102 protein-coding genes, 4 tRNA genes and 1 pseudogene (1 of these 107 running past the window's edge) are annotated in these 115,343 nt (G+C 64.4%); 66 read left to right on the forward strand and 41 right to left on the reverse strand.

Annotated elements, in window-relative coordinates:
• Window positions 1-56: 56 nt before the first annotated feature.
• On the reverse strand, window positions 57-989 hold the full coding sequence (locus DL891_RS03880; RefSeq protein WP_111719128.1) for a DUF222 domain-containing protein: 933 nt from the start codon (window positions 987-989) through the stop codon (window positions 57-59).
• Window positions 990-1,381: 392 nt separating this feature from the next.
• Complete coding sequence (gene phoU, locus DL891_RS03885; protein ID WP_111719129.1) at window positions 1,382-2,041, reverse strand: phosphate signaling complex protein PhoU; 660 nt, start codon at window positions 2,039-2,041, stop codon at window positions 1,382-1,384.
• Between the two features lie 189 nt (window positions 2,042-2,230).
• On the opposite strand from phoU, the gene DL891_RS03890 reads away from it, so the two are divergent.
• Together DL891_RS03890 and DL891_RS03895 are read left to right on the forward strand one after the other, a co-directional pair.
• Window positions 2,231-3,364, forward strand: coding sequence for a cell wall metabolism sensor histidine kinase WalK (locus DL891_RS03890; RefSeq protein WP_111719130.1), 1,134 nt, complete (start codon window positions 2,231-2,233; stop codon window positions 3,362-3,364).
• The gene (locus tag DL891_RS03895; RefSeq protein WP_111719131.1) at window positions 3,361-4,038 is read left to right on the forward strand and encodes a response regulator transcription factor; all 678 of its coding nucleotides are present in this window, start codon (window positions 3,361-3,363) and stop codon (window positions 4,036-4,038) included. The genes DL891_RS03890 and DL891_RS03895 overlap by 4 nt, the downstream gene beginning before the upstream one ends.
• 200 nt (window positions 4,039-4,238) lie before the next feature.
• Here DL891_RS03895 and DL891_RS03900 read toward each other — a convergent pair whose 3' ends face one another.
• Window positions 4,239-4,712 (reverse strand): hypothetical protein, encoded by a 474-nt coding sequence (locus DL891_RS03900; RefSeq protein ID WP_111719132.1) that lies wholly within the window; start codon window positions 4,710-4,712, stop codon window positions 4,239-4,241.
• Between the two features lie 258 nt (window positions 4,713-4,970).
• Here DL891_RS03900 and cysS point away from each other — a divergent pair, with 258 nt between their 5' ends.
• From cysS to DL891_RS03920, 4 genes are all read left to right on the forward strand, one after another.
• Window positions 4,971-6,407, forward strand: coding sequence for a cysteine--tRNA ligase (cysS, locus tag DL891_RS03905; protein ID WP_111719133.1), 1,437 nt, complete (start codon window positions 4,971-4,973; stop codon window positions 6,405-6,407).
• 9 nt (window positions 6,408-6,416) lie between these two features.
• Window positions 6,417-7,469, forward strand: coding sequence for a 23S rRNA (guanosine(2251)-2'-O)-methyltransferase RlmB (rlmB, locus tag DL891_RS03910; protein ID WP_111719134.1), 1,053 nt, complete (start codon window positions 6,417-6,419; stop codon window positions 7,467-7,469).
• A 6-nt stretch (window positions 7,470-7,475) separates the two neighbouring features.
• Complete coding sequence (locus DL891_RS03915; protein ID WP_198668765.1) at window positions 7,476-8,825, forward strand: MFS transporter; 1,350 nt, start codon at window positions 7,476-7,478, stop codon at window positions 8,823-8,825.
• Between the two features lie 218 nt (window positions 8,826-9,043).
• Window positions 9,044-10,180: a GTPase family protein gene (locus DL891_RS03920; protein WP_111719135.1), complete on the forward strand. Its 1,137-nt coding sequence runs from the start codon at window positions 9,044-9,046 to the stop codon at window positions 10,178-10,180.
• Between the two features lie 65 nt (window positions 10,181-10,245).
• On the opposite strand, the gene DL891_RS03925 is transcribed toward DL891_RS03920, so the two are convergent.
• Together DL891_RS03925 and DL891_RS03930 are read right to left on the reverse strand one after the other, a co-directional pair.
• Window positions 10,246-11,577: a DUF4032 domain-containing protein gene (locus DL891_RS03925; RefSeq protein ID WP_111719136.1), complete on the reverse strand. Its 1,332-nt coding sequence runs from the start codon at window positions 11,575-11,577 to the stop codon at window positions 10,246-10,248.
• A gap of 33 nt (window positions 11,578-11,610) precedes the next feature.
• A complete protein-coding gene (locus DL891_RS03930; RefSeq protein ID WP_111719137.1) occupies window positions 11,611-12,708 on the reverse strand; it encodes an ABC transporter ATP-binding protein in 1,098 nt (365 codons plus the stop codon).
• Between the two features lie 339 nt (window positions 12,709-13,047).
• Between DL891_RS03930 and DL891_RS03935 the strand changes: the two genes are divergently transcribed.
• The 3 genes from DL891_RS03935 to DL891_RS03945 all read left to right on the forward strand — a co-directional run bounded on the left by DL891_RS03935 (window position 13,048) and on the right by DL891_RS03945 (window position 15,285).
• Window positions 13,048-13,983, forward strand: coding sequence for a thioredoxin domain-containing protein (locus DL891_RS03935; RefSeq protein ID WP_111719138.1), 936 nt, complete (start codon window positions 13,048-13,050; stop codon window positions 13,981-13,983).
• Window positions 13,984-14,033: 50 nt separating this feature from the next.
• Window positions 14,034-14,106 (forward strand) — tRNA-Thr (locus DL891_RS03940).
• A 108-nt stretch (window positions 14,107-14,214) separates the two neighbouring features.
• The gene (locus tag DL891_RS03945) at window positions 14,215-15,285 is read left to right on the forward strand and encodes a DMT family transporter (RefSeq protein WP_111719139.1); all 1,071 of its coding nucleotides are present in this window, start codon (window positions 14,215-14,217) and stop codon (window positions 15,283-15,285) included.
• A 30-nt stretch (window positions 15,286-15,315) separates the two neighbouring features.
• On the opposite strand, the gene DL891_RS03950 is transcribed toward DL891_RS03945, so the two are convergent.
• Complete coding sequence (locus DL891_RS03950) at window positions 15,316-15,882, reverse strand: nitroreductase family protein (protein ID WP_111719140.1); 567 nt, start codon at window positions 15,880-15,882, stop codon at window positions 15,316-15,318.
• On the reverse strand, window positions 15,879-16,286 hold the full coding sequence (gene msrB, locus DL891_RS03955) for a peptide-methionine (R)-S-oxide reductase MsrB (RefSeq protein WP_111719141.1): 408 nt from the start codon (window positions 16,284-16,286) through the stop codon (window positions 15,879-15,881). The genes DL891_RS03950 and msrB overlap by 4 nt, the downstream gene beginning before the upstream one ends.
• Before the next feature lie 308 nt (window positions 16,287-16,594).
• On the opposite strand from msrB, the gene DL891_RS03960 reads away from it, so the two are divergent.
• From DL891_RS03960 to groL, 4 genes are all read left to right on the forward strand, one after another.
• Window positions 16,595-16,885, forward strand: a complete 291-nt coding sequence (locus DL891_RS03960) for a DUF3263 domain-containing protein (protein ID WP_111719142.1) — start codon at window positions 16,595-16,597, stop codon at window positions 16,883-16,885.
• Between the two features lie 5 nt (window positions 16,886-16,890).
• Entirely contained in the window at window positions 16,891-17,433 is a 543-nt protein-coding gene (locus tag DL891_RS03965) for a LytR C-terminal domain-containing protein (RefSeq protein WP_111719143.1), read from the forward strand.
• 57 nt (window positions 17,434-17,490) lie between these two features.
• Entirely contained in the window at window positions 17,491-18,570 is a 1,080-nt protein-coding gene (locus tag DL891_RS03970) for a DUF3048 domain-containing protein (RefSeq protein ID WP_111719144.1), read from the forward strand.
• Between the two features lie 174 nt (window positions 18,571-18,744).
• Window positions 18,745-20,364, forward strand: coding sequence for a chaperonin GroEL (gene groL / locus DL891_RS03975; RefSeq protein ID WP_111719145.1), 1,620 nt, complete (start codon window positions 18,745-18,747; stop codon window positions 20,362-20,364).
• A gap of 148 nt (window positions 20,365-20,512) precedes the next feature.
• Here the strand turns inward: groL and DL891_RS03980 are convergent, their stop codons facing one another.
• The 4 genes from DL891_RS03980 to DL891_RS03995 all read right to left on the reverse strand — a co-directional run bounded on the left by DL891_RS03980 (window position 20,513) and on the right by DL891_RS03995 (window position 24,198).
• Window positions 20,513-20,797, reverse strand: coding sequence for a WXG100 family type VII secretion target (locus tag DL891_RS03980; protein ID WP_111719360.1), 285 nt, complete (start codon window positions 20,795-20,797; stop codon window positions 20,513-20,515).
• A 146-nt stretch (window positions 20,798-20,943) separates the two neighbouring features.
• On the reverse strand, window positions 20,944-22,695 hold the full coding sequence (locus DL891_RS03985) for a cell wall metabolism sensor histidine kinase WalK (RefSeq protein WP_111719146.1): 1,752 nt from the start codon (window positions 22,693-22,695) through the stop codon (window positions 20,944-20,946).
• Between the two features lie 42 nt (window positions 22,696-22,737).
• The gene (locus tag DL891_RS03990; protein ID WP_111719147.1) at window positions 22,738-23,427 is read right to left on the reverse strand and encodes a response regulator transcription factor; all 690 of its coding nucleotides are present in this window, start codon (window positions 23,425-23,427) and stop codon (window positions 22,738-22,740) included.
• A gap of 90 nt (window positions 23,428-23,517) precedes the next feature.
• Window positions 23,518-24,198, reverse strand: a complete 681-nt coding sequence (locus tag DL891_RS03995; RefSeq protein ID WP_111719148.1) for a metalloregulator ArsR/SmtB family transcription factor — start codon at window positions 24,196-24,198, stop codon at window positions 23,518-23,520.
• A 104-nt stretch (window positions 24,199-24,302) separates the two neighbouring features.
• Here DL891_RS03995 and DL891_RS04000 point away from each other — a divergent pair, with 104 nt between their 5' ends.
• From DL891_RS04000 to DL891_RS04020, 5 genes are all read left to right on the forward strand, one after another.
• Window positions 24,303-24,752: a hypothetical protein gene (locus DL891_RS04000; protein ID WP_111719149.1), complete on the forward strand. Its 450-nt coding sequence runs from the start codon at window positions 24,303-24,305 to the stop codon at window positions 24,750-24,752.
• Window positions 24,752-25,378, forward strand: a complete 627-nt coding sequence (folE, locus tag DL891_RS04005) for a GTP cyclohydrolase I FolE (RefSeq protein ID WP_111719150.1) — start codon at window positions 24,752-24,754, stop codon at window positions 25,376-25,378. Before DL891_RS04000 ends, folE begins: the two co-directional genes overlap by 1 nt.
• A 106-nt stretch (window positions 25,379-25,484) precedes the next feature.
• On the forward strand, window positions 25,485-26,411 hold the full coding sequence (gene folP, locus DL891_RS04010) for a dihydropteroate synthase (protein ID WP_111719361.1): 927 nt from the start codon (window positions 25,485-25,487) through the stop codon (window positions 26,409-26,411).
• A 2-nt stretch (window positions 26,412-26,413) separates the two neighbouring features.
• On the forward strand, window positions 26,414-27,151 hold the full coding sequence (locus tag DL891_RS04015; RefSeq protein WP_111719151.1) for a pyrimidine reductase family protein: 738 nt from the start codon (window positions 26,414-26,416) through the stop codon (window positions 27,149-27,151).
• A gap of 9 nt (window positions 27,152-27,160) precedes the next feature.
• Window positions 27,161-27,943: an SGNH/GDSL hydrolase family protein gene (locus tag DL891_RS04020; protein ID WP_111719152.1), complete on the forward strand. Its 783-nt coding sequence runs from the start codon at window positions 27,161-27,163 to the stop codon at window positions 27,941-27,943.
• A 42-nt stretch (window positions 27,944-27,985) separates the two neighbouring features.
• Here the strand turns inward: DL891_RS04020 and DL891_RS04025 are convergent, their stop codons facing one another.
• A complete protein-coding gene (locus DL891_RS04025; RefSeq protein ID WP_111719153.1) occupies window positions 27,986-28,255 on the reverse strand; it encodes a hypothetical protein in 270 nt (89 codons plus the stop codon).
• 69 nt (window positions 28,256-28,324) lie between these two features.
• On the opposite strand from DL891_RS04025, the gene DL891_RS04030 reads away from it, so the two are divergent.
• The 5 genes from DL891_RS04030 (at window position 28,325) to DL891_RS04050 (ending at window position 31,508) form a co-directional block, all read left to right on the forward strand.
• On the forward strand, window positions 28,325-28,708 hold the full coding sequence (locus DL891_RS04030) for a cold-shock protein (RefSeq protein ID WP_111719154.1): 384 nt from the start codon (window positions 28,325-28,327) through the stop codon (window positions 28,706-28,708).
• Window positions 28,709-28,775: 67 nt separating this feature from the next.
• Window positions 28,776-29,657 (forward strand): DUF3027 domain-containing protein, encoded by an 882-nt coding sequence (locus tag DL891_RS04035; RefSeq protein ID WP_232818999.1) that lies wholly within the window; start codon window positions 28,776-28,778, stop codon window positions 29,655-29,657.
• Between the two features lie 119 nt (window positions 29,658-29,776).
• Window positions 29,777-30,469 (forward strand): metal-dependent transcriptional regulator, encoded by a 693-nt coding sequence (locus tag DL891_RS04040; protein WP_111719156.1) that lies wholly within the window; start codon window positions 29,777-29,779, stop codon window positions 30,467-30,469.
• A gap of 369 nt (window positions 30,470-30,838) precedes the next feature.
• Entirely contained in the window at window positions 30,839-31,339 is a 501-nt protein-coding gene (locus DL891_RS04045) for an HNH endonuclease (protein ID WP_111719157.1), read from the forward strand.
• Between the two features lie 97 nt (window positions 31,340-31,436).
• Window positions 31,437-31,508, forward strand: a tRNA-Arg gene (locus DL891_RS04050).
• 317 nt (window positions 31,509-31,825) lie between these two features.
• Here DL891_RS04050 and argG read toward each other — a convergent pair.
• Window positions 31,826-33,265: an argininosuccinate synthase gene (argG, locus tag DL891_RS04055; RefSeq protein WP_111719158.1), complete on the reverse strand. Its 1,440-nt coding sequence runs from the start codon at window positions 33,263-33,265 to the stop codon at window positions 31,826-31,828.
• 183 nt (window positions 33,266-33,448) lie between these two features.
• Here argG and DL891_RS04060 point away from each other — a divergent pair, with 183 nt between their 5' ends.
• Window positions 33,449-34,615 (forward strand): acyl-CoA dehydrogenase family protein, encoded by a 1,167-nt coding sequence (locus tag DL891_RS04060; protein ID WP_111719159.1) that lies wholly within the window; start codon window positions 33,449-33,451, stop codon window positions 34,613-34,615.
• 109 nt (window positions 34,616-34,724) lie between these two features.
• On the opposite strand, the gene DL891_RS04065 is transcribed toward DL891_RS04060, so the two are convergent.
• On the reverse strand, window positions 34,725-35,963 hold the full coding sequence (locus DL891_RS04065) for a M20 family metallo-hydrolase (protein WP_111719160.1): 1,239 nt from the start codon (window positions 35,961-35,963) through the stop codon (window positions 34,725-34,727).
• A 291-nt stretch (window positions 35,964-36,254) separates the two neighbouring features.
• Between DL891_RS04065 and DL891_RS04070 the strand changes: the two genes are divergently transcribed.
• The 5 genes from DL891_RS04070 to DL891_RS17035 all read left to right on the forward strand — a co-directional run bounded on the left by DL891_RS04070 (window position 36,255) and on the right by DL891_RS17035 (window position 44,703).
• On the forward strand, window positions 36,255-38,282 hold the full coding sequence (locus tag DL891_RS04070) for a DUF6541 family protein (protein WP_111719161.1): 2,028 nt from the start codon (window positions 36,255-36,257) through the stop codon (window positions 38,280-38,282).
• 56 nt (window positions 38,283-38,338) lie between these two features.
• On the forward strand, window positions 38,339-39,430 hold the full coding sequence (locus tag DL891_RS04075; RefSeq protein WP_111719162.1) for a nitronate monooxygenase family protein: 1,092 nt from the start codon (window positions 38,339-38,341) through the stop codon (window positions 39,428-39,430).
• A gap of 96 nt (window positions 39,431-39,526) precedes the next feature.
• Complete coding sequence (gene mgrA / locus DL891_RS04080) at window positions 39,527-40,552, forward strand: L-glyceraldehyde 3-phosphate reductase (RefSeq protein ID WP_111719163.1); 1,026 nt, start codon at window positions 39,527-39,529, stop codon at window positions 40,550-40,552.
• 187 nt (window positions 40,553-40,739) lie between these two features.
• Entirely contained in the window at window positions 40,740-44,447 is a 3,708-nt protein-coding gene (locus DL891_RS04085) for an AAA family ATPase (RefSeq protein WP_232819013.1), read from the forward strand.
• Window positions 44,448-44,466: 19 nt separating this feature from the next.
• Window positions 44,467-44,703: a hypothetical protein gene (locus DL891_RS17035; RefSeq protein WP_157962379.1), complete on the forward strand. Its 237-nt coding sequence runs from the start codon at window positions 44,467-44,469 to the stop codon at window positions 44,701-44,703.
• A 12-nt stretch (window positions 44,704-44,715) separates the two neighbouring features.
• On the opposite strand, the gene mscL is transcribed toward DL891_RS17035, so the two are convergent.
• On the reverse strand, window positions 44,716-45,123 hold the full coding sequence (mscL, locus tag DL891_RS04090; protein ID WP_111719164.1) for a large conductance mechanosensitive channel protein MscL: 408 nt from the start codon (window positions 45,121-45,123) through the stop codon (window positions 44,716-44,718).
• Between the two features lie 76 nt (window positions 45,124-45,199).
• On the opposite strand from mscL, the gene DL891_RS17760 reads away from it, so the two are divergent.
• Complete coding sequence (locus tag DL891_RS17760; protein ID WP_368665616.1) at window positions 45,200-45,454, forward strand: hypothetical protein; 255 nt, start codon at window positions 45,200-45,202, stop codon at window positions 45,452-45,454.
• Between the two features lie 14 nt (window positions 45,455-45,468).
• On the opposite strand, the pseudogene DL891_RS17765 reads toward DL891_RS17760, so the two are convergent.
• Both DL891_RS17765 and DL891_RS04100 read right to left on the reverse strand, forming a co-directional pair.
• A pseudogene (locus DL891_RS17765) lies at window positions 45,469-45,609 on the reverse strand (FmdB family zinc ribbon protein); the annotation flags it as partial.
• Between the two features lie 174 nt (window positions 45,610-45,783).
• Window positions 45,784-46,362, reverse strand: a complete 579-nt coding sequence (locus tag DL891_RS04100; protein WP_111719166.1) for a 5-formyltetrahydrofolate cyclo-ligase — start codon at window positions 46,360-46,362, stop codon at window positions 45,784-45,786.
• A 92-nt stretch (window positions 46,363-46,454) separates the two neighbouring features.
• Between DL891_RS04100 and galU the strand changes: the two genes are divergently transcribed.
• Genes galU through DL891_RS04115 form a run of 3 tightly spaced genes read left to right on the forward strand, consistent with a single transcriptional unit; the run spans window position 46,455 to window position 49,046 of the window.
• Window positions 46,455-47,348 (forward strand): UTP--glucose-1-phosphate uridylyltransferase GalU, encoded by an 894-nt coding sequence (gene galU, locus DL891_RS04105; RefSeq protein ID WP_111719167.1) that lies wholly within the window; start codon window positions 46,455-46,457, stop codon window positions 47,346-47,348.
• Between the two features lie 33 nt (window positions 47,349-47,381).
• Window positions 47,382-48,059: a GNAT family N-acetyltransferase gene (locus tag DL891_RS04110; protein ID WP_111719168.1), complete on the forward strand. Its 678-nt coding sequence runs from the start codon at window positions 47,382-47,384 to the stop codon at window positions 48,057-48,059.
• A 39-nt stretch (window positions 48,060-48,098) separates the two neighbouring features.
• Window positions 48,099-49,046: a hypothetical protein gene (locus DL891_RS04115; protein WP_111719169.1), complete on the forward strand. Its 948-nt coding sequence runs from the start codon at window positions 48,099-48,101 to the stop codon at window positions 49,044-49,046.
• A gap of 46 nt (window positions 49,047-49,092) precedes the next feature.
• Here DL891_RS04115 and DL891_RS04120 read toward each other — a convergent pair whose 3' ends face one another.
• Window positions 49,093-49,575, reverse strand: a complete 483-nt coding sequence (locus tag DL891_RS04120; protein WP_111719170.1) for a hypothetical protein — start codon at window positions 49,573-49,575, stop codon at window positions 49,093-49,095.
• A 110-nt stretch (window positions 49,576-49,685) separates the two neighbouring features.
• On the opposite strand from DL891_RS04120, the gene DL891_RS04125 reads away from it, so the two are divergent.
• The 3 genes from DL891_RS04125 (at window position 49,686) to DL891_RS04135 (ending at window position 60,053) form a co-directional block, all read left to right on the forward strand.
• Window positions 49,686-49,761, forward strand: a tRNA-Ala gene (locus DL891_RS04125).
• Between the two features lie 448 nt (window positions 49,762-50,209).
• On the forward strand, window positions 50,210-57,631 hold the full coding sequence (locus DL891_RS04130) for a DUF5979 domain-containing protein (protein WP_157962380.1): 7,422 nt from the start codon (window positions 50,210-50,212) through the stop codon (window positions 57,629-57,631).
• A 97-nt stretch (window positions 57,632-57,728) separates the two neighbouring features.
• A complete protein-coding gene (locus tag DL891_RS04135) occupies window positions 57,729-60,053 on the forward strand; it encodes a LuxR C-terminal-related transcriptional regulator (protein ID WP_157962381.1) in 2,325 nt (774 codons plus the stop codon).
• Between the two features lie 23 nt (window positions 60,054-60,076).
• Here DL891_RS04135 and DL891_RS04140 read toward each other — a convergent pair whose 3' ends face one another.
• The 3 genes from DL891_RS04140 to DL891_RS04150 all read right to left on the reverse strand — a co-directional run bounded on the left by DL891_RS04140 (window position 60,077) and on the right by DL891_RS04150 (window position 61,935).
• Window positions 60,077-60,553, reverse strand: a complete 477-nt coding sequence (locus tag DL891_RS04140; protein WP_111719173.1) for a hemerythrin domain-containing protein — start codon at window positions 60,551-60,553, stop codon at window positions 60,077-60,079.
• Between the two features lie 90 nt (window positions 60,554-60,643).
• Window positions 60,644-61,261 carry a DNA-3-methyladenine glycosylase I gene (locus tag DL891_RS04145; RefSeq protein ID WP_111719174.1) on the reverse strand — a complete coding sequence of 206 codons (618 nt, stop codon included), beginning with the start codon at window positions 61,259-61,261 and terminating at the stop codon, window positions 60,644-60,646.
• Window positions 61,258-61,935 carry an alpha-ketoglutarate-dependent dioxygenase AlkB gene (locus tag DL891_RS04150; protein WP_232819014.1) on the reverse strand — a complete coding sequence of 226 codons (678 nt, stop codon included), beginning with the start codon at window positions 61,933-61,935 and terminating at the stop codon, window positions 61,258-61,260. Before DL891_RS04150 ends, DL891_RS04145 begins: the two co-directional genes overlap by 4 nt.
• A 213-nt stretch (window positions 61,936-62,148) precedes the next feature.
• On the opposite strand from DL891_RS04150, the gene DL891_RS04155 reads away from it, so the two are divergent.
• The 3 genes from DL891_RS04155 (at window position 62,149) to DL891_RS04165 (ending at window position 63,898) form a co-directional block, all read left to right on the forward strand.
• Complete coding sequence (locus DL891_RS04155; RefSeq protein WP_111719363.1) at window positions 62,149-62,688, forward strand: flavin reductase family protein; 540 nt, start codon at window positions 62,149-62,151, stop codon at window positions 62,686-62,688.
• A 230-nt stretch (window positions 62,689-62,918) separates the two neighbouring features.
• The gene (locus tag DL891_RS04160) at window positions 62,919-63,482 is read left to right on the forward strand and encodes a MarR family winged helix-turn-helix transcriptional regulator (protein ID WP_111719175.1); all 564 of its coding nucleotides are present in this window, start codon (window positions 62,919-62,921) and stop codon (window positions 63,480-63,482) included.
• Window positions 63,479-63,898, forward strand: coding sequence for a DUF3054 domain-containing protein (locus DL891_RS04165; RefSeq protein ID WP_232819000.1), 420 nt, complete (start codon window positions 63,479-63,481; stop codon window positions 63,896-63,898). Before DL891_RS04160 ends, DL891_RS04165 begins: the two co-directional genes overlap by 4 nt.
• Before the next feature lie 11 nt (window positions 63,899-63,909).
• Here the strand turns inward: DL891_RS04165 and DL891_RS04170 are convergent, their stop codons facing one another.
• Genes DL891_RS04170 through DL891_RS04180 form a run of 3 tightly spaced genes read right to left on the reverse strand, consistent with a single transcriptional unit; the run spans window position 63,910 to window position 66,171 of the window.
• Window positions 63,910-65,238, reverse strand: coding sequence for an MFS transporter (locus tag DL891_RS04170; RefSeq protein ID WP_111719176.1), 1,329 nt, complete (start codon window positions 65,236-65,238; stop codon window positions 63,910-63,912).
• Window positions 65,235-65,699: a MarR family winged helix-turn-helix transcriptional regulator gene (locus DL891_RS04175; protein ID WP_111719177.1), complete on the reverse strand. Its 465-nt coding sequence runs from the start codon at window positions 65,697-65,699 to the stop codon at window positions 65,235-65,237. The genes DL891_RS04170 and DL891_RS04175 overlap by 4 nt, the downstream gene beginning before the upstream one ends.
• Before the next feature lie 58 nt (window positions 65,700-65,757).
• Window positions 65,758-66,171 carry a cupin domain-containing protein gene (locus DL891_RS04180; protein ID WP_111719178.1) on the reverse strand — a complete coding sequence of 138 codons (414 nt, stop codon included), beginning with the start codon at window positions 66,169-66,171 and terminating at the stop codon, window positions 65,758-65,760.
• 94 nt (window positions 66,172-66,265) lie between these two features.
• Between DL891_RS04180 and DL891_RS04185 the strand changes: the two genes are divergently transcribed.
• Window positions 66,266-67,066, forward strand: a complete 801-nt coding sequence (locus DL891_RS04185) for a metalloregulator ArsR/SmtB family transcription factor (protein ID WP_111719179.1) — start codon at window positions 66,266-66,268, stop codon at window positions 67,064-67,066.
• 30 nt (window positions 67,067-67,096) lie between these two features.
• Here the strand turns inward: DL891_RS04185 and DL891_RS04190 are convergent, their stop codons facing one another.
• On the reverse strand, window positions 67,097-68,044 hold the full coding sequence (locus DL891_RS04190; RefSeq protein WP_111719180.1) for a DUF4349 domain-containing protein: 948 nt from the start codon (window positions 68,042-68,044) through the stop codon (window positions 67,097-67,099).
• Window positions 68,045-68,251: 207 nt separating this feature from the next.
• On the opposite strand from DL891_RS04190, the gene DL891_RS04195 reads away from it, so the two are divergent.
• Entirely contained in the window at window positions 68,252-69,049 is a 798-nt protein-coding gene (locus DL891_RS04195) for an alpha/beta fold hydrolase (protein WP_111719181.1), read from the forward strand.
• 57 nt (window positions 69,050-69,106) lie between these two features.
• Here the strand turns inward: DL891_RS04195 and DL891_RS04200 are convergent, their stop codons facing one another.
• The gene (locus tag DL891_RS04200; protein ID WP_198668779.1) at window positions 69,107-70,315 is read right to left on the reverse strand and encodes an MFS transporter; all 1,209 of its coding nucleotides are present in this window, start codon (window positions 70,313-70,315) and stop codon (window positions 69,107-69,109) included.
• Between the two features lie 210 nt (window positions 70,316-70,525).
• On the opposite strand from DL891_RS04200, the gene DL891_RS04205 reads away from it, so the two are divergent.
• From DL891_RS04205 to DL891_RS04230, 6 genes are all read left to right on the forward strand, one after another.
• Complete coding sequence (locus DL891_RS04205) at window positions 70,526-72,973, forward strand: ribonucleoside-diphosphate reductase subunit alpha (protein ID WP_111719182.1); 2,448 nt, start codon at window positions 70,526-70,528, stop codon at window positions 72,971-72,973.
• Between the two features lie 25 nt (window positions 72,974-72,998).
• Window positions 72,999-73,121, forward strand: a complete 123-nt coding sequence (locus DL891_RS17670) for a hypothetical protein (RefSeq protein WP_255563070.1) — start codon at window positions 72,999-73,001, stop codon at window positions 73,119-73,121.
• A gap of 58 nt (window positions 73,122-73,179) precedes the next feature.
• Complete coding sequence (locus tag DL891_RS04215; protein ID WP_111719183.1) at window positions 73,180-74,178, forward strand: ribonucleotide-diphosphate reductase subunit beta; 999 nt, start codon at window positions 73,180-73,182, stop codon at window positions 74,176-74,178.
• Window positions 74,179-74,399: 221 nt separating this feature from the next.
• A complete protein-coding gene (locus DL891_RS04220; protein WP_111719184.1) occupies window positions 74,400-75,305 on the forward strand; it encodes an ABC transporter substrate-binding protein in 906 nt (301 codons plus the stop codon).
• Between the two features lie 5 nt (window positions 75,306-75,310).
• Complete coding sequence (locus DL891_RS04225; protein WP_111719185.1) at window positions 75,311-76,264, forward strand: amino acid ABC transporter permease; 954 nt, start codon at window positions 75,311-75,313, stop codon at window positions 76,262-76,264.
• Between the two features lie 47 nt (window positions 76,265-76,311).
• A complete protein-coding gene (locus DL891_RS04230) occupies window positions 76,312-77,064 on the forward strand; it encodes an amino acid ABC transporter ATP-binding protein (protein WP_111719367.1) in 753 nt (250 codons plus the stop codon).
• 22 nt (window positions 77,065-77,086) lie between these two features.
• On the opposite strand, the gene hrpA is transcribed toward DL891_RS04230, so the two are convergent.
• Window positions 77,087-81,049 carry an ATP-dependent RNA helicase HrpA gene (hrpA, locus tag DL891_RS04235; protein WP_255563071.1) on the reverse strand — a complete coding sequence of 1,321 codons (3,963 nt, stop codon included), beginning with the start codon at window positions 81,047-81,049 and terminating at the stop codon, window positions 77,087-77,089.
• A gap of 64 nt (window positions 81,050-81,113) precedes the next feature.
• Between hrpA and DL891_RS04240 the strand changes: the two genes are divergently transcribed.
• The 3 genes from DL891_RS04240 (at window position 81,114) to DL891_RS04250 (ending at window position 85,590) form a co-directional block, all read left to right on the forward strand.
• Complete coding sequence (locus DL891_RS04240; RefSeq protein WP_111719187.1) at window positions 81,114-82,682, forward strand: long-chain fatty acid--CoA ligase; 1,569 nt, start codon at window positions 81,114-81,116, stop codon at window positions 82,680-82,682.
• Between the two features lie 80 nt (window positions 82,683-82,762).
• On the forward strand, window positions 82,763-83,590 hold the full coding sequence (locus DL891_RS04245; protein ID WP_111719188.1) for an aldo/keto reductase: 828 nt from the start codon (window positions 82,763-82,765) through the stop codon (window positions 83,588-83,590).
• Window positions 83,591-83,700: 110 nt separating this feature from the next.
• Window positions 83,701-85,590: a thioredoxin domain-containing protein gene (locus DL891_RS04250; RefSeq protein WP_111719189.1), complete on the forward strand. Its 1,890-nt coding sequence runs from the start codon at window positions 83,701-83,703 to the stop codon at window positions 85,588-85,590.
• A 75-nt stretch (window positions 85,591-85,665) separates the two neighbouring features.
• Here DL891_RS04250 and DL891_RS04255 read toward each other — a convergent pair whose 3' ends face one another.
• Entirely contained in the window at window positions 85,666-87,024 is a 1,359-nt protein-coding gene (locus tag DL891_RS04255) for an L-serine ammonia-lyase (protein WP_111719190.1), read from the reverse strand.
• A gap of 239 nt (window positions 87,025-87,263) precedes the next feature.
• On the opposite strand from DL891_RS04255, the gene DL891_RS04260 reads away from it, so the two are divergent.
• Window positions 87,264-88,055, forward strand: coding sequence for a dienelactone hydrolase family protein (locus tag DL891_RS04260; protein ID WP_111719191.1), 792 nt, complete (start codon window positions 87,264-87,266; stop codon window positions 88,053-88,055).
• Window positions 88,056-88,076: 21 nt separating this feature from the next.
• Here the strand turns inward: DL891_RS04260 and DL891_RS04265 are convergent, their stop codons facing one another.
• Together DL891_RS04265 and DL891_RS04270 are read right to left on the reverse strand one after the other, a co-directional pair.
• Complete coding sequence (locus DL891_RS04265) at window positions 88,077-88,922, reverse strand: SDR family NAD(P)-dependent oxidoreductase (protein ID WP_111719192.1); 846 nt, start codon at window positions 88,920-88,922, stop codon at window positions 88,077-88,079.
• Complete coding sequence (locus DL891_RS04270) at window positions 88,919-90,073, reverse strand: diaminopropionate ammonia-lyase (RefSeq protein WP_111719193.1); 1,155 nt, start codon at window positions 90,071-90,073, stop codon at window positions 88,919-88,921. Before DL891_RS04270 ends, DL891_RS04265 begins: the two co-directional genes overlap by 4 nt.
• A gap of 92 nt (window positions 90,074-90,165) precedes the next feature.
• On the opposite strand from DL891_RS04270, the gene DL891_RS04275 reads away from it, so the two are divergent.
• From DL891_RS04275 to DL891_RS04285, 3 genes are all read left to right on the forward strand, one after another.
• Complete coding sequence (locus DL891_RS04275) at window positions 90,166-91,281, forward strand: FAD-dependent oxidoreductase (protein WP_111719194.1); 1,116 nt, start codon at window positions 90,166-90,168, stop codon at window positions 91,279-91,281.
• 81 nt (window positions 91,282-91,362) lie between these two features.
• Complete coding sequence (locus tag DL891_RS04280) at window positions 91,363-91,920, forward strand: RNA polymerase sigma factor (RefSeq protein WP_111719195.1); 558 nt, start codon at window positions 91,363-91,365, stop codon at window positions 91,918-91,920.
• A 116-nt stretch (window positions 91,921-92,036) separates the two neighbouring features.
• The gene (locus tag DL891_RS04285) at window positions 92,037-92,621 is read left to right on the forward strand and encodes a methylated-DNA--[protein]-cysteine S-methyltransferase (protein WP_232819015.1); all 585 of its coding nucleotides are present in this window, start codon (window positions 92,037-92,039) and stop codon (window positions 92,619-92,621) included.
• Window positions 92,622-92,706: 85 nt separating this feature from the next.
• On the opposite strand, the gene DL891_RS04290 is transcribed toward DL891_RS04285, so the two are convergent.
• Window positions 92,707-94,302, reverse strand: coding sequence for a dolichyl-phosphate-mannose--protein mannosyltransferase (locus tag DL891_RS04290; RefSeq protein WP_111719196.1), 1,596 nt, complete (start codon window positions 94,300-94,302; stop codon window positions 92,707-92,709).
• Window positions 94,303-94,413: 111 nt separating this feature from the next.
• Here DL891_RS04290 and rsmI point away from each other — a divergent pair, with 111 nt between their 5' ends.
• The 7 genes from rsmI (at window position 94,414) to DL891_RS04325 (ending at window position 102,419) form a co-directional block, all read left to right on the forward strand.
• Window positions 94,414-95,238 (forward strand): 16S rRNA (cytidine(1402)-2'-O)-methyltransferase, encoded by an 825-nt coding sequence (gene rsmI, locus DL891_RS04295; RefSeq protein ID WP_111719369.1) that lies wholly within the window; start codon window positions 94,414-94,416, stop codon window positions 95,236-95,238.
• A gap of 49 nt (window positions 95,239-95,287) precedes the next feature.
• On the forward strand, window positions 95,288-96,871 hold the full coding sequence (gene metG / locus DL891_RS04300; protein WP_111719370.1) for a methionine--tRNA ligase: 1,584 nt from the start codon (window positions 95,288-95,290) through the stop codon (window positions 96,869-96,871).
• 78 nt (window positions 96,872-96,949) lie between these two features.
• Window positions 96,950-97,942 (forward strand): TatD family hydrolase, encoded by a 993-nt coding sequence (locus DL891_RS04305; RefSeq protein WP_111719197.1) that lies wholly within the window; start codon window positions 96,950-96,952, stop codon window positions 97,940-97,942.
• Window positions 97,939-98,811, forward strand: coding sequence for a 16S rRNA (adenine(1518)-N(6)/adenine(1519)-N(6))-dimethyltransferase RsmA (gene rsmA, locus DL891_RS04310; RefSeq protein WP_111719198.1), 873 nt, complete (start codon window positions 97,939-97,941; stop codon window positions 98,809-98,811). The genes DL891_RS04305 and rsmA overlap by 4 nt, the downstream gene beginning before the upstream one ends.
• 10 nt (window positions 98,812-98,821) lie before the next feature.
• Complete coding sequence (locus DL891_RS04315; protein ID WP_111719199.1) at window positions 98,822-99,814, forward strand: 4-(cytidine 5'-diphospho)-2-C-methyl-D-erythritol kinase; 993 nt, start codon at window positions 98,822-98,824, stop codon at window positions 99,812-99,814.
• 38 nt (window positions 99,815-99,852) lie between these two features.
• Window positions 99,853-101,667, forward strand: a complete 1,815-nt coding sequence (locus DL891_RS04320; RefSeq protein WP_111719200.1) for an ABC-F family ATP-binding cassette domain-containing protein — start codon at window positions 99,853-99,855, stop codon at window positions 101,665-101,667.
• 104 nt (window positions 101,668-101,771) lie between these two features.
• On the forward strand, window positions 101,772-102,419 hold the full coding sequence (locus DL891_RS04325) for a nitroreductase family protein (protein WP_111719201.1): 648 nt from the start codon (window positions 101,772-101,774) through the stop codon (window positions 102,417-102,419).
• A 49-nt stretch (window positions 102,420-102,468) separates the two neighbouring features.
• Here the strand turns inward: DL891_RS04325 and DL891_RS04330 are convergent, their stop codons facing one another.
• Window positions 102,469-102,963 carry a MarR family winged helix-turn-helix transcriptional regulator gene (locus tag DL891_RS04330; RefSeq protein ID WP_111719202.1) on the reverse strand — a complete coding sequence of 165 codons (495 nt, stop codon included), beginning with the start codon at window positions 102,961-102,963 and terminating at the stop codon, window positions 102,469-102,471.
• A 69-nt stretch (window positions 102,964-103,032) separates the two neighbouring features.
• Between DL891_RS04330 and DL891_RS04335 the strand changes: the two genes are divergently transcribed.
• From DL891_RS04335 to DL891_RS04350, 4 genes are all read left to right on the forward strand, one after another.
• Window positions 103,033-103,104, forward strand: a tRNA-Gln gene (locus DL891_RS04335).
• A 260-nt stretch (window positions 103,105-103,364) separates the two neighbouring features.
• The gene (locus tag DL891_RS04340) at window positions 103,365-104,456 is read left to right on the forward strand and encodes a 3-deoxy-7-phosphoheptulonate synthase (RefSeq protein WP_111719203.1); all 1,092 of its coding nucleotides are present in this window, start codon (window positions 103,365-103,367) and stop codon (window positions 104,454-104,456) included.
• A gap of 57 nt (window positions 104,457-104,513) precedes the next feature.
• The gene (glmU, locus tag DL891_RS04345; protein WP_111719204.1) at window positions 104,514-105,938 is read left to right on the forward strand and encodes a bifunctional UDP-N-acetylglucosamine diphosphorylase/glucosamine-1-phosphate N-acetyltransferase GlmU; all 1,425 of its coding nucleotides are present in this window, start codon (window positions 104,514-104,516) and stop codon (window positions 105,936-105,938) included.
• Window positions 105,939-106,916, forward strand: a complete 978-nt coding sequence (locus DL891_RS04350) for a ribose-phosphate diphosphokinase (RefSeq protein ID WP_111719205.1) — start codon at window positions 105,939-105,941, stop codon at window positions 106,914-106,916. It abuts the gene before it with no gap.
• A 49-nt stretch (window positions 106,917-106,965) separates the two neighbouring features.
• Here DL891_RS04350 and DL891_RS04355 read toward each other — a convergent pair whose 3' ends face one another.
• The 9 genes from DL891_RS04355 to DL891_RS04390 all read right to left on the reverse strand — a co-directional run bounded on the left by DL891_RS04355 (window position 106,966) and on the right by DL891_RS04390 (window position 114,470).
• On the reverse strand, window positions 106,966-107,151 hold the full coding sequence (locus DL891_RS04355; RefSeq protein WP_157962382.1) for a hypothetical protein: 186 nt from the start codon (window positions 107,149-107,151) through the stop codon (window positions 106,966-106,968).
• 83 nt (window positions 107,152-107,234) lie between these two features.
• Window positions 107,235-107,834, reverse strand: a complete 600-nt coding sequence (locus DL891_RS04360; protein WP_111719207.1) for a hypothetical protein — start codon at window positions 107,832-107,834, stop codon at window positions 107,235-107,237.
• Window positions 107,835-108,188: 354 nt separating this feature from the next.
• Entirely contained in the window at window positions 108,189-108,959 is a 771-nt protein-coding gene (locus DL891_RS04365) for an SDR family NAD(P)-dependent oxidoreductase (protein ID WP_111719208.1), read from the reverse strand.
• The gene (locus DL891_RS17675) at window positions 108,956-109,084 is read right to left on the reverse strand and encodes a hypothetical protein (protein WP_255563072.1); all 129 of its coding nucleotides are present in this window, start codon (window positions 109,082-109,084) and stop codon (window positions 108,956-108,958) included. Before DL891_RS17675 ends, DL891_RS04365 begins: the two co-directional genes overlap by 4 nt.
• Before the next feature lie 179 nt (window positions 109,085-109,263).
• Entirely contained in the window at window positions 109,264-110,739 is a 1,476-nt protein-coding gene (locus DL891_RS04370) for a molybdopterin-dependent oxidoreductase (protein ID WP_111719209.1), read from the reverse strand.
• Between the two features lie 303 nt (window positions 110,740-111,042).
• Complete coding sequence (locus DL891_RS04375; RefSeq protein ID WP_111719210.1) at window positions 111,043-111,375, reverse strand: hypothetical protein; 333 nt, start codon at window positions 111,373-111,375, stop codon at window positions 111,043-111,045.
• A complete protein-coding gene (gene gndA, locus DL891_RS04380; protein WP_111719211.1) occupies window positions 111,375-112,835 on the reverse strand; it encodes an NADP-dependent phosphogluconate dehydrogenase in 1,461 nt (486 codons plus the stop codon). Before gndA ends, DL891_RS04375 begins: the two co-directional genes overlap by 1 nt.
• 76 nt (window positions 112,836-112,911) lie before the next feature.
• Complete coding sequence (locus tag DL891_RS04385) at window positions 112,912-113,607, reverse strand: TSUP family transporter (protein WP_111719212.1); 696 nt, start codon at window positions 113,605-113,607, stop codon at window positions 112,912-112,914.
• Window positions 113,608-113,630: 23 nt separating this feature from the next.
• Window positions 113,631-114,470, reverse strand: a complete 840-nt coding sequence (locus tag DL891_RS04390) for a serine hydrolase (protein ID WP_111719213.1) — start codon at window positions 114,468-114,470, stop codon at window positions 113,631-113,633.
• A gap of 254 nt (window positions 114,471-114,724) precedes the next feature.
• On the opposite strand from DL891_RS04390, the gene DL891_RS04395 reads away from it, so the two are divergent.
• On the forward strand, window positions 114,725-115,343 hold the 5' portion of the coding sequence (locus DL891_RS04395; RefSeq protein WP_111719214.1) for a 50S ribosomal protein L25/general stress protein Ctc. The gene runs 8 nt beyond the window's last position; only the first 619 of its 627 coding nucleotides appear in the window; its start codon is at window positions 114,725-114,727; its stop codon lies off the right edge, out of view.

The following is a 115,343-nucleotide window of genomic DNA, read 5'->3' on the forward strand; positions in this document are numbered from 1 at the left end:
AGTCGACGCCGGCACTCGGCGCTCGGCTACCGGCGCCCCAACGAAGTGCACTACGATTACCAAAAGCCAGCCACGGCAGCGTAAGAATTCAATCGAATCCGCTGTCCGAAATCACCGCAGCAGCCCAGGTCGTACCGTTGCTGAAAGGTCACCCCGCCGCACGTCGCGGCCGCCCGTTGCGCGTACCGGCCGAGCCTGCCCGGGGTGGTGTCGGCCGCTTTGTCCAACACCGCCTGTTCGTAGACGGACCGGGCGGTGTCGTCCTGGATGGGCAGGCCGTGGTCGGCGATCACCCGGATATGGCCCAGGTCGATGCGGCCGTCGTTGAGAGCGGCAACCGCTGCCGGGTAGTCGGTGACGAACCGTTCCGCGTCAGCGAGGCGGCGACCCATGGCGCGGTCAGAGACCCGGTGGGCCGCGGCGAGGTCGGCGACCAGGGACCGGTGCGCGATCGCCGTGTCACAACCGTACAGTTCGGTGTTACCGGCCCGCACCCACACCGCCAGGGTCGCCAACTCGTGCAACTCCTGGGCCTGCAGGGCACCCATCTGCTGCCGGATCGCCACCGTGCGGGCGATCGCCGCCGCCGCCTTCTCATCACCGGCACCAACCAGGACAGCGTTCCCAACTACAGCAGACTCGTCGGCACTCGACTCATCAGCCCCGGAGCTGTCAGCTTCGCGTCCACCGGTACCGGGTGCACCCGCACAGGCCCCATCAGCGTCGGGCCGGGCGGTGTCGAGTCGGGCGGTGTCGAGTTCGTCGGCACAGGGTGCGTCCGCACCGAGCCCATCCGCACCGAGCCCATCCGTACAGAGTCCATCCGCGCGGAGCCCGTCTGGGCCGGCGAGTGCGCGATCTTCCCCAGTGGTCTCGTCGAACCCGGGCGGGTTGGTTGGGATGTTCGACTGAACCGGTAACCGGTAGTCGGCCGGAGCCCCGGCCAAGCGAGGCTCTTCATTCTCGCGAGAATCGAACATATGTTCCATATAAGAATTCAATCATGACCGACCGACATCCGCCGCAGTAGAGAGACGAGCTGTGGATAACTCCAATTTCTTCAGCCTGGGCGGCACACCAATGGGCTCAACTCACGAAGACGGCACCACGCGATCTGGATGGACAGTGCTCCCCGCGTGGAGTAGGCAGGAGGCCTCCGAACTGCGGCAGGGCCAGGGGCGCGAACCTCGTGGGCGCGCGAGTATTGGATGTTCCAGCGGCAGAGCGCCCCGGGGGGAGAGGGGACCCGATCAGGGGCATCAGCGTCACGGGTTACCAGAGCCAGTAATTACCAGAGCCAGTGATTACCAGAGCCAGTGATTACCAAAGCCAGTGATCAGGAGAGCCTGTGACTACCAGGGCCCCTCCGCACCGAGAGCCCCTAGTCCTCGCCTGGCCCACCCAGCCAGTCACCGGTCGCGAGATACTGAACCTTTTTTGCGATGGAGACCGCGTGATCGGCAAAGCGCTCGTGGTAACGGCTCGCAAGCGTGGCGTCGACGGTGACGACGGTGCCGCCCTTCCACGCCTCACCCAGCATCTTGTCGAACACGCTCAGGTGCAGGTCGTCGATCTGGTCGTCGTCATTGCGAATCTCTTCGGCCAGACGGATGTCCTCGGTCACCAACAACTCGGTGAGCTTCTCCGAGATGGCGACATCGAGACGGCCCATCTCCAAAAACGTGCTGCGCAGCGCCTTGGGGACAACTTTGTCCGGAAACCGGTAGCGGGCGAGCTGAGCGATGTGTTCGGCCATGTCTCCCATGCGCTCGAGCGAGGAACTGATTCGCAGCGCACTGACCACCATCCGCAGGTCGCGGGCGACCGGCTGCTGACGGGCGAGGATCTGGATCGACAACTCATCCAGACTGACGACCAACTCGTCGATCTGGTTGTCGTCCTCGATCACGGTCTCGGCCAAGGCCACATCCGACTCGTTGAATGCGCGCGTGGCCCGTTCGATCGAGCGGGTGACCAGACGGGAGATCTCGACCAGTCTCTCCTGTACTTCTTGAAGTTCCTGCTGGAAGACTGCGCGCATACGTGTCTGATTCCTTACTCTTGGCTGCCGGTCAAGTCTAGCGATCCGGTCGGCGGACACCCCGTCATTGCCCATCCTGCGGGAATGGCGTGAACGAGCGGTGCCGCCCAGATGAACACTGGGCTAACGATCCGTGGTTCCACATGACATCGCGCCCCGGGACTATCAGAAGTCAGTAACCTGAACATTATGGATCCTGGCTGGTTGGTGCTCGTAGCCCTCGCGCTCGGCATCGGGGTTGGCGCGGGTTTCGTGCTGCTGATGCACCACGCCGCCGGTACGGGAGCGCGTGCCGCGGAGGTCGTGAACCCCAACGTTCCTGACGGTATCGACCAGGTGCTCGACGTTCTCGAATCGGCCGGGATCGTGCTTGACCCGAGCAACAATGTGGTCAAGGTCTCGCCCGGGGCACTGGCGCTCGGGCTCATCTGGAACCGCACATTGGCGCATCCGGAGTTGATCGAAATCGTTGACGAGGTGCGGGATTCCGGAGATCCGGTCACCCGCGAGATCGAGGTGAGCCGCGGGCCGCTGGGGGAGGCGAGCCTGTTCCTCTCGGTTCGCGTGGCACGACTCGGCACCCGGTACGTGATTCTGTTCGCCGATGACCGTACCGAACTGCATCGGCTCGATGATGTTCGCCGCGACTTCGTGGCCAACATCAGCCACGAGCTGAAAACCCCGATCGGGGCGGTGAGCCTGCTGGCCGAGGCCTTGAGCGAGGCTTCCCGCGACCCCGCGCGCGTGAAGAAATTCGCCAAGCGACTCACGACGGAATCGGCGAGGTTGGGGAGGATCACCCAGGAACTCATCCAACTGTCGCGCCTGCAGGCGGCGGATGCACTGGGCAGCCGCCATCTGGTGAACGTCGACGACGTGATCAGCCAGGCGTTGGATCTGAACGATGTGGCAACCGAGGTGCGACGGGTGGATGTCGTTGTTGGCGGCACCACGGGCGCCCACGTGTACGGTGACATGCCGTTGCTCGTGATCGCGGTGCAGAACCTGATCTCCAACGCGATCGTCTACTCGGCGAAAGGGTCGCGCGTGGGGATCGGGGTGCGAGTTGTCGACGGGATTGTCGAGATCGCCGTCACTGACCAGGGATCAGGGATAGACCCGGATGACCTGGAGCGGATCTTCGAACGATTCTTTCGGGTGGACCAGGCTCGGTCCCGCCATACCGGTGGCACCGGGTTGGGCCTCAGCATCGTCAAACACACCGTCGAGAACCACGGCGGCGAGGTGCTGGCCTGGTCTCAACTGGGACGCGGCTCGACATTCACCATCCGGATCCCGCTCGCCGACGAGGAACTCGCATGACCCGCATCCTGCTCGTGGAGGACGAGCCCTCGCTGAGCGAACCGCTCATCTATCTGCTCGAGAGGGAGGGCTACACGGTCAAGCTAGCCGAGGATGGCCCGACCGCACTGGAGAAATTCGCACGCAAGCGATTCGACCTGGTGCTGCTCGACCTGATGTTGCCGGGCATAGCCGGCACCGAGGTCTGCCGGCGCATTCGGGCAACGTCTGCCGTGCCGATCATCATGCTCACTGCGAAGGATTCCGAGATTGACATCGTGGTCGGTCTGGAGCTGGGGGCAGATGACTACGTCACCAAGCCCTACAAGAGCCGCGAGCTGCTCGCGCGTATCAAGGCGGTGAGCCGGCGTCGGGATGAGGTCGCCGATGACCTCGAAGTGCTTGAAGCCGGAGCGGTCCGAATGCATCTGGAACGTCACCAGGTCGAGGTCGACGGGGCTCCCGTTGCCATGCCGCTGAAGGAATACGAGTTGCTCGAGTACTTGATGCGCAATGCCGGCAGGGTGCTCACTCGGGGCCAATTGATCGACCGGGTCTGGGGCAGCGACTATGTCGGCGACACCAAGACGCTCGATGTGCATGTGAAGCGTCTGCGTTCAAAGATCGAAACAGAACCATCGAGCCCGGTGAGACTGGTCACCGTGCGCGGCCTCGGCTACCGCTTCGAGCGGTGACAGGCGGGGCTACAAGCCGCAGGAACAGCTGACGGTCGGAACATCTGCCGACCAGAACTGCAAATAGCCAGTACCACTCGCGACCTGCACCACTCGCAAACGGTGCCACTCGCAAACGGTGCTACTCACAAACAGCGTTATTTGCAAACCCTGCTATTCGCAGACGTGTTATTTGCAAACCCTGCTACCCGCGAACAGTGCTACTTGACTGGCTCGAGGCCCTTGTACGGCCCCAACGCGCTGGTCAGTACCGGCACCAGGAGTTGTTGACCCTCGGCGTCACCGTACTGGAAGTAGACCGGGGCCAGCGCGCCGGCCTGAACGCCCACGTTGCTGAAAGTCAGCTGGGGGGCCTGGTCGGAGCCGAACACGTTCAGTGTGGTGTTGTTGACCGGCACCGCGTTCTTCACCGATGTGCTGGGGCCTTCGACCTCGATGTTCAGCAACTGGTTGGCGTCAGAGTTGTTCGCAACCGTCACCACAAGGTTTGCGTTCTGGTTGTCGTCGGTGATCAGGATCGCATTCAGGATGCGCATCTCGCCCACGGCCACGTTCGCCCCGTCGCCGGCGTCATATTGGATGGTGGTCGCCTGGGGCACGAGAAGGTTGCAGGCGCTCGTTCCGAGTAGCACGCCGACTGCCAATACGACGGATGCCGCGATACGGACCTTCACTCAAGCCTCCAGGATTGTTTTGGTGCAAATCAAGTTCTGTGCCACCGTTTCGCAGGCCAATCTGCGCGGTACAGGGGTCAATCGAGCTTAGTTTATTATCTGCGACCTCACCAGCGCACTTCGGCAGGCCCACAAGTCGCCGATTCAGTGAAGCGTTGGCCGGCAACCGAGGCGATCGAGCACTGGTCCGCAACCACTGATCGTGTAACACAACAGACACACGGGACCGGGGCCGCCCGGGGCAGATAAGATTTGGGCGTGGCACTCCAACTCTATGACTCTCGAACGCAGACCCTCGCCGATTTCACGCCGATCACTCCCGGCGCCGTCAGCATCTATGTCTGCGGGCCCACAGTGCAGTCGTCGCCGCACATCGGGCACTTGCGGTCAGCGCTGGTCTACGACCAGTTGCGTCGCTGGCTGACGTATTCCGGCTTCAACGTGACACTGGTGCGCAACGTCACCGACATCGACGACAAGATCCTGATGAGCGCCCGGGAGGCGCAACAGGGCGGCAGCGACGAACAGTGGTGGGCGCTCGCCTACAGGGTCGAGCGTGAGTTCACCGCGGGTTACGACGCACTCGGCATCCTGCCGCCCACGTATGAGCCGCGTGCCACCGGGAACATCCCCGAAATGATCGAGCTGATCGAGCGTCTGATTGAACGCGGTCACGCGTATGCCGCGCCCGACGACTCCGGCGACGTCTACTTCGACACTCTCAGTTGGCCCTCCTATGGAGAGCTCACTCACCAGAAGGTCGAGAACATGGACGCTGCGCCGGATGCCGATCCGCGTGGCAAGCGCGACGCACGCGACTTCGCACTGTGGAAGGGACACAAAACCGACGAGCCCGACTCGGCGTCTTGGCACGCCCCGTGGGGGCTCGGGCGCCCGGGTTGGCACATCGAATGCTCGGCGATGAGCACCAAGTTCTTGGGCTCCTCGTTCGATATCCACGGTGGTGGTCTCGACCTGCGGTTCCCCCACCACGAGAACGAACTGGCCCAATCGAGGGCTGCGGGCGACGGTTTCGCCACCTACTGGTTGCACAACGGACTCGTTTCGATCGGCACCCAGAAAATGAGCAAGTCGTTGGGCAACTCCATCTATGCCGCTGAACTGCTGCACGAGGCACGCCCCCAAGTGGTTCGCTACTACCTCGGAGCGGCGCACTATCGGTCGAACCTTGACTTCCATGACGGCGCCCTGGCCGAGGCCGAGGCCGCACTGGACCGCATCGAGGGCTTCTTGGAGCGCGCCAACCGCAGGTTGACCGACACCCGCTTCACCGGATCGGGTGTGGAGACCGTGCCCGATGAATTTCGCCAGGCGATGGACGACGACCTGGCGATGCCGCAGGCGCTCGCCGTTCTGCATGAGGCGGTGCGGGCCGGAAACGCCGCTCTCGACTCGGAAGATTTGGGCGCAGCGGCCACTATGCGGGGCGAGGTCTACGCGATGACCGAGGTGCTCGGCATCAACCCACTCTCACCGCAGTGGCGGGCGAAAGCCGACTCGGCACCCCGGCAGGCCCTCGCCACACTGATTGAACGGTTGCTTGACGACCGCGCATCGGCCAGAGCCGGCCAGGACTGGGCCACGGCCGATCGGATTCGTGATGAACTGACAGAAGCCGGCGTCGAGATCGAAGACACCCCGACCGGCGCACATTGGAGTTTGACAAGTGAGTAGGCAGCGCGCGTGAAAAGTACAGGATCGAAGAAGCCAGGCCGCCCCGGCGCGGTGCGCAAGACCAACAAGGGGCCGCAAGTCGGCTCCGGAGGGCAGGGACGGCAGGCGTTGGAGGGCCGTGGAGCGACCCCCAAGGCAGAAGACCGCCCGTATCATCCCGCGGGGAAGGCCAAGGCTGCCAAAGAGCGCTACGCCGCCGCCGGTGGCAAGCCGGGCGCCAGTCGTGGCCAGTCCGGGCGGGGTCAGGGTGCCAAACCGGACACCCGCGGGCAGACACGCGGAAACCCGCAACGCCGCGGTGCCAAAGCCGACGACACCGAGGTGGTGACCGGTCGCAACTCCGTTCTCGAGGCGATCAGAGCCCGCATTCCCGCCACGGCGCTCTACGTGGCCACCCGCATCGACATGGACGACCGGGTGAAGGAGGCGATGACTCTGGCAACGAAGTACGGCATCCCGATTCTTGAGGTGATGCGCCCCGAGCTCGATCGCATGGGCGGGCACGACACCGTACACCAGGGGGTCGCGCTGAAGGTGCCCCCGTACGAGTACGCCGACCCGGAGACACTGCTGCAGAAGACGATCTCGCGCGCCCAGAAGCCGCTCTTCGTCGCCTTGGACGGAATCACCGACCCGCGCAACCTCGGCGCGATCATCCGATCGGTGGCCGCGTTCGGCGGCCACGGGGTGATCGTTCCGCAGAGGCGCTCGGTCGGCGTGACCGCCGCAGCCTGGAAGACCTCTGCGGGTGCCGCAGCCCGGTTGCCGGTGGCCATGGCAGCCAACCTCACCCAGACGCTCAAAGCGTTCAAGAAGGCCGGAGTCTTCGTGATCGGCCTCGACGGGGGCGGGGACACCGCGCTGCCGTCGCTCGAACTGGCAGACCGGCCGATCGTCGTCGTGGTCGGCAGCGAGGGCAAAGGGCTCTCCCGCCTTGTCACCGAGACCTGCGACGCCATCGTGTCGATCCCGATCAGCGAGGCAACCGAGTCACTGAACGCCGGTATCGCTGCGAGCGTCACACTGTACGAGATCTCCCGGCTGCGTGCCGGCGGCAAGTAGCCGGCGGTGACTGTCGACGAGACGCCAGAACTGAACGATCGGACCGCGGACCACTTCGACCCGGATGACCGCCATCCGCCGACGGCTCCCACCGGCGGCGTGCATATCTCGTCGGAACTCAAAGAGTTCTCACCGGAACATCACGGCGCCTCCCGGGCTGACTATCGCGAGGCGTTCGCCACTCCGGGTATGGCGTGGCCGATTGTGGCCTCCCTGCTCGCACGCCTCCCGATCGCCATGGGAAGTATCTCGATCCTGTTCTACATCCAGCGAACGACCGACACCTTCGCCAGTGCCGGATTCGTGGCCGGCGGGGAACTGCTGGGATTGGCCGCCGGGTCGGTCATTCAAGGCAAACTGATCGACCGGTTCGGGCCGACTCGCACCCTCGGCAGCGTTCTCGTCATCTTCCTGGGCCTGGCAGTAGCGCTGTTCGCCGCGATCGAGGCACACGCGCCACTCGCCGCATTGATCGGAATCGCTTTTCTGTTCGGCTCGGCTCAGCCGGCATTACCGCCCGCCTCGCGCGGGCTGTGGGGGCGGATGCTGCCTCCCGGGCGCGTTCGGGAGGCCGCCTACACCTACGAGGCGATCAGCTTGGAGACGTTCTTCATCCTTGGCCCAGCACTGGCTGGCATTCTGGCGACCTCAGCGTGGGCGGGCCTCGGACTTGCGGTGACGGTCATTCTCTTCACGGTCGGAACCGTGGCATTCATCACCAGCCCGCTCGTGCGTGCGTGGCGCCCGACGCGGGTGACCTCGGGTGCAGGCTCGGAGCCTGCGCGGCAGCTGATCAGGCAGCCGGGGATGCAGACCATGCTGCTGTTGGTTTTCGGCTTCGGCGTCGTGATCGGCTTCGCAGAGGTGGCGATCCCGGCAGCGGCCACCAAGGCTGGCCACCCCGCTCTCGGAGGTATCCTTCTCGGAGCCTGGTCGATCACATCTGTGATCTTCGGAATTTTCTACGCCGCAAAGCCGTGGCCCAAAGCCCTGCACATCCGTGGGCCCGTCCTGCTCGCCGGATTCACGGTCATGGTCGGCCTGATTGGCTTCACCGAGGGTCTCATCTGGTTGACGGTGGTGTTGATGATCTCCGGGATGCTGTCCACACCACAGGCGACTCTGCATTCGCTCCTGGTCGACCGCGTTGCGCCTGACCGGCTGTCGGGTGAGGCCTTCGCCTGGGTGACAACAGCAGTGACGATCGGAATCGGGCTCGGCCAGGCGATCTCCGGGCAACTGGTCGAGTCGCTCGGCTACCAGAGCGCCTTCCTGGTCGCCGTCGTGCCCGGCGTCGCCGCCGCCGGCTGGGCGTGGCTGAGGCGCGACACGCTCACGCGCGAACGCAACCGCTGATGGACGCCGGAGTGCGACTCCGGTGACCAAGTGAGGCAGGCGCGGGAGATGGCAATGGTGGCGACGGTGTCGAGGACTGGTGCACCACTTCCCTGACATTCGCGTGATGGATCTTCCTGGACGGCCTGCGCTTGACCTGCCGTTACCATGTTCTTGAGGCGAAGGGGCAGGCCCCTGCGTCCAGGTTCGGTACCGAGGTTCGCCAGGGAGAGTGCGTGATGACGGAAGACGGCTGGTCCGATGAAGAGTTCCGCCAGAAATGGCAGGAGGAGGCGAACAGGATTGGCCGCTTCAATCTCGCGATCTTCGGGAAGACGGGGGTCGGTAAGTCCACGCTGATCAACGCAGTGTTCGGGGAGGACGTCGCGCCCACCGGCATCGGTGAGCCGGTCACAAGGGAGGAACACCTCTATCTGCACCGCGCCGGGTTTCTCGGCGTGTTCGACACGCGGGGCATTGAGATCGGCAAAGACACCGACACCCTCATCGGCGAGCTCGGTGAGTACGTCAACAGCAAGCGCGAAAACCCGTTGTCCGAGCAGATCCACGTGGCCTGGTACTGCGTGCGCGCGACCGACCGCCGGTTCGAGGACACCGAGGCGGAGTTCATCCGCCGGCTGCATGAGCTCGGTCTGCCCGTCATCGTCGTTCTCACGCAGGTTCCGTCGCGAGGCGGCGAGTATCACGGAGACGCCGTGGCTCTTGCGGATCACATCATCAGACTCAACCTGCCGATCGCCGGTGGCCGTCCGATCTTCGTGATGGCCACCGGTGACGATTTCACCGGCCAAGTGCAACATGGTCTGAAGGATCTTGTGGATGCCACCTTTCGTGTTGCTCCCGAGGGCGTAGAACTCGCCTTCACGGCGGCTCAGAAGATCGATCTGAGCCGAAAGCGCAAAAAGGCCAAGAGTGTTGTCCGCGGGGCCGCGGGGCTGGCCGGAACCGTCGGCGCGGTTCCAATCCCTTTCGCCGACGCCGCCGTACTGGTTCCGATCCAGCTCGGCATGATGGCAACCGTCGCAGCGATCTATGGCGTCAAGGTGGAGACAGCAACGCTGGCGGCGACAGTCGCGACGACAGCGGCGGTGGCGGCCGGCAGAAGCGCCGTGGTGGGCCTGTTGAAGCTGGTTCCCGGGGCCGGGTGGATTGCCGGCGGCGCGATCTCCGCAGGGGTGGCGAGTACGTTCACCATGGCCGTCGGATACGCGTGGGCTGTCGTGTGCGGCGAGCTCACTCAGGGCAGGCTCAAGGGAGTCGACGGGGGAGTCGACAACAAGCTGGTGCGTGAGCTGTTCCAAACGCAATTCGCTGTCTGGTTCAAAAAAGTGCGAAAGAAAGTATCCGCCTCGTGACTTTGCGGCCAGAGGAGCCCCGCCCGCGGCCCGCGTCACGCGGCTCACGCCGGGAGGGCGAGCCGCTAGACGCGATCGCGCCAGTCGTCGGCGGCATCCGCAGTGCTGTCCGAGCCTGCGGGCTGCACAGCACTCCCCGGCTCGTCGACCACCGGCAGGGGCATGGTCAGGGTTCCGGTGGGCGGGTTGAACAAGGCCGCTTCGTCACGACGAAACCGCAACACGTGCTGGATATACGACGAGAGCGCCTCGGCGAGGGGCACGTCACGCATCTCGTTCTGCGAGAGGAACCAACGGTGTTCCAGCAGTTGGTGGAACACCTCGGCCGGTTCCAGCTTTCCCTTCAGCTCGCGGGGGATCGCATTGACAATCGGTTCGAACACGCGCATCACCCACTCGTGAGCCACCATCTCCTCGTCGAGTTGTTGCTTGTCAAAGGCGAGCGTGTATGAATCGAGATCGTTCAGCAACCGCCTGGCCTGATTCTCTTCGACGTCGAGCCCGGTCAGCCGCAGCAGTCGCCGCTGGTGGTGCCCGGCATCCACCACCTTCGGTTGGATGCGCACCCTGCGCCCAGACTCGTCGGTGGTGATCGCCAGCTCGCCTATATCGAAGCCCAGTTCATTCAATCGGCCCACGCGTTCATTGATGCGCCAGCGTTCGGAGGTGGAGAATGATTCGGAGCCGGTCAACTCTCCCCAGAGTGACCGGTACGCCGCAATGATGCCCTCACTGACGGCGACCGGGTCGAGGCTCGCGTCGATGCGACCACCCGCCTCCAGGTCCATCAGCTCGCCCGCGATGTTCACCCGGGCTATCTCCAGATCGTGTTCGCGCTGCCCGTTCGACAGACCACCAGGATGCAGGCGTCCGGTCTCTGCGTCGACGAGGTAGGCGGCGAACGAGCCGGCATCGCGACGGAACAACGTGTTCGACAGGGAGACATCGCCCCAGAAGAAACCGATCGTGTGGAGTCGCACCAGAAGCACCGCCAGGGCGTCGACCAACCGGGTCGCCGTCTCCGGCCGCAAAGCCTGCGAGTAGAGCGCGCGGTACGGAAGTGAGAACTTGAGGTGCCGGGTGACGAGCACCGAGTCCAACGGTTCACCAGACCCATCGGTGCGATTGGTGATCACCGCGAGTGGTTCCACGCACGGCACGTCGAGCTTCTGCAACGTTCGCAGCATTTCGTACTCACTGCGGGCGAACTCCTCCGATGTCTCTTTGATCGCGATGACATGGCCGGAGAGGTGTGCGAACCTCACCAGGTGCCTGGAGAGTCCTTTGGGTAGTGCGGCGATGTACCGCGCGGGCCACTCGGCCAGTGGTTCGCGCCACGGCAGGTCGAGCAACGCCGGGTCGGGGCTGGCCGCGGTGATGCTGAGGGAGCCGGTCATGGCCGCACGCCGCTCGCCCCAACAGCCTGCCTGCTAGTCAACGATTGCGTGTACCAGTCGAAGGCCGCTCTCGGTGTCAAAGGCGTGCACATGGCCCAATTTCGGAGTCAGGTGAACCCGGTCTCCGGCGTTCGGGTGTGAGCGTCCGTCCACGCGTGCGACGATGTCGGTGCGCTGGCCGTTGATCTCGGTGTGCCCGTACAGGTAGCCGTCGGCGCCGAGCTCTTCGACAAGGTCGACCTCGACCGGCAGACCCTCGGTGCCGGTTGTCGAGACGATAACATCTTCCGGACGCACCCCGACGGTGACTGCGGTTCCCGATGCCGCGTCAAGGGCTGCCCGTTCGAGTGGAATGATGGTGTTGCCGAAGCGGATGCCCCCGTCGGCCTTGTCGGCATGGAACAGGTTCATCGCAGGGCTGCCGATGAAGCCGGCGACGAAGACGTTCTCCGGATTCGCGTACAGGTCGCGTGGCGTGCCGACCTGCTGCAGCACACCGTCTTTGAGCACGGCAATGCGGTCGCCCATGGTCAGTGCCTCGACCTGGTCATGTGTCACGTAAACGGTGGTGACCCCCAGCCGCCGGGTGAGCGACGAGATTTGGGTGCGCGTCTGCACGCGCAGCTTCGCATCGAGGTTGGAGAGCGGCTCATCCATCAGGAACACCTGGGGGCTGCGCACGATCGCGCGACCCATTGCCACCCGCTGGCGCTGGCCACCGGAGAGCGCTTTGGGCTTGCGAGCGAGGTACGGTTCGAGATCGAGCAGCTTGGCGGCCTCGAGCACACGGGCGGCGCGCTCGTCCTTGTTCACGCCGGCGATCTTCAGGGCGAAGCCCATGTTCTCAGCCACCGTCATATGGGGGTACAGGGCGTAGTTCTGGAAGACCATAGCGATGTCGCGGTCTTTCGGCGGCATGTCGGTGACGTCGCGGTCGCCGATCAGGATGCGACCCTCAGTGACTTCTTCCAGGCCGGCGAGCATGCGCAGCGACGTGGACTTTCCGCAACCGGACGGGCCGACCAGAACCAAGAACTCACCGTCTTCGACATCGAGGTCGAGTGCGTCGACGGCGGGACGGGTGGAGCCGGGATACAGGCGAGTCGCCTTCTCGAATGTGACAGTGGCCATGATGCTTCTCCTTCACCGGCAGGTACGTGCCGGACGATCCGTAGTGAATGGATGATATTCAGTTGTGGCGAAACCGCTGACGAACCAGACCGGCCGGGCAGGCGGGGCATCGCTGGTTTTAGTATGTCACGACCACTCCGAGGGGTCAGCACGAGGCGCTCCAGGGCCACTTCGGCAGCGGTCGCACGGTTCTACCTTTGAAACAGCCTGTGAATGGAGCCCCCGTGTTTGGAACACTCAGATCGTGGCTCTAGGATCGGGGTTGCGTTTGCATAGACTTGGCTGCGTGTGTCCGACAGGACCAGCAGCGCTTCCCACCTACCAAGAGGTTGAGACTCAATGACCATTTCCGGTTCGGCTGACAATCGTCCGACGAAGAACGAAAGGCGCGAAGCGGCGCGCGAAAAGGCACGCGAACTGCGCGAGGCGCAGAAGAAGCGGGAGCGCCGCAACAAGATTCTGGTCCAGGGTGGCGTGGTCATCGGGATCATCGCAATCGTTGCGGTGGTCGCGCTCATCCTTGTGAACACGCTGAAGCCAGCCGGACCCGGGCCCAAGAACATGGCCAGTGACGGCATCGTGATCGGTGAGGGCCTGGTCGCCCAGACCACTCCGGCGCTCGCCATGGGTGACGCCCCGATTCCAACCACGCCCAACACCACCGGCGATGTGGTGCAGATCAGGGTTTACCTCGACTACCTCTGCCCGGCGTGTGGCATGTTCGAGGCGACCAACAACGCTCAGATCAGGGAATGGTTGAACAGCGGCGCTGCGACTCTCGAGGTACACCCGCTCGCCATGCTGGTCAACCAGTCTTCCGGAACGAAGTATTCACTCCGGGCCACGAACGCCGCGGCCTGTGTGGCGAACTATTCGCCCAACCAGTTCTTCGATTTCAACGAGCTGATGTTCAAGAGCCAGCCGAAAGAAGGCTCGACCGGACTGACCGACGAGGAGATCCAGAAAATCACGGCCGATTCGAAGGTGGAGAATCAGTCGGCGATCAACAGCTGCATCGTCGACCAGCAGTTCAAGCCGTGGGCGAACGCAGCCACCGACCGCGCACTCGGACAGCCCATCCCGAACTCCAACGTCGACGAGTTGAAGGGCACCCCGACGGTGGTCGTCAACGGCAAGTACTACCAGGGCAGCATCCAGGATCCGAAGGAGTTCGCGCAGTTCATCCAGGAAGCCGCGGGCGCCGCCTACGAGTCGTCGACGCCGTCTGAGGCGCCATCCGACGCGCCGTCACCGTCGCCGAGTCCAGCCGGTTAGGATAATGCTGGCACCTTGTCGGCGCGCACGTCGTGCCACCTCGGTGTCCTGCCGGCCTGGCGCAATTGGTAGCGCACCGCTCTTGTAAAGCGAAGGTTACGGGTTCGAGTCCCGTGGCCGGCCCCGACAGAAGCCCCAGAACCACGTGTTCTGGGGCTTCGTCGTTTGTGCCCACAGTGCGCATCGCGCGGGTGCTCTTTCCCGGCGCGGGCGCCGCCGAAATGTGCGACCATGTCCCACGTGCCAGAGACTACAGATGAGATCGCCGCGGTCGGCGAGGACTCCGCAGACGCTACCGGTCCCGCAGGCGCCGCTCGTGCGGCAGGCGCTGCCCACGCTGCTGGCGCGGGCAGCCCCACCGTCAGGGCCCGGCGCCCTGCCCCGGTTGCGCTGGCGCTCGCCGTCGCGCTGGGGATCGGCGCGATTTCAGCCACCCAATCTCGGGTCAACGGCGAGCTCGGCCGTCGGCTCGACGATGGTTTCATCGCGGCCGCACTGTCATTCGGTTCGGGGCTGCTCATCCTGGCTGTGGCGCTGGCACTATCACCGGTGGGTCGGCGCGGCATCGGCCGGGTGAGAACGGCGCTCCGGGAACAGCGGTTGCCGTTCAGCTATCTACTCGGCGGCTGTGCGGGAGCACTATTCGCACTCTCGCAGACGTTGACGGCCGCCGTTCTCGGCATCGCCTCGTTCACGATCGCAGGCGTCGCCGGCCAGATGCTCGCCGGCCTGCTGATCGACCGAACCGGCTACGCGGCCGACTTCAAACGCACCCTCAGTGGGCAACGCGTCCTGGGGGCGACGCTGGTGCTGGCCGCCGTGGTCTGGGCAGTGTCGTCGCAGGTTCGCACCGAGATCCCGGAGTGGATGCTCATCCTCCCGTTCCTCGCCGGGCTGGGCACCGGCTGGCAGCAGGCGGTCAACGGTCGGGTGCGGGTCGTGGCCGACAGCGCTCTCACAGCCACGTTCACCAGCTTTGCCGCCGGCACGATCGTGCTGGTGGCGGCTGTGCTCATTCGGGCACTGTTCGCGGACTGGCCGAGCGGCTTTCCGGCCGAGCCGTGGTTGTACAGCGGGGGCTTGCTCGGCTGCATTCTGATCGGCGCGTCTGCGGCTCTGGTGCGCACCACCGGGGTGCTCCTGATGGGCCTCGGCATCATCAGCGGACAGTTGGTCTCGGCCCTCGTGATCGACCTGTTCTGGCCGACAGAGGGCAGTCAATTGAGCGTCATCACCGTGCTCGCTGTGGGAGTGTCCCTCATCGGGGTCACCGTGGCGAGTCTGCGCCGCCGAACGTTGTGACCCCGAGTGCGACCGCGAACCGGTCCGCGGTCACAAGGCCGAAAGGAACTGTTCGGGGTCGACGGGTCTCTTGCCGCCGCCGGTCTGCGGCTGCGCGATGCCGCCGACGTAGAGCCAACCGAGCAGGCGCTCATTCGATGCCAAACCGTGCACCTTGGCGACGGCCTTCGAACGGGTGTGGCTTCCTGTTCGCCACATCACACCCCAGCCGGATTCGTGCAGCAGCAGACTGAGCAGGTGCGCCACACCCGCTGCGGTCGCATCCTGCTCCCACTTCGGAACCTTCTCACTCGGGCGACGCACCGCAATCACCGCGATCAGCAGGGGCGCCCGCAGGGGCTTCGCCGCCAGTTTGTCGGCGGCGTGCCCGGTCAGCTTCGCGTCCTTGGCGAACGCCCGACCCAACTGCTCACGTGCCTGGCCGCGGAGCTCGACCAGACGCCACGGATTGAGGTTGCTGTGGTCGGCGACCCGGCTGACGGCGGCCACCAGCGGGAGGAGTTCGTCTCGACTGGGCGCGTCGTCGGTCACCTTCGAGTAGGAGCGGCGCGCAAGGACCGCCTCGTATGCGGATGTCGCGGGCCCGACGGTGCTCACTCGGTCTCGTCTGCCGGCGTGAACCCCAGCGAAACGGAGTTCATGCAGTAGCGGTCGCCGGTGGGCGTGCCGAATCCGTCATCGAAGACATGCCCGAGGTGGGAGTCGCAGGCCGCGCAGCGCACCTCGGTGCGCTTCATTCCGAGCGTGTTGTCCTCGAGCAGGGTGACTGCCTCGGGGCGCACCGACTCGTAGAAGCTCGGCCAACCGCAGCCGGCGTCGAACTTCGTGCCGCTCTGGAAGAGTTCGGCACCGCAGGCGGCGCAGGTGTAGGTTCCGGCACGGGATTCGTCGAGCAATTCACCCGTCCACGGGCGCTCGGTGCCGGCCTTGCGCAAGACGGCGTACTGCTCGGTGCTCAGCAGCTCGCGCCACTCGGAATCAGTTCGTTCAATCCTTGTCATGGTTCTCATTCTCTCCCGGATTGGGTATCACTGTGCTTGGGTGTCACTGTGAAGGCGCGTCGACGTGACGGGATGCCGACTCTGTAGACAACAGGGCGCGAGTGTCGGACATTCCTGATCATTCCGGCGAGTTGCGGCTCCGGGCACGGCACCGGCCGTGCGCCTGACGCGGCAGCCGCACGCGCGCAATTAGGATTGGTCGGGATGTGGGCGCCCAGCAGCCCATCCGCGACCGACGATCCCACGGTGTCGATCCCACGGTGTCGATCTCACAGTGTCGATCTCACAGTGTCGAGCGAAGGAGGACGATGAGCACCGCACGCATGAAGGACTCCGAGTCGGCGCCTCCGCCCGCGCTCTCCGACCGCGACAAGCGGATTCTGGACTTCGAACGCCAGTGGTGGAAACACGGTGGTGCCAAAGAAGAAGCCATCCGCCGGGAGTTCGACCTCTCTGCGGCCCGGTATTATCAGTTGCTGCGCTCTTTGATCCAGTCGCAGGCAGCACTCGTGCATGATCCGATGCTCGTCAAACGACTCCAACGGGTGCGCGATGCCCGTGCAAATGCCCGGAACCACAGCGAAGGACAGCACGACTAGACATCATGGCCACCTCATACCCACCTGATCGATTCGACGAGATTCCCGACGGGCTGAAAAGGGTCGGAGCGCATCGCGCCCCGCCCAAACGGGGCTCGGCGTGGAAGCGGTTCGCATGGGCAGCGATCATCGTCATCGTGCTGGTCGCGGTGGGGGTGGCTGGCCTGTTCATCGCAAGTGGGCGCATCAACCTGGGGGCCGGTTCCGGAACGGGGTCGGAGCCCGTGGCCTCGGCCTCCTCCAAGCCTGCGGCGGAGATCGCAATCAACCGGGATCTCACCGTGACCGTGCTGAACGGGAGCGAGACCGACGGTATCGCCGACCAGGTCGGAGACACGTTGTCCGCGAGCGGCTGGAAGATCGGAACACGCAACAACGCCAGTGATCGCTCGATCCAGGAAACCATTGTCTACTATGCCTACTCGGACGATCTGGGCGCGGCGCTGGCCCTCGCACAGGAGGTCGGCGATGCGCCGACCGCGCTCTCGCCGAGCATCGCAGAGACCGGGGCACAGTTGATGGTCGTGCTGGGCGCCGACTTCCGGTGACCGGCAGAGCACGCGGTGACAGGGAGATTGGCAAGTTCGCGTATTAGTCTGTCGGACGTGACTATTCTCCAGCCGCTCGCCCGCCTGCGCACACCAGCCATCGCCCTGATCGTGGGGTCATTGGTGTTCGCGATGGCCGGGTGCAGCCCCGATGAACCACAACCAGCGGCGTCTGCGTCAGCCACTCCGGCTCCAAGCCCGAGTTTCAGCTCCACCTATGTCACGCCCGACCCGACCGCGATTGCCCCGCTGACTGGTGTGACAGTGCCCGCCGGAAGTCTGGCGAACCCGGCGCTGAGTGTGAAGATCGACAACCACGAGGCCGCCCGGCCGCAGATCGGCCTGAACCAGGCCGACCTCGTCTTCGAAATCCTCGTCGAGGGCGGATTGACGCGCTATCTGGCTGTCTGGCAGTCGGATATTCCGAAGCTGATCGGACCGGTGCGGTCGATCCGACCGGTTGACCCTCAGATCGCCTCAGCCTTCAACGGAATCATCGCGTACTCCGGTGGACAGCAGATGTTTGTTGACAAGATGCTGAACACCCCCGTTTTCAACGCAATACATGGTCAGGCATCCACAGACAGCGTCTTTTATCGTGCCGACGATCGATCGGCGCCGCACGACGTGATCCTGCGTGCCCAGGATCTGGTGGCCCAACATGCCGACCTTGCCGCACCCCCGGTCCAATTCGCGTTCTCTCTCGACGGCCCATCATCGACTGCGGCGAAGGACGGCGAGCCCACAGCCAAGATCACCGACGTCATGAGTGACATCCGCACGGTGGCATGGGCATGGAGCGAGAAGAGTGGCACCTGGTTGCGCAGCACTCGTGACGGTAAAGACCTCGACGCCAGCGGCAAACAGTTGCACGCGACCAACGTCATCAGCATGGTCGTCGACACCGATTGGCGCTACGGCTACATTCCGTGGCCGACGGTGGTCGGCAAGGGCACCGCTTTCGTATCGAGCGAGGGCAAGTCGATCAGGGTGACCTGGAGCAAGAAGTCGGCCGAGGCTCCGATCCGCCTGGTGGACGGGCAGGGGGCCACTGTGCGGCTTGCGCCCGGAAACTCCTGGTTTCAGTTGGTGCCCAACGGCAGCGGATCGGTGTCTCTGACGCCGCCAACCTCCTGAGCACTCGGTTCAACGGCCCCGTCGGCGCCCCCGATGCTGGCAGAATGTCGGGTTCGATTCGTCTCTACTTGCACTCGGCGGTGTCGAGTGCCAATATTGTGTTAGCACTCTATCGATCCGAGTGCTAACGAGTCCGAGTCTTTTATAGACGTCCGGGAGGGACGAAAAACACACATGGCAAAGATGATTGCTTTTAACGAAGAAGCCCGTCGCGGTCTCGAGCGGGGCCTGAACACCCTGGCCGACACCGTCAAGATCACCCTTGGGCCGCGCGGCCGCAACGTGGTTCTTGAGAAGAAGTGGGGTGCCCCCACGATCACCAACGATGGCGTGTCCATCGCCAAGGAGATCGAGCTGGACGATCCCTACGAGAAGATCGGTGCCGAGCTCGTCAAGGAGGTCGCAAAGAAGACCGACGACGTGGCCGGCGACGGAACCACCACGGCGACCGTCCTCGCCCAGGCACTGGTTCGCGAAGGCCTGCGAAACGTCGCAGCCGGCGCCGACCCGATCAGCCTGAAGCGTGGAATCGACAAGGCAGTTGAGGCTGTTGTCGAGAGGCTCATCGCCAACGCGAAGCCGATTGAGACCAAGGAAGAGATCGCGGCCACCGCCTCGATCTCTGCTGGAGACGAGACCATCGGTGCGATCATCGCCGAGGCGATCGACAAGGTCGGCAAGGAAGGCGTCGTCACCGTCGAGGAGTCGAACACCTTCGGCACCGAGCTCGAGCTCACCGAGGGCATGCGCTTCGACAAGGGTTTCCTGTCGGCATACTTCGTGACCGACGCAGACCGCCAGGAAGCCGTCTTCGAAGACCCCTACGTCCTCATCGTCAACTCCAAGATCTCCGCGATCAAGGACCTGCTGCCGATCGTCGACAAGGTCATCCAGTCGGGCAAGCAGCTGCTGATCATCGCAGAAGACGTTGATGGCGAAGCGCTGGCCACTCTCGTGGTCAACAAGATCCGTGGCATCTTCAAGTCGGTTGCCGTCAAGGCTCCGGGCTTCGGTGACCGTCGCAAGGCCCAGCTGCAGGACATCGCCATCCTCACCGGTGGCCAGGTCATCGCCGAGGAGGTCGGTCTCAAGCTCGAGAACGTCACCCTCGACCTGCTGGGCACCGCGCGGAAGGTTGTCATCACCAAGGATGAGACCACCATCGTCGACGGTGGCGGCGACGCCGAGCAGATTGCCGGCCGCGTGCAGCAGATCCGCAACGAGATCGAGAACACCGACAGCGACTACGACCGCGAGAAGCTGCAGGAGCGCCTGGCGAAGCTCGCCGGCGGTGTTGCAGTGATCAAGGCCGGAGCCGCGACCGAGGTCGAGCTCAAGGAGCGTAAGCACCGCATCGAAGACGCCGTTCGCAACGCGAAGGCTGCCGTCGAAGAGGGCATCGTCGCCGGTGGCGGCGTGGCGCTCATCCAGGCGGGCAAAGACGCGTTCGAGAAGCTGGAGCTCACCGGCGACGAGGCAACCGGCGCGAACATCGTCAAGGTTGCCATCGACGCCCCGCTCAAGCAGATCGCTGCCAACGCGGGCCTCGAGCCCGGTGTGGTCGCCGAGAAGGTGCGCCACTTGGACATCGGTTACGGCTTGAACGCCCAGACCGGTGAGTACGTCGACATGCTGGCTGCTGGCATCAACGACCCGGTGAAGGTGACGCGCTCCGCGCTGGTCAACGCCGCGTCGATCGCCGGCCTGTTCTTGACCACCGAGGTGGTTGTGGCAGAGAAGCCCGAGAAGTCTGCTCCGCCGATGGGTGACCCGTCGGGTGGCATGGACTTCTAAGTCTGAACTGCACCGCAGCTGAATGATTGAATGGCCGGGCGTCTCCTTCGGGAGGCGCCCGGCCATCGTTAACGGCGCGATCGTCCCTGGCCGATGGAGCAGTGTGGGCCGCTGATCGGGCCCCTGAGCAGGCCGCTGAGCGTACCGACTATGCGAAGAGGCGGGCGTTGGCCTGTTCGATGTCTGCGTACTGTCGGCCGGCATGGGTCAATGCGCCCGCGATGGAGCCGAGGTCTTCCTCCATGCGCTGGTGGGTCACGTACCACGACGCTGCGATCGCCTGGAACGCGGTGGCCGCCTGACCGCTCCATGCGGATTCCAATTGGGTCAACTGGTTCTTCAGATTGTTGCTCTCTGCCTCCAGTCGCCCCATGGTGGCCCTGATCGCTGCAGCCTGGCCGTCTACGACCTCGCTATCGACGTGATACCGCACGGTCACTCCTTCGGTTCGATCTATCCGGCTCGTTCCACCCGGCTCGCTGTCTCCGGTTCGGTGCGGCCCACAACGGGCCTGCACGACCCACAGTACGAAGACAGACGCGGGGACTCACTCTGAAGGGCGGGTTCGGGGGAGAGGTGCTAGTTCTCGTCGTCGACGAGGAGGGGAAGGGTGACCCGGAATGTGGCGCCGCCACCGGGGGTCTCCAGCGCCTCCACGACCCCGCCGTGGGAGGAAACGATCGACGAGACGATGGCCAGTCCCAGGCCGCTGCCCCCGGTCTCCCTCGTGCGCGACGAGTCGGCCCGCCAGAATCGCTGAAAGATCTTCTGTCGAATCTGTTCGGGGATGCCTTCGCCGTGGTCGATGACCTCCAGCGTCGCCCGGCGGTTCGCCTCATCCACGGCCACAGCGATCTCGATGGGGGTGTCGATGTTCGTGAATCGGGCGGCGTTGCCCATCAGATTCGTCACAACTTGGCGCAACTTGTTCTCCTCGCCGAGCACGATCGCTGATGCCGGGGCCGTGGGGTGAGCCTGCGGCCGAGGTTCCGGCGGCTGCACTGGTGCCCCAGCCCGTTGTGCTGGCGGTTTTCGAACGCGACGCCCCCGAAGACGGGCGATGGTGGCGCCGGCAAGTGCGATCGGGCCGGTGCTCGGGGCGGGATCATCTTTGGCGACGGGGGCGGAATGCGTCGAAAGTGGGGCGGTGGCCGCGGTCGCCCCCGACGCCTCCGGCAAATCGCCTGAAGGGCTCTCCCCCTGCTTCGTCAGGGTCATCAGGGGGGTGTCGGTCACAGCCAGATTGTTGGTCACCACGGTGACCACCCTGCCCGGAGCACTCGCCATGGCATCCAGTGCGGCATCGCGCGCGATGGGCACCAGGTCGACCGGACCCACTTCCCTCGGCCGGGTCTCGTCGAGCCGGGCGAGCTCCAACAGGTCCTCGACCAGGCCGCCCATGCGGATGGCCTCCTTCTCGATGCGGTCCATCGCCTGGGCGACTTCCTCGGGCGACTGCAGGGCGCCCATCCGGTAGAGCTCGGCGTAACCGCGCACAGAGACGAGCGGGGTGCGTAGTTCGTGACTGGCGTCACCGACAAAGCGGCGCATCTGGTCGATCGTGCGTGCCCGGTCGAGGAACGCTCGGTCGATACGGCTGAGCATGGTGTTGAGCGAACGATTGAGGCGGCCGACCTCGGTGTTTGGCGTCGGGCCGGGCAATCGTTGACTGAAGTCGCCTTCGGCGATCGCGGCCGCGGTCTGCTCCACCTCGCGCAGGGGAGCAAAGGTGCTGGTCACCATCACTCGGGTCAGCAGGGCGCCGAAAGCGACCACGGCGATGCCGAAGCCGAGAAATATCGCCAGGTACGTGGCCATCACCGCGTCGACCGAGGACGTGGCGACCGCGATGATGGCTGTGCCCCGGGCGCCATTGGGAACCTGGAAGGCGATCTCGCGCGCCACGGCGTGGAAGTCGGTGCGACGGTCGAGGCTGTGAAGCTCGAGGATCGACTGCTTGGTCAATATCTGGCCGGTCTCCAGCGTGAGGTTGGTGGGCAATACCGGGAGCTTTGCGCTCGGAGTGTCCATCCAGTTGCGGTTGACCAGGTTGCCGTAGGCGTCGAAAAGCGCGACGAAATACTCGGAGTCACCGCTTTCAGATTTCACGATATTGGGGCTCTCCACCGCCTGCGGCAAAAAGGAGTTCAGGTTGCCGGACGCGGTGGATTCCAATTGTGCGTCGAGTTGGTCGACGAGTTTCGGCTTGATCATGGCCATGGTGCCGATGCCTGAGACCAGAAGGCCGAAAGTCAGGACCAGAACCGTGACGCCCGTGATCTTGGAGCGCAGGGAAACCGCATTCCACCGTTCCGACAGGGTTGGGTGCATGGGCAGGGCAGTCTCCTCAGGGCATCGTGAGTGGTGCCTTGATTATGCCTTGGCAGCCTTGAGCATGTATCCGAATCCACGCTTGGTCTGGATCAGCGGCTCGACCGAGTGCACATCGAGCTTGCGACGGAGGTACGAGATGTAGGACTCGACGATGCCGGCGTCGCCGTTGAAATCGTATTCCCAGACGTGGTCGAGGATCTGAGCCTTGCTGAGTACCCGGTTCGGGTTGAGCATGAGATAGCGCAGCAGCTTGAACTCGGTGGGGCTGAGCTCGATCGACTCCTCGCCGACCAATACCTCATGGGTGTCCTGGTCCATGGTCAATTCGCCGGTACGAATGATCGCGTCTTCTTCGGCGTGCATGGTGCGTCTGAGGATCGCCTTGATGCGGGCGACGATCTCATCGAGGCTGAACGGCTTGGTGACGTAGTCGTCGCCGCCCACGGTCAGCCCGGTGATCTTGTCCTCGGTGTCGTCCTTCGCGGTGAGAAAGAGAATCGGGGCGGTGTAGCCTGCCGAGCGCAGGCGCTTGGTCACGCTGAAACCGTTCATGTCGGGGAGCATCACGTCGAGGATGATCAAATCAGGTTCCTCTTCGAGTACTGCCGAAATCGTCTGAGCACCATTTCCCACTGCGCGAACTGCGAAGCCGGCGAAGCGAAGGCTTGTCGTCAGGAGATCGCGAATGTTGGGCTCGTCGTCAACTATGAGTATGCGTGGTCCGTCCATGACCCAAGTATCTGCGTGTTAGCTGAAAGCAGTCTGGGAGTTCGTTCGAGGGGTTCCCGGGCCCTCCTGTTCGACACCTGATCGTTTGGTTCACGGATCGGCCACAGCGGCGGCGGTCACTGCCCGAACGCAGCATCGCCCGGCCCCGGGCTCGCTCCTGATGCTGCATTCGCAGCCCGTGGCGCCTTCAGCGATCCCGGATACCAGCTCGAAATTGAGCGAACAGACGGTATCGCGATGATTCTCTGAGAGGCGATGGAAGGGGCAGTTGCCCATCACGAGTCCACCGGCGGGATCCTCCCTGGGTTCGTAGCCGCCCTGTTCCAGTGCCGTGACGAAGTCACCGGCCGATGCTCCCATCGCCCGGCCCCGGTCGCGGGCGATTCGAGCCAACGCCTGCGCTACCTGCTCGCCTGTGTTATTGGACTCGTCGATGGCCTCGGCCATGAGGTCGCCGGCCAACTCGTACTGACGAGACGGAACGGATACCGTCACCTCGGTGTCGGCGCGGCGGTACAGCTTGGCGGGACGTCCCGACCCGGGACCGGTCTTCCCCGTCAGGCGACGGAACTCGACGTTGAGCAGGCCGTCATCGGCCAGTCGATCCAGCTGGAAGGCTGCGGTGCTGCGGGTGAGCCCGAGGGCGGAGGCCGCCTCGTCGCGGGATGTCGGCTCGTCGCGGCCGGCGACGAACTCGTACAGGGCGAGCCGGGAGGGGTCATCGAGCGCGGTGACGGCGGCGAGGGAGGCGCGGAAGTCGGGGGAGTTCATGGCATCATTCTAACTCTAAAAGTGAAAATGCTTGACAGAAGAAGCGCGGAGAATCTAAAGTTCAAATGTACGGCTTTAGAGATTTGTGTCAGAAGGGAACCATCATGACCAGTCAGACCACCGAGAGCGCCGCGCGCGTGGAGCCGCTGAGGAAGGTCGGGTGGGCGGACCCGTCAAAGCAGGCCTTCGGCCTGTTGCGCACCGTCTTCACCATCGCCCCGATCATCTTCGGCCTGGACAAGTTCTTCAACCTGCTCACGTATTGGCCGCAGTACCTGCCACATCTGGTGACCGACGTGGTGCCGATGACGGCTCAACAATTCATGTTCGTGGTCGGCGTGATCGAAATCATCGCCGGTATCCTGGTCGCCGTTCGTCCGCGGCTCGGCTCCCTGGTTGTCGCCCTCTGGCTCGCGGGGATCATCGTCAACCTGCTCATCCTGCCCGGCTTCTTCGATGTCGCGCTTCGCGACTTCGGCCTGTTGATCGCCGCACTGGCGCTGTACCGCCTCTCCTTCGCACATGACGGACGCACCTCGAGATTCTTCATCTGATGTCTGTGATCACGCTGATCAACCGCCCGGCGCGCACCGGAGCAGGCCTCCACGTGGTGCAGAACTCGGCACCGATCGATGAGGAGGCTGCTCGACGTGCTATCAGCGACCTGCTGCGAGCACTCGGGAAGGATGTCACCAACCCGCACCTGGCCGAGACACCGCGTCGCGTCGCCCAGGCCTTCGCCGAGATGCTCACTCCGCGAGAGTTCGACCTGACGACGTTCGAGAACGAGGAGGGCTACGACGAGTTGGTTCTGGTGCGGGACATTCCCTTCCATTCACTCTGTGAACACCACTTGTTGCCATTCTCGGGTGTGGCCCATATCGGTTATCTCCCGGGGGATCGCATCATCGGCCTGTCCAAACTGGCCCGCGTGCTGGAGTTGTTTGCATTGGATCTTCAGGTGCAGGAGCGACTCACCAAGAACGTGGCCGACTGGTTGGAGGAGAACCTGCAGCCTCGCGGCGTCGGGGTGGTCCTCGAGGCGGAACACCAATGCATGTCGTTGCGCGGGGTGAAGGTGCACGGATCACACACGGTCACCAGCGCGCTTCACGGGTGCTTGCGGGAGGACTCGCGTTCCCGGCAGGAGTTCTTCACTCTCGTCGGGCTGCGCTCCTGACCGACGGGGTGCACACGGGTCGGGCGCCGGAGCCGGTCAGGCGTGGGAACGCGTCAATGAGAGGATGAATATTGACGTGCTGGCCCATCACCGGGAGACTCAATCCATGGACACCGCCCGAACCGCGACGAATTGGTGCTCGTCCGGTATCTTCGTGCCTGAACTTGCAACCCCCAGGCGCCAGATCGCGGGCAGGGAGTTTGATTTCGACCGGCAGGTCGCGGTGATGGCGATTGTGAACCGCACCCCCGACTCGTTCTATGACAAGGGCCGCACCTTCGCGCTGGATGCAGCGATCGATGCGGGCCGCCGGGCGTGGGAGGCGGGAGCGGACTGGGTCGACATCGGCGGAGTGAAGTTCGCGCCGGGGCCTCCCGTGCCGGTCGCTGACGAGCTTGAACGGATCGTGCCGGTGGTCGAGGCGTTGCGCCAGATCGATGGCCTGGTGATCTCGATCGACACGTTCCAACCCGCGGTCGCGGCGGCCAGCATCCGGGCCGGCGCCAATGTGATCAATGACACCACCGGTCTGGCTGATCCCGAAATGGCCCGTGTGATCGCCGACAGCAACGCGCAGGTGATTATCACGCACAGTCTGGCCGAGGCGCGCAGACCCTACCCGAAGCCGATCTACCACGATGTGGTCGCCGAGGTGGTGGCTCATCTGGGCGAGCGCGTGCAACGGGCGAGGGCGGCGGGCATCCCCGATGATCGCATCATCGTCGACCCCGGCCACGACCTGAACAAGAACACCCTGCACTCGCTGGAGCTGACCAGACGGTTCGCCGAACTCACCCGACTCGGTTTTCCGGTTCTGGCTGCCGTGTCGAACAAGGACTTCATCGGTGAGAGCCTCGACCGCGCGCAGGGAGACCGGTTGGAGGGATCACTGGCGGCCGCGGTGATCTGCATGATGAATGGTGCACGGATCGTTCGCATGCACGATGTGGAGGCCGCTGTGGCCGCCGTGCGCATGACTGAAACCGTGCTGGGCTTTCGTGAGCCCGCGTACCTGCGCCACAACAGGGAGTGATCATGCCCACGCAACAGACGATTCATGAAATGGCCGCACTCGATCTGGCCGAGCTGATCGGGCACTACGCGCTCGACGACCGCACCGTGCCGCACCTCCGACTGAACTTCGTGTCGAGCCTTGACGGGGCGGCGACCCTCGATGGCCGTTCGGGAGGTCTGGGCAACGAGCAGGACCAACGGGTCATGAATGCTTTGCGCACCTTCAGTGACGTGGTGCTGGTGGGCGCGGGCACAGTCCGCGCCGAAGGGTACGGCGGTCTGGATCTCGGCCACGACTCGGTCCGATGGCGGGTGGAGAACGGACTGCCGGCCGAGCCGGTGTTCGCGATCGTCTCCGGACATCTTGATCTGGACCCGGAATCGGGACCGTTCGTCGACCCTCCTGTTCGGCCGCTGATCTTCACCCACGACGGCGCCCCGGCGCACCGCAGACGCGCGCTGTCCCGAGTGGCCGACGTGATCACCTGCGGCACCAACACCGTTGATCTACGTCAGATGCGTGCTGAATTGAACGCGAGGGCGTTGCCCCAGGTGCTCTGTGAAGGCGGGCCGTCGCTGCTCGGATCGATGTTGGAAGCTGATGTCGTCGATGAGCTATGCCTCTCGCTCGGCGCGACGATGGTCGGTGGCGAATCGAGGCGAATCGCGGTGAGCGACCACGAGACCGTCCGGCATATGCGCTTTGCCGGGGTGCTTCGTGCAGACGACATGCTGCTGCTGCGCTACCTGCGCCGGTAACGTGGGGGCATGACAGAAGTCACCGGGTTCCGCAGTTACGTCGCAATTGGCGACAGCTTCACCGAAGGGGTCGGCGACGAGCGCGATGACGGCCGTGTACGGGGCTGGGCCGACCTGGTGGCGCTCGGGTTCGCGCTGGCCAGCGATGAGCCGGTGCTCTATGCCAACCTGGCCATCCGTGGGCGCAAGCTGAAACCATTGCTGGACGAGCAACTGCAACCGGCAATCCAGCTTCGACCAGAACTCATCAGCATCAACGGTGGCGGGAACGATATCCTGCGCCCCCGCGTTCAGGTGGAGTCGATTGCACGGCTGTTGCTCGACTCCGCGGCCGAGGCTGTGGCGGCCGGCAGTCACGTTCTGCTGCTGAGCGGGGCCAACCCGTCGCGGAACATGCCGTTGGGATCGGTTTTCTCTCGGCGTGGGACCGAACTCGACGACGCCGTGCGCGCCGGAGTGCCGGCCGATGGCGTCACGTTTGTGGACAACTGGGTGGATGAGGCGCTCGGTGACATCCGATACTGGTCCGCTGACAAACTGCACCTGAACCCGCTCGGCCACGCGCGTGTGGCCAGTAACGTCCTGACCGAGCTGCAGGTGCCGGTTCCCGCCGAGTGGGGGATTGCCGAGGTGGAAACCGCCCCCGCCGGTGAACGCGGGAGGGGCACCTTCGAGTATTATCGACGTTTCGTTCTGCCCTGGGTCGGGCGCCGGCTCACCGGCCGTTCTTCAGGAGACGGGCGCACCGCCAAGATCGCAGAGCTGATACCGGTCGATCCGACTCAGGCCTAGCCGCGCACCGTGCCCATCTGCCCCAGCGGTGCAGGGAGCACGTTAGCGGGGAGATCGCGTCTGACGGCGGCGTTTGACGCCGCTGGTGACAATGAGCAACAGGATCAACAGGAATCCGACAGGCAGGCCGACCCGCGGGAAGAATGCCAGAATCAGCCAGAACCCGGAGGCAAACGTGTCGCCACTGACGCCCATGGCACCGGCGAGCAGCACGGCAAACAGGGCGATGATCGACAGCACGATCAGTCCGGCTCCGGTGTATGCAAGCACGGTGTCGAGGCGGCTGGTTGAGTTCTTGTTGTCATCGGTCACGTATCAAGGATAGGCGGGCATCCGCCACGGCCTAAACTAGAGGTTGCCCAATACAGGAGGATCACACACATGCCCACCGGCAAAGTCAAGTTCTACGACGAAGACAAAGGTTTTGGCTTCATCACCTCCGATGACGGCCAACAGGTCTTCCTCCACGCCTCGGCGCTCCCGGCAGGGACCACCTCCGTCAAACCGGGCACCAAGCTCGAGTTCGGGATCGCCGACGGTAAGCGTGGTGCCCAGGCGCTCTCGGTGCGCATCCTCGAGGCTCCGCCGACAATGGCGCGGCTGAATCGCAAGGCGGCGGACGACATGGTGGTCATCGTCGAGGATCTGGTGAAGGTTCTCGACGGAATCGGTACCGACCTTCGGCGCGGGCGGTACCCGGAGAATGCGCACAGCCGAAAGATTGCCTCCCTGCTGCGAAAGGTCGCTGATGAATTCGACGCCTGATGTGACCCCGCCTGTAATGACGGCGCCTGGAATGACCGCGCCTGATGACATCGCGACAGGAGTCGCTGTGACTGATGCAGCGGTGACTGATGCCGCTGTGACGGAAGAAGCAGCCACTGAAGACGTGGCAGCTGAACACGTAGTGACCGAAGGTGTAGTGACCGAAGGCGCAGCGGGTGGAGACGAAGTGGATGAAGTCGTCGTGGCTGAAGATGTCGTGGCTGGTCACGGTGCAATAGAGGAGGCTGTGCCCGTTGAGGCGGATGCCGTTCTCGCGGCCGCCACTGATTTGGCCCGCACCGCGCTGGTCGAGATCACCCCGATCGAAACGATCGGCGCGGTTGTCGACCAGGTCGTCGGCGGCACACACGTGCTCACCCTGTTCTTCGAGAATGCGCTGCCCGGTTACCGCGGGTGGCGGTGGAGCGTGACACTGTCTCGCGTGGATGACCGGGCGCAGCCCAATGTGCTCGAGATGGGTCTGGTTCCTGGGGCCGATTCGATCATCGCTCCCGACTGGGTGCCGTGGTCTGACCGGTTGGCCGAATACAAGCTCAGCCAGGAGAACGCGGAGGCCGAAGCGGCTGCTGCGGCCGCCGGTCTCGAACAAGAAACTACCGGCGACGATCAAGACGACAACATCGACGACGAGGACGACGACCTCGACGAGGACGATCTGGTCGACGATGAACTCGATGATGCACTCGACCACTTGGACGAGGACGACATCATCGCAACGGACAGTGACGCCCTCGACGACGACGACGACGACGACGACGACGATGACGATGACGACGATGACGATGACGACGACGATGACGATGACGACGACGACGACGACGATGACGATGACGACGATGACGACGACGATGACGACGATGACGACGATGACGACGACGATGACGACGATGATGACGACGACGACAGCGGGTCCGACCGTCGCAATTGATTGACAAAGCGCCAGGGGCGGGGCATCCGCGCGGGTGTGCCCTCCCGTCCTCCGCGCCACTGAGCCGGTGGCCTGATCGCCACTAGGCTGGGGCGAAGTATTTCTGACTGGAGTATGAGATGACCGATCTGATTGACACGACAGAGATGTATCTTCGTACGATCCTGGAACTCGAAGAAGAGAACATCGTGCCGTTGCGTGCCCGCATCTCTGAGCGTCTTCGCCATTCGGGGCCGACGGTGTCGCAGACGATCGGGCGCATGGAACGTGACGGGCTCGTCGTGGTCACCGGTGACCGTCACCTGGAACTCACCGCCCGTGGCCGCCAGAAGGCGGTCCATGTGATGCGTAAGCACCGGCTCGCCGAGCGACTGCTGAGTGACGTGATCGGGCTCGAGTGGGAATACGTGCACGAGGAGGCATGCCGCTGGGAGCACGTGATGAGCGAGCGCGTTGAACTGAAGATCCTCGAATTGCTGGGCAGCCCGACCGAGTCACCGTACGGCAACCCGATCCCTGGTCTGGAGGAGTTGGGGGCAGCGCCCGCGAAGTCGTTCGCGCAAGGTGTGAGTAACATCGTCGACGTCGTGGCCGAAGCGGCCGGGCCGGTGGAGACTGTCATTCGCCGGCTGGGGGAGCCGGCACAGATCGAGCCGGAACTGCTGCTGCAGCTGAAACAGGCAGGGATCATTCCCGGGGCGCGGGTGACGATCTCGCCGGCCGGAAGCCACACTCGCGTCGCTGCGACGGGTTTCGGCGACGGTTTGGAGTTGCCGGCCGACATCGCCAACCACATCTTCGTTTCCGTTTAGACACATTCCTGCCGTTCAGACACATTCCCGCCGTTCAGGCGATTTCCTGCCGGTCACGCGAATCCCTGCCGTTCAGACTCACGAGAATGGGTTACTCTATTTTCTTGACGACGCGCGAGCCGAGGAGCCAGATGACATCGCAGGCCGTGAGGAGTGCCACCCCGACCAGGGGTGAGCGGTCCAGGCTGCCCGCGAACGGATTCGGCTGTCAGCTGAGCACTCAGGTCACACAGGTCAGAGCGGGTTCTGTCGTCCAGACAGAGCCCCTTTCTCGTGTGGGCGCCTGAAAAACAACCCCATCGGGATCCTTCGTTCGCTGACGTCTCTACCGGTAGATCTGGAAGCCGTCCAGAGCAGTACGGAGGAAGAATGCGCACATTGGTCCTGAACGCGGGCTACGAACCGCTCGCCGTCGTCTCGTTCAAGCGAGCCGTCGTGCTCGTGCTGAACAGCAAGGCCACCGTGATCCTCAGTGATATCGATCACCCCGTACACAGCGCATCGGGCACGTACGAGCGGCCATCGGTGATTGTGTTGACGCGTTACGTGAAGATCCCCAGGGCCCGGCTCGTGCCCGTCAGTCGGCGCGGGATCCTCAGGCGTGACGGGCAGCGATGCTGCTATTGCGGTCACACGGCGACCACGATCGACCACGTGCTGCCGAAGTCGCGCGGCGGAGACGAGAGCTGGGAGAATCTGGTCGCCTGCTGCCTTGGCTGCAACAACAAGAAGAGTGACCGTACACCCGGTGAGATGGGCTGGTCGATGCGATTCAACCCCCGCATACCGCACCACACAGCGTGGATGGCACGCGGGCTCGAGAGCGCCGAGCCGCAGTGGGGGGAGTACCTGGCCCCTCTCGCCGCGTGATGCCGGTGTTCCGCACACCCACAATGTGCGCTGCCGCGCCGCAGCCGAATGGGTCGAGATGAACCCGGTCGGCGTCTCCGCTAAACTCGATGGGTCAGCCTCTGTAGCTCAATGGAAGAGCAGGTCCGTCCTAAGGATAAGGTTGGGGGTTCGAGTCCCTCCAGGGGCACTTCCGGCTTGATTCGTGGCTCGAACACCGCACCACCCGGTTCGGGGTTGCCTTTTCGGTTCTCGGTGGGCGCCGCCAGAGATCATGCTGCGGCGTCGGATACGTTCGCGGAGGCGATCCTCCGGCTGGCTATCAGGGATGGGGCATGTCCGTGCGCTGACGACGGCCTATGCCGGTGATTCCGATGATGCCGACGAGGTCCCGGAAAGTGCCGAAGCCAAACCCGACGTCACCTGCAGCTGTGATAACCGCGGGCCGAAGCCGAAGCCGAAGCCGAAGCCGAAGCCGAAGCCGAAGCCGAAGCCGAAGCCGAAGCCTCAGTCGGTGCCGGCGTCGAACATGGCTGCCTCGGATGCCGCGTCGATCGCGTCGGCCAGCGCCTCATCCCGCGCGTTCAGGTGGCTGCCCTCGGTGATTTCGGCCGACTCGCCCTCGGCCAGCTCTCCGACCAGCTCGGCGGTGGCGCCGCCGATTATGCCCTTTGCAGCATATTGCTCCAGACGCGCACGAGAGTCGGCAATGTCCAGATTGCGCATGGTGAGTTGTCCGATGCGGTCGATCGGACCGAACACGGCATCACCGACGCGCTCCATCGACAGGCGCTCGGGTGTGTAGCTCAGTGACGAACCGGTGGTGTCGAGGACGGTGTAGTCCTCGCCGCGCCGCAGACGGACGGTGACCGAACCGGTGACGGCAAGGCCGACCCACTTCTGAATCGACTCGCGCATCATCAGCGACTGCGGGTCGAGCCAGCGGCCCTCGTACATCAGGCGCCCCAGACGGCGCCCCTCGGAATGGTACGTCGCAATCGTGTCTTCGTTGTGGATCGCGGTCAGCAGCCGCTCATAAGCGATGTGAAGCAGCGCCATGCCGGGAGCCTCGTAGATGCCGCGGCTCTTCGCCTCAATGATGCGGTTCTCGATCTGGTCGCTCATGCCCAGGCCGTGGCGGCCACCGATCGTGTTCGCCTCGTGCACCAGCGCGACCGGGTCACCGTACTCCACGCCGTTGATCGCGACCGGGCGTCCCTCGCTGAACGTGATGGTGACATCCTCGGTGGCGATCTTCACGGAGTCGTCCCAGAAACGCACCCCCATGAGTGGTTCCACGGTCTCCAGAGAGACATCGAGGTGCTCCAGCGTCTTCGCCTCGTGCGTAGCGCCCCAGATGTTCGCGTCGGTGGAATATGCCTTGTCCGCGGAATCGCGGTAGGGAAACCCACGTTCCACCAACCACTCGCTCATCTCGGAGCGGCCGCCGAGTTCGGTGACGAAGTCGGCGTCCAGCCAGGGCTTGTAGATGCGCAGGCGGGGGTGGGCGAGCAGGCCGTAGCGGTAGAAACGCTCGATGTCGTTTCCCTTGTACGTCGATCCGTCACCCCAGATGTCCACGTCGTCGTCGCGCATGGCACGCACCAGCAAGGTGCCGGTCACGGCTCGGCCGAGGGGGGTGGTGTTGAAGTAGGTGCGGCCTGCTGTGCGGAGATGGAAAGCGCCGCAGGCGAGTGCCACCAGACCCTCCTCGACAAGGGCGGCCTTGCAATCGACCAGGCGGGACAACTCGGCGCCGTATTCCAGAGCGCGTACCGACACGGAGTCGATGTCAGGCTCGTCGTACTGTCCGAGGTCACCGGTGTATGTGCACGGAATTGAACCCTTCTCGCGCATCCAGGCGACGGCGACCGAGGTGTCGAGGCCCCCGGAGAAGGCGATGCCGACGCGTTCGCCGACGGGAAGGGAGGTGAGAACTTTAGACATGGCTCCCAGCTTAGTGAAGACGGGCGTCTGCTCCGGCCAGTCGGTTCCCACTGCGGAGGAGATGGCTGAAGGAAACACCGGGGCGTTGAGCGCCCCACCGTAACTGTCGGAATCTCTGGCGTCCGCGTTGGTAAAATGTTAGGGTCTATTAACTCAAATTCGACCGTACTCGTAGGGGTTACCGTGGACTTCTCTGAAACACCCGAGCATGCTGAACTGAAATCAGCCGTCGCTTCGATCGTCGCACCGTTCGGTCGCGACTACTACGTGCAACACGCAAAGGATCGCGAACCCTGCGATGAGGTGTGGAGCGCCCTGGGCGACGCCGGCTTCATCGGAGTGAACATCCCCGAGGAATACGGTGGTGGCGGCGGAGGCATGCTCGAACTCGCGCTGGTGTGCGAGGAGGGTGCCGCTCAGGGGGTGCCGCTCCTGTTGATGCTCGTCTCGGCTGCGATCTCTGCCGAGGTCATCACCGAGTACGGCACCGACGACCAGAAGTCGCGCTGGCTGCCGGGGTTGGCCGACGGCACATCGAAGGTCGTCTTCGCCATCACCGAACCGGATGCCGGCAGCAACTCGCACCGCATATCCACCACGGCCACCAGGGACGGCGACGAATGGGTGCTGTCTGGCTCCAAGTACTACATCTCCGGCGTCGACGAGGCAGACGCCCTGCTCGTGGTCGCCCGCACCGGGCAGCGAGATGAGGGCACCGGCGGCCAAGGACGCGCAAAACTGTCCCTGTTCATCGTGCCGATCGATGCGCCGGGCATGGAGAAAACACCCATCGACATGGATGTGATGCTGCCGGAGAAGCAGTACACGCTCTTCTTCGACGGTGTTCGGCTCGGCGCCGATGCCCTCGTCGGGGAGGTGGACAAGGGGTTCCAGCAGGTCTTCCACGGCCTCAACCCGGAGCGCATCACGGGTGCGGCGCTGTGTATCGGCATCGCCAGGCACGCCCTGAACCAGGCCGCCCAGTACGCCAACGAGCGCGAGGTGTGGGGCGTTCCGATCGGTGCCCACCAAGGGGTGGCGCATCCGTTGGCGATCGCCAGCATGGAGACCGAACTGGCGGCACTGATGATGCGCAAGGCAGCCTGGCTGCACGACAACGGTCTGCCGGCGGGGGAGGCGTCCAACACCGCGAAGTACGCGGCAGCCGAAGCAGCGCTGTCCGCAATCGACGCGGCCGTGCAGACCCACGGCGGCAACGGCCTTACCCGCGAATACGGGCTGATTCCCTATTGGGGACTGGCCCGCCTCCTCCGAATCGCCCCGGTCAGCCGGGAGATGATCATCAACTACATCGCCCAGCACAACCTTGGGCTGCCCCGTTCCTACTGAGTGAACACAGGGAGAACCGTGCCGGTACTGCCCAAAACAGGCACAGTTGGTGCTGTGGTACGTATTTTGCCTGTTTCCGCCGACGGGTGCGCGTCGCACGCCAGCAGGTTCAGGCGAGTTCGCCCGCCACCAGGCGCCTGGTCACGTCGGTGAACAGCGTCAACCCGGCCACGCAGTCCTCGTCCGACGTGTGCTCGCGCTCGTTGTGCGAGATACCGTCGGCGCTCGGAACGAACAGCATGATCGACGGTACGACATCCTTCATATTGGTCGAATCGTGGCCGGCGAGTGTCATGATCGTGCGGCTGCTGAGCCCCAACTCGTTGGCAGCGGCCTCGGCCAGCGCCACACCCTCCGGCTGGTAGGCGAGTAGGCCCCAGCGGTGCTTCAGGTTCAACTCGATGCGCACGCGCGCCTTGGTCTCGGCCTCTGCGGCCGCCTTCTCCAGCAGGGCGATCGCCTCGTCGAGCACGGTCTCGTCTGCTGAGCGCAGATCCATGTTGAACGTGGTCTCCCGGGCGACAGTCACGGGGGAGTTCGGCAGAACCTCCAAATACGATACGGCGGTGTGCAGGATGCCGGGGGTGAAGTTGTCGACCACCTCGCGTGCGGCGGTGATCATCATGGCGGCGCCGTAGAGCGCGTCCTGCCGGTCTTCCATTGCGGTGGCACCCGTGTGCGACTGTTCGCCATGCACCGTCACCAGGAACTTGCGTGCGCCCCACGTCTTGTCGACCAGGCCAATCGTGATTCCGTCGCGCTCCAACAGGCGACCCTGCTCGATGTGGATCTCGCCGTAGCAGGCGACCGCGGGCCCGGCATAGCCGTCCCTGGCGATCACGTCGTTCATTGACTCGCGCACGCTCACCCCGGCCACATCGAGGGTGTCCAGTGCCTCGTCGAGGTTGAGCTTGCCGGTGTACACGCCGCTGCCCATCATGCTCGGTGTGAAGCGGCAGCCCTCCTCGTTGAACCAGTTCACAACCGCGACGTTGTGCTTTGCCGTGAGCTCACCGGAAGCCAGCATCTCGGCGATGCGTGCGGCGGCGAACGCCGCAGCGAAGACGCCATATGCCCCGTCGAACTTGCCGCCCTTCGGCTGGGAGTCCAGGTGCGACCCGAGCAACACATAGGGCGCCCCGGGAATGTGTTCAAACAGTCCGAACTGGTTGCCGATGCCGTCGAATCGGATGGTGAACCCACGCTGGGTCAACCACGCAGCCAACCATTCTCGGGTCTCGTGGTCGGCCGCAGTTCCCGCCTGGCGCTCCACTCCGCCGCGATCCGTCGCTCCGATCGCGGACAGTTGGGCGAAGTCGCGCAGAAAGGATTCATTGGTGAGGGGCATCGATCTTCCTTCGTTCCTGGAGGTTCTGAACCTGGAAGCTCAGACCCTGAACCTTATGACTCGTCGTAGACGTTGTACCGCAACTCGCAACGGTGCGAGGGCCGTTTCCGGCTTTGTGTCGCCGGAGCGGTTGCCGGCAGTGTCGTGCTGGAGCCGTTTCCGGCACCGGGCACAGTTTAGTCAGAGCACAGTTTAGTCAGTCTTCACCGTTCGTTCGCCGTGTGCACGCGGCGGCCCGGTCGCTTTGTGATAATGGGCACTGGCGACAATCGGCGGCTGGAAGGAACTTCTGTGACATCCTGGCTCGAAGCCGTGCCCGCGCTGCTCGTCGCACTGGTGGTGCTGGCCGTGCCCGGCACCCTCATCGTGCTGCTGCTGCGACTCAGGGGACTCCTGGCGGTGGCCGCCATTCCCGCCGTCTCGATCTCGATCATCGCCGTCAGCGCCATCGTCGGTCCGTGGCTCGGGCTCCGTTGGGGATGGTGGTTGCCCGCGCTCGGCACAGCGGTTGTCGCCGGTGCCGTGCTGGTGATTCGTAAACTGGTCCCGCAGCTGCGGCGGGCCGCACAGCGCGGAAGTAGTGCGACCGGGCGCCTCGGAGTCGAACGCCGTGTTCTCGGGTGGGGTCTCACGGGGGCTGCGCTCGCCGCCGTTGTCATCATGGGTCGACTGGTCGTAGCGGTGAAGAATCCGGAGCAGATCTCCCAGAACTACGACACCGTGTTCCACCTGAACGCGGTGCGATCCATCCTCGACACCGGCAACGGATCTTCGTTCGCCATCTCGTGGTTCATGCGCACCAACAACGATCCGGTCTTCTACCCGGCGGCCTGGCACGATCTGGTCAGCCTGCTGATCAGCCTCACCGGAGCCAGCATTCCGGCCGCGACCAACGTGATGTGGGTGGCTGTGGCTGCCTTCGTCTGGCCGGTCGGCTGCGTCGTGCTCACCCGTACCCTGGTCGGGCCCAACGTGCCGATCGTCGCGGCAGCCGGCGTACTTTCCGCCTCATTCGCCTCATTCCCGTTCCTGCTGCTGTTCTATGGGACGGCCTACCCGAACACCGTGGCGAACAGCCTCGTTCCTCTCGGCATCGCCCTCGTTGTGATGATGCTGAAGGCCGGTCCACAGCCGTTGGCGGGGCCAACTGTCGCGTCCATGCTCCTGGTGCTCGTGCTGCCGGGAATTCTGCTGGCGCAGCCGAACGGTGTGTTCTCGATCGCGTTCATCCTCACTCCGCTTTTGGCGATGGTCGTCTGGGCGTGGTTGCGGCGCGGGTTCCTGCACCATTCGGTACGCGGGTTGGTGCGCGCGGCAGTACTGCTGGTCGCGGCGGCGGTCATCGCCGTGGCCCTGTTCAGCGTGCCCAGCTTCAGAAGGCTGTTCGCCTTTGCCAACGCCCAGCAGGTTCCATTCCTGGATGCCATCTGGCGGGGAATCTGGAACATGCCACTGCCGACCGATGCACCCGCGATACTGGTCACCGGCCTCGTGGTGTTCGGGCTGGTCGTCGCCTGGCGCCGTCACCGGCTGGGATGGCTGTTCTTCAGTGTGCTGCTTGCACTTGTCGCCTACGCGTTCGCCGTCGGCAGCAACTGGGGGATCGGCAACCTGTTAATCGCCCCGTGGTGGGGTAACCCGGAGCGGATCGCCGCAATTCTTCCCCTGGCGTCGATCCCGCTCGCCGCGATCGGGCTCGGCACGCTGGCCGGGATGCTGGCCCGGCCACTCGGCACACCGGCGCGCTGGTTGGTGCCGACGGCCACGCTGGTGGTCGGAGTTCTTATGATCACGGTGTCGCCACCGCTGAGACAGATCGAGGCGGCGATCACCGATGTCTTCCGCGTACCAGCGGTACCCAACCCGTTGAAACAACTCGACGCCGACGAACTGGAGATGCTCGGCAGGCTCGACGACCTGGTGCCTGCCGACCAGATGATGGCGAACAACCCGTGGAACGGATCGGCGCTGGCGATGGCGCTCGCGGATCGGCGGGTGCTTGTGCCGTACATGTCGATCTTCACGCTCGACGACGACCAGCAGATCTTGAGCACCTCGTTGGACCAGATTGCCGACTCGGTGCCGGTCTGTGATGCCGCCCGCAACAAGAACCTGCGCTTCCTGCTCGACTTCGGCACCGACTTCATCGCTGCGCAACAGTACGGCCGCGTTCAGTACCCGGGGATCGACGCGGCTGCGACATCGGGCGCGTTTAGACTGGTCAGCGAGGTTGGCCACGCCAGATTGTACGAGCTCACCCGGTGTGCCTCCGGGTTGCCCGGCGAGCCGCGTTCACTGGCACCGGTGCCTGCTGGCTGACCCGAGTGGCCCCGCAGGAGGCGCTCACACCACTTCATGGGAAGAGGCAATCCGCAATGACTCAGAAACTACCACCCGGGTGGAGAACCACCCGGATCACACGGGCGCTCGGAATCGATCTGCCCATCGTGCTGGGGCCCTTCGGCGGTGCCTCGTCGACGGCCCTGGTGGCACGAGTCAGCAGCGCTGGCGGCCTCGGCTCGTTCGGCGCCTACAGCCTTTCGGGCCAGCGCATCGTCCAAGTGGCCGCGGAGATCCGTGCGCTGACAGACCGTCCGTTCGCCTTCAACCTGTGGGTGCCGCACGATGGCAGTGACGAATACCGGCCCACCGCCGACGAGTTCGCTCGGCACCTGGCGCCGCTCCAGCCGTACTTCTCCGAACTCGGCGTCGAGGTTCCTGAGCGTCCGGATCGATTCTTTCCCGACTTCACCGAGCAGTTCGAAGCCGTGCTCGAAGCCCGCCCCGCCGCGTTGAGCTTCGTCTACGGCGCCCCGCCGCCCACCCTCGTCGAGCGGGCGAAGGAACAGGGGATCACCCTGGTCGGAACGGCCTCCACGGTGGCCGAGGCCGTCTTTCTGGAGCGTGCGGGAATGGATGTGGTGGTGGCTTCCGGTTTCGAGGCGGCTGGCCACCGGGTGTCGTTCCTGGCGGCCGCCGAGGACTCGTTGATCGGTTCACTCGCATTGGTGCCCCAAGTGGTGGATTCCGTTCGGGTGCCTGTGGTCGCGGCTGGCGGAATAGCGAGCGGGCGGCAGTTGGCCGCCGTTCTTGTTCTGGGCGCGGACGCAGCCCAGGTCGGTACCGCGTTCCTGGCCACCGACGAATCGGCGATCAGCGACCCGCACCGCGCGGCATTGTTCAGCGAACGTGCCACACACACCGCCCTGACTCGGGCGTTCAGCGGCCGCTTGGCGCGCGGAATCCCCAACGAGTTCAGCCAACAGGTGGCCACAGGCAGCCAGCCAGTGGCGCCGTTCCCGCTGCAGAGTTGGCTGATGGGGCGGCTCAAGCAAGCCGCCATCGCCCAGGGCAGAAGCGAGCTGATCTCGCTCTGGGCCGGACAGTCAGCGGGAATGATCCGGTTCCGAAACGCAGCCGAAGTGATCGATGACCTGGTCGCCGAGGCCGACCGCCTGTTGGGGTGAATACCGCGCTTCAGAGCTCAGTGCCGGGTTCAGTGCCGGGCCCAGTCAGCGCCTCGGTGCGCAGCAGTGAGAACAGGAGCCGTGCGAGAATGAACCATGACCTATAAGGGCGACCCAGCACGTTATGACTCGATGCAATACCGCAGGTCGGGGGCCAGCGGGCTGAAACTCCCTGCCGTCTCGCTCGGACTGTGGCAGAACTTCGGCGACACCTCCTCGTTCGACACGCAGCGGGAGATTCTGCGGCGTGCGTTCGACTCCGGTGTGACCCATTTCGACCTGGCCAACAACTACGGGCCGCCGTACGGCAGCGCCGAAACGAATTTCGGCCGCCACCTCAAAGACGACTTCCGCCCCTATCGGGACGAGATGATCATCTCGTCGAAGGCCGGCTATGACATGTGGCCGGGCCCGTACGGAGATTTCGGATCGCGCAAGTACCTGCTCGCCAGCCTGGACCAGTCGCTCGAGCGGATGGGCCTCGACTATGTCGACATCTTCTACTCGCACCGGGCCGATCCCGACACACCCCTCGAGGAGACAATGGGGGCGTTGCACACCGCGGTGACCAGTGGCCGCGCCCTGTACGCGGGTATCTCCTCCTACTCGCCCGAACGCACCCGCGAGGCTGCGGCCATCCTGGCCGACCTGGGCACCCCCCTCACCATCCACCAACCGTCGTATTCGATGTTCAACCGCTGGGTCGAAGGGGGACTGCTCGAAACCCTGGCCGACACGGGCAGTGGCTGCATCGTCTTCTCCCCGCTGGCCCAAGGCATGCTGACAGACCGCTACCTGAACGGCATCCCCGAAGGTTCGCGGGCGTCCCGCCCCGGGTCCCTCGCGCAGGAGTTGATCACCGACGACGCGCTCGATCGTATTCGGGCGCTCAACCAGATCGCCGCAGGCCGTGGACAGACGCTCGCGCAGCTCGCGCTCAGTTGGGCGCTGCGGCACGATCAGATCACCTCTGTACTGGTCGGTGCCAGTTCGGTGCAGCAGCTCGACGACAATATTGCGGCCACCCAGAACCTGAATTTCACCGACAGTGAATTGGCCGAGATCGACGAATACGCAGTGGAAGCCGGAATCAACCTCTGGGAACCGTCCAGCACCGTATGATCTGCCCCAGGCTGCCGCGGCGGCCGAGTATTGCCGTGCTGGGCGCACGCTGGGAAATGGAACATGCCCGGCCCCGTTGACCGAGATTGGGGGCATGCGCATTTAGGGTGGCCATGTGTGGAGACTCGACAAGAAACACGCAGGAGGCGACATCCTTACCGAACGCACGGATGATGCTGACCCCGAACTGCAGACAGAAGGCGGCCTGGCGCTGCATCCTTCAGCGAGCCCTCACGCCGTGAGCACCGGCGATCCCGGGGTGCCCGCGGGAAACATCGCGGAGCCCGAATGGCAGCGGTGGCGCGAGGAACTCCAGTCGCTGGGCGGCCGTTCGCCGCTGCTGCACTTCTCCGACGCACCGCGCACCCGCATCGAACTCAGCACCACGCACCCGGGGGGACTGCCACAGTTCATCACCGGCCATTCGGTGCTGCTGTCGAACCTGATCCGTGATGATCTCGCGCTCAGGAACGCTCGGGTCGCTGCCAGCGCCATCACGGCCAAAGGTGTCGAACTGCGCACCGTTCGTGGGATCGAAGCAGTGCACCTCGCGATCGGTCTGGCCCACTGGCGACACGAGGGTGAAGAGTTCACGGCACCGGTACTGCTCCGCCCGCTCGCGATCAGGCGCTACGGTCGTGACTTCGAACTCAAACTCAAGGGCCAGCCGTTCCTCAACCCAGAACTCGCGCGGGCGCTGAGCGAACAGTTCCAGATCACTCTCGACGCCAACGCCTTCGTCGCCCTCGCTCTGACGAACGGAGAATTCAAACCGCAGCCGGTGATCGACCGCCTGCGCGGACTGACCTCCCACTTGCAGTGGTTCAACGTCGAGCCCCGGTTGGTGGTCTCCAGTTTTGCCTCGGTGAGCGCCGACCTGTTGGCCGATGCGCGGGACCTCGACCATCCGATTCTCGACGCTGTCGCCGGAAACCCGACCGCGCGGCAGGTTGTGGCCTCCGCCGGACTGAACGCAACAGTGACCGGGCAGGACGAGCGTTCTCCGTCGCTGGACACGCTGCTGCTCGACGCAGACACCGAGCAGGAACAAGCGATCGCCCACATCGCAGCCGGCTCCTCGCTGGTCGTGAAGACGCTGCCCGGAACGGGTGGAACCCAGACGATCGTCAATGCGATCGGTGCCCTGGTCTCGCAACATAAGCGCGTATTGGTGGTCAGCCCGCGCAAGTCCAGCCTCGACGGTATCCGCCATCGGTTGGCGCAGGCGCAACTCACGGGAATGGCCGTGTCGGTCAAAACGCTCCGGCGTGACCTGATCCACTCGATCGCGCGCAACGAGAAGGCTACCGAGCCCGCGATCTCCGAGGTGGACGACGCCCTGGTACGCCTGCGCAAGGTGCTGCTCGATTACCGCGGGGCGCTGCAACGCACAGATCGGGTTCTGGGAGTCTCCGTGCTCCAGGCGTTGGACCAACTGACGCGGTTGGCCCAGTTGCCGGTCGCCCCCACCACCAGGGCACGGCTCGACCGGCAATCGATCCAGGCGCTCGCCCGTGGGCGCGAGGAGATTGCGGCACTGTTGGTGAAGGCCGCTGCGTTGGGGGAGTTCCGTTACGGTCCCGACGATTCGCCCTGGTACGGTGCCTCATTCTCGACCACCGAGGAAGCCACCGAGGCCCACGAACTCGCCAAGCGGCTCAATGAGATCCAGCTGCCTCGACTCCTGGCCCGGGCCTACGACGTGATCGGGCAGACCCGGATGCGCCCCTTCGAGTCGATCGCCGAACTCGGCATCTACCTGCGCCTGCTCATGGACATTCGAGAGACACTGGATCGCTTCAGGCCGGCAGTGTTCGACCGTCCGCTGACCGAGTTGATCGCCGCCACTTCCTCGAAGCGGGAATCTCCCCAGATGTCGGGGGCGAATCGACGGCGCCTGCGCAAACTGTCCAGGGAATACCTGCGGCCGGGGGTGCATGTCACCGATATGAACGCGAGCCTGAGGAAGATCCAGCAGCAGCGCACGCTGTGGCAGCGGTATGTCGCCGCCGGCACCACGCCGCAGTTGCCGACCGGCATCGCTGACGTGCAGGTCGCCTACCAGCGGGTTTCGGGAGACCTGGCTCAGCTCGATACCCCACTGGGCACTCTCGGAACCGCGTCTGAACTTGCGGGCCTGCCCATCGGCGAACTCGTGAACAAGATCGCTGGGCTCTCCGCAGAGTCTGAGGTGCTCGCGAACCTTCAGGAGCGCACCGCGATTCTCAGTCGACTGCATGCGCTCAACCTCGAGCCATTGCTCGAAGACCTCGCCCACCGCCACGTCGCCGAGGAGAACGTTGCCGACGAGTTGGAGAACGCCTGGTGGCAGTCGGTCCTCGAATCGATGCTCGCCGACGAACGTGCCCTGTTGAACGCGAACACCAAGGTCGTCGATCGCCTGGAGGCAGACTTCCGGCTGGTCGACGAGGCCCATGCCAAGGCGAACGGCCCACTGCTGGCATGGAAGCTCTCCGAGACCTGGAAGATCGCGATGGTCGACTTCCCGCAGGAGACCGAACGCATCCGCGCACTTCTCAAGTCGGGAGCAACCACCCCAGCGAGTCTGGAGGGCCAGGCGCCCAACCTGGCGCGTATCCTTGCCCCGGTCTGGCTGGCCTCACCCTATGAGACACACACGATTCCGACCGGTGCTAACTTCGATGCCGTCTTCCTTGTCGACGCCGGTGCCACCACGTTTGCTGAGAACATCGGCGCCATCCGGCGTGCCCGCCAGGTGGTGGCGTTCGGAGACCTCGTCACGCAGACGCCGTCGGCATTCAACATTGGCGTGGTCGAGGGCCAGGACGGCCAGCCGGAGGCCGACGTGGACGAGATCCACGCCGATTCCGCGCTCTCGCGGCTGGGTGCACTGCTGCCGTCGCTCACACTCACCCGCAGCTACCGCGCGGGAGGTGAAGACCTGGCCGAATTGGTGAACCGTCGCTTTTACGGTGGCCGCATCGAGTCACTGCCGTGGGCGGGGACCTATCTCGGGCACGACAGCCTCAAGCTGCACCACGTGGCCGACGGTCGGGGTATGCCCGACCCGGAAACCGGAACCGTCGAGAGCGTCGACGCCGAAGTGGCCCGGGTGGTCGAGTTGGTGCTCGACCACGCCACCAATCGGCCCAAGGAATCTCTGATGGTCATCACCGCGAGTGCTCGCCATGCGGTGCGCGTGCACCAGGCAGTACTCGCTGCGTTCTCCCGTCGTACTGAGCTGAGCGAATTCATCCTGTCCGACCGTGCCGAATCGTTCACTGTTGCCACGTTGCAGGAGTCTGTCGGGCAGAGCCGGGACCGAGTGATCTTCTCGATCGGTTACGGTCGCACCCCACATGGGCGGTTGCTCAGCGACTTCGGGGCGCTGGCCGAGCCGGGCGGGGAGAGGTTGCTCGCCGTCGGAATGACCTGTGCTCGCCGTTCGATGGCCATCGTCTCCTGTTTCACCCCTGAGGACATTGACGTGTCGCGGATGAGGCACGGTATCGCAGCACTTGCCCGTGTGCTTGCCGAGACGGCAGCACTCGATACCGCAGATCAGCCCGAATCAGAGGCCGAACCGCTTTTGGTCGACCTGGTGGCGCGCCTTTCCCGAATGGGAATCACAGCCAAGCTCGGGCACCGCGGAAAGCTCTCGTTGGTGGCCACGCACGCCGGTCGCGCGGTGGTGGTCGAGACCGACACGGTGGTTGGCGCCCGTAGCCTGCGCGAGTCCCTGCGGCTGCGACCAGTGGTGTTGCGGCGACTGGGCTGGCACTATTTGAGGGTGCACAACTTCGAACTCTTCGCCGATCCGCAAGCCGTGGCGTCTCGGATCGCCGCCCTGATCGGTGTGCGCGACGTCTCGACAGCCACGGGGCCGATCCCGGTTCAGCCGGACGGCCAATAGCAGCGACAGAGAACTGGTCATGACTGAGTCTGAGCCCGCCGGTGAGGCGGTAAGCGAGCCTCGCATCCAGAGGGTTCCGGGCACGAGCAGACGTGTGCGCTATTCTGCCGATTCGATCGAGGCTGTGGCGCAGAATGTGTCACTTAACACACAGCCGCCCGAACCGTCAGCAGACAGCACGAACCAGGCGTGGCACGACCCTGACGACAACAATGACGACCGCCTGAGGCGCGACAAGCCTCCGCACTGGAGTTGAGCGGAAATTCGGTCAGGGAGTGTGTTTGCCGTCGCTCGTTATCGCCGGCGTTGCCAGCAGATCGCGAATGTCGGCCAGAAGTTCCAGCTCGGTCGCCTCCGCGGGAGTTGCTTCCTTCTCCTTGGCGAACTTCGTCATGAAATGGTTCAGCGGCACGACGAACAGGAAATAAACGGCCGCGGCGATGATGACGAAGTTGATCACAGCACCGAGGAAGGCCCCGAACAGGATCTGGCTGTTTCCGATGGTCACGACCATCGCCTTGTCTAAGCTGTCTGCTTTGAAGATGGAACTGATCAGCGGGTTGATCACGTTGTCGACCAACGCGGCCACGACCGCAGCGAAGGCTACACCAATGACGAACGCCACCGCGAGGTCCACGACATTTCCGCGCAGTAAGAACTCTTTGAAGCCTTTCACGGGGTTCTCCTTTGTGAAGGTGAGAGAAATTGAACAGTTTCCTGATTTTAGCTGATGCAGCCCCGTTTTGCGGCGTGTGGACGTCGCTTATTTCTGGGCGTTCGAGGTCGAACTCGTCGCGGAGCGCCCGGCCTTCGAGCCGGATCCTGAATCCTTGCTGCCGGACCCACTGCTGCCGGATCCGCTGCCGCCGGGGTTCGCCGACGGCTTTGGTATCTTCGACTGGCCGGACGAGTCCTTACCGGTCGAGCTCTCTTTTCCGCTTGGCTTCTCAGAACTCTTGTGTACCGGCAGTTTGCCCGATGGCTGGTCGCGAGAGTCGGTGCGGTAGAAACCAGACCCGACGAAGGCTACCCCGACGGGGCTGAAGACCTTGCGCAGCACTCCGCCACAGGCGGGGCAGACCGTGAGCGACTCATCGGCGAAAGATTGTTGGATATCAAACTCATGGGCGCAGTCTGTGCACAGGTATGAGTAAGTGGGCACGTGTGGTTCCTTACAGTCGATGTGGCCAGTCGATGCGGCCAGTCAGTGTGGTCAGTCAGTGTGGTCAGCCTGTGTGGCCAGTCAGTGTAGCCAGTCAGTGTGGCCAGCCTGTGTGGCCAGCCAATGCGGTGACGCAAAGCGGCCTACCGGTCATTCACCAGAATACCGGCTCGCTCAGAACGGGATGACCCCGCCCGGTGTGACGACGCCGTCGACCGGTTGGTCGTGCAACTCCCTCGGCACACTGTCGACCAGCTCGTGGTCAAAGATCACCGCGAACACGGGCGGCCTGCGATCCATCGAACCGAGTGTCTTGTCGAAATAGCCTCGCCCCCATCCCATCCGCAGGCCATCACGCCCCACCGACGCGGCCGGCACGATGATCAGGTCGACGTCATTGATCGCTATCGGGCCCAGCAGGTCTCCCCGGGGTTCTGGGGTGCCGAAGAGCCCATCGGTCTCGGCCCCGGGGCCACCGACCGTCCAATCCAACAAGCCGTCCTCCCTGGAGATCGGGAACAGGACGCGGATGTCATGATCCTGCGCCCAGTTGAGGAACGGCCGGGTGTTGGGCTCATTCGGAGTGGGCAGGTAGCAGGAGATCGACCGGGCGTTCAGACCGCTCACGAGTTCGATCAAGTGGCCGGTGAGCCCGTCGGTCGCAACGTCCTTCTCCAGTGCGGTCATGTTTCTCCGACGCTCGCGCAACTCGGCGCGCAGGGCCCGTTTTTGATGACTCGGGTCGCTGTTCATGCAACACACTCTAGTTGAACGGGTCTGACGAGACCGAGCGGGCACGGCTCGGGCGATGACAGCGACACCGATTGCCCGATACGCTCAGAAGCATGCAGAAGAAAATCACCAAGGCAGTCATCCCCGCAGCGGGCCTCGGCACTCGTTTTCTCCCGGCCACAAAGGCGCTCCCGAAGGAGATGCTGCCCGTCGTCGACAAACCGGCCATCCAATACGTTGTCGAAGAGGCGGTCGAGGCCGGGCTCGAAGACGTGCTGATGATCGTCGGCCGTGGCAAAGACGCCCTGACCAACCATTTCGACCGAGTGCTCGAACTCGAGGACACCCTTGAGCGCAAGGGGGATCTCGCGCGGCTGAAGCGAGTGAATGCGTCCAGCGACCTCGCCGATGTGCACTTCGTGCGTCAGGGCGATCCGAAGGGCTTGGGGCATGCGGTGCTGCGCGCGAAGAATCACGTCGGTGACCAACCATTCGCTGTGCTGCTCGGAGACGACCTGATCGACGAACGTGACCCTCTCCTGAGTCTGATGTTGGACGAGCAGGTAGCCCGACAGGCGACGATCATCGCTCTGATGGAAGTTCCGCCCGAGAGCATTCATATGTACGGGGCGGCCGCGGTGGAGGCGACCGACAATCCCGATGTGGTGCGTGTCACCGGTCTGGTCGAGAAGCCGGATGCTGCTGATGCGCCGTCCAACCTGGCACTGATCGGACGCTACGTGTTGCGTCCCGAGGTCTTCGCGGTGCTGGAGAAGACCCCTCCCGGTAAGGGTGGCGAGATCCAGCTGACCGATGCGCTCCAGGTGCTCGCGGCCGATCCGAGCATTGCCGGCGGCGTCTACGGAGTCGTTTTTCGGGGCCGACGCTACGACACCGGTGATCGCGCCGACTACATCAAGGCGATCGTGCAGCTGGCGGTCGAGCGGGAAGACCTTGGGTTGGAACTGCGCCCGTGGTTGAAGGACTTCGTCCACACGCTTGAGTGATCGACGAGGCAGATTCGAGGCGGGTGGCTTTTCATGGCGCTGACCATACCGACGCTGAGGGAGGGCTCTCTCACCCTTCGCCCCATTCGCGCCCGTGACGCCCGTGCGCTCGAGCGGGAACTGATTGATAATCGTTCCTGGTTACGCCCCTGGGAGGCCACCAACCCGCGCGGGGCGCTTGTCTTCGACGTGCGCGCGAGCATCCGGTCGTTGCTGAACAACGCCAAAGACGGCGGCGGGCTGCCCTTCATCATCGAGTGCGATGGGGAGTTGGCCGGGCAGCTCAACGTGTCGTCGATCACGTACGGCTCGTTGTCTTCGGCTTCGATCGGCTATTGGGTGTCTCAGCGTTTCGCGGGCCGCGGATTGACTCCGGGTTCCGTGGCGCTGGCGACGGACCACTGTTTCCGTGAGCTGGGGCTGCACCGGATGGAGATCTGTATACGCCCGGAGAACCGGGCATCCCTGCGGGTGGTGGCGAAGTTGGGTTTCCGGTTTGAGGGGCTCAGACGGCGTTACATCCACATCGATGGTGACTGGCGCGACCACTTCTGTTTCGCGCTGGTGGCCGAGGAGCTGCCACAGGGCGTGCTGCACCGGTGGCGCAACGGTCAGGTGCCCCCCGGGCTGGGAGAGCCAGACGCTGCCGCATGGGCTGCGGCTGAAACCCCCGGTCTTTCCGGAGATTCGACCGGACACACCGTGCCTTAATCCCGGCTGGCCGGCCACCCGACTCGTACCGTTGAGTCCATGGGTGCAGACGTGCTGGGCGGCGGGGTGATGTTTGCGATCGCCGCTGCCCTGTGGCTGGTCTACCTTGTGCCCACCTGGCTTCGCCGACGTGAATACTTGGCGACCGAACGAAACGCCGTGCGGCTGCAGCAGACCCTGCGGATTCTTGCCGAGACTGCCGAAGTGCCCCGGCAGGTAGAGGTCGAGGCCACGGCCAAGACCGTGTCGGTGCAGAAGCAGCTCCTGCGCGAAGCCGAGTCGCAGGCCAAAGCGGAGTCTCGGGCCGCAGCAGAAGCGGTGAGCAGGTTGCGACGAGCGGAGTCGGCGAGGCGAATCCAAGCCGCCCGCCAATTGGGCAACACCACGTTTGGTCCCGCGGCGCAACGGCCGGCGCTCCGTCGCCGTCGCCTGCTGGTGACCGGTCTCATCGTTTTCTCACTGGCCGGACTGGCCGTGGGAGGCGTGCTGGCCACCACCGGACTGTGGGGAGTGCTCGTCGCCGCAGCGGCCACCACGATTATTGGCTTGGCGGCGCAAGTGCGTCTGGCCCGCAAGCCCACGACTGGTCCCGAGCCCGTCGCAACGATCCATAAGCATTCTGATGACGTGTTCGACCGTGCAGAGTTCGCCGATCCCGTCATCGAGCGCCCGGTCGTTCCGTGGACCCCGGTGCCGTTGCCCCAGCCGCTGCACCTGACCCGCGGCACCCTTGCCGCCGAAGCCATGGCCTCACGTGTTGCCGGTGCAGAGCTGGAGCAGGCCGCGAAGAAGGCCGAAGTGGAACGACGGGCCTCCGAACTGCAGCCGAAGCCCCCACGAATTCCGGTCGCGGCCCCAGAGTCAGTGATCCCGACTCCGGCCGAGAGCCGACCCGCGAGCAGATTCGCTCGCATGGGAATCGTCGACGGCGACGGGTCGCGTGCACTCGACCTGGATGCCGTGCTGTCCAGGCGTCGCGCCGGCTGACCTGCCGCTGGCCACACACTCGATCAGGCTCTGATCGGCTTTCTGATCAGCCCGCCGGCATCGGAAACGGAGCACACCAAGATGTGTCGGGCGGATCGTTGGGGTCCAGCTTCTTCGAACTACGCGGCTCGGACCAGTTGTAGTAGACGTCGTTGCTCGCGCTTCTCACGGTGATGACGAAGCATTTGTCGCCGAGCGCGACTTTGACGTCGTCGACCGTGGGGGCGGTGGCGCCGGCCGCCGGGGCTTTCAGGAAGCCGCCGCTGATGAGCCCGCTGACACTCTGGTACTCCCCGGTTGCGTTCAGGGATACGGTCTGGGCCGTCTTCACATCGTTGAGGGCAGTGACCGCGGTGAAGTCGGCATCGGAGTTCGCGGTGGTGCGGATGCCGATCGACGTGACCACCCAGAATGCGATGGCGATGACTGCGGCGACGCCGACCACCCGAATCAGGATCGACAGCACAGGGACACTGTCTGGATTCCGGCGGGCGCGGCGCTTCTTCTCGGGTTCGGAAGAGTGAGCCATGCCTGTAATCCTAAGACCCGCACCTCGTCGTTGACGTCCGATGTGAGCCGTTCGGTGGCGGGGTGTGCACGTGCGATGCCTCCTGAGGTGATATTGTGGCTAGGCAGTCTGGGGCTATGGCGCAGTTGGTAGCGCGCTTCGTTCGCATCGAAGAGGTCAGGAGTTCGAATCTCCTTAGCTCCACCAGTTCTCACACCGGGCCTTGGCCGATCTCGCCAGGTCATTCCTTCTCGTCGGTGGCTCAGAGTCGTCCGGCTGCTCCCGCTTGTCGGCGATTTTGTGAGCTGTTGACCGCCGATCTTTCCAGAAGCGACTGAGCGCTCGTTTGGGTCGGTGACGGCGCAAAGCAGTCGGGTGAGCGGCTCACTTCCCGCCGGGCCTGGGATCGCCCCACGAACAGGGGGCGTTGAGGGTGAATTCGAGGGTGAAAAACAGAGAAATCCTCAACCGGTGCGAGCCCATCTCCTAGCGTGGGCTGATGGGGGAGCCGATTGCGGCGTTAGACCCCCGCCCAGAATCAAATCCGGCGAACGAGCAGGGGGATTCTGAGAATCCCGAATCATCTGTCGTTTCACTTTCCCTTGGAGATAGTCCCTTGTCGCGTGCCTCCGCCCGTGTTTTCCTGTCTGCCCCTTTGAAGAAGAACTCTCGCACCCGCACCGTCTGGCGTGCCGCGTGGGCGATGGTTCTCTCTGTCGCCCTTGCCGGGCCAATGGCCGGTTCCTTCGCCAACGTGGCGTTCGCCGCTGAGGGCGCCCCGGAGTATCTCACCGTCGAGAAGCACGTCGACAACCATGAACTCGCGCCTGGGGAACCGTTCACCTACGAGATAGACGTGCGCTGCTCCGAACAGTCCTGTATCGCAGCGAACCTCACCGATGCGCTGCCGCCGCAACTCGCCGGCTATGCGATTCAAAGTGTGGACATGGTGCCGGGCGATTCTGTTGTTCCCCGCAACGTGAGGTGGATCGTCGGCGGTGAGACCAGCGCGAACCACCCCGCGATCGCGACGGCAGACACCGTGCTGAGTGTCGACTTCACCGGTGTCACGTCCGCCCCGACCGGGGTGGGCATGCAGAGCGGCCAGAACCTCACAGTGTCGATCACCCTGCAGGTTCCAGACACTGTCGAGCCTGGCTCGATCGAGATCACGAACACCGCCACAACCTCAGCAACCAACTCCGCCCCCGACTCGTCGAGCGCTGTCATCACCGTGACCAACCCGATCCTGATCGGCGTCGGCGCCACCAAGAACTGGTCGCCAAGCACACAATCGTTTGATGAGGGTGCGGCATCGACAATCGGCTTACAGGTCACGAACACATCAAACGTGCCAGTGAAGACGCTCGTGCTGCAGGAGCCGAAGGCCGCCGAAAACGGCGACACTCAGCTGGATGCCAGCAACCCCTTCACGATCACCGATTTCGCCGGCTTCGCGAACGCCACTTTGCCTGCCGGTGCCGAATCTGTGCAGGTTGACCACTTTCTGAAGCAGGCCGACGGCACCTGGGAGTGGGTGGAAGGTACCCCTGACACCGCTTTGGAGTTCCCTTCAGGTATTGACCCGGCCACCGGCGGTATTCGCATCACCTACGCCGGTGAGGCAATTGCCCCCGGCGCCGCCGGCTCGGTCGACCTCGGCCTCGCGTTGCGTGCCCGGCACCGCAACACCGATGCAGACCTTTCCCTAGGCACACACGAAGTGAAAAACATTGTCCAAGGAACCGCAGTGCCTGGCGACGACCGCGACCCGGTTTCCGAAATCGCGACCGCCGACTACAAGGTCACGCCGGTCGCCATCGACACGTCGATCACCAAGAACATCGCACCCGACCGAATCTCTGCCGGAGAAAGCTCCATTGCGTCGATCACCGCCACCAATGAGTCTGCGGGCGGGGTCAAAGAACTCACCATCTCCGACCTCGGGTACTTCACCGAGGAGATCACCTTCGGCGGATTCACGGCAGCCCCGAGTTGGCCCACAGGTGCGACCGGTGCGGTCGTGACCTACCACGCCCTCGACGGCACTCCCTCAGGGACAGTCACCTTCGCAGAGAACGAGGTTCCCGCTGCTCCTGGAACCAAGATCTCCGGTTTCGAGATTGTCTACACGGCAGCAGTTGGCCACATTTCGTCGGCATCCAGCTCGACGGTCACATTCACGATCGACACCACCGAAGCTGCGGTGCTCGCACCCGCGACCTCACTGGTCACCACGAACACCGCAACATCGAAAGTGACCGCATCCAACGACCAGACCGCAACGGCCACTGACTCAGATGTGCTCACCCTGTTGCAGCCCGCGATCGCTGTGACCCTCACCAAGTCGGTGCGTCCGTCAATTCCCGTTCAAGCCGGTGACCCGGTGATCTCCAAGCTCGAGGCCAAGCTGACCACCAGCTCGGACTATGTCACCACGACCCAGATCGTGGTGGAGGACTCCTTGGTCAACCCGGAGTCGACCAGCGAGTTCTGGAATGCGTTCAACCTGTCCGCCGTCGCACCGACTCAGGTGCCGGCCCAAACGGCACTCACCATCCAGGTGCAGAGCTCGGACGGTTCCTGGCAGACACTTGAGGTGTTCCCCTCAACGCCCGCAGCATTCATCGCACAGATGACGAAGACAGAGATTGAGGCCGCGCTCCCATCTGGAGTCAACATCACCGACCTGACCGGCATCAGATTCACCTTCGACAACGCGGCTGGTTTCTCTGCCGACACCAATGTCACACCGTATGTCGTGTCCGAGGCGCGTGGTGCACTGCGCGCCGGAGGAGGGGTGACTGCAGTCGCAGCAGTGAACCCGATGCCGGTCGAATACACGAACACGGCCACCACCACCGGAACCGGCGCCACCGATATCGGTACGCCGCTCGAAGACACTGACACCGACACCGGCACGGCGCAGATCATCGCCTACCCAGGTGGCCCTGGGGGACCCGGCACCGCGAACATCGAGAAGAGCTGGGACAAGAACTCTGTGTCGGCACAGTCGGGTGAGCGGGCTTCGACGACGCTCGACTGGCGCGTCGGCCGGGGCTTCGAGACGGTGACAATCGCAGACCCGAGCACAGACCCGATCAACCCTCCTGACCCGGCAAACTCCGTGTTCGCGGCGTTCGATCTGGTGGGAGTGAACGCGATCGCGGCCTCCAACACCGAGTTCAGCAACGGTTGGTTCCTCAAGTACGACACCATCACGGCGGTCGAGCTCTGGAGCACCAGCGCTGGCGCCTGGCAGGCAGCCGCAACAACCCCGCACAACGGATGGGTTCACAATGGGGCATTTGCCGGCTACAACTTGACCGAGGCGGAGCGCGCCGACACCACAGGTGTACGCCTCGTGCTCGCAGAGAACTCCGATGCACGCCACGCTGCTGCTGAGATCGGCTCCGCCTTCGACCCCTACGCTCCTGCCCCGGGAACCGGAGTGGCCGCGAGTAGCGCTGACCGACAGTTCACCCTGTCGTGGCAGATTCGCAACATTCAACGACCTGCCACGCCCGACGTCGCGTTCGTGACCAGCACGGCGGTCTATAACTCGGCCGATGCGGGTGTCGTCGACAACACGGTGTCCATCGATGCGAAACCGAGTACCGGGGATTCCGTCCGCGATACCGCGAATGACACGATCTTCATCATCGACCCACCCACGGGCGTCTCGGTGACCAAGACGGTCACACCCACCACGCCAATCTTCGTGCCGTTCGCCGGCACTGATGCCGAGGACTACCCGAACGCGACGTTCACCCTGACCGCGAAGAACGACTCCATCGCGGCGGCCTCATACGTGCGGGTCACCGATCCTGCGACGTGTGAAGACACCGTGCCCGTCGAGCAGTGCCAGACCCCGGGCACGGCCACTGGCGCGGTCCAGAACCCGTTCAGCGCTGTCGTCGACAATAATGTTTCGACCGTCGCCGGGTTCGGCAGCCCGTTCCAGCAGTTCGACCTGAAGAACGTCACTATCGCCGCGAGCATTTCGAACCAGGTTGACCTTTCTGCATCAACTGTGTGGTTGCTGCGATACAGCGGGGGAGAATTCTCCGAACAAGAATCGACCGCCACCGCCGTCAACGCGATGAGCGCAGCCGATCTCGCCACCGTTGTCGGAATCAGTGTCACCTTCCAGGGCGCCGACCCGGCGACAACTGCCGGAACGATCACCCAGGCGAACAATCTGACGGTCGTGCTCGACACACAACTGCGCAAGACGCTTCGCTCTACTGGCGCGCCGCAGGTTCTGGCCGCCGGAAAGTCCGTCGATGTGCTGAACCGTGTGTTCGCCCAATCGTACGATCCGGTCTTGTTCCCCGGACCCGACGGTCAGACGAACGGCGCACGCGCGAATGCGACCGCGCGGCTCACCGGCGGCGACCTCAACGTCGGCCCCAGCAAATCGGTCACACCGACCTCTCTCACCGAACCGACTCGCGGCACCGAAATCACGGTGACCCTGGGCGCCAACCAGGGGGTGGCACCAGTGAGCACTCTGGCTCCCGCCGAGGTTCGGCTGCAGGACGACAGCGTCTCCTCTCCGGAGTTCTGGAACCAGTTCGACTTCACTGGGCTCGGTACGATCGTGGCGCCGGCAGGGGCCGACCGGGTACAAGTTGACGTGTTCGGGCCGTTCGGCACCGACGACGTACTGGAATGGGCGACGGGATCTCCGGCCGCGGTTGCTGACGCCGAGGTGTCGATCGACGCGAGCGAATACTCCGATGTGCAGGGAATCCGATTCACCTTCACGAGATCTGACGGCGGCTACTTCTCCGATTCGTTGCCTGCACCGACCTGGTCGAGCACTGCCCGGTTCACCGTGCAACTGCGCGATGTCTACCGCGAATCGAACGAGGCTGTCGTTCTCGCCGGCTCCGTCGACAACACGGTTGTGGTTCAGAGCCTGCGCAAGGACGGCGAAGAATCTGAGGAACGTGCGGCCACGGCCCGCGTGAACCTCAGCCCGGGTACGTTCCAACTGCAGGTGAACAAGCTCACCAACAACGGCAACCGGGTCGCGAACGTCGGAGACCTGGTGCCCTGGGATCTCACCTTCCGAAACAACGGAACCGGGTTCCTCACCATTGCCGAGTTACGGGACTTTCTCCCAGCAGAGTTGCTCTACACGGGGGTTGAACCGGTCTACAGTGGCCCGGCCGGTGGTCTCTCCACCGACGTGACGCTGGTCCAGGACGGCCAGAAGCTTGTGTTCACCTGGCCGGAGGAGGGCCGACGGATGGCTCCTGGAGAATCCTTCTCCATCAGAGTCGCGCTGGAACTCCAGCCGGGGCTGGCCTCGGGTGGTCACGCCGTCAACGAGATGACGGTCACCACCGACCAGGTGTTGCAGTCGTGCTCGAACACGGTGCCGACCGGCGCCACCACCGACGCGTGGACGAACGACAAGACCACCTGTGGCACAACCGATTATGTTGCCCCGAAGAGCGGCCCGAACCTGTTCACCGTCAAGGGAGTGAGCGGCTCATTGCCCGGTGCCTACAACCCGGGCAATGCCAACCAGACGTGCGCCGCGACCCTGAGCGCAACCGACGGGGACTACTTCCGCGCCCCCTGCGTGGCACACAGCAAGATCGGTGGGACCGACGATTGGGTTCTGCGGGCGATCAATGCTGGAACCGTCACGGTCGACAGCGTGACAATCTTCGACCAGCTCCCTGTTGCCGGCGACCAGTTCTTGATCTCCGGTGCAGATCGCAGCTCGGCCTACCGTCCGCAGATGATCGCGGGCACCCTCAAGGTCACGGCGCCCTCGGGGACCAACTCCACGATCGAGGTTGCCACATCAAGCGGCGTCTGCGCCGGAACCTGGGGCAACCTGCTCAACCACGAGCCATGTGCCCAGAACGGCGAGAACTGGGCTCCGGTCGACTCGTCGACCGACTGGTCGGCAGTATCCGGCTTGCGCGTTACCCTGGACTTCAGCGAAACAGCTGCGCGAGTGTTGGCGGCCGGTGAGTTCGTCGATGTCACCTTCAGCACCATCAATGTGCCCGCATCGGAAGCAGATCCCACGGGCGCGCCGTCAGCTGTTCCCGGCACCGATTCGCTCGCCTGGAACCAGTTCGGGGCGAAGTATCAGCACACGGGCCGCACGGAGGCCAGCAAGTTGTCACCTGGCCGAGTGGGCGTGCATCTGCTGTTCGGTGCTATCGAGATCGTGAAGGACGTCTCCGGGCCAGCTGCCGGCTACGCGCCGGATGAGTTCCTGGCCGATGTGCAGTGCAGCATTGAAGACGTCGATCTGGACATGAGTTCGTTCGAAACGATCACGCTGTCGAGCGAGAATGAGTTCACACAGCGCATCGATGGAATCCCCTTTGGAGCATCGTGCACGGTCACCGAGCAGGGCGAGGTCGGCGAGTTCGGCGAGACTTCGCGTACCGGAACCCCGGTGACGCTGCTGGTCAACAACGTGACCACGGCTGATGATGCCGTTCCGGCCGGGCAAATCGCCACGATCGGCAACGTCTACGAGTTCTCTGGCCTGTCGGTCACGAAACTCGTTGAGACTGAAGCCGATCTGGGCGAGTTCGGCCCGTTTAACTTCACGTTGAGCTGCGAGTCCTCCCTGGGCTCGCCGGTCACGTTCGATGAGAACGGATCGACACTCCTCGAGTTCGCGCTCGCCGGCGGTGACACGTTCACCGCGCCGGAGAACACGATCCCCGTGGGCTCCACCTGTTCGCTGGCCGAGGTGGGAACATCCGCCGCCGATGACATCGTCATCGTCGGCACAGATGTGACCGACGGCGGCGACGGCAGCGCGACGATCGGGGTGGGCGCCGTGCACGCCGAGGTGACCGTCACGAACGGCTATGACTCGGGCATCCTCACCGTGACCAAGGTTGTCGACGGTGACGGCGCGCAGCTGTACGGCGCCGGACCGTTCGAGTTCAACGTGCTGTGCACCTACCAGGGCCAGAAGTTGCTCTCGGCGACATTCGAGCTGGACGCGAATTCATCGCGCACGTTCGGCACCTTCCCGGCGGGCACATCATGTGCCGTTGAAGAGACGGCCACCGGGGGCGCCAACCTCACAGTGCTCGACCCGGCTGATGGCATCGTCGTCATCCCTTCAACGGCCGAGGGCGACGATTCGGTTGCTGAGGTTGCGATGACCGCCACGAACACCTTCCAGCTGGGCTCGCTGCAGCTGGAGAAGGTTGTTGACGGCGCCGGCGCCAAACTCTACGGAGCCGGACCGTTCACCGCCGATGTGAGTTGCACCTGGGAGAAGGACGGCGAGACGCTGGCGATCCCACTCGCGAACGACGGGATGGTGCAATTGTCTGAGGCGAACGATTACACCAGTGTGATCGGCAACCTCATCGTCGGTGCGACGTGCGCTGTCGAGGAGACGGCCACCGGTGGGGCGACCCACAGCGCGCTCAGCCCGGCAGACGGGGTCGTCACGATCACCGACTCGATTGAAGCGCCTGTGACCGTCACCCTGACAAACACGTTCGATGTCACAGCACTTCAGGTGACCAAGGTGGTCGAGGGCAACCTCGCGGCCGAGGGCGCTGACGGTCCGTTCACGGTTTCGCTGCAGTGCACCTGGCCTGTTGACGGAGTCGATGAGCCGGTCGCCATTCCCGGTGGCGCAGAGCGCCTGCTGCAAGCGCCCGACACCCTGGTCGTCAGCTACGACGACCTGCCGGTCGGTGCCACGTGCGACCTGACGGAGACCGAGACCCAGGGCGCCGACGGCACCTCGATCACGGTTCAAGTCGCCGGATCAGACACTGTCAAGACCGAGGGGGTGACCGCCACCATCGAGCTTGCGGGCACGGGGGATGCGGAGAACGCCCAGGCCACGATCACCAACACGTTCGACGCCGACCTCTCCGATGACGGAGATGAGGGCCCACCCGGTGACGGAGGTGATGGCCCTCTCGGTGACGGGATCGCCACAACCGGCGCGAACATCGGGCTGCTGCCGCTGATCTCGGGAATCCTCATTCTGGGCGGTGGACTGATTGTGGGCGCGATGTACCTGATCCGTCGCAGGCGCGAGCAGGTCGGTCAGAACTGATCCCCGCGGTGCGGAAGCCCGGGCCGGGCTTCCGCACGCCTGTGGGCGACCCCCAGCCGAAGACCCGTATGATGGCCTCATCAAATGGGAGGTGTGCGTGCTGGCCGAATCGGGAGCAGCGGCATGGGTTCAACGCCAGCCACTGCAGCAACATCCGGCCTGGCAGCGGTTCAGAAGCAAGAACGACGGACGGCGGCAGGTGCTGCTCATCCACGCGCCGCCCGGGACGGGCCGGCGCTTGTTTGCCCGGTCATGGGCCGCCGAGGAACGCGTGCACGACTGCTCGACACTTTCCGACGACGATATCGTCGCCATTGCGACGAAGGCGCATGATTCGGGCGAGGCGCACGCGATCATCACCCCTTCCAGGGCAACAGTGTGGGCGGTGGCAGAGGTTGTGCCCTGCCTGTTCGCCGACGCAGCTGACCTGATGCTCTCACGCGATGAAATCTTCTCCTGCCGCCCGGCGGCCACGATCTCAGGCCATGCGATGGCAGACACGATATATCGGGTATGCGGGGGTTGGTACGAGGCCGTTCGCCGTTTCCACCTCGATCCCGACGACACCGAGGGGGCCTACGCCGTTCTCGCCGGTTCGCTGATCCCATGGTTGCGCATGCACGGTGACGCCCTGGACTGGTATCAGATCGCGTTGTTGCCGGTCATCGACGAGGATGTTCTTGATGCGCTGAAGCGCGAGTCGAGCGGGAGCGGCCTCACTCTGCGCGAGCTTCGTAGCAGCGGCATAGCCCGACCAGATCCAGAGGGCGCCTGGTTCGTGCCCGCTCTCGTTCGGCAGGCGATTGAGGATTGGGCGGGTGCCCGACATCCGGGGGAGGTGGGGCGACGCGGCGATGTTGTGGTCGCTGCCCTGGCTGAGTCGGGAGAAATGGACCATGCGATCGGTGCGGCGTTCCACACTCGCGCGTGGGGATCGCTTCGAACGCTGATGTTTGACCGGTGGGCCGAAATGTTCACTTCGAACCCGCAACAGCTCTTTCGCGTCGCAGCTCGGTTTCCCCGGAGGCTCAAAGACCGCACCGATGGTTTCGCGGTGGCCCTGCGCGTGCTTGGCGCTGCGGGCCGCGAACGCATGAACCTGCCGCTGCCGAGCTTCAGGCCGGACTATGACAACGACGCGACCGCTCACCAGCTGCGCGCTCGCGTGGAATACCTCAACCGTCGTCCCAACAGTCATGCGCTGACTGTCGGCCTGATCGAGCTCGGACATTTGCGCCTCTCCGCCCACTTCTCAGAATCCGCCGACGCGGCCAGGCGGCTTCGAGTGACGTTGGACCGTGCGCTTGGTGCGCACCAGATTCGCCCTTCGTTGGCTGCGCTGACCGAAATACAAGCGGGGATCTCGCTCCACCTCGCCGATCACGCAACCGAGGCACAGCACGCGTACGAATCTGCGCGACACTGGGCAGTGTCTGCTGATCACCCGTTCCTGCAGGCGAACGCGACCGCGAACCTGGCGTCGCTCGCGGGACACCGCGGTGACACCGAGTCGCTTCGGCACTGGCTGGGCGAGCACGACCTCGTTGCCCAGCGTGTGGGCTGGGGGCGGCGAATGGTCGGCCGCACCGCGGATCTCGCACGCGGGCAACTCGCCGTTGCCGAGCTCGATTCGGCAACGCTGAACCAGGTTCTTGCCGATTTGCCGACGCAGTTGGACAACGATGAATTCTGGCCCGTGCACCTGTCACTCATCGGCATGGCCCAGATTCTGAACGGAGACGCCGAAGGCGCCCGTGCGTGCGTTGAAGCGACTCGGGCTGAAAGAACACACGCAGCGTGCTCTGACCTTGCCCGCCGATTGTTCGACACGACAACGCACTTCGCGAAGCTGGTCACGAGTTCTTCCGACAGAGATGAGTCGCGGGCCCAGTGGCCCGAATTCGTGGCGATCGATGCGGTGAAACACCTTCGGGATGGGCATCCGGATCTGGCGCTGGCCCTGATCGGCCCGCTCATGTCGACCGCGATCCAGCCGCGCCAGAGGAACCCGCTGCTTCATCTCAGTGTGCTCGCGCGCAACGGGGGAGCGCTCGATGGCCCGGCGACGTCTGAGATCAGGCAGACTCACCAGAGCTCGGGCGAACTGATTGACCTTGTGCCACTTCACCTCCTCGGTCATTCCGAGGCCCTCGCCCTGGCAGGACTGATTTCCCCGGAACACTGTGAGCGGCTGAACGTGATTCGAGTGCCGCCGCGGGGTGGGGCGAACAGAGCGCGATTGACGGAGCGAGAACTCGACGTTCTGCACCGGCTGCGGCAAGGACTGAACCGCCGTGAGATCGCTGAGACCAGTCATCGGTCGGAGAACACGGTGAAATCGCAGATCCGTACGCTCTTCCGCAAGCTCGACGCGGGTTCGACTGCAGAAGCACTCGAAATCGCGCGTCGCCACGGTTACTAGAATCCAGTCAGTTCACCGTATCGTCAGTTCACAACCTCGGCGCCGTGGCAGACCCAGCCGTCGGGCATCCGGCCCGCGCCAAGAAACACAGTCAGGGCCGCACTCGCCTCGGCAGACAGGGTGGCATCGGCTTGGGAGTAGATGATCGGCTCCTCCTTGGCGTTGTGCTTGTCGAGCATTGCCAGCAGCTCGTGGCAGGCATTCGATACTTTTGTCTGGGCGGTGCCGTCGGCGAGCATCCGGTCGATCTCGTCGAGGGCGCGCCACAGTTCACCGTGCTCACGCAGCATCACGAAGATGGGCATCATCATGCCCGCCGCGCGCAGGGGAGGGAACAGAAACTCCTCCTCGAGGTAGATGTGGCGGCGCAAGCCAGCCGTCGCTCGGGTCAGCGATGTGACCGGATGCCCCTCTGCGGCTGAACCGGCCAGATACTCTTCGATCCCGCCGTCGATCTCGTGATGCTCCCGCTCCAACGCGGTGGCCAGAGTTTCGGTCATGCCTGCTCCTGACCTTTGTCGGCGGTTGTGACACAGCGCCGTGCCTCCGACACTACTCCGGCCGGATTGCACGAACCGGAGTCCGGCCGCCTACGCGGTGTTCCAGACGCCAGAGGTGCCTCGGCGGTGACTGTCGACCAGGTGCGTGTCGATCATGCCGATCGCCTCCATCAGCGCGAACATGGTCGTCGGCCCGACGAAGGCGAAACCCTTTGCCCGCAGCGCTTTCGACAAGGCGATCGATGCTTCTGACGTGGTGGGGACCTCCTCGGGGGTGCGCGGTGCCGGGGTTTCGGTCGGCCGGAACGACCAGACGAAGTCGGCCAGTCCGCCGTGTTCGCGCAGGGAGATCGTCGCCTTGGCATTCGTGATCGTGGCTTCGATCTTTCGGCGGTTGCGCACGATCGACGCATCCGCCATCAACCGCTCAACGTCGGATTCATCAAAGGTTTGCACCAGCTCGGGGTTGAAGTCTGCGAAGGCCGCCCGAAACGCGAGGCGCTTCTTCAAGATGGTCGCCCAGCTCAGCCCCGCTTGGAATCCCTCCAGGCAGATCCGCTCGTACAAGCCGTGTTCGTCGCGAACGGGCATTCCCCATTCTCGGTCGTAGTAGTCCTTGAGAACCGGGTCCGTGGCTGCCCAGGAGGGGCGGGCCAACCCGTCGTCGCCGACGATCACGCCCCTGAGACTGTCGGCAGTGTCGGTCATTCGAGGCCCGTGACGCGCATGGTGATGTTGATCCGGCCGCGTTCCAGGCCGCAGTGGGCCGGTGCGCTGCCCGGGAGCACGCGGGTCACCCCGTGATACGCGAACCGGGATGGGCCGCCGAAAACGAACAGGTCACCGGAATCCAGCCGCACATCGGTGTACGGCTTCGTGCGCGTCTGGGGGTTTCCGAAGCGGAAGATGCAGCTGTCTCCGATACTGAGCGACACCACGGGCTGGTTCCCCCGCTCCTCGCGGTCCTGGTGCATGCCCATCTTCGCCTCGGCGTCGTAGTAGTTCGCGAGGGCGGCATCCGGCCAATAGTCATCCCCCGCTCTCGGGTCCCGGTACGCGTCGGCCAGGGCGCGCCGTCCGACGTCGGCCAGCCATTCGGGAAATTCCAGCACGCGCTCACCGTTCACGTCGCCGGCTTCGCGTGTGTAGGAATACGGCTGCCAGTGCCAGCCCAGGCACACGGTGCGCACCGACATCGGATGGCCACCCGGCAGCACAGCCGACCGGGCGGGTACCGGTCCCGCCGCCCACGAGCGGAACTGGTCGGCCAGAAACCGCTGCTGCTTCTGGTTCAGCCAGTCGGGCAGGTGCACAGCACCGGGGGCGATCTCCTGGCGCCGCCGCGGCTCCCGGTCATCGAACAGCAGGTCGTCGGAGAACAAGGTGTCCACCGGGTTACTCCTCACATGGGTCGGATTGCGGGTGATTTCAGACTAGACGGTCCGGACGTGGGGAACCTCGGTCTGCGGGGCTCCCAGGCGGTTCCAGTTTTCCGAACCGTCAATGGGAGAAGACACGGCGGCACTCGGGATAAGTTGGTCGAGCGGGCGTGATCTTAAATGTCTTTCGGAGCGGGATGAGTCAGGATGGGTGCCATGCAACAGGAGACCACGCCGCCGATGCGCACCCTCACTCCGGAGCTGATCACAACCGAGGACCAGGAGTTCTACCAGGCGCTCAGCGCCACGGTGGCCAAGGGCGTCGCTGTGGTTTCCTCCCGGTATCGCGGCCGCGACATGGCCACCACCGTTACCGACTACCTCTCGATCTCCTACGACCCGCCCACCATGCTGGCCAGCCTGTACGCGCTCTCGCGCACGGTCGACGCGATCGAGGACAGCGGCCGGTTCGCGGTGAGCGTGCTCGCCGCCGACCAGCGCGGCACGGCAGACTGGCTGGGAGAGTTGGGCTCGCCATTGATCGGCCTGCTGGACAACGTGCCCCACTTCCGGGCGGAGCCGGAGGCTCCTGCGGTGATCCGGGATTGCCTGGCCTGGTTCGAATTGCGCACCGTGGCCAGCCATCGCGCCGGCACCCATACGCTTTTCGTCGGTGAGGTGGTGCGGATGGGCGAGTCCTCGGACCAGTCACGGGGTCCGCTCATCCGCTACCAGTCCGGTTACCGCCGCCTCTAGCGATGGCGTGCTCTCCCGCCACCACGATAATCACGCGAGGGCTGCCAGAGTGCTCGTCGTGATGACCACGGACGAGATTCTGGCGCATCTCACCAGCGTGCAGGGGCTGGTCAGGGAAGGCCCTGCGACGTAAAGTTGATTGACATCAAGCAAGCAGGTGTTCCCTGTCTGCGCGGGGTTCACCCCCGGCCCACATGAATACCAGAACGTCAATCGATGAGGAGCTGACGATGAACGACAGTGTCAACCGAGACGACAGTGTGGCCCCGAACGACAGTGTGGCCCCGAACGACAGTGTGGCCCCGAACGACGATGAGAGTCAGGAGACCGAGACGGCTGGCCGGCTGGCACTTGCGATCGGCCGGTTGAACCGTCGAATGATCACCGGCGGAACCGGATTGAGCCATGGGTTGCTCTCGGCCCTTTCAAGCCTGGTGAAGCTCGGGCCGCTGAGGCTGGGTGATCTGGCCGCGCAGGAGCGGGTCGCCGCCGCAACCGTCACCCGCATCGTCGCCTCCTTGGAGGGCAAGGGGCTGGCCACTCGCACCGCCGACCCCACCGATGGGCGTTCCTTCGTGATCGATGCCACCGTTGCCGGAACCGAATTGATCCTGAGGGCACGCAGCGCTCGAGCTGAATTGATCGCGCACCTGATGCAGAGCCTGGATGCGAGCGACGCCGATGTTCTGCGTGACGCGTTGCCGGTGCTCGAGAAGTTGGTCACAGCAGAACTGGGTGCCGGCGGTAATCCGGCCGAACACTCTCACGTGCAGGTCGGCGGCGACCTTCGGTGAACGGGGCAGGTCAGGAGCACGCCGAGGCCACGGTGCGGCAACCCGTGCGGCTGCGGCATGTGGGCGGCGCAATCGGGCTGGATGCCGCACTGACCCTCGTCTTCGTGATCATCGGCCGAGACACCCACACCGAGGCCCTGGACGCGTGGGGAGTGCTGGAGACCTGGTGGCCGTTCCTGATCGGCGTCGCGGTCGGTTGGATGCTTACCCGGGCGTGGCGCAAACCGCACGGACTGCTCTGGCAGGGCGTGGGCATCTGGGTCTCGACGGTGGTGGTCGGCATGCTCATCCGCTGGGTCGCGGGGCAGGGCACGGCGCTCCCGTTCGTGATCGTGGCCACGGTCGTCCTCGCCGTCTTCCTGCTCGGCTGGCGACTGATTGCCGTTCTGGTGATACGTCGCCGCGCGAAGGCCTGAAACGGCGAACGCTACGCCGAGGACGCGTCGTTCTGCGCCTGCTGTGCGGCGAGCTTCTGCTGTGCCTCTTCGAGCAGTCGTGCCTTTGAGGGGACCAGAGCGAGCCGGAGCCTCGCCGTCGAGTCATAGCCGATTCGGATCCGCTTCGACCGCATGAGGTAGTAGAGCGCGCCCAGCGCGGTGACGATGGAGACCAGACCGCCGAACAGAATCGTCCACCGTGGCCCCCAGGCCTCACCGATCCAGCCGACGATCGGTGCTCCCACGGGGGTGGTCCCCATGAAGATCGCCATGTACAGGGCCATGACGCGACCGCGCATTGCCGGAGAGACGGTCATTTGCACCGTGGAGTTCGCGGCGGTGACCAGAGTGAGTGCGGTCACCCCGACCGGGATGAGGGCGATCGCGAATGTCCAATAGGTCGGCATCAATGCGGCTACCGATGAGAACACGCCGAAGGCGAGGGCCGAGCCGATCACCAGGCGCATCCGCGGATTGTCCCGGCGTGCGGCCAGCAACGCGCCAGCCAGCGAGCCGACGGCCATGATGGAGCCGAGCAGGCCGTATTCAGCCGCACCCCTGTCGAAGGTCACCCGCGCGATCAGGGCTGTGGTCATCTGGAAGTTGAGTCCGAACGCGCCGACCATCCCGACGATCACCAGGATCAGGACGATGTCGGGCCGGTTTCGCACATAGCGAACCCCCGCCCGCATCGTCCCCTTTGCTCGGGCCGGCCGCTCGATGATCTCGAGCTGGTCCATCCGCATCCGGGTGAGCGAGACCAGCACCGCCGCGAACGTGGCCGCATTGATCACGAACACCCAGCCGATGCCGATCCCGGCGATCAGCAGCCCGGCGACACCCGGGCCGATCAGCCTGGCCGCGTTGAACGAGGCACTGTTCAGGCCGACCGCGTTCGGCAGGTCTCTGAGCGGCACCATTTCGCTGACGAACGTCTGGCGGGCGGGCGAGTCGATGGCCGTGATCACCCCGAGCAGGAGCGCGGCCAGGTAGATCTGCCAGAGCTGTGCGTGCCCGCTGAGTACCAGAATGCCCACCGCTGCGGCCGTCAGGCCGAATGCGATCTGAGTGATCATCAGAACGGCGCGCTTGGAATAACGGTCAGAGATCACTCCGGCCAGTGGCGCGAGCACGAGGATCGGGCCGAACTGCAACCCGGTCGTGATACCGACGGCCACCGCTGAATTGTCGGTGAGCACGGTGAGGACGAGCCAGTCCTGGGCGACACGCTGCATCCAGGTGCCGGTGTTCGAGATGATGGCGCCGGTTGCCCAGAGGCGGTAGTTGAAGAAGCGCAGGGAGCGGAAGGTGTATTTCACTGGGGGGTGATCATCACCCTCAATATTTGCGCGGCGTCGGCCAGAGTGGCCCTTTGCTGCGAGTCGAGTGCGTCGAGCCGGCGGGCCAGCCAGGCGTCACGCCTGCGCCGGGTATCTTCGACGATTGTGCTGCCAGCCGGGGTCAGATCGACCACGACCTGTCGGCGGTCGTCCGGATCCTCTGCTCGTTTGACGAAACCCTTCTTCTCCAGGTTGCCCAGGGTGCGGGTCATTGACGGGGGTTGCACCTGCTCGTGTTCGGCCAGCTTTCCCGAGGTGAGTGGCCCGTAGTGCTGCAGTATCGCCAGAACGGAGTACTCGGAGTGAGTGATCTGTTCATCGCTGCGTTCCTGGCGGATCCGGCGCGCGAGCAGCAGCACCGCGCTGCGCAACTCGATCGAGAGCCCGGCTCGGGTGCGCGGATCACCATCGCTGAACGACGAGGTCTCGGAAACGGGCACGCCTCAACAGTACGCCGAATTCATTAGCCGCGCTAATTAGCGGAGCTCATGAATGTGGTCAGCGCTGGACGCGCGGCGGGTCGAGCAGGGTGAGCAGCAGGTGGGAGGGTTCGGCGGCCACCACTGCGTGAGGCACCCTGGCGTCGACGTGCACAACGCCGCCGGGCGTGAGTTCCACGGTGGTCCCCTCCGCGCTGATCGTCGCCCGGCCGCTGAGCAGCTGAATCATGATCGGCACCGCTGCCGTGTGTTCGGTGAGCTCCTGCGCCCCGTCCATCGCCAGCAAAGCAACACGTGCCCCCGCCGCCTTCAGGATGCGTGAGGTTCTGATGCGTCCCGATTCGATCGGTGTTTGGCTGATGAGCTCGGCCGTGCCGGTGCCGAGCACGATCATGCTTTCAGATTCGTTCGGTGACCGGGTCGGGGCGGCATCCGAGTGGATGGTCTCGACGGGATCGGTTGTCTCGGGCATGTGGCTTCGATCGTTGTCCTGGCGGTGGCCCGCCGTTCGTCGGCAGGGGGTGTTTTCCACTATAGCCGTCCGTTTTAATGCGTAGGATGAGGGCGTGTCTGATTCCACCTCGCCCTCGCGCAGCAGTACGCGGCAGGTTCTCGCCTCCGAGTCGCGGTTGCGCCTGCTCAATATTTTGAGCAGCGCCGGGCGCGGCATGCATGCGGGCGAGCTTGCGGCCGAATGCGGCCTGCACGTCAGCACGGTGCGGTTCCATCTGGACGAACTTCGCGGCGCCGGCCTGGTCGAGGCGCGCGCCGAAGCGTCGGGCGGGCGGGGCAGGCCGCGGCAGTTGTTCGTGCCCGTCAGCCGGGCCGTCGCGGCCGCTGTACCGGGTGCGGGCACCCAGGCGTTCTCGGGCTATGAGCGATTGGCGCGAGTGCTGGCGGCGTCGGTCGCCGCAGGTGACAGCCAGCCGGAAGCGATGGTCCGGGCCGAGGCTGCCGGCCGTCGCTGGGCAGCGGAACTGGTGTCACCGCCGACCCGACCGCTGGTTCCACCGCTGAGTGAAGATCGCCAGATTCCCGCAGCCGACCCGCAGCGTCGAGAGCAGGACGGCCGTGACGGGGATCCCGCGGCTCTGGTGCGGGCCGCGACCAAGGTGAATGGACTGTTCGCCGGACTCGGATTCGACCCGGAGCTGAGGGCCGGTGGGGGCCACACCGAGCTGTTGTTGCACTCCTGCCCGTTCGAGGCGGTCGTGAGCGACCATCCCGACGTGGTCTGCTCCCTGCACCTGGGCCTGCTGGAGGGGGCGCTCGAGATCCTGGGGCCCGGCGGGGTCGGTGCACAGTTGGATGGGCCATTCACCGGGCGGCCCTGTGTCGCACGGCTGGCCGCTCCTTCACGCCGCTGACCCTTCGACCCCGGGCCCGAGCGACTGCCTTCAGTCGGCGCTCGGGGTGCTGACAGTTCCAGGTGCGGCCGGCAGAGCAGTGGCCGGCAGAGGAGCGGTCGGTGGGGTGGGGGTCGCCGGCGGGGTGGGGGTTCCCGCTTTCTTGCGCCGGCTGAGGTGCCGCACGAGAAGCCAGATCCCGACCCCGACCACGGCCGCCACGGCGAGCCACGGCAGGGCTACACCGATGACGATCAGTAGCCCCGCTCCGGCGGCGACGAGGGCGTTCCAGCCGGCGACAAGGCCGGTCCAGAAGTTCTGCGGCCCGGCGGTGGGTACGGTGCCGGCGGTCACCAGATCCAGATTGAGGGTCGACAGGCTGACCTGGTCGGCTAGGTTCTTGCGCTGCGACTGCATCGATTCGAGATTGGCCTGGCGCTCGGACAGGGCCTGTTCGATTGTGATCAGGTCGGTGGTATCCGATGCTCGGCTCATCAGGTCGAGCAGGCGATCCACAGATGTCTCCAGGGCGGTGATGCGCGCATCCATGTCCTGGGCCTGCTGGGTAACATCGGTGGCTGACAGCTGCACCCGGTTCACTGTTCCCAATTTTTTGAGCGACGTGATGGTCTGATCGAGGGCGCTCGCGGGGATGCGCAGCGTCAGGTGGGCGCTGGCCCTGATGGTGTCTGAGCCGGGCTCCTCATACCGGGAGTCGACGTGACCCCCGGCGGCCTGCACGATCGACACCGCTTCTTCGGCCGCGTCGATCGGCTGGTCGACGGTGAGCGACATCTCGCCGGTGACGATCACCTGCCGGTCTACGGGCATCTGGCTCTCCGCGGCGAACAGAGCAGACTCGCTCCCGTCGGCAGCAAAGTCCTGCGTAACCGGAGGAAAACCCGCCGGGCCGCTGGAGGAGTCCATCGAGGAGGAACTGCACCCGGTGAACAGGAGCATCCCGACGGCGAGGGTGGCGATTGCGGCGACTCGTCTCATGGGTTCACCGTATCCGTACGGCCGGAGCCTGAGTCTGAATGCGGCCAGAAAGTTACATCACGATTGGGTCTCCGTGTTCTGGGAGTCTCCTGTAACGCTGCCGGAGCCGGTTGGTTGCAGGAGCCATACTCCGCGTACCACCTGCTGCGGGCCCGCAGGCAACCGGGCGATCGGGCACAGTCCCATGTGTGCGGTCATAATAGGGGGATGGGTCGGCTGGGAGATTGGGTTGCGGGAGTCTTTCGACGGCCCGCGCGCCTGCTGCACATCGCGTCGGATGTCGGCCACGGGCCACCGGTGATCCTTGTGCACGGCATCGCCTCGTCGTCGGTCACCTTTGCCGAATTGGTGCCGCTGTTGCAGGCGTCGCACCGGTGCATCTCAATCGATATTCTCGGTTTCGGCCGGTCACCGGTACCCCCGAACGCCGAATACACACTGGAAGAGCACGTCGAGTGGCTCCAGCGCACGATCTCCTCGCTGAAACTGAAGGAGCCGTTTGTCCTGGTCGGGCATTCGCTCGGCGCGTTGATCACCGCGCGTTACACCGCCCTGCACCAGGGACGGGTGGACAAACTCGTTCTGGTCGGGCCACCCATCTACATCTCACCCGAAGCGATCGGCAACCAGGCGGTTCGAGCCCGGGTCGCAGCCTACCTTCGGGCATACGAGTTCATCCGGGCCAACAAGGACTTCACGATCAGGAATGCGACAGTGCTGGCTCGCCTGTTGCGCATCGGCGACAGGTTCGAGATCACCGAAGCCAATTGGGTGCCGTTCGTCAGCTCGCTTGAGAAATGCATCGAGTCGCAGACGGTGGTGAGCGACATTGCCGGCATCCACAGGCCGATCGAGATCGTCTATGGTGCCCTGGACGCGTTCGTCGCCCCCGGGGGGCTGGACGTCGTGGAGCGGATGAGCCATGTGAGGGTGCACCGGGTCGAGGTGAATGACCACCTGATCCGGAGGCGGCTCGCGCGCGAGATCGCGCGCGTCATCAACTGACCCCGAGACCCACACTCACTGCGTCAGCACGGCCGATTCGATCAGCACTGCTCCCTGCTACAGCACCTGAATGGGTTCGGTGTCGGGGATCGGCCCAACATCTCTGCCGCGCAGGTCAGGGTGCCACCGTCGGCCGAGAGCGGGCACCAGAGTGCCGAAGAGGGCAAACACCCCGGCCGAGGCGATCGCCGCCTGGGCGCCGTAGCCGTCGATCAGAATGCCGGCGACCGCTGAGCCCAGGGCGGCCCCGATCAATTGGCCGGTGCCGATCCAGCCGTAGGCCTCGGCGGTGTCTGAGAACTTGACGCTGGAGGACACGATCGAGAAGAGCACGGCCAGCGCCGGGGCGATCCCCACCCCGGAGACGAAGAGCATGCCGCAGAGCCACCAGAAGTTGGTGGAGATTGCGGCCAACGCGAGCCCCACGAAGACGATGGCCATGCGGCTGGCGAGTGCCCACGGCCCGATCGGCAGGTGCCCCATCCAGAGTCCGCCGACCAGGGATCCTGCGGCGAAGACCGCGAGCACCCAGCCCGCATCCGGGCTCCCGTGGCCGAAGACGGCGACGACTCCAGCCTCCACGGCAGCAACGGCGCCCACCATCAGGAATCCGACCACAGTGCCCAGCAGCACGGTCGGCAGTTTCAGCACGCCGCCGAGCTTGCGCCGGGCGAGAGGGATGCGCACCTGCCCCACTTCTGGGGACAGAATGAACCAGATTCCGCCGGCGACCATGAATACGGCGGCCAGCAGTATCGCGTAACTGGTGCTGATCTGGATGGCCACAAAAGTGGTGATCACCGGTCCGAGCACCCAGATGATCTCCTGTGCCGAGGCGTCCAAGGAGAACAGCGGAGTCAGTTGCGTCGAGTTCACCATCTTGGGGTAAATGGTGCGCACGGCGGGCTGGATCGGGGGCCAGCTGAGGCCGGCGAGAAAGCCCAGGGCGAGGTAGCTGACGATCGGCAGGGCGGCCAGGGCGATGGTCGTGATGCTGGCGGCGCAGACTGTCGTGGTTGCCACCAGCACGGGACGCATGCCGAGCCGGCCCATCAAACGGCTGGTCAGGGGGCCTGCGATCGCCTGGCCGATACTGGTGGCGCCGAGGACCGCACCGGCCAGGGCGTAGGAGCTGTGCACCTGCTCGACATGCAACAGGAATGCCAGCGAGAGCATGCCGCCGGGAAAGCGTGCGGTGAGCTGGGCAGCGATGATTCGGGCAACGCCCTGGGTCTTCAAAAGGTCTGAATAGCTTGCGCTCACAATGGCTCATCCTATCCGCCGGGCCCCGGTCGGGCGCCTGCTCGCCAGCGACGGCGGCCGTGTCGGTGGCATGGTTCACACTGTGGATAAGTCGGCGAACTTATCCACAACTGTGGATGACACGCCCACTACATATTGGGATGGTGCCCGCCAGTCAGCCCGCTATATAGTGGTGGAGCACAGAAATCAGCAATCGTGAGTGAGGAAAATCAATTGGCAATAACGGTAGTCAAGCGCAACGGCCAGCGTGAGCCATACGATGCGAACAAGATCAACCTCGCGATCGAAGACGCGGCCTCCGGTCTGGGCGACTCGGTGTCCTGGGTGACGCAGATCGCCACCGAGCTCGAGATCACGCTGTTCGACGGCATCACCACCCAGCAGCTCGACGAGGCCGTCATCCAGGTGGCGCTGCAGAACGTCAAGGATGACCCGGCCTTCGACACGGTCGCGGCGCGCCTCTTGCTCAAGACCATCTACAAGCGGGTGCTCGGCGACTACGGCGACGCCGACGAACTGCTCAGCCTGCACCGCAGCCACTTCGCCCCCTACATCCACCGCGGGGTGGAGGAGGGCCTGCTCGACCACCGCTTCACCGAGATGTTTGACCTCGACCGGCTGGCCGAGCAGCTCACCCCGGTCAACGACGAACTGCTGAAGTACATCGGCGTGGTCACTCTGAACAACCGCTACGGGATCAAGGGGCGCAACGGCGATGCCCTCGAGGTGCCGCAGTACTTCTGGATGCGCATCGCCATGGGACTCACCCTGAATGAGGCCGACCCCACCAGCCGGGCCATCGAGTTCTACGAGAAGATGAGCTGCCTCGACTACCTGGCGGCCGGCTCCACCCTGGTCAACGCGGGCACCAGCTACCCGCAGCTGTCCAACTGCTTCGTGATGGAGATGCAGGATGACATCGAGCACATCGCCAAGTCGACTCGCGACGTGATGTGGCTGACCAAGGGAACCGGCGGAATCGGACTCTCGGTCACCAAGCTGCGCGCCCAGGGCTCGCCGATCCGCTCGAACAACACCACCTCCACCGGCCCGATCCCGTTCATGCACACCATCGACTCGGTGCTTCGGGCGGTCAGCCGCGGGGGCAAGAAGTTCGGGGCGCTCTGCTTCTACATGGAGAACTGGCACATGGACTTCCCGGAGTTCCTCGACCTGCGCCAGAACTCCGGCGATCCGTACCGCCGCACCCGCACCGCGAACACCGCGGTCTGGATCAGCGACGAGTTCATGAAGCGCGTGCACACCGACGATGACTGGTACCTGTTCGACCCGCTCGAGGTCGCCGACCTCAACGAGCTGTACGGCCAGGAGTTCTCCACCCGCTACGCCGAATATGTCGCCAAGGCCGAGGCCGGCCAGATGAACATGTTCAAGAAGATGAAGGCGCGCGAGCAGTTCAAAGCGATCCTGATGTCCTTGCAGACCACCAGCCACCCGTGGCTGACCTGGAAGGACACCATCAACAACCGTGCGCTGAACAACAACACCGGAACCATCCACCTCTCCAACCTGTGCACCGAGATCACGCTGCCGCAGGACCGCGACAACGTGTCGGTCTGCAACCTCGCCTCGATCAACCTCACCCGGCACCTCAAAGACGGCGCCTTCGACTGGGAGCAGATGGAGCAGAGCGCGCGCCTCGCGGTGCGCCAGCTGGACAACCTGATCGACATCACCAAATCGTCGGTGCCGGAGAGCGAATTCTCGAACGAGCAGAACCGGGCGATCGGTTTGGGCGTGATGGGCTTCACCGATGTCACCGAGAAGCTCGGCTTCTCGTACGAGTCGGAGGAGGCCTACGACCTCATCGACGAGATCATGGAGCACGTGTCGTACGCGGCAATCGACGAGAGCGCGAACCTCGCCCAGGAGCGTGGCGCCTACCCGAACTTCCCCGGCTCCGGCTGGTCCGAGGGCATGGTCCCACTCGACACCATCGCACGCGCCGAGGCCGACCGCGGCCTGCCGATCCAGGTGAACCGCACCACCCGGCTCGACTGGGATGCCCTGCGAGAGAAGGTCAAGGGCGGCATGCGCAACGCCACGCTGATGGCAATCGCGCCGACGGCGTCGATCGGTCTCGTCGCCGGCACCACCCCCGGGCTCGACCCGCAGTTCACCCAGATCTTCAGCCGTTCCACCTCGTCGGGCAAATTCCTCGAGGTGAACCGCAACCTGGTCGACAAGCTCCGGGAGGCGGGGCTCTGGGAGCGAGTTCGCGAGTCGATCCTGCGCAGCCAGGGCGACATCCAGACCATCGCTGAGATCCCCGACGAGATCAAGGCGACCTTCAAGACGAGCTTCCAGCTGTCGCCGTACGCATTCCTCGAGGTGGCGGCCAGGGCACAGAAGTGGATTGACCAGGCGATCAGCCGCAACATGTACCTCGAGACCCGTGACCTCGGCGACATGATGGACATCTACTACGGCGCGTGGGAGCGCGGGGTGAAGACCACCTATTACCTGCACTCCAAGCCCCGGCACCAGGCCGAGCAGTCCACCGTGCGGGTCAACAAGACCGAGGACATCGCCGAAGCCGCAAAGGCGACCGTGGGCGCCGGAGCCGTATCGGCGGGTGCCACGACTGCGTCCGCTCCGGCCCGCCGCGGTTTCGGCGGCCTGAGCCCGAAGGCCAACTGAGCCCGGCGGGCCCAGGACACCGCTGATGAACGCACCGATCAGGGATGCACCGAATGTGAATTCGCCGATGCCGAACCACGACGGGTTTGACGCCTATCATGTTCCGGCCGACCCGATGGATGAGTTGCAGTGCGACTCCTGCCAGTGACCGAGACTCATGACACCGCAAAACGCGAGAAGCAACTGCAGAACGAAGGAGAGATGACATGGCGATTCTAGGAACCGGCGTACAGGAGGGGCTTTTGCTCAAGCCGGTGAAATACCAGTGGGCCATGGACCTCTACGACCAGGCGGTCGCGAACACCTGGTTCCCGAATGAGATCCAGCTCGACCAGGACATCTCCGACTTCAAGAGGATGACCGACGAGGAGCGTCACGCGATCACGTTCCTGATGAGCTACTTCAACCCGAACGAGCTGCTGGTGAACAAGGCCCTGGCCTTCGGCGTCTACCCGTACATCAACGCGGCGGAGTGCCACCTGTACCTGGCCAAGCAGATGTGGGAGGAAGCCAACCACTGCATGAGCTTCGAGTACGTGCTCGAGACGTTCCCGATCGACCGTGCCGCAGCATACGACTCGCACATCACCGTGCCATCGATGGTTCGCAAGGAGGAGTTCCAGGTCAAATACATCCGCCGCATGACCGAACAGACCCTCGACATCACCACGACCGAGGGCAAGAAAGACTTCGTGCGCAACCTCGTCGCGTACAACATCATCCTCGAGGGCATCTGGTTCTACTCCGGCTTCATGGTTGCGCTCAGCTTTCGCCAGCGCAACCTGCTGCGCAACTTCGGTTCGTTGATCGACTGGATCGTGCGCGACGAGTCGTTGCATCTGAAGTTCGGAATCAACCTGATCATGACCGTGCTCGACGAGAACCCGGAGCTGCAGACCGAGGAGTTCGCGGCCGAGATCAAACAGATGATCCTCGACGGCGTCGAGATGGAGGAGCAGTACAACAAAGATCTGCTGCCTGGCGGCATCCTCGGGTTGAATGCGACCTATATCAACCAGTACGTCAAGTACCTTGCCGACCGTCGCCTCGAAGAACTCGGCTTCGAACCCGAATACAAGGTGTCGAACCCAGCCAAGTGGATGGCAACCGCCAACGACACCTATGAGCTGGTCAACTTCTTCGAGTCGACCAACACGTCGTACGAGGCCAACGCGAAGGCCACAGTCGGACAGAAGAGCCACTAGCACCTCGGCCCATGCGCGCGCCACCGATCACGTCGGGGGTGCGCGCAGCTGCGTCTGGGCGCGCGGTCGAGTCCTACGCGGTTATGAAATCGGTATGGAGACGTTCGCGGAGACCTTCCCGTGTTGCTATAGGCTCTCAAATGCGAGCGCTGTCGGTCGAAATCTTCGTGAGCCCTCGTGAACGCATTCCGATTCATATCAAGAAATGAGACTTAACGACTATGCGCAAACGTTTTGCGATCACAGCGGTTGCCATTGCGGCTTCTGCAGCACTGCTGCTCACCGGCTGTGTCAACAACGAGTCACCGTCCGCCACGGATCAGCCTGGTTCCAGCAAACCGGCGGCAACGACGGTCGACGAGGCCGCAGCTGCCCTGGTTCCCGCCGCGATCAAGGATTCCGGTGTCTTCATCATGGGTGTAGACGCGACCTACCCGCCGAATGCCTACAAGGACGACGCGGGGGCCCCCATTGGCTGGGAGATCGACCTCGGCAACGTACTGGCAGCGAAGCTTGGTCTGAAGCCGGAATGGAAATTGGCCGCCTTCGACAACATCATCCCCAGTGTCACCGGCGGAACGATGGATGCGGGCGTTTCCTCGTTCACCGACAACGTGGAGCGCGAGAAGCAGGTCGATTTCGTCAACTACTACACGGCGGGCATTCTGTGGGCGAGCCAGGCGGGCAAGACGGTCAACCCGGATGACGCCTGTGGCCTCACCGTCTCGGTGCAGTCCACCACGGTGGAAGACACCGAAGAGCTGCCGGCGAAGAACGACGCGTGCCTCGCAGCGGGCAAGCCGGGGATCAACAAGCTCAAGTTCGACTCACAGGACCTCGCGACCCTCGCCGTCATCGACGGTCGCGCCGACGCCATGACCGGCGACTCGCCGATCACGGAGTACGCGGTGAGCAAGTCCGACGGCAAGCTCCAGGTCGCAGGGAAGTCGTTCGACGTCGCCCCCTACGGCGTTGCGGTGAACAAGGGATCTGAGCTGGCCAAGGCCGTGCAGGCCGCATTCCAGTCGATGGTCGACGACGGCAGCTACCTGGCGATCCTCAATGACTGGGGCGTCGCCAGCGGCGCGCTGACCGACATCACGATCAACGCGGCGTCGAAGGGCTGATCCCAATGGCGTCCGCAGGCCACACCGACCGGGCGGCACAGGCCACTGTGCCGCCCGGCGGCGGGGACGATGCTCCACTGATCCGAGCGATTCCCCTCCGGCACCCATGGCGTAACACGTTCGCCGTGATCGTGTTGCTGCTGTTCGCGGGCTTCCTCTACGATGCATTCTTCCTGCGCACCGAGTACCACTGGGATCAGTTCGGAAAGTACTTGTTCGATGCGCGGGTCTCGCAAGCCGCGATGAACACCCTGATCATCACCGTGCTCTCCATGGTGTCGGCGATTGTGCTGGGCGTGATTCTCGCGGTGATGCGGTTGTCGCCGAACCCGGTCTTCAAATCGATTTCCTGGGTCTACCTGTGGGTGTTCCGAGGGACACCGGTGTATGTGCAGCTGGTGTTCTGGGGGTTGCTGTTCACCCTGTACAAGTCGTTTCGGGTCGGCCTGCCGTTCCAGACGCCCTGGGTGGATATACCTTTCAGTTTCAGTATCGACGTGTTCTGGCTGGCCGTTATCGGATTGGCGTTGAACGAGGCCTCCTACATGGCCGAGATCGTACGAGCCGGTATCCTTTCGGTCGACCGCGGCCAGGAGGAAGCGGCTACGGCCCTCGGGATGAGCTGGTCCCAGACCATGCGGCGCATCGTGATCCCACAGTCAATGCGCATCATCATCCCCCCGACGGGCAACGAGGTGATCTCGATGCTCAAGACCACATCGCTGGTGATCGCTGTTCCCTACAGTTTCGAGCTCTATGGCAGAACCAGGGACATTGCGGTGTCGATCTTCGATCCGATTCCGCTGCTGCTCGTCGCCTGTGCCTGGTACCTACTGTTCACCTCGATCCTGATGATCGGTCAGCACTTCCTGGAGAAGCGATTCGCCCGGGGCCTGACAATGACGGATATGACCAAGCCGGATGTGGTCGAACCACAAAGCAAGGCGGATCACGAATGACTCAATTCACTGAGCAACTGCCCGTTCAGAGCGAGGTGGCACCGGACATGGTCGTCGCCGAACGCGTCATGAAACAGTTCGGTTCGAACACCGTTCTCAAGAACATCTCACTCACCGTGAAACGCGGTGAGGTGATGTGTCTGGTCGGCCCCTCCGGTTCAGGAAAGTCGACATTTCTACGTCTTATCAACCACCTGGAGAAGTTGAACGCGGGCCGGCTGCTGGTCGACGGCGAGTTCGTCGGATACCGGGAGCGCGACGGCAAGCTCTACGAGCAGAAGCCGCGGGATGCGGCGGTCCAACGCCGTGAGATCGGAATGGTGTTCCAACGGTTCAACCTGTTCCCGCACATGACTGCTCTGGAGAACATCATCGAGGCGCCCATTCGGGTGAAGAACCAGCCTCGCAAGGAGGCGATCGCCCGGGCCAAGGTCTTGTTGGAACGGGTTGGCCTCGCAGAGAAGGCGAAAGCTTACCCGGGCCACCTCTCGGGCGGCCAGCAGCAGCGGGTCGCGATCGCCCGTGCCCTGGCGATGGACCCCAAACTGATGCTCTTCGACGAGCCCACCTCTGCACTTGACCCGGAGCTGGTCGGCGAGGTACTGGATGTGATGAAGGCGCTGGCCAAGAGCGGCATGACCATGATCGTGGTGACCCACGAGATGGGATTCGCCCGGGAAGTGGCTGACTCGCTGGTGTTCATGGACGGCGGCGTGGTGGTCGAAACCGGCGATCCGCGCGAGGTGCTCGCCAACCCGCAGCACGAGCGTACCCAGGCATTCCTGTCGAAGGTGCTCTGACGCCTTCTCCTGGCGGAGCGCACTATTTGGCGAGCACCTTCTGGATGCGCTGCAGAGAGACGCTTTCGGCGGTGCCGAGGTCTTGCGCGAACAGGCTCAGACGAAACTCCTCGAGCAGCCAGCGGGCGCGCACGATCTTGGCCGGTGAATCCTCGGCGAGGGGAAGTGTTCCGCCAGCCGCCCGGTAGCGTTCCGTCGCGGTCTGCACATCGTTCAGCCAGACCCGGTCGCGGCCGGGGTTCTCGGCCAGCTTGCCGACGCGCCGGCTGATCCCGGTCAGGTACACCGGCAGTCTGCGCAGTTGTTCCAGCCCCGTCGCGGAAATGAAACCCGGGTGGATCAGGGCGGCGATCTGTTCTTGGGCATCCGTGAGCGACGGCAACAGGTGCATGCTGGTGGTGGATCTGATCGCCTTCTGGGCATCGCGTGCCGCAGCCAGGGATCGACTGGCCAGCGAGACCACCTCAAACATCGAATCCATGAGAATGCCGGAGACCCGGTCGCGTGCGGTCTCGAACTCCTCACGCATGAAGATCATGCCGTCGGGCCTCTGGCGCCTGAGCCCCGCGTCCACCACCGCGAGAAGGCAGTCGTCGAACAAGGCCTGATTGCTCGGGTAGGGGCTCACCGCCAGAGTCAGCTTTTCGGCCTGACTGAGGTGCTGCTGCACATAGGCGACCGGTGACGGCGTCGTGAGCAGAAGAAGCCTGCGCACCCCGGCGGGCATGAGCCGGGCCTGATCCTCGGGGGTGCTCATCACCGTGATGTCGACGGAGGTCTTCTGGTCGACCAGCGCAGGGTAGCCGCGGATCACGTTCTGCACCTGTCCACGCCTATCCGGGCGGTTGTCGCCCTGGGGGGTGTCAACCGTGCGGGGCAGCTCGGCGAAGTCCCAGGTCGTAAGGCCCGTGCGCTCGACTGCGTTCGGAGTGCGGGCGGTGGCCTCTGCCACCGACTCCCGTGCCTCGACCGTGAGTCTGGCCTGGAGCTCGGTCAGATCCTTACCGCTGCCGATGACACGACCCCGGGCATCGGTCACCCGGAAGGTCATCCTCAGGTGCGGTGGGATCCGTTCCGTGTCGAAATCGCTGGCGACCACCAGCACCCCCGTCTGCCGGGTGATCGCTTGCGCGAGCACGGCGGTGAACCCCAGCCGCGGATCCGGGTCGCTCGGCAGCGTGTTCAGCAGGCGTTTGGCCCAGTCGGCGGCGGGCACGACATTGCGTCGGATCGCCTTCGGGAGCGCCTTGATCATCGCGGTGACCAGTTCCTCACGAAGCCCGGGCACCTGCCAATCGAATCCGCCCGATGACAACCTCGCCAACAGTGCCAGCGGCACCTCGACGGTGACGCCGTCGTCGTCGGCACCCGGTTCGAAGCGGTAGCTGACGCCCAGGCGCTGGTCGTTCTGCTGCCAACTGGCCGGAAACAGGTCGGCATCAGTGTCGGGAGCGTCGGCCGGCAGCAGGGTGTCAGCGCTCATGGTGAGCAGGCCGGGAGTCTCGGCCCGCGCTGCGCGCCACCAGGACTCGAATCCGCGGGTGGTGCAGACGTCTGGAGGTATGCGCTGGGCGTAGAAGTCGAAGACGGCTTCATCGTCGTAGAGGATGTCCCGGCGGCGGGTGCGCTCCTCCAACTCGGCCAGTTCACGCCGCAGACGGCGGTTTGCGGCGTCGAAGGCGCTCACGCGCCGGTCGAGGCGGTCGGTCTCCCACTCGCCGTCAACGAGGGCATGACGGATGAACAGTTCGCGTGCGTACTCCGGGTCGATGCGCGAGAACTGCACCCGTCGACCGGCAACGATCGGCACGCCGAACAGGGTGACTTTCTCGGTCACCACCGCCGCACCCTGCTTCTTCTCCCACCGTGGTTCGCCGTAACTGCGTTTCACGAGATCTCCGGCGATCGGTTCCGCCCAGGCCGGGTCGATGGCGGCGTTGGTGCGGGCAAACAACCGGCTGGTCTCCACCAGCTCGGCACTCATCAGCGCGGGCGGCGGCTTCTTCGCCAGCGTCGAGCCGGGGAAGATCACGAACCTGGACTGCCTCGCGCCGATGTAGTCGGCCCGCAGCCGCTTGCTGCGCGCTGACGCGCCGCCCTTTTTCCCAGCCTGCGACCCTGTGACGGGGCGAGTGTCCTTCAGCCCGATGTGGGAGAGCAGCCCCGCCAACAATGAACGGTGGATACCGTCGGGGTTGACCGACGGTTGCCCGATGGTGAGGCCGAGCGGTTTGGTCAGGCGGCGCAACTGCCGGTAGACGTCGTTCCACTCGCGCACCCGCAGATAGTTCAGATACTCGGCCTTGCACATCCGGCGGAACGCTGAGGAGGAGAGTTCTGCCTGTTTCTGCTCGAGATGGTTCCACAGGTTCAGCAGGGTCAGGAAGTCGCTGGTCACATCGGCAAACCTGGCGTGCGACTGGTCGGCCTGCGGCCGTTTTTCCAACGGCCGCTCCCGTGGGTCCTGGATGGTCAGCCCTGCGACGATCGCCATCACCTCGCGGCTCGTGCCGTACCGCTTCGATTCGATCACCATCCGGGCGAACCGCGGATCGATCGGCAGCAGTGCGAGATCGCGGCCCACCTTTGTCAGGCGCGGTGTCTCCGCACCCGTGCCGCCGGAGGTATCAGCCGGGCGCTTCGGTTTCAGCTCGAGTGCGCCGAGCTCGGCGAGCAGGTCGAGGCCATCTTTGATTCCGCGGCTGTCGGGTGGTTGCAAGAACGGAAATGCAGCCACATCGCCGAGGCCGAGTGAGATCATCTGCAGAATGACCGCGGCCAGGTTGGTGCGCAGGATCTCCGGTTCGGTGTACTCGTCTCGTGCGGCGAAATCATCTTCGGAGTAGAGCCTGATGGCGATTCCGTCGCTGGTGCGCCCGCTGCGGCCCGAGCGCTGGTTGGCGGAGGCCTGGGAGATCGCCTCGATCGGCAGCCGCTGCACCTTCGAGCGCACACTGTAGCGGGAGATGCGCGCGGTTCCGGCGTCAATCACATATTTGATTCCCGGCACCGTCAGGCTGGTCTCCGCGACGTTGGTGGCCAGCACGATTCGGCGGTTGGCGCCGGAAGCCTTGGACGGCTGGAACACCCGGTGCTGGTCGGCTGAGGACAGCCTGCCATAGAGGGGAAGCACTTCGGTGCGCGGGCTCATGGCGCCGGAAGAGACACGGGCGGTGATCGCGTCCTGGGCATCCCGGATCTCGTTCTCGCCGGAGAGGAACACCAACACGTCGCCCGTGCCCTCGCGCGCCAACTCGTCCAGCGCCTGGGTGATCCCCTCGAGGTAGTCGCGGTCGTCGGCAACCGGGCCATCATCGTCTTCTGACAATTCTCGGACCAACGGGCGGTAGCGGATCTCGACCGGGTAGGTGCGGCCGGAGACCTCCACGATGGGTGCGTCGCCGAAGTGCCGGGAGAAGCTCTGCGGATCGATCGTGGCACTGGTGATGATCACTTTGAGATCGGGCCGCTTCGGTAGCAGCTGTTTCAGATAGCCGAGCAAGAAGTCGATGTTCAGGCTGCGCTCGTGCGCCTCATCAATGATGATCGTGTCGTATTTTTTCAGGCTGCGGTCGCGGTGGATCTCATTCAGCAGGATGCCGTCGGTCATCAGTTTGATCTTGGTGTGCTGGCCCACCCGATCGGTGAACCGCACCTGGTAGCCAACCGTCTCGCCGACCGCTTCACCGAGTTCCTCGGCGATGCGCTCGGCGATGGTGCGTGCGGCGATCCGGCGCGGCTGCGTGTGCCCGATGCTGGTGCGACCGAGCTCGAGGCAGATCTTGGGCAGCTGCGTGGTCTTTCCCGATCCGGTCTCACCGGCCAGGATGATGACCTGATTGTCGGCGATGGCACGCGCGATGTCATTTTTGCGCTGGCTGACCGGCAGCTCAGGCGGAAAGTGGATGACGGGAATCGACGCGGACATAGCCCTCCATCTTAAGCGTGAATGGGCCTGTCGCGGGCCAACGGCCGGTGGGTACACTGCGGTTCAACGGGGGCCAGGCAGGTCGACGACATTCGGAGGATCCACAGTGCCTAAAGAAGCAATGCCCGAAGCAGCACCCGCCGAGACGGGTTTCGCGACCATGAGCGTCGCCGCGATCCTGGCCGAGACCGCGGCCCGGATGCCCGATCGGATCGCCGTGATCGTCGGCGACCAGCAGATCAGCTACGCCGAGCTGTGGGCCGAGGCTCGAGGCTATGCCGGCGCGTTGAAGGCTCGCGGGGTGGGCGAGGGAACACCGGTTGCGATGTTGATCCCGAATGTTGCCGATTTTCCGCGCGTGTACTTTGCGGTGCTCTCACTCGGCGGAATCGTGGTGCCGATCCACTCCCTGCTGAAGGCGGAGGAGATCGACTACGTGTTGCAAGACAGCGGCTCCCAACTTTTGGTGTGTGCCGCGCCCCTGCTGCAGGAAGGGACGAAGGGTGCGACGCTCGCCGGAGTCGACGTACTGTCGGTTCTGCTGCCCGAAGCATCCGATTCTCTGCCGCCGAGGCTCGAGGATGAGGCCCGCGCCGCCGAGCCAACTCTCGGCTACCGGCCGCGCAGCCCGTTCGACACCGCCACCATCCTCTACACCAGTGGCACCACCGGCAAGCCGAAAGGCGCAGAAGGTTGCCACCTTGCCCTGATCGAGCAGGTCAATGTGATGCTGTTGAACACGCTCGACCTGACGTCGGACGACAAGATCCTGGGTTGTTTACCGCTGTTCCACACTTTCGGACAAACGGTCGCGATGAACCTGGCATTCCGGGCGGGAGCGACAGTGGTGCTCATGCCCAGATTCGATGGTGACACCGCGCTCACGATCATGAACGAGCAGCAGATCAGCATCTTCATCGGTGTGCCCACCATGTACATGGCGCTCCTGGCCGCCGCCGACCAGAACGCCGAGAGGCCTCCGCTCAGATACGGGTGTTCGGGTGGTTCTGCGATTCCGGTCGCCGTGATCGAGAAGTTCCGCCAGGTGTTCAACGCGGAGATCCACGAGGGCTACGGGTTGACCGAGACCAGCCCGGTCGCCACCTTCAACCATGTCGGGGTACCGCCGCGGCCCGGCACGGTCGGCCAGCCGATCTGGGGTGTCGAGGTCGCGATCGCCGCCCCGGAGCCGGTCGATCGCATCGAGTTGCTGCCGACAGGGGAGCTCGGCGAGATCCTCATCCGGGGGCACCTCTTGTTCAAGGGATATCTGCACAGGCCGGAAGCGACCGCGGAGGCAATGGTCGACGGCTGGCTGCGCACCGGCGACCTGGGCACCAAGGATGCCGACGGCTACGTCACGATCGTCGACCGTACCAAGGACATGATCTTGCGCAACGGCTACAGCGTCTATCCGCGCGAGGTTGAAGAGGTGCTGTCGAGGCATGATGCTGTTGCACAGGTCGCCGTGTTCGGCCTGGCCGACGAGATGCACGGCCAGGAGATCATGGCCGCAGTGATTCTGGCGGCCGGGGCGGAAGCGACTCCGGAGGAACTCATTGGTTTCGCCGAGGAGCACATGGCCGCCTACAAGTTTCCGAGACGTATCGAGATCGTCACCGAGTTTCCGATCGGGCCGAGTGGCAAAGTGCTGAAACGTGAATTGGTGGCCCGCTACCAGAATGCGTGACCGGCGAAAAGCCCCCTGCCTCTCTTAGGATGGATTCACAGCCCGCTGCGCGGGGGATTCACTTGTGAAAGGCACCTTCGATGTCAGTTCCCACCGTCACCCTCAACGACGGCCACACCATCCCGCAACTGGGTTTCGGTGTGTTCAAGGTTGACCCGGCCGAGACGACGCGCATCGTCACCGACGCCCTGGAGGTCGGATACCGCCACATCGACACTGCGGCCATCTACGGCAATGAGGAGGGCGTGGGGCGTGCGATCGCCTCGTCGGGCATCGGCCGCGACGACCTCTTCGTGACCACCAAACTCTGGAATGACAAGCACAGCACCGCCGATGCCTTCGACGCGTTCGACGAAAGCCTGGAAAAGCTCGGCCTCGACTTTGTCGACCTGTACCTGATCCACTGGCCGTCGGCGGCGAATGACCGTTACGTCGAGGCCTGGAAGGCATTGGAGAAGATCCGTGAATCCGGCCGGGCCCGCTCGATCGGGGTGTCGAACTTTCTCGTGCCACACCTGACGAGGCTGCTGGCCGAGACCGACATCGTTCCGGTCGTCGACCAGATCGAGTTGCACCCGGCACTGCAACAGCCGGAGACAACGGCGTTCGCCCGCGAGCGGGGGATCCAGATCGAGGCGTGGGGGCCGCTTGGGCAGGGCAAGTACCCGTTGTTCGAGGAGGAAGCGGTCACAGCGGCCGCACAGGCGCACGGCAAGTCACCGGCGCAGACGGTCATCCGCTGGCACCTGCAGATGGGCAACATCCTGTTCCCGAAGTCGAACAACCGCACTCGTATGGCCGAGAACTTCGATGTGTTCGACTTTGCGTTGACCACCGAAGAGGTCGATGCCATCTCTGCCCTTGAGCGTGATGGGCGGGTCGGTACCCATCCCGACGAGGTGAACTGAGACCCGCAGTACTTCAACCACTGCAGTACGTCAACAACTGCAGTGCGTTGATTACTGCAGTGCGCTGAATCTTCTGACCCCGCGGCCCGTCCTCGGCCTAGGCTCGGAGCATGGACAACCAACTGGCGACCGCGATCAGCCCGTACCTGCGCTCTCACGCCGACAACCCGGTGGCGTGGCGACAATGGGGGCCGGAACCATTTGCCGAGGCGGCGACCCGCGACGTTCCTGTGTTGGTCTCGATCGGCTATTCCACCTGCCACTGGTGCCACGTCATGGCCAGGGAATCGTTCAGCAACCCGGCACTGGCCGCGTATCTGAACGAACACTTCGTCGCCATCAAAGTCGACCGGGAGGAGCACCCCGAAGTCGACACCAGCTATCTTGCGGCGGCCAGCGCGTTCACCCCGAGCCTGGGTTGGCCGTTGAACGTGTTCGTCACCCCTGAGGGCGCGACGTTCTATGCCGGAACCTACTTCGCCCCGGAGCCGGCCGCGGGTAGGCCCTCATTCCGGCAGGTGCTTGAGGCAGTGACCGACGCCTGGACAAACCGTCGCGAGCAGGTCAACAGGTCGGCGGCCCAGGTCCGAGAGGCCGTGGCCAGCCTCGGCCAGAGTGGCGCTGACGTGGACGTGCTCCCGGCGTCCGAGGCGTTCGACCAGGTTGTCGGATTGCTGGAACGGGCTGAAGACACGACCCACGGTGGGTTCGGCGGGGCACCCAAGTTTCCGATGGTTCCGGTGCTTGAATTCCTGCTCAACACCCACGGCGCCGGGTTCGCACTGGCCACCCGGACGTTGCGAATGATCGGGGCGTCGCCGTTGCGAGATCCGGTCGAGGGCGGATTCTTTCGTTACGCGGTGAAAGCCGATTGGAGCGAACCGCACTACGAACGCATGCTCTACGACAACGCCCTCCTACTTCAGGCATATACCGTGGCCTGGTTGCGGGACGGTGGCGCACCCCAGTGGGCGGCGTCGATCGCCGAGGGGATCGCCGGGTTCTTGCTCACCGTCATGCAACTGGACGGTGGCGGGTTCGCTTCGGCTCAGGATTCGGAGAGCATGGTCGACGGAGAGCGGGTCGAGGGCCGCTACTACCGGCTCGACCGCGAGGCCCGAGCAGGTCAGGTGCCGCCGGCGCGTGACGAGAAGGTGCTCACGGGCTGGAACGGCCTGGCCATCGGCGCACTCGCAGAGGCCGGATTCGTGTTCGGCCGCCGTGATTGGGTCGATGCAGCCCGGCACGCAGCAGACTTCCTGCTGGCCGAGCATGTGCGTGCGGACGGCACATTGGTGCGAGCCTCCGTCGGTTCCCGGGTTTCCACCGCCCGGGCGACCCTCGAGGACTACGGAATGTTCGCCGGTGGGCTGGTCGAGCTGGCGAGAGTCACCGGTGAAGTGCGCTACGCACTGGCTGCACGTACGCTGGTCGACTCGTCGCTGGCAACCGCAACGACAGCCGATGGGACGGGGTTCGGCACACCGGGCGGACCCGACCCGGTCCTTGAGGGCCAGGGGCTCTCGGTGCGTACAGATCCGTCAGAGGGTACCCATCCGTCGGGGCAGACCGCGATGGCCCGCGCCGCCTGGCGACTGTACCTCGTGACCGCAGACGACCGCTATCTCACGGCGGCCACCCGCGCCATGCGGATGACCGCGCTGACGGCACTCGGGCAGCCCAGCTCCTACGGTTCCTCGTTGGCGTTGATGGTCGAGCTGACCCAGCCGGAGCAACTCGTGGTCGTCACCGCCGATGACGCGTCGAACGACGAAGACCTCATGATCGAGACGGCGCGCCGCCATGCACGCGGGTTGGTGGCCCAGGTCACCGAGTCGCAGGCGACAGCCTGGGCGAAAGCGGGATTCGAACTGTTCGACGGGCGGGTCGCACAGGACGGCCGCACCACGGCCTACCTGTGCCAGGAGTTCGCCTGCCGCCTGCCGACGACAGATCCGTCAGAACTTGTCGATCAGGCGGGGCAACCGACGGGCCGCTGAGACCGGCCGGCAGTCCCAGCTGGCATGGTCTCAGCCGGCATGGTCTCAGCCGGCATGGTCTTAGCCCCCGCAGACTCAACACTCGATGACGTTGACGGCCAGCCCGCCTTCACTGGTCTCCTTGTACTTTTGTGACATGTCGATGCCGGTCTGGCGCATCGTCTCGATCACCGTGTCGAGCGAGACGAGATGGGTGCCGTCGCCGTGCAGGGCCAGCCGTGCGGCACTGACCGCCGTGGACGCCGCGATTGCATTGCGCTCGATGCAGGGCACCTGCACCAACCCGCCGACCGGGTCACACGTCAGACCGAGGTGATGTTCCATAGCGATCTCGGCGGCATTCTCCACCTGGTGCGGATTGCCGCCGAGCACCGCACACAGGCCGGCTGCCGCCATCGAACACGCCGAGCCGACTTCGGCCTGACAGCCACCTTCGGCTCCCGAGATCGACGCATTCGACTTGAACAGTGATCCGATCGCGTTAGCAGTCAACAGGTATTCCCGAATGCCGGCAGCCGACGCATTCGGCACGAACTTCAGGTAATAGTGCCCGACCGCGGGGATGATGCCGGCGGCCCCGTTCGTCGGTGCGGTCACCACCCGGCCGCCCGACGCGTTCTCCTCGTTCACAGCGAGGGCGAACGCGTGCAGCCATTCGGTGGAGGTGTCGCGGTCGGCGGCGTCACCGAGGGCTTCCAGTCGACTGCGCACCGTCGCCGCGCGACGCACCACTTCGAGCCCACCCGGAAGGATGCCGTTGGCGTACAGCCCGGCATGCACACAGTCCGCCATCGCCGCCCAGATCAGGTCGAGTCGTGCATTCAGCACGTCTTCGCCGTGCAGGGCGATCTCGTTGGCGCGTGCCACGTCGCCGATTGAAACGTCGTGTGTCTCACAGAGAGCGAGAAGCGTCTCGGAACTGTCGAAGGGCATCGGGTGCCCGGCCGACGAGAACGGCGTCGGGGTGTCGCCGTCGCGGCGAATGAAGCCGCCGCCGATCGAATAGTACGTCTCTTCGAGTAGCGGCAGGGGTCCCGGGTCGCCGAACGCGCGGAGCGTTAACGCGTTGGCGTGGCCCGGCAGGCGGGTGCGTGGCTCGAAGCTTACGTCGTCACGCTCGAAGGCCAGACGCTTCTCGCCGGCCAGCATTATCGTGCCGGATACCCACGAACCACGAACCCGTTCCGGAGCGCACTCCTCCGGGGTGAGCCCGGTGAGGCCGGCCACGATCGCATCGGGGGTGCCGTGACCGATCCCGGTGGAACCGAGGGAGCCGTAGAGGGAACAGTTGACGCCCGTGACCCCGTCAAGAAGGCCCTGGTCACGCAAGCGCAGCGCAAAGTCACGAGCCGCCCGCATGGGACCGACGGTGTGCGAGCTGGAGGGGCCGATGCCGATGGAGAACAAGTCGAAGACGGAGACGTAGGCGGTCATAATTTTTCAGCTTACGTGAACAGCTGGCTGACTGTTCCGCGCTCGTTTGGCGCATCGTTGTTCAAGGGACAGGGATGGGAGGGGCCCGTGGGTGCGGGTACGATCGCTCGATATACAGCAGAAACGGTCGATCAGGGGCGATCACCCGCCAGGGTTCATCGACGCGCAGGGTTCGTCGACGAGCAGGGTTCGTCGACAAGCAGGGTGGGGCAGAAGAGTGGCGACAGGAGGCACAGCCGATGAGTCGGATGTTGGAAATCGGCGTCGACCACGAGACGGCGAGCGTCTCGGCGTATCGGAGTGATCCACCGTCTGGAACACCGGTTGCCGGTGGGCTCATCGTCGTGCACGAGATCTGGGGTCTGGTCGATCACACCAAACGTGTCGCCGACCGATTTGCTGACGAGGGCTATCGGGTGCTCGCCCCCAACCTGATGCCAGACGGCGCCCCAGACGAGGGTGAGATCACCCAGTTGCAGGACGCCATGTTCGACGCCGATGAGCGCGTTCGCACTGCAATCCAACCCAGGTTGCGCGAACTGTTCACCCCGGCGAATGCGCCGGATTTCGCCGCCCAAGCTCTCGGCAGGCTAGGGACCGCCTTCGACTTTCTTCTCGAGCAGCCCGGTGTCTGTGGACGGGTTGCGATTGTCGGATTCTGCTTCGGCGGCACGCAGGCTTTCAGCCTCGCGGTGAACGAGCCGCGTCTTGTGGCCGCCGTACCGTTCTACGGCCACGCCGACTACTCGGAAGATCAGTTGCGGGCCATCCGCTGCCCGATCCTGGCCTTCTACGGTGACCAGGACAGCCGACTCATGGAGGCGTTGCCCGGGTTGACCCGGTCGATGACAGCCGCCGCCGTTGATTTTCGCCCTCAGGTGTACGCGGATTGCGGGCACGCATTCTTCAACGACACCAGTCGATTCGCGTACCGAGCAGATGCTGCCGCATCGGCGTGGCGGATGACGCTGGACTTTCTGGCCGACCTCATGTCAATCCATCCCGAAGTCGCAGGTGAACCCGGCGGCTGAGTCTCGCCTCGGGGACGGGCGTCACCGGCGGCCGGTGAATTCGTCCATTGAGCTGTAAACCTTGAACACGCGGCCGGCGAGGACATCCCAGACGCGGGTCGGCAGGACGCCTTTCAGCGCGCGCCCGAATCCAACCGTCCACGGTTTCATGAGCATGGGTCTCCCGTGGAGCATGGCCTTCCACGCCGCGGCCACCGCATTCTCCGGCGTCATGATCGGCGTGAGAAGCGGCCCGCGCACGCCTTGGAACATGCCGGTGCTGATGTAGCTCGGTGCGAACGTCGTCACCTTCACATTGCCGTGGCCGGCCTTCTCCAGTTCGAGCCTCAACGAATCGCTCCACCCGGTCATCGCCCATTTCGACGCCGCGTACACGCTCATGCGGGGGTTCGACAGTGTGCCGGCGGCGGAAGAGACGTTGAGGATGCGGCACTCACCCATCTTCGCAATCATGCCGGGCAGCAATTGCCGAGACAGGTGCATGGCCGCCAACGTGTTCACCCGCATCGTCGCTTCGATGTCGCGTACCGGATCGTGTTCCCAGAAGAAGCTGCTGCGCACGATGCCCGCGTTGTTGATGAGCACATCGGGGGCACCGATGTCCTCTCGGATGCGGGCGGCCACGGTCGCGATCTCTTGCTGCGACGAGAGGTCGAGTGTGTAGGTCAGGACGGATTGAGCAGTACCGAGTGCGGTGAGCTCTGTCGCGGTCTGAGCGAGGGCATCGGCGTTCACGTCGAGCAGAACCACTGCTGCTGCACCCTCGGCGACGGCGCGTTCGGCATACAGTCGGCCCATACCCATGGCGGCACCCGTGATGACAACGGTGAGACCCGCGACGGAATCGAGAGCCACATTCTTTCTCATGACGATGAGCTGTCGTCGTCGGCGGGCAATGGGTTCGCCGCCAGAGACTCGGTGCTGATCAGTACGACGACCGAGTCTGGGCCGAGACCGAGCGCCAGTCGCCGTGAGTCGTCGCCGACGAGCGCCCTGAGCCCGGCAAGGCTCGCCGCCCCGCACGGTCCGGATGAGATGCCGAAGGTGGCGAGCTGCCTGGAGGCAGACACCGCCTCGTCGTCGGTGACGCCAATGGTGGCATCTGCCCCGTCTCGCAGGGCAGGCCAGGCAATCGACGACGGGGTGCCGCAGTTGAGGCCGGCCATCCTGGTCGGTGTCGACGTGTCGACCGAGACGATCTCACCTGCGTCTCTGGACAGGGTCACGCACGCAGCCGTCACGGGCTCCACGCCCAGAACGCCTGGGTGCCATCGCGAGCGGCCGCGGTAGTGTTCGATGGCCGACTGCAGCAGCGAGCCGACGCCGGTGGGCACAACGACCAGGTCGAACGTCATCGCGCCGAGTTCGGTGAGCTGGGCATCCGCCTCGGTGAAAAGGGTGGAATAGCCGTCGACGATCCACTGTGGAACGTCTTCGTAGCCGGGCCACGACGTGTCCTGAACCAGGAGTTCGTCAGCGCGGCCGGCCGTTGATTCAGCGGCGAGGCGCACCACGTCGTCGTAGATGCTGTCTGATTCGATGAGTTCGGCACCCTCGGCGGTGATGCCGTTGCGGGCGGCGTCGCTGAGGCCACCGGGGATGTAGACCCGGGAGGAGAGCCCGAGCCACGACGCCACCCGGGCCACGGCGCGGCCGTGGTTGCCGTCGGTTGCCGTCACCAGGGTGAGCCCCCGGTGCTCGGCCACGGCCGCCCGCAGATCGTCGAATGAAGCGGGTACCCGGGGAAGCGCCAGCCGGGAGGTCACGGTACGGGCGATGGCCCAGGAGGCGCCCAGCGCCTTGAACGCGGGCAACCCGAAGCGATCGGACTCGTCTTTCACCAACACCCGGCCGATCCCGAGTGTGGCGGCGACGCCGTCGAGTTCGACAAGGTCGCTTGCGCGATAGCCATTCATTGAACGGTGGAACGTGCCGGGGTCATCGATGGTGGTGCCGGCCCGCCAGCTGCGGGCAGAGGGGTTGACGTGCCAGGGACGAGTGGAGAGTGAACTAGCCATATGCGACAGTCTCCCAAACCTTTGTCACTCGTGCGCGGCGGACCGTCAGATTTCGCTCGATAGGAGTTGGGTTCAAGTGGCATGATGGAGCGATGGTGACACAGGCGGACACGATTGTCGTCGGAGGCGGCGCAATGGGGTCTGCGGCCACGTGGCAACTGGCGGCCAGGGGTCGTGCAGTGATCATGCTGGAAAGGTTCGAGAGCGGGCACGACCAGGGCGCCTCGCACGGCAGTACCCGCAATTTCAACGTCGGCTACACCGATCCGGCCTATATCGACATGCTGATCGAGGCCCAACGGCTGTGGCGGGAGTTGGAGACGGAGTCGGAGACGACCCTGCTGGAAGTCACCGGCATCGTCAATCACGGTGCCAACCCGCACTACGGGCAGATGCTGGATGCGTTGACCCGGGCGGGCATGCCGGCGGAGTTTCTTCCGCCCGAGGAGGCCCAGCGCCGATGGCCAGGCATCCGGTTCGACACCCGGGTGCTCTACACCCCCGAGGCCGGGCGGTTGAACGCGGCCGAGGCGCTGGCAGTATTGCACCAGGCAGCCTGCTCTCGCGGGGCGCACCTTCGCTTCAACACCCAGGCCACACGCCTCGAGGTGATCGACGACGACCTCGTGCGAATCACCACGGCCGATGAGGTCTTCGAGGCCACCCGTGTGATCGTCACGGTTGGGGCCTGGACCAGAAAGTTGATCGGTTCCAGGCTCGACCTGCCCAGACTGATCGTCACCCAGGAGCAGCCGGCGCATTTCGCGGCCCGCGACGCTGGCCATACCTGGCCGGGATTCAACCACGTGCCCACTGCAGGAGACCCGGACTACGACTACTGGTACTCCCCGATCTACGGCATGCACAGCCCCGGCGAGGGAATCAAAGCCGGCTGGCACGGGGTCGGGCCAGTGGTCGATCCAGACACGCGCAGCTTCACGGCCGAGCCGGCCCAACTGCGCGCGTTGCAGCGCTATGTGCGCGAGTGGCTGCCCGGAGCGGACCCGGAGCGGTACGAAGACCTGAGTTGCACCTATACGACCGCGCCGGACTCCAACTTCGTGTTGCGTTCCGAAGGACCGATCACCGTCGGCGCCGGGTTCGCCGGGCATGGGTTCAAGTTCACGCCCGCGATCGGTCGTATTCTGGCCGACCTGTCTGACGGCAGTAAACCCGCACCGGAACTCACCCTGTCGCCGTGGCCCTAGTCCGAACCAGGCGTGTGGACAGCTGAATGATCTGCGCCCGACCTCACATTTTCGCGCGCTGGCACGTCTTCCCAAGTGATGATGAAAACACCGTTTGATGTGATCGTGGCGCAGCATGCCGCAACTGTGTGGCGTGTGTGCCGGGCCGTGCTGGGCGTTCACACCGACGCAGACGACGCCTGGTCAGAGACATTCCTGTCGGCGTTGCAGGCATGGCCGAACCTGCCGGAGGATGCCAACGTCGAAGCCTGGCTGGTGACCATCGCTCGCCGGAAGGCGATTGATGTCATCCGGTTCAGGAAGAGGCACGCGATCACTGTGGACGAGTTGCCCGAAAGGCACTCCCCACACGGAATCCCCGGTCGGGTCGACCTCGACCTGTGGGCGGCGATCGCGGCGCTCCCCGAGAAGCAACGCAACGTCGTCGCGTACCACCACCTGGCCGGTATCCCATACACGCAGGTGGCCGAAATCATCGGTGGCACCGTCGAGGCGGCGCGCAGGGCCGGATCTGATGCCATCCGGAGCCTCCGCGGAACCATTCAGCCCGGTGCCATTCAACCCGGTGCCATTCAGCCCGGTGCCATTCAACCCCGTGTCATCCAACCCGAAGACGACTCGAAAGGATCCGCACTGTGAACGACAGCATCCTGAACGACAGCATCCTGAACCACGGCATCTCGAACCACGGCATCTCAAATCACAGCACCCCGAGCCAGGACAGCGGCGAGACCGAGCGCAACACACTGCTTCGATTGACTGCCCCGACGGCGGCGGAGATCGGGGCCCTGCGCAACCGGTTGGCCCTGGCTGCCGATCGCGAGGGCATCCTCGACGTGGCTTACACGACCGTCGACACCCCGGTGGGCCCGTTGCTGCTGGCCGCGACCGAACGGGGGCTCGTGCGGGTGGCATTCGAACGAGAGGGTCATGACCAGGTGTTGCAGCAACTTGCGGCCAAGGTCAGCCCGCGAATCGTGCGGGCCCCGCAACGGTTGGATGCGGCCGCACGGCAGATCACCGAATATTTCGCAGGTTCGCGCACCAAATTCGACCTCGGGCTGGACTTTGCATTATCGGGCGGGTTCCGAGAGCAGGTTCAGCGCCACCTGACCCAGATCGGCTACGGGCACACCGAGTCATACAGGGACGTCGCCCGAATCGTCGGCAACCCCCGCGCCGTGCGCGCGGTCGGAACGGCCTGCGCCACCAACCCCCTCCCTGTCGTGGTGCCCTGCCACCGGGTGCTGCGCGCCGATGGTGGCTTGGGCGGCTACATCGGCGGCCTGGCCGCGAAGACGTCGCTGCTCGCGCTGGAATCGGCCACGGTGGCCGGCTGACCATCGTCTCCTGGTCAACACCGCTTGGTCAGTGCCGGCAGTGCAGCGCTGCGTGAATCAGCGCTCGTGAATCAGCGCTGCGTTATCAATGCCACGTGGGGAGCCAGATGTGCAACTGCCAGAACCACAGGGGCGTCTGGATGCCGGTCCACAGCGGGAAGAAGAACGCGCTGACCAGAAGTGCCATGCCGAGGTAGATCCCCACCACCCGGATTCCGCTGAGGCGCCGCTCGACGGGATCGTCCGGTCTGCCGAGGATCACACCGATCACAAACACCAACCCGAGAATCAGGTAGGGCTCGAATGCGATTGTGTAGAACTGGAAAACCGTGCGGTGCAGGTACAACATCCACGGGGCGTACCCGGCCACCACGCCGGCCAGGATCAGACCCACCTGCCATTCGCGGCGGCGCACCAACCGGTACACCAGATAGACCAGCGCCGCAGTGGCCGCCCACCAGATCAGCGGGTTTGCCAACTCGGTGATCGCCTCTGAACAATTGGGGAACGCGCACCCGTCCACCCCTTGGAGGTTGCCACGGTAGAACATGCTGGTCGGCCGGATCATCAACAGCCAGGTCAGCGGGTTGGCCTGGTAGGCATGGGGATCGTTCACCCCGACGTGGTAGTTGTACATGCTCGCCTGGTAGTGCCAGAGGCTCTGGAACCAGCGTGGCACCCAGGTGAGCACGCCGGTCCACGCGTTCCCGGGCTCATCGGCCCACTGGCGGTAGTAGCCGCCGGCGGTCACGATCCAGCCGGTCCATGCGACCAGATACGTCAACAACGCCGCCGGCACCATCAGCAGGAAGGTGGCCGGGGCCTGCTTGAGCACGGCACCGCTGGCCCAGAAGCCGATCCCGGCCCGGCGCCGGGCGAGGGCATCCACCACTACCACGTAGACGGCGAAGACGGCCAGAAAATACAGCCCCGACCATTTCACAGCACTGGTTGCGCCGAACAGGATTCCGGCGGCGAGCAGCCAGGGCCGCCACCAGAGCATCGGTCCCCAACCCGGGTCCTTCCCCGTTTCGCTGCGCGCCACAAGCCACGCGGTCAACCGGTTCCGGTGCCAGCCGCGATCCAGCAGCACCGCCCCGAAACCGAGCAGCGCGAGAAACATGACCATGTTGTCGAGCAGGGCGACCCGGCTCATCACGATCGCGTTCCCGTCAATGGCCATCAGGAAACCGGCGATCGTGGCCAACAGGGTCGAATGCAGTAGGGCGCGGGCGACCAGGGTGAGCAGGAAGACCGCGAGGATGCCGACGACGGCGACGCTGATTCGCCAGCCGGTCGCATCCTGGGCGCCGAAGACAGCCAGCCCGAGTGCGATGATCCACTTACCGAGTGGCGGATGCGCGACAAATGAGCCGTCGTCTGAAAAGCCATTGACGCTACCGGCATTGAACTTGGTGTCGGCGTCATTCGGCCAGACCGCCTCGTAGCCCAGATGCAGGGTGGTCCACGCGTCTTTGACGTAGTAGGTCTCGTCGAAGACCAACGAATGCGGCTGGCCCAGGTTCCACAAGCGTAGAACGGCGGCCAGCAGAGTGACCGCTATCGGGCCGCCCCAGTACCAGAGTCGCAACCGGCCGGGGGTGCGCAGGGTGTGTGCCCACCACGCGTCGAGCCGGGTGAGCGTGGCCGCGTGTCGCGGGGCAGGGGTGGTCTCGGACACCTGACCATGTTACCCAAGCGGTTTATGCCCAGACGGCAACCAGTTCACCTGGTTCGAGAAGTGGTGACGACTGGTGCGGACAGCAGCGGCGCCGGATGCGAGACTGGGCAGGTGATCATCCTCGCCGCGACCCCCATCGGAAACCTGAAGGATGCCTCGATGCGGCTCATCGAGGCATTGGGGGAGGCGACGGTGATCGCCGCCGAGGACACCCGGGTGACAGTGCACCTGTTACGGGCGCTCGGACTCGAGAACCGGCCGAGGCTGATCGCACTGCACGATCACAATGAGCGCCGGGTCTCAGCCGAACTGGTCGAACTGGCGCGCACCGAGGACGTACTGGTGCTCAGCGACGCGGGAATGCCCACCGTCTCCGACCCCGGCTTCCACCTGGTCGACCAGGCCGCCAAGGCTGGTGTGGGCGTGACGGTGCTGCCCGGGCCGTCCGCGGTGATCACAGCACTTGCCGTATCCGGGCTGCCCACCGACCGGTTCACCTTCGAGGGGTTCGTGCCGAGAAAACACGGCGAGCGGATGACCCGGCTGGCCTCTCTCGCCGGGGAGCAGCGCACCATGGTCTTCTTCGAGTCGCCGAACCGGCTGGCCGCGGCGCTGGTCGACATGGCCGAGGTATTCGGTGGCGAACGCCGAGCGGTGGTGTGCCGGGAGCTGACCAAGATGTTCGAAGAGGTGAAGCGCGGCACTGTCGCGGAACTGGCCGAGTGGGCGGCTGCGGGGGTGCGCGGTGAGATCTGTGTGGTGGTGGCCGGCGCCGATGAGGTGCAGGTCGACGTGGCCGAAGGATTGCGCCAGGTCAAGGCGCTGGTCGCGCACGGCATGAGGTTGAAAGATGCCGCCGGCCAGGTGTCGGGAGAGACCGGCCTCGGCAAGCGCGAGCTCTACCAGGCGTCCCTCGCCGCCCGCGATCCAGCCTGACTGCGTCACCGAAATGGTGAATTTGCACGCGCCATTTAGGATGGGAGTCATGGCTAACGGCTCCTCCTTCTTCGTGACCACCCCGATCTTCTACGTCAACGACGTTCCCCACATCGGGCACGCCTATACCGAGGTGGCGGCTGACGTGCTCGCGCGGTGGCACCGGCAGGCCGGCGACGACACGTGGTTACTGACTGGAACCGACGAACACGGCCAGAAGATCCTGCGCACGGCGACCCAACACAACACCACGCCGAAGGAATGGGCAGACCGCTTGGTGGAGACGGCCTGGCTGCCGTTGCTGGGCACCCTGAACATTTCGAACGACGACTTCATCCGCACCACCGAACCGCGGCACGAGGTGAGCACTCAGAAGTTCCTCACCCAGCTGCGTGACGCCGGCTACATCTACGAGGGCGAGTACGAGGGCGCCTACTGTGTCGGTTGTGAGGAGTACAAGCACGACGCCGACCTCGTGGACGGCACCGGGGACTACGTCGGCCTGATGGTCTGCGCCATCCACTCCAAGCCGGTCGAGTTGCTGCACGAGAAGAATTACTTCTTTCGGATGAGCGACTTTCAGCAGCAGTTGATCGACCTGTACGAGCAGAACCCGCTTTTCGTGCAGCCGGAGGCGGCGCGCAACGAAGTGATGGCGTTCGTGCGGCGCGGGCTCGACGACCTGTCCATCTCGCGTTCCAGCTTCGACTGGGGGATCAAGGTGCCGTGGGACGACAGCCACGTCGTCTACGTCTGGTTCGAGGCTCTGTTGAACTACATCACCGCCACCGGGTACGGTCAGGATGAGGAACTGTTCGCCAGGCGCTGGCCGGCCACCCACCTTGTCGGCCGCGACATTCTGAGGTTCCACGCGGTGATCTGGCCCGCGATGCTCATGGCTGCAGGTCTGCCGGTTCCGAAACAGGTGTTCGGGCACGGCTGGCTCCTGGTCGGCGGCGAGAAGATGTCGAAGTCGAAGCTCACCGGAATCGCCCCGACCGAGATCACCGACACGTTCGGCTCCGACGCGTTTCGCTACTACTTCATGAGGGCCATCGGTTTCGGCCATGACGGCTCGTTCAGCTGGGAGGACCTGTCTGCCCGCTACCAGGCGGAGCTGGCCAACGGCTTCGGCAACCTGGCATCGCGCACCCTCGCCATGGTCACCAAGTACTTCGGCGGCGCGGTTCCCGCCCCAGCCGGCTATTCCGACGCCGACCTGGCCATTCAAGCGGTGGTCAGTGCGGCCGCGACGCAGGCCGACGCAGCGATCGAGAGATTGGCGATCCACGAGGCCATCCACGCCATCTGGACCATCGTGGAAGAGCTGAACGGCTACATCACCCTGCAGGAGCCGTGGGCGCTGGCCAAGGATGAGGCCAATCGGGCCCGGCTGGGAACCGTGTTGTACACCGCCGCCGAGGGCTTGCGTGCGCTCGCCGTGCTGCTCTCCCCGGTCATGCCGCTGGCGTGTGGCCGGCTATGGACCGCCCTCGGTGTCGAGGCGAGGCTCGGAACTCTCACGGCGCAAAGGATCCGCGAGGCCGGGCAGTGGGGCCAACTCCCGGTCGGCACCGTGGTCGGTGCGCTGGAGTCGCTGTTCCCGCGCATCGAGCAGGCGCCTGGGGCCTGATCGTGAGAAACACAGCGCACGACTGGACAGCGCACGACTGGACAGCGCACGACTGGACACCGCACGACTGGACAGCGCATGACTGATACCGGGTACATTCGGCAGCGCGACAAATCGCCTGGCCGCGACCTCAGCCACCCGCCGTTGCCCCAGCCGCTGGTAGTGCCCTGTTACGACAACCATGCGCACCTGGAGATCGCCGACGGCGACGAGCCACTCGAGTACCGCGAGCATCTCGATCGGGCGGCCAGCGTGGGCATCCGCGGGGTCGTGCAGGTCGGCGGCGACGTGGCCACCTCGATCTGGTCGGCCGAACAGGCTGCGATCGAACCGCGCCTGCTCGCCGCGGTTGCCATCCACCCCAATGAGGCCCCGCGCTACGACGAAGCCGGGGAGTTGGATGATGCCATCGCCACGATTGCCGAACTGGCCACCCGGCCGCGCGTGCGAGCGATCGGAGAGACCGGACTCGACTTCTTCCGCACACCTGAGGAAGGTCGGGCATCCCAGCACCGCAGCTTCGAGGCGCACATCCAGATCGCCAAGGACAACGACCTGGCCATGCAGATCCACGACCGCGACGCCCATGACGCCGTGATCGAGACCCTGTTGCGCGTCGGCGCCCCCAGCCGCACCGTCTTCCACTGCTTCTCCGGAGACGCGGCCATGGCTGCGCTCTGTGCTGACAACGGTTGGTACCTGTCGTTCGCCGGCAACATCACGTTCAAGAATGCCGAGCAGTTGCGTGAGGCGCTGCGCGTGGTGCCGCGCAACCTGCTGCTGGTCGAGACCGACGCGCCGTTCCTCACGCCGATGCCGTTCCGGGGGCGACCGAACTCGCCATATCTGGTGCCCCACACCCTGCGGGCGATGGCCGAATACCTGGGCGCCGAGGTGTCGATACTCGCGGCTCAGATCTCATCGAACACCGAACTGGTCTACGGCAGCTGGGACGCCGAGCCGGTCACCACCGTACCGATCAACGCAGTACCGACCAGCGCAGTACCGACCAGCGCAGCACCGACCAGCGCAGTACCGGCCCCGCCGAAGCACCCGGGACAGATCGCGTGAAACCGTCGCCGCTGCTCGGGCCGGCCGAAATCCGTGACCTGGCGGCACTGCTCGACATCCAGCCGACAAAGAAGCTCGGTCAGAACTTCCTGATCGACGCGAACGTGGTGCGCCGGATCGTGAAGATCGCACGTCTGGAAGCAAGCGACACCGTGCTTGAGGTGGGGCCGGGTTTGGGTTCGCTGACCCTCGGCCTTCTCGGCAGCGCCGCTGAAGTGATCGCGGTCGAGATCGACGCCAGACTGGCGGCGCAATTGCCCCTGACCGTGGAGCAGTTCGATCCGCCCGGCCGCCTCACGGTCATCCGGGCCGACGCCATGAAGGTGGAGTCACTTCCTGGAACCCCCGACCACCTTGTCGCCAACCTGCCCTACAACATCTCGGTGCCGGTTCTGCTGCATCTTATGGAACACTTCCCCTCGCTCAGATCAGGTGTGGTGATGGTTCAGTCGGAGGTGGGTCACCGATTGGCGGCCGCGCCCGGTTCCAAGGTCTACGGCTCGCCGAGCGTCAAGGCCGCGTGGTACGGCACGTGGCAGACGGCCGGGCCGGTCAGCCGGCAGGTGTTCTGGCCGGTGCCGAACGTCGATTCGGTGCTGGTGTCGTTCCAGCGGCACGAGACGCAACCGGGAGACGAGACATTGCGCCGTCAGGTGTTCCATCTCGTCGATGCCGCGTTCGGGCAGCGCCGCAAAATGATGCGGCAGGCGCTCTCCCACGTGCTCGGCGACAGTCAGACGGCGTCGGAGATTCTGCAGTCGGCGGGGATAGCTCCCACCGAGCGCGGCGAACAGCTCACTGTGGAAGATTTCATCAAGCTGGCGCAGGCTGCCAGGCAGCGCGGGATTTCCCCGGCACCACTGCACTAGGGTGTGAGCCATGGCAACGGTGTCAGCGAATCGAGTCGTCCACGCACGAGCTCCCGGCAAGATCACGCTGTTCGTCAAGGTGGGCCTGTTCGGTGAAGGCGGCGCGTGCGAGCTGGCCGCGGCCTATCAGGCGGTTTCTCTGTTCGAGGACGTTCGAGCGGTTGATTCCGACCGTTTCACTGTCTCTTTCGACCTCTCGGACACCGGTACCGGAGCGGTCAGCGCGATCAGGGGTGGGGCCGCCGATGCGCGGGTGAATCCCTGGATCGACATTCCCACGGATGGCTCCAACCTGGCGATAAAGGCGGCCCGCATGCTGGCGCGCACATCGGGGCACACCGGTGGAGTGCACCTGGAGATCACCAAGCGCGTGCCGGTTGCCGGCGGCATGGGTGGGGCCGCCGCCGATGCCGCCGCCACGCTTCTGGCGTGCGAGCAATTGTGGCAGACAGGTCAAAGCAAGGATGAGCTCGCATCGTTGGCCCAGGCACTGGGCTCGGAAGTTGCATTCGCCTTCACCGGGGGAACGGCGATCGGCAGTTCCCGTGACGCCGAGCTGAATCCTGCGCTTGCCCAGGGGCAGTTCCATTGGGTTCTCGCCCTGCCAGATTTCGGTCTGGACACCCCCGCGGTGTTCGAGGCGTTGGATGCCCACCGAAACCGTCACATCCTCGACATCTCTCCCGCTGCCGAGCGGCCGATCGTCGAACGCGACGTGCTGCAGGCGATCCGGGCCGGCGACTGCCACATGTTGGCGGAATGCCTGCACAACGATCTGCAGGCAGCCGCCCTGCAACTTGCTCCGACCCTCGCCGATGTACTCGAATCCGGAGAGAAGAACGGCGCCCTGGTGGGCATCCTGACCGGGAGCGGCCCGAGCATCGCTTTTCTCGCCGAAGACGCTGACAGCTCGCTGATCCTGCATCGCGCGCTCACCGACCTCGGACATGATGCCGTTCGAGTGGTTGGGCCGGTGCACGGGGCCCGACTGGTCGAACCCTAGATTCTGAGCCCATCAGGGTGGTTTAGGCTGGGGACGCCATGGCACACCTCCTCGGCGGCGAAGCGCTGCACCTCGAATATCCCACGCGCGTCATCTTCGACTCCGTCACGATCGGCCTGAACGAAGGCGATCGGGTCGGCGTTGTCGGGCGCAACGGTGACGGCAAGTCCACACTGTTGAACCTTCTGGCCGGACGCCTCGACCCGGACGGCGGCCGTGTGACGCGTCGCCGCGGAGTGACAATCGGCATCCTCGATCAATCGGATGAGCTTGCCACAGGGAAGACCGTGGCGCAGGTGATCGTCGGTGACATCCCCGAGCACGTCTGGGCGGGCGACCCGAAGGTGCGCGACGTTTTGGCCGGGCTCGTCGGAGACATTCCGTGGGACGGCTTCGTCGACGACCTCTCCGGCGGGCAGCGCCGGCGGGTGGCCCTCGCGGCCGTGCTCACCGGTGACCACGACGTGCTCTTTCTCGACGAGCCGACCAACCACCTCGACGTCGAAGGCATCGCCTGGTTGGCCGAGCATCTCAAGGTGCGTTGGTCGGCAGGCGCGGGGGGACTCGTGGTGGTCACCCACGACCGCTGGTTCCTCGACGAGGTCTGCAACACCACTTGGGAGGTGCACGACCGCATCATCGAGGCTTTCGAGGGTGGCTACGCCGCCTATATCTTGCAGCGGGTCGAGCGAGACCGGATGGCGGCGGCGAGCGAGTCGAAGCGGCAGAACCTGATGCGCAAGGAATTGGCGTGGCTTCGGCGTGGGGCGCCTGCGCGCACCGCGAAACCGAAGTTCCGCATGGATGCCGCCTACGAGCTGATCGCAAACGAGCCCCCACCCCGCGACACGGTGTCACTGCAGTCGATGGCAATGCAACGACTGGGTAAAGACGTCGTCGACCTGATCGACGTGTCGGTGACGTATCCGGCGACTGCGACGACGCCGGAGAAGCCCGTGTTGAAAAATGTGACCTGGCATATTGCGCCGGGGGAGCGCACCGGGATTCTCGGTGTGAACGGAGCCGGAAAGTCCACACTGCTGAGCCTGGTCGAAGGCTCATTGAAACCCACCTCTGGCCGGGTCAAGCGGGGCAAGACGATCAAGGTCGCCCAGCTCACCCAGCAGTTGTTCGAGCTCGATGAGATCATGAACGACCGGGTACGGGAAGTGATCGCGAGGCAGAGGTCGACCTACACCGTCGGCTCCTCCGGGGACACCCTGTCACCGTCTCAGATGCTGGAGAACCTCGGCTTCTCCAGCGCGCAGTTGTCCACCCCGGTGAAGGACCTGTCGGGCGGGCAGAAGCGCCGCCTGCAACTGCTGTTGATCATTCTCGACGAACCGAATGTTCTGATTCTGGACGAGCCCACCAACGATCTCGACACCGACATGTTGGCTGCCATGGAGGACTTGCTCGACTCATTCCCCGGAACGCTGCTGGTGGTCTCGCACGACCGCTACCTGCTGGAGAGAATCACCGACAACCAGTACGCCGTGATCGACGGCTCCTTCCGGCACCTGCCCGGTGGTGTCGACCAGTACCTGGCCCTGCGGCAGCAGGGTCAGGCCGCACCGAGCCAGGCCAGCTCCGGCCAGGCGGTGTCTGGCGCCAGGCCCGTCACCGGGCTCAGCGGAGCAGAGCTGCGCAACGCGCAGAAGGAGTTGAGTGCAGCCGACCGCAAGCTCGCCAAACTGGCGACCGAGATCACCCGGCTACACGAGAAGCTCGCCGCGCACGACCAGGGTGATTACGAAGGCCTGGGGGAGCTGACCGCGAAATTGAACCGGGTGGAGACCGAGATGGGCACCCTCGAGACCCGCTGGCTGGAGCTGCACGAACTGCTTGCCTGACGGCCGCACCTGGCCATCGGACTTGCATCGTACCCGTGAATCGCAGGCGAAACCATTTCGACCAGATGGTGGCGACGCGTGAATGTCTGGCTAGTATCCGAAGTATGGCAGAACTTTCCGAACAGCAGTCCGCGGTCGATTGGGTGCTCAGCACCACGCGCACCGTGCGCAAGCGCCTTGATCTCACGAGGCCGGTGGAGCCGCAGGTGATCCTGGATTGTCTCCGCCTGGCGATCCAGGCCCCAACAGGCGGCAACGCGCAGGGGTGGCGCTGGATGGTGGTGACCGATCCAGTGAAGAAAGCCGCAATCGGCGAGTTCTATCGTTCGGCGGGGCGTAAATATTTCGCCGCCAAGGCAGACAGTAAACGTGGCGAGCAAGACCTGCGAGTGCAGGACTCTGCACAATATCTCATGGATGTCATCGAACGGGTCCCGGTTCTGGTCATACCGTGCATCAAAGGAAGACCGGCGAATGTCGAACAGTCCGCGGCGTACTTCGGATCCATCCACCCCGCCATCTGGAGCTTCTCGCTCGCCCTCAGGGCACGCGGCCTCGGTTCGGCGTGGACAAGTTTTCATCTTGCCCATGAGAGGGAGACGGCCCGGTTGCTGGGCATTCCAGAGGGTTTCACCCAAGCGGCAATGCTTCCCGTGGCGTACACGATCGGCTCAGACTTCAAACCTGCAAAGCGCCGCCCAGTGGAAGAGATCACTTATTGGAACCACTGGGACAACACCGCTGCACGCTGAGGAACCAGTGAAATGTGCAGAAGGAGGCGGCACCGTTTTCGCCGCACGCTCAGTCGAAATCGAGGCTGAGCTGGCGCAGCAGCGACGCGAGTGATTCCTGCTCCGCGGGGGTGAGGGCGTGCAGGAGGTCGGCTTCCGCGTCGACCAGGCGGGTGATTGCCGCGTCCACCCGGCTGAGCCCTTGCGCCGTCATGGTGACTTGGATGCCGCGCCCGTCTTTCGGGTTCGTGTGGCGGGTGACCAGTTCGCGGTCGACCAGACGGTCGATGCGGTTGGTCATGGTTCCGCTGGAGACCAGGGTCTGCTGAAGCAGCGCCTTCGGGCTCAGCTGGTATGGCTCACCGGCGCGCCTGAGCGCCGAAAGCACGTCGAACTCCCAGTATTCGAGTTCCGAACGGGCAAAGGCCATCCGCCGGGTGCGATCGAGGTGTTTGGCGAGGCGCCCAACCCTGCTGAGCACCTGCAGGGGGGTGAAATCGAGGTCGGGGCGCTCGCGTCCCCAGGCGTGGACGATCCGATCGACCTCATCATGGCTTTCCGGCATTCTTCCATTATCGCGGCCGGGCAAACTTCTGGCAGACTTGACTACTGCGCCGCACGCACGCGGCGAAGATCCGCCTTGGTGTAATGGCAGCACGACAGCCTTTGGAGCTGTTAGGTCTAGGTTCGAGTCCTGGAGGCGGAGCAGTGGAGACCGAGAAACAACGACCGAGCAGCCGATGTCGCGCAACATTGGCTGATTTGACGGATGTCGGAGCCGCCCCTAGGGTTGGAGCCATGTCCATTCGTTGGTATGCGTATTTTTTGTTGGCTCTGGAGGAGCCGACAGTCTGACACGCTGACCGACCACTCCAGAGCCAACAGGCAGGAACATTCGTTCCTGCCATTCGCCATTAACAGGCGGGTTGGCCGGAGACGGGCCCCGCCGGAATCGGAAACACTCGCATGAACTCGACAAACGATGTCCGCGTCACCGGATACCAGGCGTTGCCCTCGCCACGCCAGTTCCGTGCAGACCGGCCCCTGTCGGCCCAGCAGGAGCAGACCGTGTCCCGCGGTCGCAGTGAGGCGCAGGCCATCCTGAACGGCGCCGACGACCGCCTGCTCGTAGTCGTCGGTCCCTGCTCGGTGCACGACACCGAAGCCGCCCTCGACTACGCACGCCGACTGGCTGCCCTCGCCGACACCCACCGTGACACCCTGTCGATCGTGATGCGGGTGTACTTCGAGAAGCCGCGCTCCAACGGTGGTTGGAAGGGCCTGATCAACGACCCCCACCTCGACGGCTCGCACCAGGTGGTGGAGGGGCTCACGATGGCTCGCACCCTGCTCACCCAGATCCTCGAACTCGGACTGCCGGTCGGCTGCGAGTTCCTCGAACCCACCAGCCCGCAGTTCTTCGCCGACGCCGTGAGTTGGGGAGCGATCGGAGCCCGCACCACCGAGAGCCAGATCCACCGCCAGTTGGCGTCTGGGCTGTCCATGCCGATCGGCTTCAAGAACGCAACCGACGGCGGCGTGCAGGTGGCGATCGACGGCTGCCGCGTCGCCGAACAGGCGCAGGTGTTCTTCGGCGTTGACGATGACGGGGCCGGAGCGATCGTCGCGACCGCAGGAAACCCCGACGGCCACGTGATCCTGCGTGGTGGTCACGAGGGACCCAACTGCGGCACCGACGACATTCAAGCGGCGGTCTCCCTGCTCACCAAGGCGCGCAGGCAACCCCGCCTCATCGTTGATGCAAGCCATGCGAACAGCGGCAAGGACCATGTGCGTCAGGGGCAGGTCACTCGCGAACTGGCTGCGCAGGTGGCGGCGGGGGAGCCGATCGCCGGCATCATGATGGAGAGCTTCATCGAAGCTGGTAGCCAGAAACTGATCGAGGGCCGGGCCGACGAACTGGTGTACGGGCAGAGCGTGACCGATGCCTGCCTCGGCTGGGACCAGACGGCCGAGCTGCTGGGCGAGCTCGCCCAGGCAGTAGAGGCAAAAAGGGCTGTTGATCGTACGATCCCGGTGGAACTTCTCGCCGGCTGAACGGGGGTCCGACTTCTCTCTGGCAGAATTGGGTCATCGAGTACGAGGGAGCATCACGTGTCCGACCCACATTTAGCCGTCATCATCCTTGCTGCGGGCGAGGGCACCCGAATGAAGTCCCAGATGCCGAAGGTGTTGCATCCGATCGCCGGGGTTCCGCTGATCGGGCACGTGCTCGCCACGGCAGAGGGCCTCGGTGCCGGCCGCATCATCACAGTCGTGCGGCACAGTCGCGACCGGGTCGCTCGCGCCATTTTGGACCTCGCCCCGGACGCGCTGATCGTCGATCAGGATGAGATCCCGGGAACCGGTCGCGCCGTCGAGATGGGGCTCGAGGCCCTCCCCGCCGATTTCGACGGTCATGTGGTGGTGCTCAGCGCCGACGTCCCGATGCTCGATGTCAGCACCCTGCGGCGCCTGATCGCCAATCACCAGGCCGAAGGGAATGCGCTCACCCTGCTCACCGCCTTCTTTGCCGATCCGACCGGAGCCGGTCGAATCGTGCGTGCAGCCGATGGGGCCTTCGAGGCCATCGTCGAGCAGAAGGATGCCACTGCCGAACAACTTCGCATCGTCGAGGTCAACGCCGGCGTTTACGTCTTCGATGTGGTGGGGCTGCGTCGGGTACTCGGAACGATCGGCACGCAGAACGCGCAGCGCGAGAAGTATCTGACCGATGCAGCAGCCGGGTTGAAGGCAATCGGCGGCCGGATCGAAGCCATGTCTGTCTCCGACCCGGCGCTGGTCGCCGGAATCAACGACCGCGCCCAATTGGCCGAGGTCGCACTGGAGATGAACCGCCGGATCGTGCGCCGCTGGCAACTCGAGGGGGTGACCATCCAAGACCCAGCGACGACCTGGATCGATGTGAAGGCCACCTTGGCTCCCGACGTCACCGTGCTGCCGGGTACCCAGATCCTCGGGGCATCCGTGATCGCCAGTGGTGCCCGGATCGGCCCGGACTCCACCCTGGTCGATTGCGAGGTCGGCGAGGGCGCGATCGTCAAACGCACGGATGCGACCCTTGCGGTGATCGAAGCCGGTGCAACCGTCGGCCCGTTCTCCTACCTGCGACCCGGAACCTATCTTGGTGCCGACGGCAAGATCGGAGCGTTCGTCGAGACCAAGAACGCGCGCATCGGCACCGGCAGCAAGGTTCCGCACCTGAGCTACGTCGGTGACGCCACCATCGGCGAACAGACCAATATCGGGGCCGGCACCATCTTCGCCAACTATGACGGCGTGAACAAACATGAGTCGACCGTTGGCTCGCACGCGCGAACCGGCGCACACAACACCATTGTGGCACCCGTTACAATTGGCGATGGAGTCTATACCGGTGCCGGGACCGTGGTTCGTAAAGATGTGCCCGCTGGGTCGCTGGGAATGAACGTGTCACCACAACGCAATATCGCCGGCTGGGTTGAGACCAACCGACCGGGCAGCGCTGCGGCCAAGGCTGCGGCAGAAAGCGGAGAATAAGTGTCCGGTATCAAGATCTCGGGTCAAAAACGTCTCGTTCTGGTGGCAGGCCGGGCTCACCCCCAGCTGGCCATCGATATCGCCGCAGACCTGGGCTCGGAGTTGGTGCCGACAGACTCTCGCACGTTTGCGAACGGTGAGATCTACGCCCGGTTCGACGAGAGCGTGCGCGGATGCGATGCGTTCGTCATCCAATCACACACGTCGCCGATCAACGAGTGGCTGATGGAGCAGTTGATCATGGTCGACGCGCTGAAGAGGGCGTCTGCGAAGAGGATCACCGCAGTCATCCCGTTCTATCCATACGCCCGGCAGGACAAGAAGGGCCGCGGCCGTGAGCCGATCTCGGCCCGCCTGGTCGCCGACCTGTACAAGGTGGCCGGGGCTGACCGCATCATGTCGGTCGACCTGCACGCCGCGCAGATCCAGGGTTTCTTCGACGGTCCGGTCGACCACCTGTTCGCCATGCCGGTGCTTCTCGAGCACATCAAGACAATCGTCGACCGTGACAACCTGACGGTCGTCTCACCAGACATGGGCCGCGTGCGGGTTGCTGATATCTGGTCAGACCGGTTGGGCGCCCCGCTGGCAATCATTCACAAACGTCGCGACCCCCGCGTGCCGAACCAGGTGTCGGTGCACGAGATCGTCGGAGACGTCAAGGGGCGGATCTGTCTGATCGTCGACGACATGATCGATACCGGCGGGACTATCGTCGCGGCATCGAAGGCACTCATGGCCAACGGGGCCAAGGGAGTAATCGTCGCTGCGACCCATGCGATCTTCTCCGCCCCGGCGACCGACATCCTGCAATCGGAGTACATCCAGCAAGTGGTCGTCACCGACACCCTTCCGCTGCCGCCGGAGAAGCGGTTCGAGAAGCTGACTGTGCTGCCGATCGCACACCTGTTGGCGCGGGCGATCCGTGAGGTGTTCGAGGACGGCTCGGTCACCAGCATGTTCGACGGCGACGCCTAACCCGACGACTCTGGGCACGGGAACGCCGTGCTGACCATCACCGCACACACTAGTCGCGGTCGGGGAACTCGCCCTTGTAGTCGTTCCAGGTTCCGGCAAGGGCCTGCACCGCCCACAGCTGTTTCTCCACGGAGGCCTCCTTGCCCGCGAAGTCCATCACGAAGTAGTTGACAACGAACCCATCACTCAGTGATGACCCGTACTCCTCGGCACCCTTTCGGGTCTCGAACAGCAAGCGCAAGCACAACGGACGAGGCAACGGCGCGGCGAGAGTTCACCGGTGGAGAGTACACGCGCCCTGGTTCACATCAGATGCGTTTATTGGCGGAACGTGAAAGTGAGTACCACGGTTGGATCGATGCTGGTGATAATGCTGCTGTAAAAGACTTTCGCCTGATCCTTCAAAATTTCTTCATACTTTGAAATGTACTGGCTTTTGGTTTCAGGGTTGTTGAGAATGTCCGTGATCAATTTTGCGCCGTCAATTTCTGGAGTCAGCCAACTCAGGGCGCCGTTCTTGTCGATGGCCGTTTCGGCGTTTGGATTGTCGTGACCAATGAAGATGAACTCGGGGATCGTAACAAGAAACTCGTTTTCTCCAGTCTGCTCGATCAGCACATCTTTGCCGTCGATGCCCAATTTGGCATCGAAGCCGTATCGGATAAATTTAGTTCTTTCGCTTCCGGGAATCTCGAACATCCCGAAGAACTTGGACTTTTCCCCAACTTTGTCGTCGATTCCCTGGATGCCCAGACTCAGGAGTACGACTTGTTCCTCGCGGCTGACGGAGTTGACTATTTGCGTACTGCGAGTTTCGGTGCCTGAACCAGAGATCACAGTAGTTGCCCAAAGCGCTGAAAATGCTCCCAATGCAAATACGAAAATACCAACGATCAGCTTTACAACCAGTGACTTCACGAAAGACCCCAAACTCTCTTTTATCCGGTTATCCGGTTGTAATGATGCGCAACTGGCTGTCCTGAGCGTGCCGGAGAGTTGGACTGTTCCGCTCTAGCCTTCCGCTGTATATGAGGAGCCTAAGCTATCGCCGCAGGCATCCTGAGGCATCTCTGATCCGATCGGGCTGCGGACCAGCGCTCGTGAGCCGGGCTGACGCGGAAAAAGTCGTCTGCCCCCCAATTCGAGGGACTGGGAGCAGATGGCGTTGTATAAATCCGTCTTTCGCGATGTATTGTCGCCAGCCAGGTGCGGCGAAGGGCTAGATGGGGTGACCACTGCTGGTTGGGTGAACTCTACTTTGTGACGCGACGCCTACAGCCCGGGACTCGAGTGCATGAGGCCGCCGTCAACGAATACCGTGGTGGCGTTCAGGTAGGCGCCAGCGTCCGAGGCCAGGAACGCCACCACGCCCGCGATTTCCTCCGGCTGCGCCATCCGCCCCAGCGGGATCGCGGTGTCGAGCGTCTTCATCTTCTCGGGGTCGGCCATGGTCGCGGCATTGATCGGGGTTGCCACGGCGCCCGGCCCGACGTTGATCATACGGATGCCGTGCGGCCCGAGTTCCTGCCCGGCGGTGCGGGTGAGCATCTTGGCACCGCCCTTGGACAGGCAGTAGGCGGTGTTGCCGGGCATGGGCCAGTCCTCGTGCACCGAGCTGATCGTGATGATCGCCCCGCCGTCTCCCTGTGCGATCATCTGTTTGGCCGCGATCTGTGTACCGAAGAAAGCGCTCTTGAGGTTGACGTTCATGACGAAGTCGTACTGCTCCTCGGTGGTAGACAGCACATCGGTGCGGGTTTCGACACCGGCGTTGTTGACCATGATGTCCACGCGTCCGAACGCTTCCACCGACTTGTCGATGAGTCTCTGCAGGTCTGCGACCTTGCTCACGTCAGCCTCGACGCCGATGACCTTGTCGTCGCCGAGCGCGGCGAGCTGCTGCTCGAGCGCCTCAGTCGCCTCCGGGTGCGACACGTAGTCGACGACGACACTCGCCCCCTGAGCGGCGAGTTCGAGAACGATCGCCTTGCCGATTCCACTGTTGCCGCCCGTGACGATGGCGACTTTTCCTTCGAGAGTCATTTCTCTACTCCTGTTGTTGTTGCGGACGCGGAACGGGCCGCGCGGGGGGTGGTCATGATGAGGCGGGCGAGCAGGGCGATCAACACCGGTTCGAACCGAACGCGAGCTGAGTCCAACGCGTCCATGGTGGCTCCTCTGCACGGGATGGACCGTCGGCCATTGCGGCAAATCATCCCTGCCATGCTGGCGGTCCTCTGGAAAAGAGGAGGGAATGTGGCCAGTGTATCCCCGCGCGAAGTTCGCGGCACAGGGCAGTATCGTCTTCTTCAGATGATGTTTCGACAGGCTGCTGCAGCTGGCCTGCTCATATCGAATCGCGGTAGCCGAAGAACTCGTGATCTTCGTTGTAGCCGCCCTGGCCGTTGCCAAGATCCTTGAAATCGGTGATGAATTCCATGGCGCCGATCCATTTAACCATCTTGAACCCGACCTCCACCTCGTTGCGGAGGCGCAGCGGTGCACCGTGCAGAACGCTCAATGTCTCCCCGTTCATCTCATAGGCGAGCAGGGTGAGCTCGTGCCGCATGCCCTCCATCGAGTGGACGTCGTAGTAGGTGCCACGGTCGGGGCCCCCGGAGGACAGCGCATAGAATGCCACGTACTGAGCCTCGGGCAGCGGCCCCACCAGATCCAGGATGGCGCGCATGGGGACACCGCCCCACTTCGCCACCCCCGACCACCCCTGGATGCAGAAGTGTTGGGTGATCTGCTCCTGGAATGGCATGGCCCTGAGGTCTGCGAGGCTCAGTTCGACGGGATTGGCCACCAAACCGTCGATGCGTAGCCGGTAATCCCGGAAGTCGCCTGCCTCGAGCGCCGCGAACTCCTTCGAGTCGGGCATCTTCCCGTTGGGCCACAGGTGGGGCGAGATGTCTTTCTCGGTGTACTCGCCCGGGCGCGGATCGAGGTGCTCCAGGGCACCCTTCAGCGGGCCGATCAGCACACGGCCAACGCGTTGCACCACGCGGGGATACCTGAGGGTGACCGGGCTGGCCACGAGCCAGGCGACAATGATGACCGCCATCCAGACCGCGTAGATGATGAACCCGAGCCACGAGGTGCTGTTCTGGCCCGTGGTGATGTGATTGAGGTTGCCCAGAAAACGCGTGATGTAGATCATGGTTGTGTGAATGAGGATGAAGCTCAGGATCCAGATCAAGACGAAATAGTGGATCGACCGGGCCGCCTGGCGGTTGAGTATCCTCCCCGCGAACTTGAAACGGTTATTGATCGCGGGTGACTGCATCAGCCCGGTGATCAGTGCCAGCGGTGCTGCAATGAACACGGTAAAGAAGTAGGCCAGGAGTTGAAGGCCGTTGTAAGCGATCCAGCCCTCGTTGGCCGGGAAGTCCAAGGACAGGTACTGGATCGCGGTGGAAACCGCGTTCGGGATCACGTCCCATGACGTGGGCACGATACGTTGCCACTGCGAAGTAGAGAACAGCAGAATGTAAAAGATGACACCGTTGACGATCCAGAGGGTGTCGAAGCCGAAGTGCCACCAGCGGGCGAGGCCGATGGAGTGGCGGATACCGGGGATGCCCATCCAGCCGGGGAGGCGCACCGAGTCCTCCTTGGCTGTCCAGACCCGGTCAGTGGGAACCGGCTTCTGGAAGCGAAACCACTCAGTTCCCGGAGTGGAGTGCCGGTTCCAGTACAGCCGCGGGTGGTCGGCCAGGATCTGCACGCCGGCTCGGATGATGAACATCATGAAGAACAGGTTGAAGAAGTGCTGCCAGCGCAGCCACCACGGAAACCCGCTGTACGGGGCAGGCTCCATGGCTGTGCCGGGCCACTTCGTGATGAAATCCTGAACGGGTCCGAGCGTGCGCAGCCCGGTATTGGCGTCGGTCCCATGGAATCAGTCAACTCGGACTTCGGCCACAGTGACACCCGGCAAAATCACCGCAAGTAAATGAGATGGCCCAGAAATGCGCGATCTGCGAAGACGGAGGCAGCCATCCGGTGGTTGGGCATCAGGTTTTCACGAAGCGGGCATGATGGCGAGAGCCGTGGCGAGAATACCGTGGATCTGCTCCGTGCCAGTGCCAACACGGGACCAGCCTGCCGACTGGTGGAAGCGTCAGCCCGCCGACGGGATCAGGCCGAGCGAGGCCACATGGAAGGGGCCGCCGACGTTCGTCTGCCCGTAGCACTCCCAGCCGATGAAACCCGGGCCGAACCACTCGAACTGTGCCCCGGCACCGGTCGCACCCGGAGCATCACGCTGCACTGCCTGAACGCAGGCCCGCTGGGCGGTGTTCGACGCCATGGAGCCGATGCTGAGCACGCCGGGCAACACCATGGCGGCGACGACCACCAGCACCAGAACGCGCAACCGGCGTTGACGCTTCCGGCTGCGCAGTGGGCGATCGTCGGAGCTGCCGGTGGAGAGTTCGGGGTGAGAGTCGTACATCAATCCTGCTCGACCTCGGTGCGATCCCCCGACCACAGCGTGTGGAAGGTGCCGTCACGGTCGACCCGCTTGTAGGTGTGGGCCCCGAAGAAGTCTCGTTGCGCCTGCACCAGGGCGGCGGGCAGGCGTTCGGCGCGCAGGCCGTCGTAGTAGGCCAGCGACGAGGAGAATCCCGGCGTCGGAATGCCCGCCTGGGCGGCCCCGGCGACCACGCGCCGCCACGACTCCTGGGCGCCGGCGACCGCGTCGGCGAAGTACGGTGCCGCCACCAGTGCCACCAGGTCGGGGTTCTCGGCGTACGCCTCGGTGATGCGATTCAGAAACGCGGCCCGGATGATGCAGCCGCCGCGCCAGATCGTCGCCACGTCGCCCTTCTTGATGTCCCAGCCGTACTCGTTTGCCCCCGCGATGATCGTGTCGAAGCCCTGCGAGTATGCGACGATTTTCGACGCGTACAGGGCGCGGCGCACATCCTCGATGAAGGCTGTCTGGTCGGTGACCTCCCAACCGGTTGCCGGGCCCGGCAGGCCGGCGGCCGCCTGCCGTTGAGCGGGCTTCGACGACAGTGCGCGGGCGAACACCGCTTCGGCAATGCCTGAGACCGGAACGCCCAGACCCAGTGCGGTCTGAACCGTCCATACTCCTGTTCCCTTCGAGCCGGCCTGGTCGAGCACCACGTCGACGAACGGGCGACCGGTTTTGGCATCCACCTGGCGTAACACCTCGGCGGTGATCTCGATCAGATACGACTCCAGCTCGCCCGTGTTCCACTCGGCGAACACATCGGCGATCTCGGCGGGAGAAAGCCCTGTTGCGTTCCGCAACAGGTCGAACGCCTCGGCGATCAACTGCATGTCGGCGTACTCGATGCCGTTGTGGATGGTCTTCACGAAGTGACCAGCGCCGTCGGTGCCGATGTGCGTCACGCAGGGCGTGCCGTCGACGACCGCAGCGATCGACTCCAAGATGGGGCCGAGCGTCTCATACGCCTCGGCCGAGCCACCCGGCATGATGCTCGGGCCGAGCAAGGCGCCCTCTTCGCCTCCTGAGATGCCGGTGCCCACGAAGTGGATGCCGGTTTCGCTGACTGCCTTCTCCCTGGCGATCGTGTCGTGGAAGTTCGCGTTGCCGCCGTCGACGATGATGTCGCCGGGCTCGAAACGCTCGGTCAACTGGGCGATAACCGCATCGGTTCCTGCACCTGCCTGCACCATGATGATCGCAGTGCGCGGGGTGGTCAGGGACGCCACGAACTCGTCAATCGTCTCCGCGGCCACGAAGCCCGCCTCCGGATGCTCGGCCATGAGCGTCTCCGTGCGGCCATAGGAGCGGTTGTACACGGCGACCGTGTTGCCTTCCCGGCTGGCCAGGTTTCTGGCCAGGTTGGAGCCCATCACCGCCAGCCCCACGACTCCGATGTTGGCGACGGGGGCATCCGCCTGGGATGTGGACTGACTCATGAAAGCGCGTCTCCTCGTGTGACTGCGGTGCCGGCGTGTGGGCTGACCAATAGCTTAGTGAGCCGGGATGTGTACTCTACAAAGCCAGTTCCCAGATGCCACGGAGGAGCACCAGGACGGCGCCGGCCCACGCCATCACCAGCATTCCCATTCGGGCGGTCCTTGCCGTGATGCGGCGAGAGGCGACCGAGCCGGCGAACAGTCCGACCGCCACTGCGGCACACGCGAGCAGCAGTCCCGGGCCCGACACCTCGGGCAGGCCGCGCCACAGCAGTGTGCTGGCGCTCAGGGGCAGGAAGATCGCCTGGACGGTGATGGCGAATGAGGCATGCGGCCAGCCGGACTTCATCGCGTGCGCGACCAGCGGCGGCCCGGACAGCCCACTGGTGATGTGCAGAAAACCAGCGGCCCCACCGACCAGAACGGCATTCCCGCGGCCTGCCGTCGTCGCGACCGGCGAGAGGCTGGCCGCCAGGAGGGCACCGACTGCGGCGACTCCGACCACCAGCAGCAGCACGGCCTGAGGGGAGTGCCAGGTGACGATCGCGCCCAACGGGGCAATGAGCAGGCCGGGCAGCACAAGGGTGGCGGCCCGCCGCCATTCGACAGTGCGCCAGCGCGAAGCCAGCATGATCGCCGACGCGGTCATCGCGGTCACGGTGACGACCAACACCCCGTCGTGCGGCCCGTACAGCAGCACCAGGATCGGGGTGGCGCAGAGCGCGAAGCCCATCCCGGTGATGCGATGAATGGTGGCGGCCACCACAATCACGGCTGCCGTGGCCAGAATGAGCTCTATGGCGCGTCCTGAAACGCGGCCTGCGCCCTGAACTCATCGAGGACGGCATCCGAATACGCCGGCCAGGCCTCAACCGCCCAGGTGCCGAACGCCCTGTCTGTCAGGGTGACGCAGGCGAGCCGTGCCAACGGGTCAACCCAGATAAAAGTACCGGTCTGGCCGAAATGGCCGAATGTGGCGGGTGAGTTGCCTGAGCCCGTCCAGTGCGGGCTCTTGTGCCCGCGGATCTCGAAACCCAGGCCCCAGTCGTTCGGTGACTGCCGGCCGAAACCGGGCAGCACGCCGTCGAGGCCGGGGAAAGACACGGTCGTCGCCGCAGCGAGCGTGCTGTGGTGTAACAGGGTGGGGCGCTGCAGTTCGGCCGCGAACCTTGCCAGGTCGGCGACGGTCGAACTGGCGCCGGCGCCGGCCGAACCCTCGAACACCGTTGCAGTCATGCCCAACGGTTCCAGAACTCCCTGGCGCACGTAGTCGCTGAACCGGATGCCGGAATGGTCTTCCACCGCCTGGGCCAACAGCTCGAAGCCCGTATTCGAGTAGATTCGCCGCGTGCCCGGCTGCGCGAGTACATTCTGGCTGGCGAAATCGAGCCCCGAGGCGTGCGCGAGCAGATGCCTGACGGTCGAGCCCGTGGGTCCGGCCGGGGTGTCCAGAGAGATTGCCTCCTCCTCGACGGCGATCAAGGCGGCGTAGGCGGTGAGTGGTTTGGTCACCGAGGCGAGGGGAAAGACCCGGCGCACATCCCCGTGTTCTGCGAGCACTTCTCCGGTTGCGGCGATGACGGCCGTCGACGCATTGGTGACCGGCCAGGGGTCGATCTGTGAGACAGAGTTCATAACCTCCGAGGATACGGGATGAGCCCTTCGTCCGCCCCCGAACGACGTGGCAGCAGATCATGGGCAAACCGTGTAAACTAAGCCGTTGAACTTCGGCGAGGGATGCGCGAACATGGCGGAAGAATCCGCTTCGAGCATCCGTAATCGACGCGGTGGGCCAGGCTTGTAAAGTCTTTCCTCTCGCTTCACGCGGTCGAGTTGAAAACCATACAGATCACACGATGCGGCCAACGCCGCCACTTGAGGAGTACATCATGGCCAAGGCCACCAATAAGGTTATCGGCGAGGTGCGCGAGCAGTTCGGCAAGGGAGCGGCGCGCAAGATGCGGGTCGCTGGTCGCATTCCAGCCGTCATCTACGGCCACGGTGCCGCCACACAGCACATCTCGCTGCCCGCGCACGAGGTGACACTGATTCTTCGTAAGGCCAACCAGGTTCTTTCGATTGATGTCGACGGCACCACTGAGCTGACCCTGGTCAAGGATGTGCAGCGGGATCCTGTGCGCCGGATCATCGAGCACCTCGACCTGGTCGCGATCAAGAAGGGCGAGAAGGTTCACGTGGAGGTGAACGTTCACATTGAAGGCGAGCCGTACCCCGGCACGCTCTCGATGCTTGAGGTTCCGACCCTGCGCGTCGAGGTCGAGGCCACGCACATCCCCGAAAGCGTGATCGTTGACGTCGAGGGCGCCGTGGAGGGCACCCAGTACCTCGCCGGAGACATCGAGTTGCCCAAGGGTGCGACACTGCTTGACGACGATGACCTGCTGATCGTGAACATCGTGACCCCCGCCGCCCCGGCCCTTCCTGACGAAGACGAGGTCGAGGGCGCTGCCGCGTCTGTCGGCGGTGCTGCGGAGGAGGAACAAGCCG

This window comes from Homoserinimonas sp. OAct 916 (assembly GCF_003260275.1).
GTDB lineage: Bacteria > Actinomycetota > Actinomycetes > Actinomycetales > Microbacteriaceae > OACT-916.

Excerpts from the sequence above, each read along its gene's own strand:
- DL891_RS03895 (WP_111719131.1), top strand. The coding sequence starts at position 3,361 with ATGACCCGCATCCTGCTCGTGGAGGACGAGCCCTCGCTGAGCGAACCG.
- DL891_RS03935 (WP_111719138.1), top strand. The coding sequence starts at position 13,048 with ATGACCATTTCCGGTTCGGCTGACAATCGTCCGACGAAGAACGAAAGG.
- DL891_RS04220 (WP_111719184.1), top strand. The coding sequence starts at position 74,400 with ATGCGCAAACGTTTTGCGATCACAGCGGTTGCCATTGCGGCTTCTGCA.
- DL891_RS04330 (WP_111719202.1), bottom strand. The coding sequence starts at position 102,963 with ATGCCGGAAAGCCATGATGAGGTCGATCGGATCGTCCACGCCTGGGGA.
- DL891_RS04120 (WP_111719170.1), bottom strand. The coding sequence starts at position 49,575 with ATGGCTCACTCTTCCGAACCCGAGAAGAAGCGCCGCGCCCGCCGGAAT.
- DL891_RS04315 (WP_111719199.1), top strand. The coding sequence starts at position 98,822 with ATGGCAACGGTGTCAGCGAATCGAGTCGTCCACGCACGAGCTCCCGGC.
- DL891_RS04255 (WP_111719190.1), bottom strand. The coding sequence starts at position 87,024 with ATGACCGCCTACGTCTCCGTCTTCGACTTGTTCTCCATCGGCATCGGC.
- folE (WP_111719150.1), top strand. The coding sequence starts at position 24,752 with ATGTCTGTGATCACGCTGATCAACCGCCCGGCGCGCACCGGAGCAGGC.
- DL891_RS03890 (WP_111719130.1), top strand. The coding sequence starts at position 2,231 with ATGGATCCTGGCTGGTTGGTGCTCGTAGCCCTCGCGCTCGGCATCGGG.
- DL891_RS04275 (WP_111719194.1), top strand. The coding sequence starts at position 90,166 with ATGGTGACACAGGCGGACACGATTGTCGTCGGAGGCGGCGCAATGGGG.
- DL891_RS04020 (WP_111719152.1), top strand. The coding sequence starts at position 27,161 with ATGACAGAAGTCACCGGGTTCCGCAGTTACGTCGCAATTGGCGACAGC.
- phoU (WP_111719129.1), bottom strand. The coding sequence starts at position 2,041 with ATGCGCGCAGTCTTCCAGCAGGAACTTCAAGAAGTACAGGAGAGACTG.
- DL891_RS03930 (WP_111719137.1), bottom strand. The coding sequence starts at position 12,708 with ATGGCCACTGTCACATTCGAGAAGGCGACTCGCCTGTATCCCGGCTCC.
- DL891_RS04230 (WP_111719367.1), top strand. The coding sequence starts at position 76,312 with ATGGTCGTCGCCGAACGCGTCATGAAACAGTTCGGTTCGAACACCGTT.
- DL891_RS04000 (WP_111719149.1), top strand. The coding sequence starts at position 24,303 with ATGACCAGTCAGACCACCGAGAGCGCCGCGCGCGTGGAGCCGCTGAGG.
- gndA (WP_111719211.1), bottom strand. The coding sequence starts at position 112,835 with ATGAGTCAGTCCACATCCCAGGCGGATGCCCCCGTCGCCAACATCGGA.
- DL891_RS04265 (WP_111719192.1), bottom strand. The coding sequence starts at position 88,922 with ATGAGAAAGAATGTGGCTCTCGATTCCGTCGCGGGTCTCACCGTTGTC.
- DL891_RS04065 (WP_111719160.1), bottom strand. The coding sequence starts at position 35,963 with ATGCCCCTCACCAATGAATCCTTTCTGCGCGACTTCGCCCAACTGTCC.
- DL891_RS03880 (WP_111719128.1), bottom strand. The coding sequence starts at position 989 with ATGGAACATATGTTCGATTCTCGCGAGAATGAAGAGCCTCGCTTGGCC.
- DL891_RS04140 (WP_111719173.1), bottom strand. The coding sequence starts at position 60,553 with ATGACCGAAACTCTGGCCACCGCGTTGGAGCGGGAGCATCACGAGATC.
- DL891_RS04110 (WP_111719168.1), top strand. The coding sequence starts at position 47,382 with ATGGCGCTGACCATACCGACGCTGAGGGAGGGCTCTCTCACCCTTCGC.
- DL891_RS04115 (WP_111719169.1), top strand. The coding sequence starts at position 48,099 with ATGGGTGCAGACGTGCTGGGCGGCGGGGTGATGTTTGCGATCGCCGCT.
- DL891_RS04195 (WP_111719181.1), top strand. The coding sequence starts at position 68,252 with ATGGGTCGGCTGGGAGATTGGGTTGCGGGAGTCTTTCGACGGCCCGCG.
- DL891_RS17670 (WP_255563070.1), top strand. The coding sequence starts at position 72,999 with ATGAACGCACCGATCAGGGATGCACCGAATGTGAATTCGCCGATGCCG.
- DL891_RS04180 (WP_111719178.1), bottom strand. The coding sequence starts at position 66,171 with ATGCCCGAGACAACCGATCCCGTCGAGACCATCCACTCGGATGCCGCC.
- DL891_RS03920 (WP_111719135.1), top strand. The coding sequence starts at position 9,044 with ATGACGGAAGACGGCTGGTCCGATGAAGAGTTCCGCCAGAAATGGCAG.
- DL891_RS04340 (WP_111719203.1), top strand. The coding sequence starts at position 103,365 with ATGAACTCGACAAACGATGTCCGCGTCACCGGATACCAGGCGTTGCCC.
- DL891_RS03995 (WP_111719148.1), bottom strand. The coding sequence starts at position 24,198 with ATGAACTCCCCCGACTTCCGCGCCTCCCTCGCCGCCGTCACCGCGCTC.
- DL891_RS04045 (WP_111719157.1), top strand. The coding sequence starts at position 30,839 with ATGCGCACATTGGTCCTGAACGCGGGCTACGAACCGCTCGCCGTCGTC.
- DL891_RS04240 (WP_111719187.1), top strand. The coding sequence starts at position 81,114 with ATGCCCGAAGCAGCACCCGCCGAGACGGGTTTCGCGACCATGAGCGTC.
- DL891_RS17675 (WP_255563072.1), bottom strand. The coding sequence starts at position 109,084 with ATGGACGCGTTGGACTCAGCTCGCGTTCGGTTCGAACCGGTGTTGATC.
- DL891_RS04155 (WP_111719363.1), top strand. The coding sequence starts at position 62,149 with ATGCAACAGGAGACCACGCCGCCGATGCGCACCCTCACTCCGGAGCTG.
- folP (WP_111719361.1), top strand. The coding sequence starts at position 25,485 with ATGGACACCGCCCGAACCGCGACGAATTGGTGCTCGTCCGGTATCTTC.
- DL891_RS04320 (WP_111719200.1), top strand. The coding sequence starts at position 99,853 with ATGGCACACCTCCTCGGCGGCGAAGCGCTGCACCTCGAATATCCCACG.
- DL891_RS04215 (WP_111719183.1), top strand. The coding sequence starts at position 73,180 with ATGGCGATTCTAGGAACCGGCGTACAGGAGGGGCTTTTGCTCAAGCCG.
- DL891_RS03990 (WP_111719147.1), bottom strand. The coding sequence starts at position 23,427 with ATGGACGGACCACGCATACTCATAGTTGACGACGAGCCCAACATTCGC.
- DL891_RS04370 (WP_111719209.1), bottom strand. The coding sequence starts at position 110,739 with ATGGAGCCTGCCCCGTACAGCGGGTTTCCGTGGTGGCTGCGCTGGCAG.
- DL891_RS04190 (WP_111719180.1), bottom strand. The coding sequence starts at position 68,044 with ATGAGACGAGTCGCCGCAATCGCCACCCTCGCCGTCGGGATGCTCCTG.
- DL891_RS04040 (WP_111719156.1), top strand. The coding sequence starts at position 29,777 with ATGACCGATCTGATTGACACGACAGAGATGTATCTTCGTACGATCCTG.
- DL891_RS04260 (WP_111719191.1), top strand. The coding sequence starts at position 87,264 with ATGAGTCGGATGTTGGAAATCGGCGTCGACCACGAGACGGCGAGCGTC.
- DL891_RS04250 (WP_111719189.1), top strand. The coding sequence starts at position 83,701 with ATGGACAACCAACTGGCGACCGCGATCAGCCCGTACCTGCGCTCTCAC.
- DL891_RS03925 (WP_111719136.1), bottom strand. The coding sequence starts at position 11,577 with ATGACCGGCTCCCTCAGCATCACCGCGGCCAGCCCCGACCCGGCGTTG.
- DL891_RS04160 (WP_111719175.1), top strand. The coding sequence starts at position 62,919 with ATGAACGACAGTGTCAACCGAGACGACAGTGTGGCCCCGAACGACAGT.
- DL891_RS04280 (WP_111719195.1), top strand. The coding sequence starts at position 91,363 with ATGAAAACACCGTTTGATGTGATCGTGGCGCAGCATGCCGCAACTGTG.
- DL891_RS04245 (WP_111719188.1), top strand. The coding sequence starts at position 82,763 with ATGTCAGTTCCCACCGTCACCCTCAACGACGGCCACACCATCCCGCAA.
- DL891_RS17035 (WP_157962379.1), top strand. The coding sequence starts at position 44,467 with ATGACTGAGTCTGAGCCCGCCGGTGAGGCGGTAAGCGAGCCTCGCATC.
- DL891_RS03965 (WP_111719143.1), top strand. The coding sequence starts at position 16,891 with ATGGCCACCTCATACCCACCTGATCGATTCGACGAGATTCCCGACGGG.
- DL891_RS03960 (WP_111719142.1), top strand. The coding sequence starts at position 16,595 with ATGAGCACCGCACGCATGAAGGACTCCGAGTCGGCGCCTCCGCCCGCG.
- DL891_RS04325 (WP_111719201.1), top strand. The coding sequence starts at position 101,772 with ATGGCAGAACTTTCCGAACAGCAGTCCGCGGTCGATTGGGTGCTCAGC.
- galU (WP_111719167.1), top strand. The coding sequence starts at position 46,455 with ATGCAGAAGAAAATCACCAAGGCAGTCATCCCCGCAGCGGGCCTCGGC.
- argG (WP_111719158.1), bottom strand. The coding sequence starts at position 33,265 with ATGTCTAAAGTTCTCACCTCCCTTCCCGTCGGCGAACGCGTCGGCATC.
- DL891_RS04100 (WP_111719166.1), bottom strand. The coding sequence starts at position 46,362 with ATGAACAGCGACCCGAGTCATCAAAAACGGGCCCTGCGCGCCGAGTTG.
- groL (WP_111719145.1), top strand. The coding sequence starts at position 18,745 with ATGGCAAAGATGATTGCTTTTAACGAAGAAGCCCGTCGCGGTCTCGAG.
- DL891_RS03985 (WP_111719146.1), bottom strand. The coding sequence starts at position 22,695 with ATGCACCCAACCCTGTCGGAACGGTGGAATGCGGTTTCCCTGCGCTCC.
- DL891_RS03945 (WP_111719139.1), top strand. The coding sequence starts at position 14,215 with ATGTCCCACGTGCCAGAGACTACAGATGAGATCGCCGCGGTCGGCGAG.
- msrB (WP_111719141.1), bottom strand. The coding sequence starts at position 16,286 with ATGACAAGGATTGAACGAACTGATTCCGAGTGGCGCGAGCTGCTGAGC.
- metG (WP_111719370.1), top strand. The coding sequence starts at position 95,288 with ATGGCTAACGGCTCCTCCTTCTTCGTGACCACCCCGATCTTCTACGTC.
- DL891_RS04145 (WP_111719174.1), bottom strand. The coding sequence starts at position 61,261 with ATGACCGACACTGCCGACAGTCTCAGGGGCGTGATCGTCGGCGACGAC.
- DL891_RS04390 (WP_111719213.1), bottom strand. The coding sequence starts at position 114,470 with ATGAACTCTGTCTCACAGATCGACCCCTGGCCGGTCACCAATGCGTCG.
- DL891_RS04305 (WP_111719197.1), top strand. The coding sequence starts at position 96,950 with ATGACTGATACCGGGTACATTCGGCAGCGCGACAAATCGCCTGGCCGC.
- DL891_RS04375 (WP_111719210.1), bottom strand. The coding sequence starts at position 111,375 with ATGTACGACTCTCACCCCGAACTCTCCACCGGCAGCTCCGACGATCGC.
- DL891_RS04270 (WP_111719193.1), bottom strand. The coding sequence starts at position 90,073 with ATGGCTAGTTCACTCTCCACTCGTCCCTGGCACGTCAACCCCTCTGCC.
- DL891_RS04015 (WP_111719151.1), top strand. The coding sequence starts at position 26,414 with ATGCCCACGCAACAGACGATTCATGAAATGGCCGCACTCGATCTGGCC.
- mgrA (WP_111719163.1), top strand. The coding sequence starts at position 39,527 with ATGACCTATAAGGGCGACCCAGCACGTTATGACTCGATGCAATACCGC.
- DL891_RS04075 (WP_111719162.1), top strand. The coding sequence starts at position 38,339 with ATGACTCAGAAACTACCACCCGGGTGGAGAACCACCCGGATCACACGG.
- DL891_RS04365 (WP_111719208.1), bottom strand. The coding sequence starts at position 108,959 with ATGACTCTCGAAGGAAAAGTCGCCATCGTCACGGGCGGCAACAGTGGA.
- DL891_RS04030 (WP_111719154.1), top strand. The coding sequence starts at position 28,325 with ATGCCCACCGGCAAAGTCAAGTTCTACGACGAAGACAAAGGTTTTGGC.
- DL891_RS04225 (WP_111719185.1), top strand. The coding sequence starts at position 75,311 with ATGGCGTCCGCAGGCCACACCGACCGGGCGGCACAGGCCACTGTGCCG.